The sequence below is a fragment of the Bradyrhizobium sp. AUGA SZCCT0158 genome (assembly GCF_018130065.1).
Lineage (GTDB): Bacteria > Pseudomonadota > Alphaproteobacteria > Rhizobiales > Xanthobacteraceae > Bradyrhizobium.
In genome coordinates this window covers 1-94,577 of record NZ_JAFCME010000023.1, presented here as the reverse complement: position 1 = coordinate 94,577, position 94,577 = coordinate 1, and the positions used below count along the sequence as shown (strand labels likewise).

Sequence of the window (94,577 nt, the reverse complement as noted above, 5' to 3'; positions counted from 1 at the left end):
AACGGTTCGCTGCGCAATGTCGAATTCCGCACCGACAAATATTTCGGTTTTGCGGTGCCGACGGCGCTGCCGGGTGTCCCCAGCGACATCCTCAATCCCGTCAACACCTGGCAGGACAAGGCCGAGTTCGACAAGACCGCGCGCGCACTGGTCGGCATGTTCCAGAAGAATTTTGCGAAATTTGAAGCCCAGGTCGACGCCGACGTCCGCGCTGCCGCGCCGGAAGTGAAGCTCGCGGCGGAGTGACCAAGGGCATGACGGTTCCGCGTCGCTGGAAATAATCGGCGCCTGTCTTGGGATAATCCAAACAGGCGCCCCATAAGAAATATCGACACCAAGTGTCCGGGCAAAATAACGGCTATTTGAAATCGAAATGCGCTATTTGCCGCGGCCGATTTTGCCCTTCAGCAGCATGACCGCCCATTGTCCGGCGCCAATCCCGCCGATGCCGCCCGCCGCCTTCACGGCTGCATCAAGCAGACGGCCGTGGCGGTCCGGCGTCAGCAGTTGCATGGTCTCCAACGCCACTGCGCCTCCGACAACGATCGCGACAACAAAAACCACGCGGTCAGGGTAAGCGAATCCAAGCGCAAGGCCCAGCAAGGCGAAGGCGACGAAATGCTCAATCAGACCTTCGGCAAGCACGGGGCGGGCGTCGATCGGCGACAGCGTCGCGTAGGCGATGAATGCCAGCGCCAGCCAGCCAACAATCATGCAAAATTTTTGAATGGTCGAGATAATCTGATCCCGTCAATAATCGTTGAGAAAACCCTGGCGTGGAGATCATCCAGCCCGTCCACGCGCCGGCTGCGCGCGCGTCCTGCAATAATCAGGGCGGAACTTACCCCCCAGCGGCGCGGAAGCAAGTCAATTGTCCGGAACTTGAAGTCTAAAACTTGCTCTTGTTGATCCGAAACCGCGCATTTGCCAGAGTCGCGTTTCTACCGGATGGGAGTGACGGCGATGCCCTTGTGGACTTGCGAGCAATGTGGTGCCCAGTTTCCGGACAGCGTGGCGCCGCCGGCAGCGTGCCCGATTTGTGAGGACGAACGGCAGTACGTGAACTGGAAAGGCCAGCAATGGTTTTCGCGCGAAGCATTGGCGGAGCGCCATAAGCTCGTCTGGCGCGATGACCTCGGTATATCAGGAATCGCTCTCGATCCCGCCTTCGCGATCGGGCAGCGCGCGCTGCTCGTTCCCGAGGCCGACGGTTGCGTGATGTGGGATTGCGTGCCTCTGGCCACATCGGAGGCGGTAGACCATGTCCGCTCGCTCGGCGGCCTGAAGGCGATTGCGGTTTCGCACCCGCATTATTACGGCGCGGTCGCCGACTGGAGCGAGGCCTTTGGCGGCGTGCCGATCTATCTGCATGGCGACGATCGGCAATGGGTCACGCGGCCGCATGCCGCGATCGTGCCGTGGACCGGCGACAGCCGCCAGATTTCCGATGACATTGTTCTCATCCGCACCGGCGGTCATTTCGCCGGCGGCACGATCCTGCATTGGCGTGCGGGCGGCGAGGGGCGAGGCGCGCTGCTCACCGGTGATGTTGCCATGGTGGCGATGGACCGCCGCTCGCTGAGCTTCATGTACAGCTTCCCGAACTACATCCCCTTGAATTCGAAATCGGTTCAAGGCATCGCGCGCGCGGTCGCGCCGTTGGCGTTCGACCGCATTTACGGGGCGTGGTGGGGCAAGAACATCGAGGCGGGCGCAAAGGCCGCATTCGATGCTTCGGTCCGGCGCTATCTGGCCGCGATTGCGGATTAGGGTCGGCCGAGGGCGGGAACCAGCCAGGCCGTCGAACCTTGCCACTCCAGATAGTATCGCTATATCAGGGGCTTTCCCACCCACGCTTGATCTCGTGAGCCCCTGATGACCACCACGACTGCCCCCGAATCCCAGCCGTTCCAGGCCGAGGTCGCCGAACTCCTGCATCTGATGGTGCACTCGGTTTATTCGGAAACCGATATCTTCCTGCGCGAACTGATTTCGAACGCGTCCGACGCCTGCGACAAGCTGCGCTATGAGGCGATCGCGGCACCCGAGCTGATCACCGATGGCGCGCCGCCCGCGATCCGCATCGTGCCGAACAAGGCGGCGAACACGCTTGCCGTGGTCGACAGCGGCATCGGCATGGACCGGCAGGAATTGATCGACAATCTCGGCACCATCGCGCGTTCCGGCACCAAGTCGTTTTTGTCGCGCCTGACCGAGGCCAAGGATGGCGCCAATCTGATCGGCCAGTTCGGCGTCGGCTTCTATGCCGCCTTCATGGTCGCCGAGCGCATCGTCGTCACCAGCCGCCGCGCCGGTTCGGATCAGGTCTGGACCTGGTCGTCGTCGGGCGGCAGCGGATTTGAGATCGCGCCCGCGAGTGAGGAAGATGCCGCGCGTATCACGCGGGGCACCGAGATCGTGCTGCATCTGAAAGAGAGCGCGCAGAAATATCTCGAGACCTACGAGATCGAGCGCATCGTCCGCGCCTATTCCGACAACATCCAGTTTCCTATTGAGCTGGTGCCGGAGGAGGGTGAGCCGCGCCAGATCAATTCGGCCAGCGCGCTGTGGCAGCGGCCGAAATCGGAATTGACGCCTGACGATTACAAGGGCGCCTATCAATCGATCGCCGGCGCCTTCGACGAGCCCGCGATGACCTTGCATTACCGCGCCGAGGGCCGCCAGTCCTATGCGGTGCTGCTGTTCGCGCCATCGACAAAACCGTTCGACCTGTTCGACCAGGCGCGCAAGGGCAAGGTGAAGCTCTATGTCCGCCGCGTCTTCATTGCCGACGACGCCGATTTGTTGCCGGCCTATTTGCGCTTCATCCGCGGCGTGATCGACAGCGAGGATCTGCCGCTCAATATTTCCCGCGAGATGCTGCAAAACAACCCGCAGCTCGCGCAGATCCGCAAGGCCGTCACCAGCCGCGTGATCACGGAATTGGAAAACCTCGGCGACAAGGAGCCGGAGGCGTTCGCGAAAATCTGGGATTCTTTCGGGCCCGTGATCAAGGAAGGCATCTGGGAAGATTTCGAGCGGCGCGAAAAGCTGCTGGGCCTGTCGCGCTTCACCACGACGTCGGGCGAGAAGCGTTCGCTCAAGCAGTACGTCGAAAACCTGAAATCGAACCAGACCGAGATCTATTACCTCGCCGGCGACAGCATCGAGCGGCTGAAATCGAACCCGAAACTCGAATCCGCCACAGCCCGTGGCATCGAGGTGTTGCTGCTGACCGATCCGGTCGATGCGTTCTGGACTTCGGCGCCGCTCGATTTCGGCGGCAAGCCGCTGAAATCGCTGAGCCAGGGCGATATCGATTTCGGTCTGATCCCCCTGCTGGACGACAAAGCGGACGACAAGAAGGAAGAGAGCACCACGGACGAGGCCGCGACCATCGCCGTCATCAAGGATACGCTCGGGGAACGCGTCTCCGACGTGCGGGCGTCGCAGCGGCTGACGTCGAGCGCGTCCTGTCTGGTGGCCGGCGGCGACGGCCGCGACCGCCAGCTCGAGCGCTTGCTGGCGATGCAGAACCAGGGTCCGCTGACAAAACCGATCCTCGAGATCAATCTGCGCCATCCTTTGGTGGCGGCGATTGCCGGGGCCAAGGACGCAGCCGCGGACCTGTCGTTCCTGCTGCTGGAGCAGGCGCAGATCCTCGATGGCGAGTTGCCGGAAGACCCGGCGGCGTTTGCGAGCAGGCTCAACCAATTGGTGCTGCGGGGTGTCAAACTGTAGCAGGGGCGAACCCGAATATAGGTTAGGCCGTATCTGGTAGACAGCTTCGGAAAACGGGGTGCATCGCAATGACCACGCCCGACGGCACCGACATCTTCTACGGCGGCATTCCGGTCTTTCGCGGCTTCACCAGCCTGATGGATCCGGCGCTGTATTCGCCGTTGCCGGATGATTGGACTGTCGGCGTCGCCGATATCGTGGAATCGACCAAGGCGATCGCCAACCAGCGCTACAAGGCGGTCAACATGGCGGGAGCCGCTGTGATCGCCGCCGTGACCAATGCGCTGGATGGACGCGAGTTTCCGTTTGTGTTCGGCGGCGATGGCGCGAGCTTTGCCGTGGCGCCCGCCGATCTCCCCCGCGCGCGCGAGGCGCTGGCGGCGACCGCGACCTGGGTCAGGGAGGGCCTTGATCTCTCCATGCGAGTGGCGCTGGTGCCCGTGACAGCAATCCGCGCGCAGGGCCTCGACATCAGAGTCGCGCGTTTCGGGCCGTCGCCCAATTTGTCCCTCGCGATGTTTTCCGGCGGCGGTCTCGGCTGGGCGGACGCGGCGATGAAGCGCGGCGAATTCGCGGTCCCCGCAGCGCCGGCGGGCGAGCAGCCGGATTTGTCCGGCCTGTCATGCCGGTTCGAGGAAATACCCTCCGCCCGCGGTCTCATTCTTTCGGTGCTGGTGGTGCCGGCAAAGGGCGCCGATCCGCGCGCATTCCGCAAAGCGATCGAAGACATCATCGATCTCGTCGAACGCAGCCCTGATGCCGGGCGGCCGGTGCCTTCAGGTGGACCCGATATCCGCTTTCCCCCGGCGGGCATCGAATACGAGGCGCGTGCCGCGCGCGGCGGATCGTTGTTGCGGCGCCGCGGTTCCGCGTTGGCCATCGCACTGTGGGCCTATGTCGTGTTGCGCTTCGGCATCAAGGTCGGCAATTTCGTGCCGAAGACCTACATGCAGCAGGTGGTGGAGAATTCCGACTTCCGCAAATACGACGATGGATTGCGGATGATCCTCGATTGCACGCCGGAGCTCGAGCAGGCGCTGGCGCAACGGCTGGCAAAGGCGGCTTCAAACGGTGTCGTGCGATATGGCTTGCACCGCCAGGACGCGGCGATGATGACCTGCTTCACGCCGTCGGTGATGCGCAGCGACCACGTTCACTTCATCGACGGTGCACGCGGCGGCTATGCCTCGGCGGCGACCGCCTTGAAGGCGATGGCGGCGTAAGCTTCTCGCCGCCACACAACGGGGCTGGATGCTCATTTGCCCCAGCGCGTGAAGCGAATGAACAGCACCGTGGAGAGGCCGTATACGACCATCGCGGCGCCGACGAGCGCGAACAAGGTCCAGGCCGGTGCGCCGGATGACGCCAGCCACCAGCCGCCGAGGCCGACCAGCAGCAGCCGGATGGTGCCGGCCATGACCGGGCCGCCGACCTTTGCTGCGCCCTGCGAGGCGAAGTAGAGGGCGAGGCCGGTGCCGAAGAAGCCGAAGGCCGGACCGGCCCAGGCAAGGTAGGAAGAGGCGGCAGCCGTCACCCCGGGATCGCTGGTGAACAGCGAGATCCAGAGCGTCGGCTTGATCGCGACGACGAGGCCAATCAGGCCGACGGTCAGGCCTGCCGCGGCGGCCGCGGTCCAGGCCACCCGGCGCGCCCGCGCCACGAGGCCAGCGCCAACGGCCATGCCGACCATCGGCACCGAGGCGATGCCGAACGCAAATGCAATCGGGACCAGCAGGAATTCCAGCCGCGAACCCATGCCGTAACCGGCCAGCGTCTCCGTGCCGAGGCCCGCCACGATTTTGGTGAAGATCAGGATGGTCAGGACGGTTTGCAGCGGCGCCAGGCAGGAGATCGCGCCGACCTTGAGGATGTCGATGAACATGTCGCGCTCGAACCGGAAGGCTGTGAAATTCAGCTTCAGCCGGCTGCGGCCGCTGGCGAGGTACCACGCCAGGAAGATCGCTCCCAGCGTGAAGGCGGTGAGCTGGCCTGCGGCAACCCCGGGCATGCCAAGCTTCGGCAGGCCGAACAATCCAAGACCGAGGCCGCCACCGACCACGACCTGAACGAAGGCGACGACGATCAGCACCGCCGAGGGAATGCGCATATCACCGGTGCCGCGCACCACCGAGGCCAGCGTGTTGACGAGCCAGATCGAAACCGCGCCGGAGAACAGCACGTGCGAATATTGCATTGCCTGCTCGAGCACGCCGCCGCGGCCGCCAAGCAGCGAGTAGAATTGCCGTCCGAACGCCAGCATGACAACGGTGAAGAACAGCCCGGCACAGGTGCCGATCATGGCCGCATGCAGCGCCAGACTCGCGGCGCGGTCGCGGTTGCCGGCGCCGAGCGCGCGGCTGATGGCGGAGGACACGCCACCGCCCATCGCGCCCGCCGACATCATCTGCGTCAGCATCACGAACGGAAACACCAGCGCGATCCCGGCCAGCGGCTCGGTGCCGAGCCGGCCGATATAGGAGGTCTCGGCGACCGCCACCAGCGCGGTGCCGACCATCGCGATCGCATTGGGGAGCGCGAGTTTTAGCAGCGTCGGCAGGATCGGCGAGGTCAAGAGGTTGTTGACCGGCGCAGCCGGGATGGCCGCGGGGCGCAAATCAAGCGGGGCGTCGATCGTCATGCGTCACCGGTTTGTCGGCCAGAAGGCAATATATTATGGCCAACATATTATCGGCACGCGCGACCGCAAGCCACCCCATCGCCGCGCAGGGGTCACCATGGCAGGCCGCATAGGTCGATGATGCCGTCGCGCGGGGCGCGGGTGAAGTCGAACACGAACGGCGCCATCGCCTCGAAACGAATGCGTCCCTCCGGCTGCTCGGCATAGATCTCGCCAGTGAATTTATGCCAGCCGCGGGCCTCGTAGAAGGCGAAATTATGCGGCTCACAGAACAACAGCGCAAACTTGATCGCTTCGTGGTCGCGCATGGTCTGGACCGCGGCGCCGAGCGCGAGGCCGGCAAGCCCGCGCCCCCGGAAATCCTCGCGGGTCGCAACCCCGCCGATACCGCCGATATCGACCTTGCGCCCGTTCCAGGTCACGGTGCGGAAATAGATGCCGACATGGCAGACAAGGCCGGGTTTTGACGATTCCTCTGGCGCTTCGATCAGCACGCGCAAATCGGCGTGGGCCCATTTGACGTGGCCCCAGGACAGTTTCTCGACCACACGTGTCGGCCAGACCGCATTCATCAGCGGTGCGACCCGCGGCCATGACGCGTCCCCGTTCAGGATATCGATCTCGATACTCATCTTTCACCCCGCAATAGCCGTATGTCCCGTCATACGCTGGACGCGGAGCATCGTTACCGAAGAAGCCGCCCCGCTTTGTCAAATTGCGGTGTTTAAGCGCGATGGAACCTTCTATAAGGGTTCCCGTTACACCACGTCTCCCATCATTTTCGGACATCACCCCATGACCTTCACGCTACCCGATCTTCCCTATGCCCATGACGCCCTTGCCCCCTATATGTCCAAGGAAACGCTGGAATTCCACCACGACAAGCATCACCAGGCTTACGTGACCAACGGAAACAACGCGATCAAGGGGACCGAATTCGAAGGCAAGTCCCTCGAGGAGATCGTCAAGGCCTCGTTCGGCAAGAACCCGGCCGTGTTCAACAATGCCGGCCAGCACTACAACCATCTGCATTTCTGGAACTGGATGAAACCGAATGGCGGCGGCAGCAAGCTGCCCGGCCGTCTGGAAAAGAAGATCACCGAGGATCTCGGCGGGCTCGACAAGTTCAAGACCGACTTCGCCGCCGCCGGCGTCGGCCAGTTCGGCTCCGGCTGGTGCTGGTTGTCGGTCAAGAACGGCAAGCTCGAAATCTCCAAGACCGCGAACGGCGAAAGCCCGCTGGTTCATGGCGCAACCCCGATCCTCGGCTGCGACGTCTGGGAGCACTCCTACTACATCGACTATCGCAACCGCCGCCCGGACTATTTGAAGGCGTTCGTCGATAATCTCGTGAACTGGGAATATGTCGACCAGCTGTTCGGCAAGGCTTGATCTGTTTGTCATTCCGGGGCGATGCGAAGCATCGAACCCGGCATCTCGAGATTCCCCCGATGCGCAATTGCGCATCTGAGGTTCGCGCTATCGCGCGCCCCGGAATGACGTAGAATAAATTTCAGGGGCGGCAGTGCAAAACTGCCGCCCTTATCTTTTGCCTCCCATGCCATCCTTGCAGGCGTCGCGGGCTTGCGGCACAAGCGCTGTGGCCGGGTGATTTCGCGATGTGGAAAATGCTGCGATGAGCTATTTGCTGGTCTTCGTCGGTGGCGGCCTTGGCGCGTCGCTACGCCATTTCATCAACCTCACCTGTGCGCGCTGCATCGGTACCGGATTTCCCTGGGGCACCTTCATCATCAACATCTCAGGATCGACCGTGATGGGGCTGATCGCCGGCTATCTCGTCCTCAAGGGCGAGACCTCGCAGCCGTGGCGGCTGTTCCTGATGACGGGCATACTCGGGGGCTACACGACGTTTTCCGCGTTCTCGCTCGATACCGCCGTGCTCTATGAGCGGGGTGAGCTTGGCCTGGCGGCGGCTTACATTATCGGCTCGGTCGTGCTGTCGATTGCCGGCCTGTTTGCCGGCCTCGCGCTGGTGCGCCACCTGACCTGAAAGGCCCGTGACAGCCTTGCATGGCCATGCCTGAGCCGCGCATGGATGTTTCAGTTGTTCCGTTTGCGTGAGGACCCGGCCGGGACTAAGCAGGGTTGGACTTTTCACCTGCCGATTCATTGCATTGTCAGAACCTCCTTTGAAACAGCCGGCGCCGGCCGACGATAGCCCGGAGGCCGAAGCGGTCCCGCGACGCAAGCGCAAGCCGGTCGGCTGGTCGATGATCTTCATCGCCGTGCTGGTCGCGGTCAGCGCCACGCTGGTCTATCGCCGCGACGGTATCGACGGCGTGCTCAAGATTCTCACCGATGATCTCTGGCTGTTCGGCGAGATCCTGCCGCGCGTATTGGCCGGCTGCCTGCTCGGCGCGCTCATTACGGAAATCCTGCCGCACGAGAAAGTGTCGCGATCGCTCGGGCCGAACTCCGGCCTGAAGGGATTGCTGATCGGAACGGCATTCGGCGCCATCCTGCGGGGCGGGCCGTTCACGGCCTATCCGGTGGCCGCTGCATTGCTCACCGTCGGCGCGGATTTCGGCGCCACAATCGCGATGGTGGTGAGCTGGACGCTGATCGGTTACGGCCGCGCGGTCGCCTGGGAACTGCCGATCCTCGGCACCGATTTCACGCTGTGGCGGATCGTGATCTCGCTGCCGATCCCGATCCTCGCAGGCGCGCTCGGGCGCTTCGTCTATGTGCGGATGTATCCCAAGGGTGAGCCAACATGAAGGGCGAGCCGTCATGACGATAAGCGCGCTGCTCATCGACATTACGCTGTGGGGCTCCGTCCTGGTGCTCGGCTTGATCGCGTTCCGGCGCGGCCGTGTCGTGGTGGTTTCGGCGGCGCGCGAAGGCGGGATGGATTTCATCAACATCGTGCCGCGGATCGCGCTCGGTGTGATCGGCTCCGGCTACATCGCCGCCGTCATTCCCCCCGAAATCATCACCGGCTGGCTGGGCCCGGATTCCGGCTGGCTCGGCGTGCTCACCGCCGTGATCGCGGGCGGGCTAACCCCGGGCGGCCCGGTGGTCGGCTTTTCCATCGGCGCAGTGGCGCTGAAGGTCGGCGGCGGTTCGCCGCAGGTGATCGCCTATGTCGTCGCCTGGGCGCTGTTCGCCTTCCAGCGGCTGATACTCTGGGAAATCCCGTTCATGCCGGCGCGTTTCGTCTGGTTCCGGGCCGCAGTGTCGGTGCCGTTTCCGTTCCTGGCGGCGGCCTTGGCGATGGCGATCGGGAAGCCGTGAGGTTGGCAGCTGCCTCCTCAAGCTATTGAAAATATGGGAATTTTATTCTGCTGAGTGGTGGCTAAGGGCTCGCCGCTTTTTGGGACTGCTGGAAAGCAGCGCTTCTGGTAGAATGCATCCCATGGAAAAGCAGGATATCCTTGCCAGGTTGCGCGAGCATGAAGCCGCCTTGAAGGCTCAGGGTGTGAGCCATGCGGCCCTGTTCGGCTCGCGCGCCCGCGGCGACGCCCGTCCCGACAGCGACATCGACATTCTGGTCGAAATCGCGCCGGACGTCCGGATGGATGTTTTCAAATACGTTGGGATCGTTCACAGCATCGAAGACCTGTTTCCGGTGCGTGTGGATGTTTCAAACCGGATTGCGCTCAAGCCTCATGTGAAGCCGATCGCCGAGCGCGAAGCCATTTATGCATTCTGAGTCCGTCAAGCTCGCCTTGTACGACATTCGGGACAACATCCTGCTCGCCGGCGGATTTGTCGAAGGTTTGACCAGCCAGGCGTTGGAAGGCGAGATCTGATCTTGCGTGTAATCAACCGCAGAGGTGACGAGACGGTCGTGAAAAAGACTCGTGAGACGACCGCTCCTAGCCTCACCCAAACGCCTTATGGACTCACGCTTGACGAAGAAGCGGACTTTGATGCTTCGCGGGCGGAAGCTGCGCGCGGCGAGTTTGCGACAGACGAAGAGGTCCGCGCCGTTTGGGCGAAGCATGGCCTGTGAAGGTTCCAATAGGCCGGATTGGCCCCGCACCCAGTCGGGCAAATCACGCCAGCGGTTGATCCAGTATCCGGCGCCAACGCGTGGACTCCCGTAATGTTATAATATAACATTCTTGCATGGCTCACTCCCATTCCCACGACCATGGACACCACGGGCACGCCCATAGCCATGGTCATCCCCATCACCACGACCCCTCGACGCCGCATCCGGCGCAGCCGGCGCCGTGGTCGATCCTGCGGATGACCGTGGCGGCACGGCTTGGCGCGGCGCTGGCGGTCAGCGCCTGTCTTTGGGTGGTCGTGCTGGTGGCGATGAGGTGAGCATGGCGGCGCAGGCAAAAGCTCTGGTGAAATTCAGCAATGTCACGCTCGGCTACGACCGGCATCCGGCGGTGCATCATCTCAACCTCGAGGTCGCCGGGGGCGCGCTGGTCGCGGTGATCGGGCCGAACGGCGCCGGCAAGTCGACGCTGTTTCGCGGCCTCGCCGGCATCCTTAAACCCCTGTCGGGATCGATCGCGCTGGGCGGGCTCGACAGCAAGGACATCGCCTACCTGCCGCAGACCGCCGACATCGACCGCAGCTTTCCGATTTCGGTGTTCGATTTCGTCGGCACCGGACTGTGGCGCTCGACCGGCTTCTTCGGCGGCATGGGCAGGAAAGAGCGCGAGCGGGTTTTGGCGGGGCTTGCCGCCGTCGGCCTCAACGGTTTTGAGAACCGCCCGATCGGCACGCTGTCCGGCGGCCAGATGCAGCGCATGCTGTTCGCGCGCGTGCTGCTGCAGGACGCGCGCCTGATCGTGCTGGACGAGCCGTTCAACGCCATCGACGCCAAAACCTCCGCCGACCTGATCGCGCTGGTCAAGCGCTGGCATGGCGAAGGCCGCACCGTGCTGGCGGCGCTGCATGATCTCGACATGGTGCGCAACCACTTCCCCGAGACCCTGCTGCTGGCCCGTGGGCCGGTAGCCTGGGGCGCGACCGCGCAAGTGCTGACGCCGGATAACCTGATGGTCGCGATGAAGATGTGCGAAGCCTTCGACGACCGGGCCGCTGCCTGCGCCGAAGATGCGCCGTCGCGGGCGGCCTAGCTCCAATGCTCCATGATGCGCTGATCGCGCCCTTCACCGAATTCGAGTTCATGCGCCGCGCGCTCGCCGCCGTGATCGCGCTGTCGCTGGGCGCTGCGCCGATCGGCGTGTTCCTGATGCTGCGGCGGATGAGTCTGGTCGGCGACGCCATGGCGCATGCGATCCTGCCTGGGGCCGCGATCGGCTTTTTGGTCTCCGGGCTCAATCTGTTTGCGATGACGACCGGCGGCCTGATCGCAGGATTTACGGTCGCGATCCTGGCCGGTGTGGTCGCGCGCACCACCGAACTGAAGGAAGACGCCTCGCTGGCGACGTTCTATCTGGTGTCGCTGGCGCTCGGCGTCACCATCGTGTCCATCAAGGGTACCAATATCGACCTCTTGCACGTGCTGTTCGGCAACATCCTGGCGATGGACGACCAGACCCTGCTGGTGATCGCCTTCAACGCCACGATTACGCTCCTTGTGCTGGCCGTGATCTATCGCCCGCTGGTGATCGAATGCGTCGATCCGGTGTTCCTGCGCACCGTGAGCCGCGCCGGCGCGCCGGCGCATCTGGCGTTTCTGGCGCTGGTCGTGATCAATCTCGTCAACGGCTTTCACGCGCTCGGCACCTTGCTCGGCGTCGGGCTGATGATCCTGCCCGCGGGAATCGCGCGGTTCTGGTCGCGCGACATTACCGGGATGATCTGCATCGCGGTCGCGAGCGCCATGGTGTCGGGCTATGCCGGGCTGGTGCTGTCGTTCCAGACCAAAATTCCGTCAGGCCCCGCGGTCATCCTGGTCGCGGCGGGGATCTATGTGGTGTCCGTGCTGTTCGGCAATGTCAGCGGCCTGGTCCGGCAGCTGTTCCCCGGCCGGCATCTCGAGGCGTAACGATGCAGCGTTTTTTCGGGTTCATGTGTCTGGCGCTGATCGCCACAGTCGTTCCGGCCAGCGCGCAGGAGCGCCTCAAGGTCGTCGCCAGCTTCTCCATCCTCGGCGATTTCATCCGCAATGTCGGCGGCGACCGCGTCAACGTCACGACGCTGGTCGGTGCTGACGGCGATGCGCATGTCTACTCGCCGACGCCGGCGGATGCGAAAAAGATCGCCGATGCCAAGCTGATTTTCGTCAATGGCCTTGGCTTCGAGGGCTGGCTGCCGCGGCTGCTGAAATCCGCCGGGAGCAAGGTTTCCGTCGTGACGGCGACCGCCGGTATCGCGCCGCTCAAGCTTGGCTCGGATGCCGACCCGCACGCCTGGCAATCCGTCGCCAATGCCAAAATCTATGTCGGCAATATCCGCGACGCGCTGGCGGCCGCCGATCCTGCCTCAGCCCAGGGTTTTCGCGCCAATGCGGAGGCCTATCTGGCGAAACTCGACACCCTGGACCGCGAGGCGCGCGAAGCCGTCGCAAAGATCCCGGCGGGCCGCCGCAAGGTGATTTCGACCCACGGCGCCTTCGGCTATTTCGCCGCCGCCTACGGCGTCGAATTCATTGCCCCCGTCGGCGTATCCACGGAATCCGAGCCCAGTGCCCGCGATATCGCCGGTATTATCACCCAGATCCGAACCGCCAAAATCCCGGCGGTTTTTCTGGAAAATGTCAGCGATCCGCGCCTGATCCGCCGAATCTCGGCCGAGACCGGTGCCAGGATCGGCGGGACCCTCTATTCGGACAGTTTGACGGCCGAAAAGGGCGATGCACCCACTTACATTGATATGGTCAGGCACAATATAAAGGCACTGACCAGCGCGCTTGGCGAATAGGGCAGGGGCCTCCCTGCTGTTGCCGGCGTGCCCGAATTTCCGCCCGGAGCCACCATGTCTGAACTGACGTCCCAAAAAATTCCTGTGACCGTGCTGACGGGCTATCTCGGCGCCGGCAAAACCACGCTGCTCAACCGCATCCTGTCGGAAAACCACGGCAAGAAATACGCCGTCATCGTCAACGAATTCGGCGAGATCGGCATCGACAACGACCTCATCATCGGCGCCGATGAAGAAGTGTTCGAGATGAACAATGGCTGCGTCTGCTGCACCGTGCGCGGCGACCTCGTGCGCATCCTCGACGGCCTGATGAAGCGCAAGGGCAAATTCGACGCCATCATCGTCGAGACCACCGGCTTGGCCGACCCGGCGCCGGTCGCGCAGACCTTCTTCGTCGACGAGGACGTGCAGAAGAACGCCCGGCTCGACGCGGTCGTCACCGTCGCCGATGCCAAATGGCTCAGCGACCGTTTGAAGGACGCGCCGGAAGCCAAGAACCAGATCGCTTTCGCCGACGTCATCGTGCTCAACAAGACTGACCTGGTTTCCAAAGCCGAGCTTGCCGAAGTCGAGGCGCGGATCCGCGGCATCAACCCTTACGCAAAACTGCACCGCACCGAGCGCTGCAAGGTGGCGCTGGCGGACGTGCTGGAACGCGGCGCGTTCGATCTCGACCGCATTCTCGAGATCGAGCCGGAATTCCTCGATGCCGGCGACGGCCATGATCATCACCATGATCACGATCATCACCACGGCCATGACCATCATCATGATCACAGCCACAGCCATGGCGGGCTGAAGCACTACCATGACGAGGAGATGCAGTCGCTGTCGCTGCGCACGGACAAGCCGCTCGATGCCACCAAGTTCATGCCGTGGCTGCAGAACCTCGTCGCCTCCGAAGGGCAGAAGATCCTTCGCTCCAAGGGCATCCTCGCCTTCAGCGACGATGACGACCGCTACGTGTTCCAGGGCGTCCACATGATGCTCGAGGGCGACCATCAGCGTAAGTGGAAGGATGACGAACGGCGCGAGAGCCGGCTTGTGTTCATCGGTCGCGAATTGCCGGAGCAGATGATTCGCGACGGTTTTGAGAGCTGTATCACCACGTGATGAAACAGTTTGATCCGGGCGAAGGCGCCTCCATTGCTTCGATCACCGACAAGGTGCGGCCGCTTGCGGTCGGCATGCCGATATCGTCGGTGTATTTTCTCGGCGAGACCGCGGTCTTCGTCGGCGCTGAGGAGAAGGCTGCCATCGTCGGCGCCGGCGGCGAGATTTCACCTGTCGATATTCACGGCGGTGCGGTGCTGTGTGCGGCGTCCGACGGCGCGCGCGTCGTTACCGGCGGCGACGACGGCAAGCTCGTCGCGCTCAATGCCAAGGGCGAGGTCAGCGTGCTCGCGACCGATGCCAAGCGGCGCTGGATCGACAATGTCGCGCTGCATCCCGATGGCGCGGTGGCATGGTCGGCCGGCAAGACCTCGTATGTCCGCAGCGGCAAGAGCGAAGAGAAAACATTCGATATGCCCTCGACCGTCGGCGGCCTGGCCTTCGCGCCCAAGGGCCTGCGGCTGGCGGTCGCGCATTATAACGGCGTGACGCTGTGGTTTCCCAACATGGCGGCGAAGCCTGAGTTTCTGGAATGGGCCGGCTCGCATCTGTCGGTCACCTTCAGCCCGGACAACAAGTTTCTGGTGACCGGGATGCACGAGCCGGCGCTGCATGGCTGGCGGCTCGCCGACAACCGGCACATGCGCATGAGCGGCTATCCCGGCCGCGTTCGCTCGATGTCGTGGAGCGCCGGTGGCAAGGGGCTTGCAACCTCGGGCGCCGATACCGTGATCATCTGGCCGTTCGCCAGCAAGGACGGGCCGATGGGCAAGGAGCCGGCGATGCTGGCGCCGCTGCAGGCCCGCGTCTCCGCGGTCGCCTGTCATCCGAAGCATGACATCCTGGCCGCCGGCTACAGCGACGGTTGCGTGCTGATGGTGCGGATCGAGGACGGCGCGGAGATCCTGGTGCGCCGGCGGGGCAACGCCGCGGTTTCGGCGCTGGCCTGGAGCCCCAAGGGATCGCTGCTCGCCTTCAGCACCGAAGACGGCGACGCCGGCATGGTGGAGCTCTAGATCATCCGCTGGTGCGTGGCGAGACTGCACCGAAGTGCATCCGCGATTGACGGTGCGCTCCCTCTCCCGCCCTTGCGGGGGAGGGCTGGGGTGGGGCGTCGCCACGAGTCGCACTATTCGTGTGGTGAGACTTCCCCCACCCGGATCGCATCTCACGATGCGATCCGACCTAAGAGCGAGCTTCGCTCGTCTCGACCCCCGCAAGCGGGAGAGGTGAGGCCAATCCAGCCCGCGTCACTTCACCTTCTTCCCAGCTTTGACGTAAGCCTCGATGTGGTCAAACGTCTTGCCGGCCGGTTCGAGATTTTCGAAGGCCGAAGCGGCCTTGCTCATGTTTTCGGCGGTCTTGTCGCGGTCTTTCGGGTCGGGTTTGAATACGGCGAGCATGGTGAGCGCCGTCACATAATTCCCGAACGCCGCTTGCTCGGCCGCGAACAGGTTTTTCAGGCGAGGATCGTTCGCAAAAAAGCCGGTGAAGGTCTTCTTGATGCCGTCGTCGGCTGATGCCAGCGACTGCAACGCCCAAAAGGCGCTCGCCAATGTCAGCACGCGAAAGAATTTGGCGGGCTCGGTTTTGCACGCGTATTTGTCGCAGGCCATCTTGGCCATCACGTTATCCCGGCCTTCCGCGGTCATGTTCGGTCCGAACTTGCTCTTCATGAATCCCATGCGCATGGCGATGCCTGCCATGTCGTCATCTGCGCTGGAGAAGTTTGCGAGGATTCTTTCAATGAAGCTGGTGTCACCGGATGCCATATAGGCGCCGATCAAGAGATCATTGTCGGCGGCATTCGACGACGGCCGCACCACGGCAAGTTTGGCAGGCTGGTTCTTTTCGATTTTCTGCAGCGTGGCTGTGATCTGGTTTTCCTCGGCAAATTTCTGCGCGTCTTCCGTGACGCCGGCGCCGTAGAGCGCCACGAGCTTCACCGATTTGACGTATGAAGAGGCTTCAAGTTGCAGGATGCGCTGCTTTTCCGCGGGCGACGTGCTGAAGATCTGCGCCAGGAATCCAATGACGGCGCTGGGATCTGCGTTTGGTCCGGCCCGCATCTGCGAGAGCACGCTGTCGACGCAGGCGGGCTGCCTGGTTCGGTAATAGCCCGTCATGCAGTTCTGGTCCGCAGCCGCGGGCGAGCATTGAATGCCGAGCAGCGCGACCGCGACGTAAAGCAATCTTTTCATGACAATTCTCGCAGAATCAGGCGAATCTGTTCTATCCGGGACCGCATCGAGCGCCGTTGCCCGCAGCGAAGCGGATCGTCGCTCGCACCCGGGGCCGGCGACCGTTCGTCGCCGCAAAGCACCAGATCGTTCAGGCTGTGATAGATTCGTCACCTCTCTCCCCTAGAAAACCGACATGCGCTTCCTGACGACATTCCAGATCGCCGATTTCCTCGACACCCTGGTCAGCCTGACCGCGGCGTTCGTTTTGGGCACCCTGATCGGCGCCGAGCGGCAATACCGGCAGCGGACCGCGGGCCTGCGCACCAATGTGCTGGTCGCCGTCGGTGCGGCCGCCTTCGTCGATCTGGCGATGCATCTGAAGTACGCCGAAGGCGCCGTACATGTGATCGCCTATGTCGTTTCGGGGATCGGCTTCCTCGGCGCCGGCGTCATCATGAAAGAGGGCATGAACGTCCGCGGCCTCAACACTGCGGCGACACTCTGGGGATCGGCCGGGGTTGGAGCTTGCGCCGGCGCCGACATGGTGGCCCAGGCGGCGGCGCTGACCGTGTTCGTGGTCGCCGGAAACACCTTGCTGCGCCCGCTGGTGAACGCGATCAACCGCATTCCGATCGACGAACGCGCGTCCGAGGCGACGTACCACTTCAAGCTCGCGGTCAGTGCGGAGGCGTTGCCCGACATGCGCGACCATCTGGTCGAGCGATTGGAGCATGCAAAATATCCGGTCGCTGAACTCAATGTGGTCGAGCATGGCGATGACCTCCTGGAGATCGTCGCAACGCTGGTCTCCACCGCGATCGATCCCAACGAATTGAACGCGGTCGCGGTCGATCTGCAGCGCCAGCCCGGCGTTCGCCACGCCACCTGGGAAGTCAGCACCAAGGATTAGGGCGTTCTCCTCGGTTGCCGGTTCCACGCGGGCTGCGCGCGGAACAATTCTTGTGGCCGGCCGTTGATGTCGCGAACAATCTCGCGGTGAACGACATGCCTGCCGATCATGACAAGCGCAATTACCGGAATGATTTTCTTGTCGCGGCCGTCCTGGTCACGGCGGGGCTTGTCATTTCAGGCCTGTCGCTGATGGAATTGAGCGCGCGCCCGCCGCAACAATTGGCGCAGGCCACCCAGCCGCTGCAATCGACGCCTGACGCGGAAAAAAAGCCGTCTGTTCCTGCGGAGACGACGACCGGCACCCGGCCGTCCAACGTGCCGCCTGAACCGGCGCGTCCCGATGCCGACGCGCAGAAAGCGGGCGCACAGCCCGCGCTGCCGCCCGCACCGGCAGAGAAAACGGCCGAACCAATCAAGCAGAAGTAGGATTTCCAAATCCCGCACCGTCATCCTGAGGTGCGCGCTCTTGCGGTGCAAGTGCACCGCAAGGCTCGCACCTCAGGATGACGTCAGCATCACCTCGCTGACGCCGATTTGACTGACGCTGCCGGATTTACAGTCTCGCCTGCATCATCAAGCTCCCCCATAATCCCTCATCGCGCGACCGCGCCGATGACAGATGGGGCAGGCCATGAAGATCGACGATGTCAGGAAAACCGCGTACTCGATGCCGCTGACCAACCCGTCCTTCCCGCCGGGGCCGTATCGGTTCTTCAACCGGGAATATTTCATCATCACCTACCGGACCGACCCGGAGGTGCTTCGTGCCGTGGTGCCGGAGCCGCTCGAAGTCGTTGAACCCGTCGTCAAATACGAGTTCATCCGCATGCCCGACTCGACCGGCTTCGGCGACTACACCGAAACCGGGCAGGTGATCCCGGTCCGTCTCGACGGCGAGGAGGGCGCCTATACCCACGCCATGTATCTCGACGACGAAGGCCCGATCGCCGGCGGTCGTGAAATCTGGGGTTTCCCCAAAAAGCTGGCGAAGCCGAAGATCGAAGTCGAGAGCGATGTGCTGGTCGGCTCGCTGCATTACGGCTCGGTGCTCTGCGCCTCCGCCACCATGGGTTACAAGCACCGCCCGGTCGATCATGACGCCGTGCTGAAGGGCATGAAGGCGCCGAACTTCATTCTCAAGATCATCCCGCATGTCGACGGCAGCCCTCGGATCTGCGAACTGGTCCGCTTCCATCTCGAGGACATCACGCTGAAGGAAGCATGGAGCGGTCCGGCCGCGCTTGGCCTGTTTCCCCATGCGCTGTGCGACGTTGCCCGGCTTCCGGTGCGCGAAGTGGTCTCCGCACTGCATTTCAAGGCCGATCTGACGCTGGGATTTGGGAAGGTGGCGTTCGACTATATGGCGAAGTGAGGGTCGTCACCATCGCGGAATGACGAAGACGCTCTACTGCGCGCCCTTCAGCGTGCAGGAGGTCGAGCAGGTCGTCATCACGCCGCGCTGGCAGGAGATGCACACGTTAATGCACTGCTTCAGGTCCTTGGGATTGTAGGAGCTGTAGAGCTTGCGGGCGCAGTTATCGATCGAGCCGGTGATGTCGTTGTTGTTGTCAGGTTTGCACCCGGCCAAAACGACCGCCGATAGCATGATTGCGATAAAGACGCGCATTTCCACCGCTCCACCGGGGACGTCGCTGCGCAGAGACACAGGACGGCTCAAGGCCCTCGCAAAAGGGGTACCCTTCAGGATGGCGCGATTTCATTAAGCGAGCGTTACGCTGGCCGGCGACCCCTGATGCTGCAGTGCACCGGGGGATGGAACCCAACATTACCGCACCAGAATATTCCGGAACTGCCAGGGATCCGAGGTGTCGATGTCTTCCGGGAACAGGCCCGGCCGGTCCGTCAGCGGGGTCCAGTCGGTGTAGTAGCCTTTCACCGGGCCGAGATACGGCATCTGGATTTCCAGCAGACGATCGAAATCCATCTCGTCGGCTTCGACGATGCCTTCGTTCGGGTTTTCCAGCGCCCACACCATGCCGCCGAGCACGGCGGAGGTCACTTGCAGGCCGGTGGCGTTCTGATAGGGCGCGAGTTTGCGGGTCTCTTCGATCGAGAGCTGCGAGCCGTACCAGTAGGCATTGTTGTCATGGCCGAACAGCAGCACGCCGAGTTCGTCGATGCCGTCGACGATTTCGTTCTCATCGAGGATGTGGTGCTTTTCCTGCATCTTCGCCGCGCGGCCGAACATCTCATGCAGCGAGAGCACGGCATCGTCAGCCGGATGATAGGCATAGTGGCAGGTCGGCCGGTAGATCGCCGTGCCCGATGCGTCACGCACCGTGAAGTAATCGGAGATCGAGATCGACTCGTTGTGGGTGACGAGGAAGCCATACTGCGCGCCGCGGGTCGGGCACCAGGTGCGCACGCGCGTGTTGGCGCCGGGTTGCATCAGATAGATGGCGGCGCCGCAGCCGGCCTGGTGGGTACGCGCATTCTCGGGCATCCATTTTTCATGGGTGCCCCAGCCGAGTTCGGACGGCTGCACGCCTTCCGACAGGAAACCTTCCACCGACCAGGTATTGACGAAGACGTCAGGCTCTTTCGGCGACTTGGAGCGCTGGGTGTCGCGTTCGGCGATGTGGATGCCCTTGATGCCGGCCTGCCGCATCAAATCAGCCCATTCGGCCTTGGTCTTCGGCTTGGGGGCATTGAGCTTCAGATCAGCGGCGACATTGAGCAGCGCCTGCTTGACGAAAAAGGACACCATGCCGGGATTGGCGCCACAGCAGGAGACGGCCGTCGTCGAGCCCGCGGGGCGCGCCTTCTTGGCGGCCAGCGTCGCTTCGCGAAGGGCGTAGTTGGAGCGCGCTTCCGGGCCCTTCGAAGAATCGAAATAGAAGCCGAGCCAGGGCTCGTTGACGGTGTCGATATAAAGCGCGCCAAGTTCGTTGCAGAGCTCCATGATGTCGGTGGAGCCGGTATCGACCGAGAGATTGACGCAAAAACCCTGGCCGCCGCCTTCGGTGAGCAGCGGGGTAAGCAAGGCGCGATAATTGTCTTTGGTCACGCCCTGCTGGATGAATCTTACATTGTGCTTCTCGCAATGCGCCTTGCGGCCCTCGTCCTTGGGATCGATCACGGTGATGCGCGACTTGTCGTAATCGAGATGCCGCTCGATCATCGGCAAGGTGCCTTTGCCGATGGAGCCGAAGCCGACCATGACGATGGGGCCGGTGATCTTCGCGTAGATCTGCGAGGCGGGGCTCATGGGATGGTTTCTCCGGAAAGTGCTGGCGGACAGATGGTGAGGGGTGGATCAGGCGCTGCGGCGCTTGGCAGTTACTTCGATCTCGATCTTCATCTCGGGCTTGTAGAGGCCCGCGACCACCAGAAGCGTGGCGGCCGGGCGGATGTCGCCGAGAACTTCGCCGCAGACCGCGAAATGGGCATCCGCATCCCTGAGGTCGGTGATGTAGTAGGTCGCGCGGACGATGTCGGCCATCGCGAAGCCGCCTTCTTTCAAGGCGGCCTCGATGGTCTTGAAGCAGTTCCGTGACTGGCTCGTGACATCGTCAGGCATCGTCATGGTGGTGTAGTCATAGCCGGTGGTGCCGGCGACAAAGGCGAAATCGCCGTCGATCACGGCGCGGCTGTAGCCGGCGGTCTTCTCGAACGGCGAACCGGTGGAAATGAGACGGCGGGGCATCGGAACCTCGATTTGCGGCCTGATCCGGAAATAGCTGATTTGGCGCGGTTTAAGGGCTTTTCGCCGGACCGCGCAACCCCTCTGACGCGACGGCTCAGGCCGCGTGCGGCACAGTCTGTAGAGCCTTCTTCGCGCGAGATGCCTTTGCCTTGGCCAGCGGCGCGCCGGACGCCGAGATCATACCCCACGCGCCGTCGAGCCCGCCGTCGCGCAGTTCGAGGCCGAGCAGGCGGTCGCGCTCGAACGGGCCGGGCAGCGACAGCGCGCCGGTCTTCTCAGCCGAGAAGCCGAACCTGACGTAATAGGGCGCGTCGCCGAGCAGGATCACCGCGCGATGGCCACGCGCCGTCGCCGCCGCGAGCGCGTGGTCCATCAGCGCGGCCCCGACGCCAAATTGGCGGGAGGATTCCTCAACCGCCAGCGGGCCGAGCATCAGCGCCGGGATGCCCCCGGCGCTGACGTGCCACAACCGCACGGTGCCCACCAGCTTCCCTCGTGCCACGGCCGACAAGGCAAGGCCTTCGGCGGGCGTACGTCCGTCACGCAGGCGCTGGCAGGTGCGGTTAAGGCGGTTTGCGCCAAAGCAGGCATCCAGCAGCGCTTCACGCGCAACGACGTCCGAAGCCCGTTCCGCACGGATCGCGAACGGAGCGGCATTCGGGGTGAGGGCAACAGTGGTCTTCCGCAAAGCAGTCATGGCACGTCAGTCCTCACTCCAACGGCAAATCACGCCGCGGAGCGTTGTCAGAAAATCGCGAAATGAGGGATGGGAGCCGGCGCGCCGGCTCCCGGTTAGTCAGGCCTCAGCGGCCAGTTCAGATGTGGTAGGTCCGCAGCGGCGGGATGCCGTTGAACGCCACCGACGAGTAGGTCGACGTATAGGCGCCGGTGCCTTCGATCAGCAGCTTGTCGCCGATCTCGAGCGTAACCGGGAGCGGATACGGCAGCTTCTCGTACAACACGTCGGCGCTGTCGCAGGTCGGGCCCGCGAGCACGCACGGCGTCATGTCCGCACCGTCATGCGGGGTGCGGATGGCGTAGCGGATCGACTCGTCCATCGTCTCGGCGAGACCGCCGAACTTGCCGATGTCCAGATACACCCAGCGCACCTCGTCCTCGTCGCTCTTCTTGGAGATCAGAACGACTTCGGTCTCGATGATGCCGGCATTGCCGACCATGCCGCGGCCCGGCTCGATGATGGTTTCCGGGATCTGGTTGCCGAAATGCTTGCGCAGCGCGCGGAAGATCGACCGGCCATATTGCAGGACCGGAGGAACGTCCTTGAGGTACTTGGTCGGGAATCCGCCGCCCATGTTGACCATGGACAGGTTGATCCCGCGCTCGGCGCAGTCACGGAACACCGACGAGGCCATCGACAGGGCACGGTCCCACGCCTTCACCTTGCGCTGCTGTGAGCCGACATGGAACGAGATGCCGCACGGCTCCAGGCCCAGACGCTTGGCGAGGTCGAGCACGTCGACCGCCATCTCGGGATCGCAGCCGAACTTGCGCGACAGCGGCCATTCGGCGCCGGCGCAATCATAGAGGATGCGGCAGAACACCTTGGCGCCGGGCGCGGCACGGGCAACCTTCTCGACTTCGGCGGCGCAGTCGACCGCGAACAGGCGAATGCCGAGCGCGAAGGCACGCGCGATGTCGCGCTCCTTCTTGATCGTGTTGCCATAGGAGACGCGGTCCGGCGTCGCACCGGCAGCCAGCGCCATTTCGATCTCGGCGACGGTCGCGGTGTCGAAGCACGAGCCCATCGAGGCCAGCAGCTGCAGCACTTCCGGCGACGGGTTTGCCTTCACCGCGTAGAACACGCGGCTGTCCGGCAAGGCCTTCGCGAAGGTCTGGTAGTTGTCGCGCACGACTTCGAGGTCGACCACGAGGCACGGCTCGGTGTCCTGGCCCTCGCTGCGGCGGTTGCGCAGGAATTCCTGAATACGTTCGGTCATAGCACCCTCCAAACGGCCCAGCGACGGGACCCGTTCAAATGTAAATCTCGGCCATAAGTGCTTCGGCGCAGTCGCACGATGGAGACGCGACTAGGCCTTGGACTCAGACCGAATAGTGCTGCCGTGGATTGGTTGGGAATTTCCCGCCCGCACACCTGGCAATGAAGGACAAGCCTTTTCAGTAGCCCGCGCCGGCGTTGGAATGCCGGTAGAGACCAAAAAAGCCCGATCCGTCGTTGCTTTAAGTCGCGTCCCCCGTTGAGAGCGGGGTGCGCCGGTTCGCCTCCGGCTGCCAGTCACGGTTGCAAAGGATGCAGAGACCTTCAACGGCATCTCTTGAGAGAGATGCTGGCCGCTAATGAAGCGACCCTCGGTTCTTCATCCCTTGGCGGCTGTCCGGCCTCTTGTCCGGATACCTACCGACTGACACACGACCACAGGCACGTGCGAAATTGGGCAAGAGTGCAAATAAGACTTTTGAATTCGCTTCGCAACATTTTTTTTAGGCTGTGGGCAAATTTCCCTAACGCGTGCTTACAGCAGCGCGCTCAGCGCGTCTCTTGACGTCGCCAGCGCGCGCTGGCGACGTCAAACATGAACAGCCGTTAAGACTTCTCGGGGAAATTACGGAGTGTTGTCGCGTGAAGTGGAATCGCGAAAGCGCCTGCGCCGCAGCGCTCTTCGCTTCAAGCGCGTCAGCTGCGTTTCCAGAACGGCTCGATGCGCTGAGCTTGGCGGATGAAGCCGACCATGATCACGACGCCGATGGCGAACATCACCGCCTGCAGGATGTGCGCGCCGGTGTCGGAGAGTCCAAGCAGGATCGCGATCGCCCAGCCGCCGGCGAATGCCGCGCCGAACACCTCGGCGCCGATCAGGATCGCCGCCGAGATGACGGTGATGACGCTCGGCCAGATGATCTCGCTCTTGGCGCCGGAAGAAGGCTGCATGCTCATGAAAAGGTCCTGTTGGGTGGGCGCAATCTCTCCGAAAAGGCCCCCACTATCAAGCTTAAAAGGCCCAAAAATGCCGTATCGCGTGATATAGATTGACGCATCATTCAGAGCGTTTTCGAGCCGAAGTGGATGCCGGTTCGCATAGCAATCAAGTGTACGCAGATTGCGTAGACTTACCTGCGGTAGGAAACGCGTCAAAAACAAGGCTGGAAGCCCGAAGCGGCTGCAGCGCGAAAGCGGGATTTGTGATGTCGGAAACCCAGCAAAATGCAGCCCCTCCGGAAGCCCCGGCAAATCCGCTGCTCCGGCCGTGGCAGACGCCGTTCGAGACGCCGCCGTTTGCGGAAATTCTCCCTGAGCACTTCCTGCCGGCTTTCGAGCAGGCCTTTGCCGATCACGCCGCCGAGGTCGCCGCCATCACCCACGATCCCGCGGCGCCCGACTTTGCCAACACGATTACGGCGCTGGAGCGCTCCGGCAAGCTGCTCTCCAAGGTCTCCGCCGTGTTCTACGACCTGGTGTCGGCGCACTCCAATCCGGCGATCCTGGAGATCGACAAGGAAGTGTCGCCCAGGATGGCGCGGCACTGGAATCCGATCATGATGAACGCGGTGCTGTTCGGGCGCATCGCCATGCTCCACCACAACCGCGCCGCGCTCGGCCTCACGGCTGAGGAGATCCGGCTGCTGGAGCGCACCTACACCAACTTCCACCGCGCCGGCGCCGGCCTCGACGAAGCCGCCAAGGCGCGCCGGGCCGAGATCAATGAGCGGCTGGCCGAGCTTGGCACCTCGTTCAGCCATCACCTGCTCGGCGACGAGCAGGACTGGTTCATGGAGCTTGGCGAGGACGACCGCGGCGGGCTGCCTGAAGCCTTCGTCGCCGCCGCCAAGGCCGCCGCCGAGGCGCGCGGGATGGCCGGCAAGGCGATCGTGACGCTGTCGCGCTCTTCCGTGGAGCCGTTCCTGAAGAGCTCGGATCGGCGTGACCTGCGCGAGAAGGTGTTCCGTGCCTTCACCGCCCGCGGCGACAACGGCAACGCCAACGACAACAACGCCACCGTGGTGGAGATCCTGGGGCTCCGCGAGGAGGCCGCGAAGATCATGGGTTACCCGACCTATGCGGCCTATCGCCTCGAAGACTCCATGGCCAAGACGCCCGAGGCGGTGCGCAGCCTGCTGGAGCGGGTCTGGAAGCCGGCGCGGGCGAGGGCGCTCGCCGACCGCGACGCGCTGCAGGCCATGATCGCCGAAGAGGGCGGCAACTTCGCGCTGGCGCCGTGGGACTGGCGCTACTACGCCGAAAAGCTGCGCCAGGTCCGCGCCAATTTCGACGACGCCGCGATCAAGCCGTATCTGGTGCTCGACCACATGATCGAGGCCGCCTTCGACTGCGCCACCCGCCTGTTCGGCGTCACCTTCGCCGAGCGCAAGGATATCCCGGTCTGGCACCCGGACGTCCGGGTCTGGGAGGTCAAGGGCGCCGACGGCAAGCACAAGGCGCTGTTCTATGGCGACTACTTCGCCCGGCCGTCAAAGCGATCCGGCGCCTGGATGACCTCGCTGCGCGACCAGCAGAAGCTCGACGGCGCGATCGCTCCCTTGGTGATCAATGTGTGCAACTTCGCCAAGGGCGCCGACGGCGAGCCGTCGCTGCTGTCGCCGGACGACGCGCGGACCCTGTTCCACGAGTTTGGCCACGGCCTGCACGGCATGCTGTCCAACGTGAACTACCCCTCGCTGTCAGGCACGTCCGTGTTTACCGACTTCGTCGAGCTGCCCTCGCAGCTCTACGAGCACTGGCAGGAACAGCCGCAGGTGCTGCGGCAGTTCGCAAAACACTACCAGACCGGCGAGCCGCTGCCGGACGAACTGCTCACCCGCTTCCTGGCCGCGCGAAAATTCAACCAGGGCTTTGCCACCGTCGAATTCGTCTCCTCGGCGCTGATCGACCTCGAATTCCACACCCAGCCGGCCTCGGCCAGCCGCGACGTCGGCGCGTTCGAGAAGGCGGAGCTGGAGAAAATCGGGATGCCCGCCGAGATCGCGCTGCGGCACCGGCCCACGCAATTCGGCCACATCTTCTCCGGCGACCATTATGCGTCGGGCTATTACAGCTACATGTGGTCGGAGGTGATGGACGCCGACGCGTTCGGCGCCTTCGAGGAGGCCGGCGACATCTTCGATCCCGCCACCGCCAAGCGCCTGCATGACGACATCTACTCGTCCGGCGGCTCGCGCGACCCCGAGGATGCCTATGTCGCGTTCCGCGGCCGGGAGCCGGAGCCCGACGCGCTGCTGCGCCGCCGGGGCCTGCTCGAAACGCCGGAGGCGGCGTGAGCCCCACTGTCGTCCCTGCGAACGCAGGGACCCATAACCACTAATGTTCGTTGTAAAGGAACGCCTTTGCCACACTGCCCAAACGAGACGACACGGCGTATGGGTCCCTGCGTTCGCAGGGACGACGTAATGCGTGTACTGTTCGGCTTCTTAGGCTTGATCGTCGCGTCGCTGCTCGGCGCTGCCCCAGCCCAGGCCCATCCGCATGTCTGGATCACCGCCAAGAGCGAGGTGGTCTACGCCCCTGACGGCGCGATCTCAGGCGTGCGCCACGCCTGGACCTTCGACGACATGTTCTCGACCTATGCGCTGCAGGGCATCGAGACGAAGACAAAAGGCGTCTACAGCCGCGAGGAACTGGCACCGCTGGCGCAGACCAATATCGAGTCGCTGAAGGAATTCGGCTACTTCACCTTCGCCAAGGCCGACGGCAAGAAGGAGAGATTCCTGGAGCCGGTCGACTACTACCTCGAATTCAAGGATGACGCGCTGACGCTGCACTTCATGCTGCCCGCCAAGACGCCGTTCAAGGCCAAACAGGCCGCGCTGGAGGTGTTCGATCCCGCCTTCTTCATCGATTTCAAGTTCGAGGAGAAGGACCCGATCAAGCTGGTCGGCGCCCCCGCTGACTGCAAGCTGCAATTCCAGCGGCCCAATGACGGCACCGCCAATGCGCAGCGGCTCAACGAAAACAACTTCATGAACGGCGACAATTCCAACTACGGCGCTATGTACGCCAACAAGATTTTGGTGGATTGCCCGTGACCAAAGCGTTTTCCAGCGAAGTGGGTCCGGTTCGCGTCAAGAAAACGCGTCAAGAAAACGAATCGGGAGCCCCGTTTCGATTCGATCGAAACGGAAAAGGCTCCAGCTTCACCCACGCGCTCCTGATCGGGATCGTCGCACTCGCCGCCATTGTCGCGGTCGACGGCGTCCTCCACGCCCTGCTGGCGCAAAACCCGTTCGGCGGCCCCCGGCCGGCCAAAGCCCCTGAGCCGCAGGTCGGCGGCATCGTCGGCTGGCTCTTGGCCAAGCAATCGGAATTTTATCGCGAGATGTCGGCGACCATCCGCGCCGCCAAGTCCGACGGCTCAGCGGTCTGGACGCTGCTGGCGATCTCTTTTGCGTACGGGATCTTCCACGCCGCCGGTCCTGGCCACGGCAAGGCCGTCATCTCGTCCTATCTGGTCGCCAACCAGGAGACCGCGCGGCGCGGCATCGTGCTGTCGTTTGCGTCCGCGATGCTGCAGGCGCTGGTCGCCGTGCTGATCGTCGGCATCTGCGCCTGGCTGCTCAACGCCACCGCCAAGACGATGTGCGGGGCGGAGAAGGCGATCGAGATCGCGAGCTACGCCCTGATCGCGGCGTTCGGCGCCCGGCTGGTCTGGACCAAGGGCGGCGGATTTATGCGCGCGCTGCAGGCCAAGCCGGTGCCCGCGATGGCCACCGCTACGGCTACGGCCAGCCATCATCACAATCATGGCCACGATCACCATCACCACCACCATGAACATCATCACCATGCGCACGCTCATGCTGACGCTCATTCCCACGCAGCCGACCACGTCCATGACGAGCATTGCGGCCATTCCCACGGCCCGACGCCGGATCAGCTTGCCGGTCCCGGCGGCTGGCAGCGTGGGCTGGGCGCGATCTTCGCCGTGGGCCTAAGGCCCTGTTCGGGCGCGATCCTGGTCTTGGTGTTCGCGCTGGCGCAGGGCCTGTTCTGGGCCGGAATCGCCGCGACCTTCGTGATGGGCCTCGGCACCGCGATCACGGTCGCGACCATTGCCATCGTCGCGGTGTCCGCGCGAGGCCTCGCCGAGCGCCTCAGCGCCGGCCGCGAAGGCGGCGGCGCGCTGATCATGCGCGGCATCGAGTTCGGCGCGGCGGGCCTGGTGCTGCTGTTCGGGCTCGGCCTGCTGTTCGGTTATCTCGCCGCCGAGCGGGTGACTTGTCTGTGATCCGTAGCCCGGATGAGCGCAGCGACATCCGGGGCGTGTCCCCGCATATCGCGAAGCTCATGCGGGCTACCTGCTACGTGATGCCGAGATCGAAAGGCGTGGAATCACCCGCCCGGATTTGCTATGATGTTGCTATGGAACGCGATGAGGCCATTAGCCGGTTGCGGCAGCACGAAGCCGATTTGAAGCGGCTTGGCGTCGAACATCTTTACATGTTCGGCTCAATGGCGCGTGGCGAGGCGAAACACGATTCCGACGTCGATCTCTTTTTTGATTACGAGAAGGGCAAGCTCGGCGTGTACGAGCTGATGGACGTGAAAGAGTACGCGGCCAGCATTCTCGGCCGGAAGACGGAAATCATGACGCGCGACAGCCTGCACAAGGCGCTGCGGGATACGATAGAAGCAACAGCCGTCCGCGTGTTCTAGTGATAACACGGTCGCTCATCCCCCGCTTAACGGACATCATCGAGGCGATCGAACGCGTCAATGGCGTATTGGCGGATGTGTCGCTCGAAGCGTTCGAAGGCGATTGGCAGCGACAGTGGCTCGTCGAGCGCGGTGACGAGATCATTTCGGAAGCCAGTCGTCATCTTACGGACGACCTGAAGGCGCGCCATCCGGAAATCCCATGGCAGAAAGTTGCAGGGATCGGCAACGTACTGCGCCACGATTACGAGAGTATTGCCGCGCCCGTGCTATGGAAGTTGGTGCATGGCGACTTGCCGACATTGGAAAAAGCCTGTCGGTCTGAACTCGGCGCGGAAGAGCGGTCTTTCCGGGAAATGATCTGATGTCACGCGAGCAGTTCTGGTTCTTCCACCCGTTTCGAGTGCGCTATTCCGAAATCGACGGGCAGGGCGTTGTCTTCAACGCGCATTACCTGACCTATTTCGACACCACGATCACCGAATATTTCCGCGCGCTCGGCTACGACCAGTATGCCGACTCCCGAAAGACCGGGATCGACTTCCACGTCGTCAAATCGCTGATCGAGTACAAGGCGCCGGTGCTGTTCGACCAGGAGTTGGACGTCGGGGCGCGGGTGGCGCGGATCGGCAATTCAAGCCTTACCTTCGAACTCGCGATCTTTCAGAAAGGCAGCCATGAGGCGCTGGTGACCGGCGAGATCGTCTGGGTCTATACCGATCAGAAATCCCATCGTCCGGTCCCGATCCCGCAATCGATCCGGAATTTCATTGCGGCGCGGGACCGGCATCTGGCCTGACGCCGCGGTGGCTGCGACAAAAACAACCCGACGGGCTGAGATCTCGTCATTGCGAGGAGCGACAGCGACGGCTTGTCCGCTGTAGCTCAACGAGCGAAGGTGGAAGCACTCCATCGTTTCGCAAGCGGCGTGATGGCTTGCTTCGCTCGCACGCAGCAGGCATTGCCTCGTTCATTCTACGCCGGCATTTTTGCTCAGGAACGCAGTAAAATTCTCCACTTTCCGATCGGAACCGCACCGCGCGAACTCATGACCGCTCCACGCTGCGAATAGTGCTGATGTACTATGGAGTTAGTAGGCCGGAACCAGTCCCCCTCCGCAACGTTATCTTGGCAACTTCCAATTTGCCGATCATGAGTCCACACAGGGGGCCGTCATGGACCAGGTGACGAGAGATTTTGGGCGCAACGAGGAGCTGGAGCAACTCGCTTCTGCCTTTACCGAGGGCGCTATTTTTGTCGATGCGACAGGACAAATTGTTTGGATCGATGAAAACCTGCGGCGTCGTCTCAACGGTGGCTTGCAGGATATTGCCTTGCCGATACCCCGGCCGGAAGGCCGGACGATCGATTGCTTTGTCGCGGCTACCCAGGTCATGATTGACGGCAAACCTTCTCCGGTGTGCGTAATTCAACAAGCCGGCGAACAAAAGGAGCCTTCGCAGCTGATCGCAGCTATCGAGGCCGTTATGTCCGACAGTTCGTGGCTTACCCGAATGATCGTTGAGAAGTTCAACGCATTGCGCCAGGGCACGAGGTCGTCGCCGCGATCCTCCGACCTCGATATTCTAACGGGCCGCGAACGCGAGGTGCTTTGGCTAATTTGCGAAGGGCGAAGCGACTCCGAAATGGGCGAGATGCTTCATCTTTCCCAGAATACCGTGCGCAACCACATTGCGTCATTGTACCGCAAAATTGGCGTAAATCGCCGTAGCGCCGCGGTCATCTGGGCGCGGGAGCGTGCGCTCACGAGCCACGACGCGCTGAACGCGCGAGCGTCATCGAAGCGCTCGGGCCAAACGCCGCGAAGCGACGGCCTGTACTAGTAGGGCTGGTATTTCTCTCTCTCTTGCCGGAAAGCCGGCCACCGTGTCTTCTAGGACGAGTCATGGCGGCATTCGGATGTGCCGCCATGGTCCGCATGCGCGGTGCGAGGTCAGTGCGGCTTCATCGGCGACGCCCGATGTTTCTCAGCGCCAAGAAGGCGATTCCGACGTGACCAACCTCTTGCTTCGACTCTACATCGCCGGACCGTCAGCGACCTCTCGCCGAGCGGAGCAGAATCTGCGGCGCCTGCGAGACGTCGCGAAGGCGCGCGACGGACTGGCCGTCGAAATTATCGATGTGCTCAAGAATCCGGAACTCGCCGAGCAAGCTGCGATCATCGCCACGCCGACACTCGCTCTTGAACACCCTGTTCGCCCGCGGCGGATAATCGGTGATCTCAGCGACGTGGAGAGGGTCCTCGATTTTCTCGGAATCGAATCTGAAGGAACAAAAGCATGACCACAGAGGATGCCGACATTGCTGCCGTGCTGGATCGGGTTCAGACCGGCGTTCAGGCCTTCGATGAACTGGTTATGGGTGGGTTGCCTCGCGCTCGAACCACGGTCGTTGGTGGCACGCCTGGAAGCGGCAAAACGGTCTTCGCGACACAATTTCTCGCACACGGAATTACGACTTTTGGTGAGAATGGCGTGCTTGTAACGTTCGAGGAACCGCCGGCGGATATTGAAGCCAATATGCGGGGATTTGGCTGGGAACTGGCGAAATGGCGCAAAGACGGGCGCCTGGGATTTGTCGATGCCAGTCCGCCGGCAAGCGATGAATTGATTATCGGCGATTTCGATCTGGTTGGTTTGCTCTCTCGCGTTCAGCATGCAGTCAAGACCGTAAACGCCAAGCGCGTCGTTCTGGATTCGCTTACTCAACTTTTTGACCATTTTATCGGCGACCCGAAGATACTGCGTCGCGAGCTGTTTCATATCAGCAGCGCCCTCAAAAAGTCCGGCCTTACGGTGCTCATGACGGCGGAACGCAATAGTGAATATGGAGAGATCACGCGACATCGCCTGGAAGAGTTCGTTGCAGACAACGTCGTTATTTTGCGCAACGTCCTTTATCGCGAAAAGCGTCGCCGCACCATCGAGGTCCTCAAGATGCGCGGCAGCCATCACGCCGAAGGTGAGGCACCCTTTACCCTGCTGGCGAACCAGGGCGTCGTCGCTGTCCCGCTTTCCTCGCTTCGCCTGGAACAGCAATCAAGCACGGTGCGCGTCACAAGTGGAAATTCTGAAATCGACAAAATGTGCGGGGGCGGCTTTTTTCGCGACAGCGTGACGCTGGTGAGCGGTGCAACAGGCACCGGCAAGACCCTGCTCGTCACCAACTTTCTCGCCGGCGGCGTAGTCGCCGGAGAGAAGGCCATTCTGTTTGGGTATGAGGAAAGCAAAGGCCAGCTCTTCCGCAATGCGAGCGGTTGGGGCGCCGATTTTGCTCAGATGGAGGCTGCGGGAAAACTCAAAATCGTCTGTCTCTATCCTGAAGCGCAGGGGCTGCCGGATCATCTGCTCACCATCCAGAGCCTTGTCGACGAATTCCAGCCGAACCGCATTGCGGTGGACAGCCTCTCCGCGTTGGAGCGGATCGCCCCGGATACCGGGTTCCGCGAATTTCTGATCAGCCTTACCTCCTTCATCAAGAAGCGGGAAATTGCCGGGCTCTGTACCGCCACCAGCAAATCCCTCATCGGTGGTGAGAGCGTCAGCGAGCAGCACATCTCGACCTTGACCGATTCCATCATCTTGCTGCGCTACATCCAGGAGCAGAACACCATGAATAGAGGTCTTATGGTGCTAAAGATGCGAGGCAGCGAGCATGCCAAGGAAATTCGGAAGTTCACAATCGACAGCGCCGGCATGCACTTTGGCGAGTCCTTCAAAACCGCGCCAAACGTGTTCACCGGTGATGATATTGCACGATGAAGCGGTGAACAGGCGGCAAGGTCGATACCATGAATAGTGCGGATGCCAATTCCCGCAGCGGCATCGATCAAGCCGAGATTAGATTCCTTGTCGAGAAAAATGCCGACGGGATCATTGTGATTGACGAGAACGGAACCGTGCTGTTTGCGAACCCCGCCGCAGAGCAGATTTTCGGGCGGCAGGCCGAGCTATTGATCGGGCGTCCGATCGGAATACCGTTTATCGCCGGAGACACAGCTGAAATCGCCATCCACAAGCCGGACGGCGACCAAATTGACGCGGAAATACGGATTGTTGATACGACCTGGGATCGTCAGCCGGTCCGCCTTGCAAGCCTTCGGGATGTCTCGGCCCGCAAGGCCACCGAGGAACGTCTGAGACATTCGGCAAAAATGGAAGCGGTCGGATTGCTGACGGCGGGGATAGCGCACGACTTCAACAATCTTCTGACGGTCGTGCTGGGCAATCTGGAGAGCGCTCAACGTCGATTTTCTGCCACTGATCCTGCGTTATCGCGCGCGCTGGAAAATGCCAACCGGGGCGCACGACAGGCCGCGAAGCTCACGGAGAAATTGCTGGCGTTTGCGCGGCGGAAACCGCTCGAACCCCAGTTGCTTGACGTCAACCGTCTCGTTTCCGGGATGTCCGATTTGCTCCAGCGCACACTCGGCGAGCAGATCGTCGTGCGGACCGGATTGATCAAAGACCCTTGGAACGTTGAAATCGATCCCACAGAACTCGAAGCGGCGATTCTGAACCTTGCGGTCAACGCACGCGACGCGATGCCGTCGGGTGGGCAACTTGTGATCGAAACGTCCAACGTCGAACTCGATTCCGAGCATCCGACAGTCAACGCCGATATCGCAAGTGGGCCCTATGTTCTCATTTCCGTTACAGACACGGGAATGGGGATGACGCCCGATGTGCTCAAGCAGGTTTTTGAGCCGTTCTTCACGACAAAGGCTGGCGGGCGCGGGACGGGTTTGGGGTTGAGCCAGGTCTATGGGTTTGTCAGGCAGAGCGGCGGTCACGTGAAGCTTTACAGCGAACCCGGTATCGGCACATCAGTCAAAATTTATCTGCCGAAGGTCATGGATGCCGCTGTTCCCACATGGACTCCTGTCGCGGAGCCGCAGGCGGCCGCGGATGCGCCGCGCGCCAAACAAGGCGAGACAGTTCTCGTCGTCGAGGACGAAGCGGACGTTCGTAGCTACACGGTCAATAGCCTGCGCGAGTTGGGTTATCGGGTCTTTGAAGCCATTGACGCACGGTCCGCGCTTGAGATCCTTACCCGCGAGAATGACATTTGCCTGTTGTTTACCGACCTTGGGCTGCCGGGCGGCATGGATGGCCGAGTTTTGGCGGAACGCGCTCGGGCAAACCGCCCCTCTATTCAAGTCTTGATGACAACGGCTTACGCCGCCGGCGCCTTGGTCCACGAGGGCAGGCTTGATGCCGAGATTGAATTGCTCAACAAGCCCTTCACCTACGCCGCGCTCGCAACGCGAATTCGTGAATTGCTGGATCGTCAACGGGAGCAGCGGGAGACGCGCATTCTCGTGGTTGAGGATGAATTCCTGGTCCAAATGTTTCTCGCAGACGTTCTCGTTGACGCCGGATGCGCCGTCCTGGGGGCTGCAAGCGCCTCGGAGGGGTTGACGAAATTTCGGGCTGAGCACGGCGAGCTTGCCGGCGCAATTATCGACCTTGGATTGCCAGACCGGCGGGGTGACGAATTGGTTGCGGATATTCGCGCAGTTCAACCTGATCTGCCGATCATCCTGGCGACCGGCTATGCCGACGACAGCGTTCGTCGCAGATTTGCGCATGATGAACGATTGGTATTCCTCTCCAAACCATTTGATTCCGAAAGCCTTTTGGCGGCACTTCGAAGGTTCGGTATTCGGTGCAGTTAGATAACGGGCGTCTTTGCCGGAACCGCGTAGGGGTCTATTTCATGCGAGGGGTTACGGTAACGGTGCATTTTATCGTTCGAACGGCGGACTGCATTTTCATCCCCACCCCATCCTGCGCGTTCAGGATTATAGCGAGTTGATGATGATGATTGCGATCGCCAGGATGAGCAGAACCCACCATATCTGGACGGCGATGGCTGCGAAGCCGAGGACGGCCGCGATACCTGCCAGCAGCTTTCCTTCCTTCACGATGATTGCGACGACGGCGAAAGAGATGGCGATCACGCCGAGCGCGGCCGCCCCCGTTGAGAGTACCTCGTTCCAGGTCGCCTGACCGACGAGCCCGGAAAGATAGACCCCCGGCACCAATTGCGTCAGCGCCGAGACCAGCAGCGCCAACAGGCCTGTCACGCTGCCGATAATGCTGAACCGGCGGGATTGTACGGCACTATCCATCACAGTATCCATCACATGAAATCTCCCGCGTCGCCTTGGAGCGAGCCGCGCTGATGCAGCCTTGGTGCGATCCAGCCGCTTGAAGGTTCAATGTGAACTGTGGGTGCCCCAGGATGGCTGCCACCGACCAATGCGGCTAAGGCAGCCATGCCTGCGGCAAAACAACCCGACGGGCAAATCAGTTCTGTTTTACGGAAATCATGTCAAGCCCCTAAATAAAAAATATTTCTGTTTACCAGAAGGCAAATCAGGCGTATGTGTTGGCCATCCCGTCCTGGTCAGAAGGGCGTCGGCCGTCGTCACGGACGTTGGACGGGTTGCGGTGGACGCTGGTTTACGCCTCGACGACGGCGTGGATAAGCGTACGGCAAAACCGTGTGGTCCTGGCGCCCGTTGCTGGCGTCAAGCTGTCGGGTCGGCGCAAGCCGAACGGCAGCGACGGAGTCAACCAAGAACTCGTCTCCGGGGAGATCACGGCATAAGCCGTAAAGCCATTGCGCAGGGAAGGCCGGGTGTTCACCGCTGCCCTGTATGCTCGTGTGCAGCATTTCTTGTGCTAACCGCACACGGGACCGCGGGTGCAGCGCGCACCCGGTCTTCCCTGCGCCCTCTCTATGAGAGGGCGGGAAGTTTCTGGCAAAGCTCGGGCGCATTGCGTCGCGAGAATGCGAAACTGCGTTTGGATGATGGTGCAACCACAAACACCACCGTCGTCCCGGCCTTGAGCCGGGACCCATAACCACAGGAAGAAGTTTTGCGAATGGTCTCTGCTACCGAGCCTCATCGAAAGATCCCGCGGTATGGGTTCCCCGATGCGCAACTGCGCATCTGAGCTCAAGGCCGGGACGACGAGAGATGGTACTACCCCGGCAAATACCCCTTGACCGCCGGCAGGAAGAAGATCGCGATGTTGATCGCAAAGCCGATGGACCACAGGATCGAGCGCAGCGTCGGGCGGTTGCCGAGATAGGTGAAGACATAGGCGATCCGCACGATCAGGAACAACACCGCCAGCTCGTCGATCAGGTGTTGCGGCCCGAGGCGAAACTCGGCGAGCAGCACCGCGACCGCGAAAAACGGAAACGCCTCGATGCCGTTCTGATGGGCGCCCAGCGCCCGGGCGCGGATCGGATCCTCGTAGAAATCGGGGTCGCGGGGCCTGGCATTGTCGAAACGGCGAAACCCGATCCATTTGACCGAGGCGATCGTCAGCAAGTACAGCAACAGCGTTCCGAAAACGCACCATTCGGCGACCGTCATGGTTCCTCCCGCCCGCGGCAAGACCTCAGCGTATCGAACCGATGCTTGTCTTGACAAGGATGGTGCAACGCGCGAAGCCACGGAAATCATGACCGTGGTCGTTCCCATAGGAAGTGCGAAGCCTGCGCCGGAAGCCAAGCCCGAGCGTGTCGGCGTGCTGCTGGTCAATCTCGGCACGCCCGATACGGCCGATACCAGGGGCGTGCGGGTCTACCTCAAGGAATTTCTCTCCGACCCGCGCGTGATCGAGGACCAGGGGCTGCGCTGGAAGCTGATCCTCAACGGCATCATTTTGCGCATCCGTCCCCGCCGCAAGGCGCGCGACTACCGGAAGATCTGGAACGTCGAGAAGAACGAATCGCCGCTCAAGACCATCACGCGCGCGCAGGCCGAAAAGCTGGCGGAGGCGATCGCGGACCATGACCACGTCGTGGTCGATTGGGCGATGCGTTACGGCAATCCGTCGATCCGCTCGCGCATCGATGCCCTGACCGCGCAAGGCTGCGACCGCCTGCTGGTCGTGCCGCTCTATCCGCAATATTCCGCGGCGACCTCGGCCACCGTGTGCGACGAGGTTTTCCGCGTGCTGGCCGGCATGCGCGCGCAGCCGATATTGCGGGTGACGCCGCCTTATTATGACGACCCCGATTACATCGACGCTCTGGCGGTCTCAATCAACGCGCATCTGGCGACCTTGCCGTTCCAACCCGAACTGATCGTCGCCTCATTTCACGGCATGCCGCAAAAGTATGTCGACAAGGGCGATCCCTACCAGGCGCAGTGCATCGCAACAACGGACGCGTTGCGCCGACGCATGGGGCTTGATGCCTCCAAACTGCTGCTTACATTTCAATCGCGCTTCGGTTTCGACGAATGGCTGCAGCCCTACACCGACAAGACCATCGCGCAGCTCGCGAAGGATGGTGTCAAGCGCATTGCCGTGGTGACCCCCGGCTTCTCCGCCGATTGCCTGGAGACGCTGGAAGAGATCGCGCAGGAAAACTCCGAAATCTTCAAACATAATGGCGGCGAGCAGTTCGCGGCGATCCCCTGCCTCAACGACTCCGAGCCCGGCATGGACGTGATCCGCCAGCTCGTGTTGCGCGAGCTCCAAGGCTGGATTTGATATTTTCCTGGTCAGACAGCATACATCTGGCGGGCGTCAAACGGCTCCCTACGTAACCATTGCTAGAGAACAGCCGGGCTGAACCGGCGGTGGCATCCGGCAGACATATGGACGACCGCGTCCGGCAACGGTCTTGCCGGTTTTGGAGGGAATTCATGACTGGTTTCGACATTTTCGCGATTGCGTTTTTGCTGCTGGTCATTGTGACCCTGTTCGCCGGCGTCAAGACGGTGCCGCAAGGCTATGACTGGACCATCGAACGGTTCGGCAAATACACCCGCACGCTGTCGCCGGGGTTGAACATCATCGTTCCCTATTTCGACCGCGTCGGCCGCAAGATGAACATGATGGAGCAGGTGATCAACATTCCCGAGCAGGAAGTCATCACCAAGGACAACGCCACCGTGACGGTGGACGGCGTCGCCTTCTTCCAGGTGTTCGACGCCGCCAAGGCCAGCTACGAGGTCGCCCATCTCGAGCAGGCGATCATCGTGCTGACGATGACCAACATACGCTCGGTGATGGGTTCGATGGACCTCGACCAGGTGCTGTCGCACCGCGACGAGATCAACGAGCGGCTGCTGCGCGTGGTCGATGCCGCGGTGTCGCCGTGGGGGCTGAAGGTCAACCGCATCGAGATCAAGGACATCGTGCCGCCGGCGGACCTTGTGGAAGCCATGGGTCGCCAGATGAAGGCCGAGCGCGTCAAGCGCGCCGACATTCTGCAGGCCGAAGGCCAGCGGCAGTCGGAGATCCTGCGCGCCGAGGGCGCCAAGCAGGGCCAGATCCTGCAGGCCGAGGGCCGCAAGGAAGCCGCGTTCCGCGACGCCGAGGCGCGCGAGCGTTCCGCCGAGGCCGAGGCCAAGGCGACGCAGATGGTTTCCGAAGCCATCTCCAAGGGCGACGTTGCCGCGCTGAATTACTTCATCGCCGACAAATACATCAAGGCGTTCGGGCAATTGGCTGAATCGCCGAACCAGAAGATCCTCATGCTGCCGATCGAGGCCACCAGCATTCTTGGCTCGCTCGCCGGTATCGGCGAGATCGCCAAGGCGACCTTCGGTGACGCGGCTACCGCGGCAGTCGCGCGGCGTGGTTCGGTGCCGAGCACCGGTCCCGCCACGCCGCCACCGCCACCGCCGCCGTCACCATTCTCGCCGCAGCGGTGAGGGACTTCCCTCTCCCGCGCTTGCGGGGGTCGAGACGAGCGAAGCTCGCTCTTAGGGTGCCGAGCGAAGCGTTGATGGATCGCACGAGTTGATAGGGAGGTCGTGTCATGGCCGACATATTCGCTACTCTGGGCACCTGGAACTGGCTGATCTTCGGCTTCATCCTGATGGCGCTGGAATTGCTGGCGCCGGGTGTCTTCCTGTTCTGGCTCGGTCTTTCCTCGCTGATGGTCGGCCTGGTGTCGTTTGCGATCAATCCGTCGTGGCAGGCGCAGCTCTTGATGTTCGCGGCGTTCGCGGCTGCGTCGGTGCCGGCGTGGCGGCATTTTGCCAAGAGCGCCGGCAGCAGCAGCCAGAGCAACCCGTTCCTCAACCGGCGGACCGAAGCGATGATCGGCCGGGAGTTCACGCTGGAAAAACCGATCGTCGACGGCACGGGCACGGTGCGGATCGACGACACGATCTGGCGCGTCGCGGGCCCCGATGTGCCGGCCGGCAGCCGCGTCAAGGTCGTGCAGGCCGATGGGGCGAGCTTGACGGTGGCGGTGGCCTAGATTTGCTTGCTCCACCGCTCGGCAAAGCGGTGGAGAGGAAGGAAGGTTTCGTTCAATTCGAGGCCGAGCCCGGTCAGGCCATAGCCATCGCCCGGCAGCAGTTCGATCAGGCCGGCCTCGCGCAGTTCGGAGAGCCGGGTCTGCATAACTGTCGGCGAGGCCTCGTCGCAGGCGGTGCGCAGCGCGCGCGAGGTCAGCGGTCCCTCGCGCAGCTCCCACAGGATACGCAGGGTCCAGCGGCGCCCGAGCAGGTCGAGCAGCGCCATCACCGGCCGGCCGGTGCGGGAGCCGCGGACCGCGCGTTTCTTCATAACAGGGGCCTGTTTCGGCATCGGGAAGCCTCTTGCGAGCTGCTACAGATATTGTAGCGTGTTGCTACATTTATTGTAGCATAGGAGTGAACGATGTCACAGACCGCGCCCCGGATCGCGCCGCTGCAGCCGCCTTATCCACCCGAGATTCAGGGGCAATTCGACCGCATCATGCGCGGCGCGCCGCCGCTGGTGCTGTTCCGGGTGATGGCCGGCCAGCCCCGCGCCTGGGAGAAGTTTCGCGCCGGCAGCTTGCTGGATCGCGGCCCGCTCAGCTTGCGAGAACGCGAGATCGTGATCGACCGCACCTGCGCGCGGACCGTTTGCGAGTACGAATGGGGCGTGCACGTCACGACGTTTGCCGAAGCCGCCCACCTGACCGCCGAACAGGTCCGCGCCACCGTGCTCGGCGATGCCAAGGCCGCCTGCTGGTCAGCGGCCGAGCAGGTATTGATCGCAACCGCCGACGCCCTGCACGACCGCGCGACGCTTGATGAGACCGAGTTCAAGGCGCTGTCGGCGCACTATGACGACGCAAAGATATTCGAGATCATCCAGCTCTGCGGCTTCTATCGCACCGTGTCATATCTGGCGAACGCGTTGGCCCTGCCGCCGGAGGAGACGGCGGCGCGATTTCCGAAGTGAGATGTCGCCCCGGCGAACGCCTGTAGGGTGGGTTAGCCGAAGGCGTAACCCACCATCTTCGTGCGTCGTGGTTCGGTGGGTCACGCTTCGCTAACCCACCTTACGAAGTCCCCTTGGAGCTACGCCACGCCCGCGCGCAGCAAATCATGCAGATGCACGATGCCGACCGGCTTGCTGGCGTCGGTCACGATCAAAGCGGTGATCTTCGACGAGTTGAGGATCTCAAGCGCCTCGCCCGCGAGCAGGTCACGGCCGATGGTCTTGGGATTCTTCGTCATCACCTCGTCGACGGTGGCGGTCATCAGATCGGGCCGCATGTGGCGACGCAGATCGCCGTCGGTGACGATGCCGACGATATGGCCGCGACCGTCCGTGATGCCAACGCAGCCAAAGCCCTTCGACGACATCTCGACCAGCGCATCCGACATTTTGGTGCCGAGCGGCTTCAGCGGCACCGCGTTGCCAGCATGCATGAGGTCGCGGGTGTATTTCAACAGCGCGCCGAGCTTGCCGCCGGGATGCAGCACGCTGAAATCGACCGAGGTGAAGCCGCGGCCTTCCAGAAGCGCGATCGCCAGCGCGTCGCCGAGCGCCAGCATCATCAGCGAGGAGGTGGTCGGCGCCAGATTATGCGGGCAGGCCTCGCGCGCCTTCGGCAAGGTCAGCGCGACGTCGGCGGCCTTGCTCAGCGTCGATTCCCGGTCCGCGGTCATCGCGATCAGGGGAATGGAAAAGCGGGTGGCATAAGTGATGAGATTCTTCATCTCCGGCTGCTCGCCGGACCATGACAGCGCCAGGATGACGTCGTCGGCGGTGATCATGCCGAGATCGCCGTGGCTGGCTTCGGCGGCATGGACGAAGAAGGCCGGCGTGCCGGTGGAGGCAAAGGTCGCGGCGATCTTGCGGCCGATATGGCCCGACTTGCCGAGCCCGGTCACGATCAGCCGGCCCTTGGCGTTGCCGATGCAATCGACGGCCGCCGCGAACGGCGCGCGGAGGTCGGACTGCAGCGCCGCCGTGATGGCGGCGATGCCGCCAGCCTCGACATCGAGCGTGCGCAGGGCCGACTCGATGGCGGCGTTCGCATGATCGGTGCCGGATGATTTTGCCATCAGCGGTTTCGGCTTGGCCATGTCTCAAATCCAGGGAGGAGGGGCAGAAGCCCCCGGACCCCTCCTTAGCACGGCCGATTTGGCGATGCGACGCGGGCCGCCGGCTCTCAACGGGTCATTAACCATAATTGTTTTAACTCCATTAACGACGTTTTCCCCGCGCGCTCGGAATGCGTCGAATAAGTAGCTGACGTTGTTGGAGTATTTTCATCGTGGTGGCAGGTCCAGTAAGGGGCCAAAGCAGGCGCGCGACAGTGTTCCGCGCGGTATTGCCATGCCTTGCGCTGATAGCCCTCACGGGGACCGCGGCGCAGGCCCAGACCGTCACGCCTGACTTGTTCAGCCCGACCCGCAGCAGCCAGCTGATGCCGGTTGATTCGCCGCTGCGCCGGACCAGTGCCGAGGCCAACGACAAAACCAGCGACGAGGCCAACGACGCCCGGGTTCGCGACAAGGAGAAGCCCGCGCCGTCGCGCATCGGGGCGATCCCGCGCTATGGCCTGCCCGCCGCCAGCGGCGCCTCCAGCTCCGGTTACGACTCGCTCAACCGCAAGCTTCAGAAGCCGAAATATTATCCGGGCCAGGCCCGGCCGAAACCGCCGCCGGGACCCGGCAGTCGTCCACCGCTGCTGTCGAATACGCCGCTGCGGCTTTCGATTCCGCCGTCGCAGACCGCCAACAAGGCCCCGATCCCGCCCGCGATGGCCGGCACGGTGGTGGGCCAACCTGCGCGCAAGCGGCTCAAGATCGATGACGATCCGTTCGGCCCGGTCGGCGATTACGCCGGCAGCTTCCTGATCAAATCGGCGCTCGAACTCTCGGGCGGCTACAACACCAACCCGCGCCGCACCGTCGACGAGAAGGGCTCGCCGTTCTATGTGATCGCGCCGGAACTCCTCGTCATGTCCGACTGGGAGCGCCACGCGGTGGTGGCGGACTTGCGTGGATCGTTCACCGGCTACGGCAACACCTTTCCGCCGCCGGCCGACGGCACGGTTTCACCGGCGCCGGTCGTGGTCGATCGTCCGGATTTCACCGGTCATGTCGACGGCCGTCTCGACGTCTCGCGCGACACGCGGCTGCTGGCGCAGGCGCGGCTGCGTCTCGCCACCGACAATCCGGGTAGTCCGAACATTCAGGCCGGCCTGCAAAGATATCCGGTCTATGCCACGTTCGGCGGCACCTTCGGCTTCGACCAGAATTTCAACCGTCTGCAGGTTTCCGGCGGCGCCACCGTCGACCGCACCGCCTATACCTATTCCAAGCTCACCGACGGCACCTCGACCAGCAACGACGACCGCAACTTCAACCAGTTCGGCGGTGTCGGCCGCGTCAGCTACGATCTGATGCCGGGCTTGAAGCCGTTCGTGGAAGCGCAGGCCGACAGCCGCGTGCATGATCTGAGACTCGACCGCAGCGGCTTCGCGCGCGATTCCACCGGCGGCTACGTCAAGGGCGGCACCAGTTTCGAATTCTCGCGGCTGCTTACCGGCGAAATCGCGGTCGGTTACGCCGCGCGCGACTATGTCGACAGCCGCCTCAACCGCCTCGAAGGCCTGCTGACCTCGGCTTCATTGACCTGGACGGCGACACCGCTGACAACAGCCAAATTCTATTCCGACACCACGATCACCGAGACCACGCTGCCCGGCGTATCCGGCGTGCTGACGCACATCTACACTGTTGAAGTCGATCATGACTTCCGGCGCTGGCTGACTGCGATCGGCAAGTTCACCTGGGGCACGCTCGACTACCAGGGCGACAACCGCAAGGACAAGATCTACACGGTGTCCGGCGACCTCATCTACAAGATGAACCGCAATCTCTGGGTCAAGGGCACGGTCCGTCGCGATTGGCTGGATTCAAACCTCCCCGGCAACAGCACCGCCGCCACCATCGTCATGCTCGGCGTGCGTCTGCAGCACTAGGCTTTATCTCTTCGCTTGTGTGCTCGAGTCGAGGCAGGGAACTATGACACACTGCTAATCGGTTGTGTGACAGTGTCACACCCACTAGCGCTTGACCGCGGAGCAAAGCAGCCCCACTCTGTCCGCCTTACAGAAGGAGTCTCAATGGCCCAGCGCAAGACCGCGTCTCGCAGCATTTTATCGCGAACACTGGCTACGATTATTCTCGTTGGCATTTATTGTTTCAGCATCGTCGGTGTGACGGCGCTGATGGTTGGAGGATCGACGACGGCTGCGTACGCGCAGCGCGGTAATCGTGGCGGAGGCCGCGGCCGAGGTTCCAGCCGCGGCGGTCGCGGTCACCGCGGTCACCACCACGGTTACCGTGGCCGGGGTCGCGGTTATGGTCGTGGCCGTGGCTATGGTTACGGCGGCGGCTACTCCGCCTGCTACTATGTTGCTGGCGTTCGGGTCTGTCCGTAACACCGACATTCCGCAAGAGTGACATCTTCAAGAATGGTGCAGTGTGCGAGGGCACGTTGCACCATTTTTGATTCCTTGCCGTTCAATTGCGGCCAGCTCCGCTTACCGCGGCAGTGTGGTCGATCCCATCAGATACTGGTCGATGGCGCGGGCGCAGAGGCGCCCCTCGCGGATCGCCCACACCACCAGCGACTGGCCACGGCGCATGTCGCCGGCGGAGAACACGTTCGGCACTGACGTCTGGTAGTCGGTCAGGTTGGCGCGAACGTTGCCGCGCTGGTCGAGGTCGACGCCGAGCGTCTTCAGCATGCCGTCATGGACCGGATGCACGAAGCCCATCGCCAGCAGCACCAGCTGCGCGTCGAGTTCGAATTCGGTGCCGGCGATCGGCTGGAATTTTTCGTTGACCTGCACGCAATGCAGCTTCTGCACCTTGCCGTCGACGCCCGAGAATTTTTGCGTCAGCACCGCGAATTCACGGCGGGCGCCTTCGGCCTGGCTCGACGAGGTCCGCATTTTCAACGGCCAGTTCGGCCAGGTCAGGCCCTTGTTTTCGTGCTCGGGCGGCGCCGGCATGATTTCGAGCTGGGTCACGGACTTCGCGCCCTGCCGGAACGACGTGCCGATGCAGTCCGAACCGGTGTCGCCACCGCCGATCACGACGACATGCTTGCCGCCGGCGAGGATGTCCGCGGCCGCCCCGAGCGGCTCGGAGGAGACGCGGCGATTTTGTTGCGGCAGGAAATCCATCGCAAAGTGGATGCCGTCGAGGTCGCGGCCCGGGATCGGCAGATCGCGGCCGGCTTCGGCGCCGCCGGTCAGGGCCACCGCGTCGTATTGCCGATGCAACTCGCGCGGATCGATCGCGCCCGGTGAGGTGCCGCCGACATGGACACCGTAATGGAAGGTGACGCCCTCGGCTTCCATCTGCGCCACGCGGCGGTCGATGATGTGCTTTTCCATCTTGAAATCGGGAATGCCGTAGCGGAGCAGGCCGCCGGCCTTGGCGAATTTCTCGTAGACATGGACGTCATGGCCGGCGCGCGCGAGCTGCTGCGCGACGGCAAGGCCCGCAGGCCCGGAACCAACGATCGCGACCTTCTTGCCGGTCTTGCTGGGGGCAATTTCCGGCTTCAGCCAGCCATTGTCCCAGGCGCGATCGACGATCGCGCATTCGATGGTCTTGATGGTGACCGGGTTGTCGTCGATGTTGAGCGTGCAGGACGCCTCGCACGGCGCCGGGCAGATGCGGCCGGTGAACTCCGGGAAATTGTTGGTCGAGTGCAGATTGCGCGAGGCTTCTTCCCAATTGTCCTGATAGACGAGGTCGTTGAAATCAGGGATCTGGTTGTTGACCGGGCAGCCCGGCGTGCCCGGCTGAACCGAGCCGGTGCCGTGGCAATAGGGAATGCCGCAATTCATGCAGCGCGCGGCCTGGTCGCGGGTGTCTTTCTCGCTCAGCGGAATGACGAATTCGCGATAGTGCTGCAAGCGGTCGGCGACGGGCGCATATTTGCGGTCGTGCCGGTCGATTTCCAGAAAACCTGTGATCTTGCCCATTAAACCCAACGTTCCTGCAACTTAAGCTTCGTCGTCTTCATCGTGCTCGTCATCCTCAGGGTGCGCGCTCTTGCGCGCCTCGAAGGATAAATTTGTCGTCCCAGCCGTCCTTCGAGGCCCGAGCTTCGCTCGGGCACCTCAGGACGACGGCGTCGCCCAGTCTACGCCCCGATCGCGATTTTCGGCTCGGCGTCGGCGTTCGCCTTCAATTCCTTCAGCGCGCGGCGGTATTCCACCGGCATTACCTTGCGGAATTTCGGCAGCCAGGTCTTCCAGTCGGCGAGGATCTCTTCCGCCCTCTTCGACCCGGTCAGCTTGGCGTGGCGCGTGATCAGGACGTGCAGCCGCTCGACGTCGGAGTCGAGCAAGTTCTGGAACACGTCGACCCTGCCATGCGCTTCGAGATCGCCGGAGTGATTATAGGTGCCTGCGTTGATCAGTTCCTCCGACAGCACCGGCTCGAGCTCGACCATGGAGAGGTTGCACAGCTTCTCGAAGTCGCCGGCCTCGTCCAGCACATAGGCGATGCCGCCGGACATGCCGGCTGCGAAGTTGCGCCCGGTCTTGCCCAGCACCACAACGATGCCGCCGGTCATGTATTCGCAGCAATGGTCGCCGGCGCCTTCGACGACCGCGACCGCGCCGGAGTTACGCACCGCGAAGCGCTCGCCGGCGATGCCGCGGAAATAGCATTCACCCTCGATCGCGCCGTACATCACGGTGTTGCCGACGATGATGGACTCTTCCGGCACGATGCCGGAATTGCGCGGTGGCTTGACGATGATGCGGCCGCCCGACAGGCCCTTGCCGACATAGTCGTTGCCTTCGCCCTCAAGCTCGAAGGTGACGCCGCGCGTCAGCCAGGCGCCGAACGCCTGGCCCGCGGTGCCCTTGAGGCTGACCTGGATGGTGTCGAGCGGCAGGCCGGCATGACCGTAGATTTTGGCCAGCGTGCCCGACAGCATCGCACCGGCCGAGCGGTCGGTGTTGTTGATCTCCTCGTCGATTTTCACCGGCGCGCCGCGGTCGATGGCGGCCTGCGCTTTTTCGATCAGGCGGCGGTCGAGCACGGCTTCCAGATGATGGTCCTGGCTCTCGGCGTGGTAGATCTTCTGGCCGGGCTGCTCCTTCTGGCGCACGAACAGTTTTGAGAAGTCGAGGCCCTTGGCCTTCCAGTGCGCCACCAGCGTCGACTGGTCGAGCATCTGGGTCTGGCCGACCATCTCGTTGAAGGTTCGGTAGCCGAGCTGGGCCATGATCTCGCGGACTTCCTCGGCGACGAAGAAGAAGTAGTTGATGACGTGCTCGGGCTGGCCGGTGAAGCGCTTGCGCAGCACCGGATCCTGCGTTGCGACGCCGACCGGGCAGGTGTTGAGATGACACTTGCGCATCATGATGCAGCCGGCCGCGATCAAGGGCGCGGTGGCAAAGCCGAATTCGTCGGCGCCGAGCAGCGCGCCGATCACGACGTCACGTCCGGTGCGGAAGCCGCCGTCGACCTGCACCACTATGCGGCTGCGCAGCCGCTCGCGCACCAGCGTCTGGTGGGTTTCGGCAAGGCCGATTTCCCACGGAGAGCCTGCGTGCTTGATCGAGGTCAGCGGCGACGCGCCGGTGCCGCCCTCAAAACCTGCGATCGTCACGTGGTCGGCGCGCGCCTTGGCAACGCCGGCGGCCACGGTGCCGACACCGATCTCGGAGACCAGCTTGACCGAGACCTGACCGTCCGGATTGACGTTCTTGAGGTCGTAGATCAGCTGCGCCAGATCCTCGATCGAATAGATGTCGTGGTGCGGCGGCGGCGAGATCAGGCCGACGCCCGGCGTCGAATGCCGGACGCGCGCGATCACGGCGTCGACCTTGTGGCCGGGCAATTGGCCGCCTTCGCCGGGCTTGGCGCCCTGCGCCATCTTGATCTGCATCATGTCGGAGTTGACGAGGTACTCCGTCGTCACGCCGAACCGGCCGGAGGCGACCTGCTTGATCGCCGAGCGCATCGAATCGCCGTTCGGCATCGGCTTGAAGCGATCGGCCTCTTCGCCGCCTTCGCCGGTGTTGGACTTGCCGCCGATCCGGTTCATCGCGATCGCCAGCGTCGTGTGCGCCTCGCGCGAGATCGAGCCGAAGCTCATCGCGCCGGTAGCGAAGCGCTTGACGATGTCCTTGGCGGGCTCGACCTGGTCGAGCTTGATCGGCTTGCGCTTCTCGTCCTCGGCGGACTTGATCCGGAACAGGCCGCGCAGCGTCAATAGCCGCTCGGATTGCTCGTTGAGGATCTTGGCGAACGCCTTGTAGCGCTCCAGTGAATTGCCGCGCGCGGCATGCTGCAGCATCGAGACCGATTCAGCGGTCCAGGCGTGGTCCTCGCCGCGGGTGCGGTAGGCATATTCGCCGCCGACATCGAGCGCGGTCTTGTAGACCTGCGCGTCGCCGAACGCATCGCTGTGACGGCGGCAGGTCTCCTCGGCGATTTCGGCAAGACCCACGCCTTCGACGCGGGTATGGGTGCCGGCGAAATACTTGGCGATAAAATCTGCCTTCAGGCCGACGGCGTCGAAAATCTGCGCGCCGCAATAGGACTGGTAGGTCGAGATGCCCATCTTGGACATCACCTTCAAGAGGCCCTTGCCGATCGACTTGATGTAGCGCTTGACGATCTCGTAATCGTCGAGCGAGCCGGGCAGGCGGTCCTTCATCGCGATGATGGTTTCGAACGCTAGATACGGGTTGATCGCTTCGGCGCCATAGCCGGCGAGGCACGCAAAGTGATGCACTTCGCGCGGTTCGCCGGATTCCACCACGAGGCCGACCGAGGTGCGCAGGCCGGTGCGGATCAGATGATGATGCACGGCGGCGCAGGCCAGCAGCGAGGGGATCGGAATCCGGTCCGAGCCCGCCATGCGGTCGGACAGGATAATGATGTTGACGCCTTCGCGCACCGCGCCTTCGGCGCGCGCGCAGAGTTCGTCGAGCACTTGTTCGAGGCCGGCCGCGCCGAAGCCGGCATGGAACGTCGTGTCGAGCGTGCGCGACTTGAAATGGCTGTCGGCAACGTCGGAGATCGAGCGGATCTTTTCCAGATCCGCGTCGGTCAGGATCGGCTGGCGCACTTCGAGACGCTTGGTCGAAGCGAGGCCCTGCAGGTCGAACAGGTTCGGCCGCGGCCCGATGATTGAGACCAGGCTCATCACAAGCTCTTCGCGGATCGGATCGATCGGCGGGTTGGTGACCTGCGCGAAGTTCTGCTTGAAGTAGGTGAACAGCGGCTTCGGCCGGTCTGACAGCGCCGAGATCGGCGTGTCGTTGCCCATCGAGCCCGCGGCCTCTTCGCCGGTCGAGGCCATCGGCGTCATCAGGATGGTGACGTCTTCTTGGCTATAGCCGAACGCCTGCTGCCGGTCGAGCAGCGGCAGATTGGAGCGCATGCCCTTGCTCGAGGCGGCGGGCAATTCCTCGAGCTGGATCTGGGTGCGATGCAGCCAGTCGCTGTAGGGATGGCTCTTGGCCAGATCAGCCTTGATTTCGTCGTCGGGAATGAGGCGGCCCTGTTCGAGGTCGACCAGCAGCATCTTGCCGGGCTGCAGCCGCCACTTGGTGATGATCTGGTCCTCGGGGATCTTGAGCACGCCCATTTCGGACGCCATCACGATGCGATCGTCCTTGGTAACGAGATAGCGCGCCGGCCGCAGTCCGTTGCGGTCCAGCGTTGCGCCGATCTGGCGGCCGTCGGTGAAGGCGATCGCGGCGGGGCCGTCCCACGGCTCCATCATCGCGGCGTGATATTCGTAGAAGGCGCGGCGCGTCTCATCCATCAGGGGGTTGCCGGCCCAGGCTTCCGGAATCATCATCATCACGGCGTGCGGCAGCGAGTAGCCGCCCTGCACCAGGAATTCGAGCGCGTTGTCGAAACAGGCGGTGTCGGACTGGCCCTCATAGGAAATCGGCCACAGCCTGGAGATGTCCTTGCCGTACAGTTCCGAATGCACCGAGGCCTGCCGCGCCGCCATCCAGTTGACGTTGCCACGCAGCGTGTTGATTTCGCCGTTATGGGCGATCATCCGGTAGGGATGCGCCAGCGACCAGGCCGGGAAGGTGTTGGTTGAGAAGCGCTGATGCACCAGCGCCAGCGCGCTCTCGAAATCCGGTTCGTGCAGATCGGGATAATACTTGCCGAGCTGGTCGGCGAGGAACATGCCCTTGTAGATCACGGTGCGGCACGACATCGAGACCGGGTAATAGCCGGCAAGGCCGCGATCGCGGCGCTGATAGATCGCCTGCGAGATCGACTTGCGCAGGATATAGAGCCGGCGCTCGAAATCATCCTCGGTCTTGGTCGCGCCGTTGCGGCCGATGAACACCTGCATGCAGGATGGTTCGGTCGGCTTGACGGTTTCGCCGAGCGAGGAATTGTCGGTCGGCACGTCGCGCCAGCCGAGCAGCTTCAGGCCTTCGTTCTTGATCTGGTCGGCGATGATGCTCTGGATGACTTTGCGCCACGCCGTCTCCTTCGGCAGGAACAACGCACCGATCGCATACTCGCCGGGCTTCGGCAGCTTGAAGCCGATCTCGGCGGCCTTGCGCGCGAAGAACGCGTGCGGGATCTGCACCAGGATGCCGGCGCCGTCGCCGGCGCGCGGATCGGCGCCCACGGCGCCGCGATGTTCGAGGTTGCAGAGAATGTTGATCGCGTCGTCGACGATCTGATGCGACTTCCGGCCCTTGATATTGGCGATGAAGCCGACGCCGCAGGAATCCTTTTCGAGGCTCGGATCGTAGAGGCCTTCAGCCGGCGGACGCCAGCTCCACTCGCGCTGAGGCTCGGTATGATACGCGGCGTCGTCCGGTTTCGAGATAGCGGTCGCCGACAGCGTTTCTGTCACGATGTTTTCGCGCTCGAATTCCGACCCGCTCATCTTAGTCCTCTCAATCAGGTCAAGGGCCTTAACTGTCACCGGCGCACCTTGGGCGCTTGCGGCACCCACCGGGCCACCGCTCGTCCGCCGCGAGCCGAGATTTCCTAAATTCAGGCTTGGGCGTTCAACGTCCCTGAGGAACGGCCTTGCCTGTACTTGCCTGGAGCTCGAGGCCGCCAGGCTTTCGTTGCAATCCCTGTGCCGGGAATGCCCACAATTGAGACAGTGATGCTGTCCTAACTCCCGACCATGCCAAATTTTTCTCTATCACACAAGCGCGTGAAAGTCCCTGCCCGCATGGCTGATCCGTGCCTGTAACCGGCGAAACACACTGCCCCGGCTTGCCGAAACATACTGCCCCGGATTTGGGGCAAACGCGCCGCGATCCGGCCCAAGGACCGCCGAATTTCACAATGAAATTCGGTTCCGGGACGGCCGGGCAAGAGAGCGAACACGCTCCAGGCAGGGGCTAACAGGAGCAATGGATGATGAAGTTCTTCACAGGATGGGTTTTTGCGGCGGGAATGGTTCTCGCCACAACGGCCGCGCAGGCGCAGGTACCGGCGCCTTACGAGGCCGGACGCTCGCCCTATTATTCGGTATCCGACATTGGCGACCCCTATTATGCGCCGCCCCGTTATGCGCCACCGGCGCAATACCCCCCGCCGCCGGCCTATCCCGGGCCGCGTTACGGCTATGGGCAGGGGCCGATGCTGCTGCCGCCGACCGAAGTCTACACCGTGCTGCGCGAGAGCGGGTTTTCGCCGCTCGGCATCCCGCAGCAACGCGGCCTCGTTTACACGATTTCGGTGATCGACCGGGGCGGCGATGACGGCCGCCTGATCATCGACGCGCGCACCGGCCGGATCATCCGCTTCATACCGGCGCACCGGGTGGGCGATAATTTCAACGACGATCTGACCATGAATTACGGCCCGCCCGGACCGCTGCCGCCGACCCATGCCAAGGGCGCGCCGTGGTCGCCGAAGCCGGCCCCGCAGGTTGCCAGCCGCACCGTGCCGGTGCCGAAGCCGAGCCCGCTCGCCGCCGCCGCCAAGCCGGCCGCCGCTGTCGAACCGGCGGCCAAACCGGTGGCCGCCGCCCAACCAGCCACCGTCGAGCCTGCGGCCAAGCCCGCAGCGGCGGCGGAACCGGTGCAGCAATCGGCGGCAGCCCAGCCGAAATCGGCTGAAGCGCAAACGCCGCCGCCCGCGGCGGTGACGACAGGTGCGGTCCCGGCCAAGCCCGCTCCGCAGATCGCCCCGACCCAGGACATGCCCAACGTGCAAGGGCTGGAGTAGAGACCAAACCGCAGCGGCGCTTGCTGATCCCTCCCTCATATGCGCGGGGAGGGATCAGGCGAGCGGCCACCTATTCCTTATGACCCGCCGCCGCGAGGATCAGGTCGGCGATCTCCTTCGGATGCGACACCAGCGACAGATGACCCGCGTCCAGTTCGACCGTGGTCGCCTTCATGCGCTTGGCCAGAAACCGCTCGAGGTCGGGATTGATGGTCTGGTCCTGCCTGGAGACCGCATACCATGACGGTTTGGAGTGCCAGGCGGCCACGGTGGTGCGTCCCGCAAACAGGGAAACGGCGGTCGGCTCCTGTACCGCGTAGAGCACCTCCGCCTTTTTCGGCTCCACGCCGTTGGCGAAATATTTCAGGAACGAATCCTCCGACAATTTGGTGAAGCCGTCATGTTCCCGGATCCCGGCGCGCACCGGCCCGGCCGGGAATTTTCCGGAGAGCGCGACAAAATCCTCGCCCGCATCAGGGCCGCGCGCGGCGACATAGACCAGCGCCGATACTTTCGGATCCGTTCCGGTCTCGCTGATCACGGTGCCGCCCCAGGAATGCGCGACCAGCACGGTCGGTCCGTCCTGCATCGCCAGCGCGCGGCGGGTCGCGGCGACGGAATCGGCGAGCGACGTCAGCGGATTCTGTACGGCGGTGACCTTCAGCCCCGCGGCCTGCAGATAGGGGATGACTTCCGACCAGCTCGAACCGTCCGCCCACGCCCCGTGCACCAGCACGACATTGCGCGCCACCGGCGTCGCTGCCTCGGCCCGCGCCGGGAGTGTGCCAAGCGATCCCGCAAATGCCGTGACCGCGAGCGCCGTTACCAGTTGAACCATCTTCATCGAACCTGCTCCGTGGATTTTTTCAGCGTGATGCGCTGCCCATGATTGGAGTTTCGATGCGCGGGGCGTGACGTTACGGCGCTCACGGCAGTGTGAATTTCTCTGAGTTTCGATGGCGTCATTCCGGGGCGCGCAAAGCGCGAACTTCAGATGCGCAATTGCGCATCTGAAGTCTGGTCCTCCGGACCATCCCGGAATGACTGCGCCAACAAAAAACGCCCCGGTTTCCCGGGGCGTTTTCGCGTTCAGCCAATATCTGCTGAAAGCCTGATCGCGTTAGGCCGCAACCGCCGAGCTGTCGACGACCCGCGGGGTTTGGGAGCCGTTGCTGATCGGAATGCTGCGCGGCTTCTTGGCCTCGGGAATCTCGCGGACGAGATCGACGTGGAGCAGGCCGTGCTCGAGCGAGGCGTTCTTGACCTGCACGAAATCGGCAAGCTGGAAGGCGCGTTCGAAGGCGCGCGCGGCGATGCCGCGGTACAGCACTTCGGATTTGTCCTGGCCGTTCTCGTTGGCAGACTTCTCGCCCTTGATCGTCAGCGTGTTTTCCTTGGCGACGATCGAAAGCTCGCCTTGCGAGAAGCCGGAGACCGCGACGCTGATGCGGTAGGCGTTCTCGCCGGTGCGCTCGATGTTGTAGGGGGGATAACCGGGGCTGCCGTCTGACGCTGCCTGGTCGAGCAGGGAGAAGAAGCGGTCGAAGCCGACGGTGGAACGATAAAACGGGGCGAGATCGTAGGTACGCATAAGGTAGTCCTCCATTGAGCGACTGTTGCAGTTAACCCGCCCGCCATCGGGCCGGGCTTTCGTCCATGTGCAGCCATGTGTTTTGAAGCCAAAACACGAAATGTCCGGGTTCCCGAAACACTGGTAGCGGCCTGCACAGAAATGATATGGGAGGGGCTGAACACCGTTCAAGAGGGGCCGAATCGAGCCTCTTTTTGCCCGCTCGCCTTGATTTCCATTCCTCCTTTCCTAGCCGGTTCCCCGTCCATGACGCTCGTCTCGATCCCTGCCAATCCGGTTCCGGAGGATGTCGTCAGCGGCACCATCAAGACGCCCGACGGCGCCGAACTGCGCTTTGCGCGCTGGGCGCCGCCGGCGGGCCGCAAGGGCACCGTCTGCGTCTTCACGGGCCGCAGCGAGCAGATCGAGAAATATTTCGAGACGGTGCGCGACCTGCGCGATCGCGGGTTCGCGGTGGCGATGATCGACTGGCGCGGCCAGGGTCATTCCTCGCGGCGCTTGCGCGATCCACGCAAGGGTTATGTCCGCGATTTCTCCGATTTCGAGATCGACGTCGAAACCTTCGTGCAGCAGGTGGTGCTGCCCGATTGCCCGCCGCCCTATTTCGCGCTGGCGCATTCGATGGGCGGTGCGGTGATGCTGCGCGTCGCGCATGCGGGAAAACGCTGGTTCGACCGCATGGTGCTGTCGGCGCCGATGATCGATCTGCCGGGAAGCCGGACCTCGTTTGTGGCGCGCACAATGTTGCGGGTGCTGCGGCTCGCAGGCCAGGGCGGCCGTTACGTGCCTGGAGGCAGCGACGCGCTGACCGGCACCGAGTCCTTCATCAACAATCCCTTCACCAGCGATCCCGTGCGCTTTGCCCGCAACGCCGCGATCCTGGAAGAAGACCCGACGCTGGGCATCGGCTCGCCGACCGTCGCCTGGGCCGACACGGCGTTTCGCGCGATGCACGGCTTTCGCGCGTCGAACTATCCTTCCGAAATCCGCCAGCCGATCCTGATGCTGGCCGCCAGCAGCGACACCATCGTCTCGACCGCGGCGATCGAGGAATTCGCCTATCATTTGCGCGCCGGCTCGCATCTGGTGATCGCCGGGTCCAAGCACGAGATCCTGCAGGAGCAGGACCGCTACCGCTCGCAATTCTGGGCCGCGTTCGACGCCTTCGTACCGGGCACGCCGCTGTTTAAATAGTTGCTTGCCCTGATTTGATCCGGTTCAATCGGACGCGAACCGCGCTGGCGATATTTCGAGTCTGGAGGTGCCATCATGATTCGTGGAAGCTGCCTGTGCGGCGCGGTCAGGTTTGAAGTCGATAAAGTGCGATCGATCACACACTGCCATTGTGCCAATTGCCGCAAGCTTACCGGCGCAGCATTCGCAACATACGCTCATGTCGAAGTGGACAAGTTCCGATTTTCGGCAGGCGAGGACATGACCGTGCGCTATGAATCCGCACCCGGCAGTTTCCGCTATCGTTGCAAGATCTGCGGTTGCCTGACGCCAGGCAAGGCAAGCTATCTGGAGACGGTCAGTATCCCCGCCGGTTTGTTCGACGACGATCCCAAGGTTCGGCCGCGCCTGCACGTATTTACGTCGTCGCGTGCGCCCTGGTGGACGATTCATGACGACTTGCCCCAGCATGAAAAATGGGTTCCGGGCTACGGGCCGAAGCCGTAGCGAATGCGTGGCCAGCCGCAGCGGCCGTCGGTAGTTATCTTCCGGCCTGTGGCTTCGGCAGCCGCGCCGTGATCCGCTCGGGCAACCGCCGCTCCACGAAGAGGGTCCTGACTTCCGCCACGCTGAGGTAGCGCGTCTCGCCGTCGCCCTTGCCGAGAATGTCGAGCAGGACCGGCCATTCGCCCTTCATCATGATCGGATAGGTCCAGCGCGCCTTATCGCCGTCGCGCTTCAGATTGTCCGCCATGAAGGTCTCGATCTGCTTGGCGTTCAGCCCGGGCTCGGTGCCGCCATCGGGATTACGGTATTCCTGGCCGAAGCTCGCGAAGCGTTCGATCTGCTCCAGATTGACCTGTCCATCCACTTCGAGGATGCGGGAGCCAGCGCCATGCTTGTCGAGCGGGCCGTTGCGCAATTCATCGAGAATTGCGCCTGATGTCACGCTCCTCAAGGGGTGGCCGTTTGCGATCATCGCAATTCCGTAGGTGAGCACCTTCGCCCGGATCAAACCCATTCCGGTTTTGCCGCTCGCCAGCCCGATGTCTTCGGTCAGCGTACCGAGCGGCACGATGTGGCCGTCGACATAGCCGTTCGCGACCAGCGCGCGCAGGAACGGGCAGGGATTATTCTTGGAGACGGCGATCTGCGTGGCCGGTGCTTGGTCTGGCATGGATCCAATCCTGAAAAGGCAGCGAATATGAAAAAGACAATCGGCCTCGGTCTGAAGGGGAATGGATTCGAAAAGAGAATCCGCCGGTCGTGTACTACTTCAGGGTGCAACCAAGTTTTCGCCGGATTCGAAGCCGTGTCAACCAGCGGCCGAAGGCGCGCCGGCCGGGATAACAAAATGGCGCAAAGCAACGCGGCCGCTTCAGGAATCGGCGGCAAGCTTCGGCGCCGACTCGACGAGCGTCAATCTGGTGGAGGGAACGCCGGCCTTCAGCAGGCCGTCGCGGTAATGGGCGATGTCGTCGGGCCGTTTCCAATGGAAATTGCTCAAATGGCGTTCGACGGTAAAGCTCGGATAATTGTGCAGCAGGACTTCAGTGGCGTTGGTTGCTTCCTCGGCGCGCCCGAGCTGGGCGAGCGCGGCTGCGCGAATCGCGAGCGCCTGAAGATGATTGGGATTGAGGTACAGCTGTTCGCGGGCCCAGGACAGCGAGGCGTCATACTGGCCGACGAGGTAATGGGCGAACGCATTCACCCCTGCCCATTGATAGCGCGGGTCGGAATTCCCGCGCTGCGCCGCCATTGAAATCAGTTCGATGGCCTGGCGATGGTCGCCTGCGTAAAAATAACAGAAGCCGAGAACACCGCGGGCGCCCATGTCGTAGGGGTTCAGCCCGACCGCCCGGTTCGCGGCATCCATGGAGACCTCGTGATGCCCTTCCAGGGCGTGCAGATAGGCGACGATCTGGAAGGCAAAGGACGAGCGCGGATCAAGCCTGACGCTGCTCTCGGCCAGATCCATCGCCGTGGTCCACAGTTCGCGCGTGCTCTTGATCCATCCGAACTGGATGCTCTGCATCATGATGGTGGCGAGATAGGCGCGGGCGATCGACAGCGTCGGATCGAGCGCGATCGCCTCCCTGAACAGGCCGATCGAGGTTTCGAAATCGGCTTTGGTCTGCAGGTAATAATAGGAAAGCCCCTTGAGGAAGCGGTCCCATGCGGTCAGGTCATTCGACGACGGCCGGGGAGGGGCGGAAGCCTCGGCCCGGTAGATCTCGGCCGCGATCGCCGCCGACAGGCTGGTGGTGATCTCGTCCTGCATCGCGAACAGGTCGCCCATGTCGCGGTCGTAGCGGCCGGTCCATAATTGCTCGCCGTTCTCGGGCGCGATCAGCTCGGCGGTGACGCGGATCTTGCTGCCGGCGCGGCGCACCGAGCCCTGGATCAGGTAGCTCGCGTCGATCTCGCGCGCGATCAGGCGCGTGCTCAGGTTCTTGCCCTTGAAGGAGAACGTCGAGTTGCGGCTCAGCACCCGGTAGAACGATTGCAGCGACAATGCGTGGATCAGGTCCTCGGTGAGGCCGTCGGAGAAATACTCGTCGGCGCTCTCGCTCAGATTGGCGAACGGCAGCACGCCGACGATCGCGGTCCGGTATTGCGCAGGCAGGTTCGCGGGATCCCTCGCCTCGCGGCTGCGGTGGTCGGCGCCCTCAGGCTCCCAGGACCAGACGCTGACCGGCTCCTCGATGTTCTTGAACCGGTGCGGGCCGGCGTCGATGAAGGGCACGCTGAGGCGCTTGCCGGCCTCGCCATAGGCCTTGCCCGACACAGCCACGCCGCCCGGGGCGGCCACCGATTCGAGCCGGACCGCGATGTTGACGTCGTCGCCGAACACCTCGTCCTCGTCGGCCATCACGTCGCCCATATGGATGCCCATACGGAATTGCATCACACGGTCGGTGGGCAAATGATGGTTTCGTTCGGCCATCATCATCTGCATCGCGACCGCGGCCTCGATGGCGCCGACGATGCTGGGAAACTCCAGCAGGAAGCCATCGCCGGTGTTCTTCACCAGACGGCCGCCATGGTTGAGGATGATCGGGTAGATCGCGGTGCGGTGAGCCTTGAAGGTGGCATGCGTGCCCGCCTCGTCGGCTCCCATCATGCGGGAATAGCCGGCGACATCAGCGCAAACGATGGCGGCTAGCCGTCTTTCCATGTATCCCTAAAACTCCCGCGCTTGCATACCACTATGCGGTCGGCCAAGCGATTCCAATGATTATTAAATACGCTGTATCTGGCGGAAGGCCGATCCAGAAGTGATAGTAACGCAATCCAATTGCGATTGGCATGCGCTGGACCAATGGATTGTCACGAGGGAACTGGTCAAAATCATGGGCGAGCTGCTCGGCATAAACGAACTCTGGTTGTTCATCCTCTCGGGGTTGCTGCTTAATGTCACGCCGGGCCCCGATACCGCCTACATCATCGGCCGCAGCATCCAGTTGGGCTGGCGCGGCGGGGCGGCGGCCGCGCTCGGCATCTGCAGTGGCTGTCTGGTTCACGTGTTCGGTGCAGCGATTGGCCTGTCCGCGCTGCTGATGACGTCGGCGGCGGCCTTTACGGTCCTGAAGCTGGTCGGCGCGGCCTATCTGGTGTTTACGGGCTTCCAGATGCTGCTGTCGCGCGCGGCCCCAATTGCTGAAGCAGCCGTGCAGGACGGGACGGTCTCGCTGCGCCGCGTGTTCTGGCAGGGGGCCTTGACCAACGTCCTCAATCCCAAGGTCGCACTGTTCTTCCTGGCGTTCCTGCCACAATTCGTAGCCGCCGATTCGCCGCACAAGACGGCGGCCTTCCTGGCCCTCGGCCTGATCTTCATCTTCAATGGCACGCTGTGGTGCCTCGGCGTCGCAGCCTTTGCGTCGAAGGCCGCCTCCCGCATCAGGCACTCCCAGCGCGTGATCGCCTGGATCAACCGCGTGCTCGGCGGGATGTTTATCTATCTCGGGATTCGCGTGGCGATGCTGCAGACCCGCTGATCTACCCCATTTGGGTGAGGCGCCTTTCAAGCCAGTTCGCGTCAGGAAAACGCGTCAAAGCAAGATAGCTGGAACCTGGTTCTGATCCAGCCAGAACCGGGTTCTAGCCGTGAATTTTCAGAAACCCGCCGACGGCGAGATAGAGCCCGAGGAAGATCATCGCGATCAGGAACCAGCGGCGGAACACGTCCGGCTGCATCCGCGTTCGCACCGCCTGGCCGATGAACATGCCGGCAAAGGACGCCGCCATCGCCACCGCGCCCGGCAGCGCGGTTGCGGCCGTCAGCAGGCCCGCCGCGGTGATGTTGAAGGCGAGCGCCACGGTGGCGACCGTGAAGAACACGCCGAGCGCCTGCACCAGTTCGTCCTTCTGCATGCCGATCGCCTGCATGAACGGCATTGACGGGATGACCTGAACGCCGGTCGCGGCCGAGATCACGCCGGTGACAAGGCCGACGATGCCGCCGATCCACTTCTCGTCGCGTTGCGCGACCTTGAAGCTGAATTTGCACAGGCCGACGATGGCATAGATCACCAGCAGCACGCCGAGGATGACGGTGCCATAGGCCGCATAGGGCCCGGTCAAGAGCCCGCCGTTGAGCCAGATGCCGATCACGGTGCCGACCATCAGCGGCCACAGCCGCCGCATGATGTCGCGCAGATAAGGGCCGCCGAAGGTCTGCCAGATGTTGGTGACGATCGCCGGAACGATCACGATCGCGATCGCCTGGCCGGGCGGCATCGTTACCGCGAGCAGCCCCATCGACACCGTCGGCAGGCCGAGCCCGATGACGCCCTTGATGAAACCGGCGAGCAGGAACGCGGCCGCAATGAGAATGAGCATGGAATCGATCATGCGGCCACATTGACCGATCGTGCTATCAGGCACAATCTGGAGATTACGGAGACAGCATTCGGCTACGCCGAAGGCAGATATCGGAATTCGTGATGCGCTTCGATCTGGTCGACCTACAGCTCTTTATCGCGGTGGCCGAGACGCGCAGCATCACCAATGGCGCGAACCGCGTGCATCTGGCGCTGGCCTCGGCCAGCGCGCGCATCAAGGGCCTGGAAGCCGCGCTCGGCGTGTCACTGCTGCAGCGTGGCCGCCGCGGCGTCGAACTGACGCCGGCCGGCGAAAGCCTGCTCGATCATGCTCGCATCGTCATGCACAATGTGGACGCGATGCGCGGCGATCTCGCCGCGTTCTCGCGCGGCGTCAAGGCCACCGTCCGCTTCCTCGCCAACACCTCCGGCCTGTCGGAATATCTGCCGAAGGCGCTGGCCGCGTTCCTGAGCCAGCATCCGCATATTTCGATCGACGTCGAGGAGCGCGAAAGCGCCGACATCGCGCGGGCCATCGCCAGCGGCGCCGCTCATCTGGGGCTCGCCGCCGAACACGCGCTGCCCGACGGCATCGAGCGGATCCCCTACAGCGAAGACCGCCTGGTGCTGGTCACCGCGCGCCAAGACGAACTGTCGAACCGGCGGCAGGTCGATTTCCGCGAGGTGGTGGAGCGGGATTTCGTCGGCCTGATCACTTCGAGCGCGCTGCACGCCCATGTCACCGGCCACGCCGCGCGGCTCGGTGCACGCTTGCGGTTTCGCGCCCGGCTCAACAATTTCGATGCGATCGGGCAGATGGTTTCTGCCGGCATCGGTGTCGCCGTGATGCCGGAAGTAGCGGCCAGGCGCTGCGCGCGGTCGATGAAGATCAGCGTCGTCAGGATCAGGGATCCCTGGGCCAACCGCAGACTTGCGATCTGCGCCCGCAGTTTCAAGTCGCTGCCGAAGCCGGCGCAGCAGTTGGTGGAACATCTGCGCAGGATGGCGCCGAAGTAATTTGGAGAAAGAGAATGCTCAAGGTCTGGGGACGCCGCAGTTCATTCAACGTCCAGAAAGTCATGTGGCTGATCGGTGAGCTTGAACTCGCGCATGAACATATCGATGCCGGCGGCTCGGCGGGCGGACTCGATGCGCCGGCGTTTCTGGCGATGAACCCGCACGGCCGCATTCCCGTCGTCAAGGACGGCGAGACCATTGTGTGGGAATCGCATGCGATCCTCCGATATCTGGCCGCGCGCCACGGCGCTGGTCGATTCTGGTCAGATGATCCCGTCGTCCGTGCCGCCGTCGACGGCTGGATGGATTGGTCGCAAACCGCGCTGCAACCGGATTTCCTCACCGGTGTGTTCTGGGGATTTTACCGGACACCGGAAGACAAGCGAAACTGGCCGGCGATCAAGGCCGCATTGGCGCGTTGCGCCAGGAATTTCGAAAAACTCGACCGGTTGCTGGAGGGGCGTAGCTTCCTGCTCGGCGAGTCCTTGTCGCTTGCCGACATCACGGCCGGGACGTCGCTCTACCGTTACTTCGAGCTGGAAATCGACCGCCCGTCATTGCCGCAGGTCGAGCGCTGGTACCGCGCCTTGCAAACGCGCGAGGCGTACCGGACCCACATCATGATTCCGTTCGGGGAATTATTCGGGCGGCTGGATTACTGAGGGCCTCCTCGCCAATCGGCGACATTCCAGCAGCCCGACGGCGAACAGCGGCCATCAGCGCTTATGAGATTCCTATATCGCGCGCAGCTTTGTCATATCGACTTTATATGCCAACGGACCAATCTCTATCGTGCTGTCGGAAGTCACTACCGAGCGGAATGGAGAGTGCGCCTCGCCGTACTGCTGGCGCTCTTTGTTCGTGTGGCCCTGCGTCCCAGCCAGGAGTTGAAGCGATGGTCGATATTGAATCGAAGCTGCCGTTGGACGTTGCACCTGCGTCCGATACCGATAGCCTCCTAGGCCCGATAACATCGCCGGTGATGCGATACCTTGCTGCAATCGCAATGATCGCCCTCGCGACGGTCGTCGCGATCGGTGTGGACAGCAAGATCGCGATCCCCAATTTGTCGCTCGTATTCGTCGTACCGGTGATCATCGCGGGCGTTAGCCTCGGCCTCGGACCGGCTCTCTGTTCGGCGATCCTTGGCGCCCTTGCTTTCAATTTCTTCTTCATTGATCCTCGCTACTCACTCGCCGTCGACGATGTGGCAAACATCTGGGCGATCGGGCTGCTGTTCGGTGGTCGGCCTCATTGCGAGTGGCGTTGCCTTCACCTCTGGCCGGAGGGCGATCGAGGCGGCCTCGTTAAGAAGGCAGGCGACGGCGCTGCAAAACTATAGCCGTGACGTCGTCGCGGCCGACGATACCAACGCGATCGTCTCGATCACTTCCCAGGCCCTTGAAGCGATCTTCCAGGTTCCCGCTGTCGTGATGCTTGTTACCGGGACAGGGTCGTTTCCCTCAAGGCAGCCGGCGACGTGGAACCCCAGGAGGCCGAACTGAATGCGGCGCGATCATCGCTGTCGACGGGAACTGTCCAGCGTTGCGAAGTCTATCCGAATCTGGCGTCGCGCTTCGACTTTTGGCCCGTAAAGACGGCCGGAGGCCCGAATGCCGTCATTGGACTAGCGTTCGACCCGGATGAACGTCCTTCGGCGCCGGATACGCTCGTCAACATCGTTGCGAGTGTTTTGGCCCTGGTGCTAGATCGTCAACATGCACGGGCTGGAAGCCCCGCTGAATAGGTCGTCCGGAGGAAGTTCGTTGTGAGCGTCGTGGCTGCCCACCTGTATCGCAACGGCAAGAGTGCAAGGGCCGTTTCGCTGGACGAGCCCATCGATTGCAAGGGCAAGTCCGAGTTTGTCTGGATCGGGTTGTTCGAGCCTTCGAAACGAGAGCTTGAGCAACTCGAGAAGAACTACGGGCTTCATCCGCTCGCGATCGAGGACGCGTTCAAGGCAAACCAACTGCCGAAAGTTGACGTCTACGGTGACCAGCTGTTTGTCATGACGCGCACGGCTCATCTTGAGCAGGATCACATCGCCTATGGCGAAACAGCGATCTTTGTCGGAAAGAATTTTATCATTACGGTTCGGCATGGCTCGGCGCGGGCGCACAGCGAACTGCGCGCCCAACTCGAAGCGGCTCCCAGCTTGCTGAGACATGGTCCGGATTATGTCCTGCACGCCATCCTCGACTTCATCGTTGATGGATACCTGCCGGTGGTCGAGACGATCGAGGAACACGTTCTCAAGATGGAGCAAAGCGCGCTTGACAGCTTCCTCAGTCGCGCAGACGTCAAACGGCTGTTCGGGCTGCGTCAGGAACTGATCCGCTTTCAGCGAATTATCGGCCCCATGATGGAGGTCTGCGGCCGGCTCGTCCACCTTGAGACACCGTGCCTCGATGCCAACGCCCGGCCCTATTTTCAAGACGTCCTGGACCACGTGCGGCGCGTCGAGGCGATGGTGAACTCGTTGCGAGACGTGCTGACCTCGGTCTTCGAAGTGAGCAATCTATTGGAGCAGCAACGTCAGAGCGCGATTACGCGGCAGCTGGCCGCGTGGGCCGCGATCCTGGCCGTGCCCACCGCGATCGCCGGAATCTACGGCATGAATTTCGAAAACATGCCCGAGTTGAAGACGCAGTACGGCTACTTTGTCGTGGTCGGAATTATCGCCCTGCTTTGCGCGGTGCTTTATGTGCGTTTCAAATGCGCTCGATGGCTCTGATACGAGTATGTGGTTCGCCGCATGACCGAGTTGGGGGCAATGATAGATCACGCGGCGGCCGAATGTCCGCTATCCCGCCAAAAGCGGCAATAAGTCATCACTTCTTGCGCCAGATATCCAGCAATGCGTCGGCCTTCGTTCGCAGCGGCAATCGTTCGTTGGTCAGCGCATCGAGGAAACCGGCAATGCGCTGCGACTTTGCCAGCGTATAGAGCGTGAGCGCGGCGAAAGCGGTTGCCGTTACGGCTACGTAAATTGTCTTCGCCGCGAGATGATGGTCGGTTGCGGCGATCAGGCTGCTCATGCCGAGGAAGCCCGTCGTGGTGGTGCCGATCAGGCCGATCATGGTCACGACGGTCAGCCTGAGGAAGATGTTCGACTGGCGACGCAGCAGATCGCTGTCGAGATAGGCGCCCATATCCTTCAGCTCTTCGCGAATATCGACGTACAGGCGGTCGGTGCCGAGGTGTTTGACCAGGGCATGGAACACCTCGCGCGTCTGCACGTGCTCCGATACGTCGTGAAACCAGTAGCGGTGGGTGAAGCGAAGGAATATTTCGAGTAGGCCCCTGATCTCGGCGCGGAATCGTCGCACGGTTTCCTGCTGCTCGATATTGAGGCGCGTCACAGCGTGCACCAGGCGGTCGGACATCATCAGCAAGGCGCCCTTGTGCATGTGCGCGATCAGCGCCAGCAGAAAGAACTGATGACGGAACTGGCCAAGAACGCCGCGCTCCGCATCCAGGAATACGGGCCTCGCGGCGTCGCCGACGATGAGGAACGCGTGATCGCAACACATCACGCGTGTGCGCAGCCGGGCGTCGGCTTGCGTTTCGTCATAGTACCTGTCGTAGCAATGGTTTTCTTCGAAGCTCGCCAGATATTTCTCGGAGTAGGGCAGCGCATGCCGGTCGCCGGGCGCGTTCGCGTAGGCCAGCCGGGCAAAGTCTGCCCGCGTCAGTTGCTCCGGATGTTCGACGGCGAGATAAGCCATCAACGGCATGCGGTAATATTCGAGTTGGCGGAACCGCAGCGCGCCCGCCTGATCGGAGTGATGGGCCGCCATCGGGTTGAGCAAATATTGCCAGTGCGCCGCGAGCGGCGGCGCCCGCTCGCGACACACCGATGCCAGATACTGTTTTCTGTCCTCGTAGTCCGACACCGCGAGCACGCGCCCGTCTGCCGCCAGCCATTCCACCTTGCGGGGGCAGTTGATGCCGTCTCCCTCTGCGGTCCAGCCCGCGGGATAGGCGCGGCCGAACCGGTGCAGCGAGTCCTGCACCACGTCGAGCGGCACGTCGGAGCCGGATACTTCGACGGCAAGAATGACAAGGTCGACGTCATAGAAAAAGTAGAGATCGACGTGCCGGACGTCGAACACAACAGGTGCGTCCCGTTCGGGGAAGAGTATCCTCACCGCTGCCACGTCCGTCCGGCGGTAGGCTTTTATCGGGGATTCGCCGTAGGCGGCCATGGAGCGGCGCTTGGCGCCTTCGCCGTAGAGCAGACGCTGCACATAGGGCAGGAACGTCACGAACTCGCGATAGTGCCGTTCCTGGAAGGCGTCGGGATCGGCGCAGAATTCGTCATCCACTTCCTTCCAGATCCGGCCGGCATCCTTCTCGAGCAGCTCCCAGTGATGATGGATCTGCGAGCCTTCCTTCAGCGGCAGCAGTTGAAGCGGCCAGAGCAGGATCTGGTGAAACGTACGCACCAGCGGTGTGGATTCGGGCGTGGATTCGATCGGGTCCGATGCCAGGCGCGCCTTGGAGTCCACCTTGGAGTCCAGCCCGCCGATCCTTTGCGACACCATGGCGCGTCCTCGACATTCGGTTTGGAGGTCAGAATACTGAACCATACGGCAAAAGCACCAAGCACTGTCCGCGCGTTGCTGTCGCACGCCGAAAGCGGACGACGCCAAATTCCGCATTGCAGCGGGAATGCCGCAAAGGCCAATAGACGACATTCCCGAAAGGAGTAGGCTGGCGAGCGTCTCATGCTTTTCTCAGGAGGTCACATGATACGGCACCTTTTCTTTGCCATCACCTTCATCGGCACCGGAATGCTCCTCAATGCACGGGCAGAAGCAGTTTCACCCTTGCGGTGCGAGGACCGAGCGGCAAATTGCGTTGGCAGATGTGCCAACCCCACTGGCGGGGGCGGTGACTGGCGAGGACATCAGAACAAATGCATGCGCTACTGCGAGCAGCAGGTGGGCAGGTGTCTGGCCCGCGCGCAATGACTCGCCGCTAGTAGCGCCTGGTGTTGGCGGAGATGCCAGAAAGATTTCGTTGCGGCGTCTTTTTTCTGCCCCCCGCGCAGAAACGAGAGCGGCAGCAAGGCGTGAGCACAGCGCCGTTCTTGAAGAGAATTACGCCTGGAGAGAATTACTTCGCCGTCTCCAGTCCGGCCTCCTTGATCACCTTCGACCACTTCTTGATTTCAGAGTCGATGAAGCCGCGGAAATGTTCCGGGCTGTCGCCGGCAACCGTGAGGCCCTGATCGGCGAGTTTTGCCTTGACGCTCGGATCGGCCATCGCCTCGTTGGCGATGCGGTTCAGCTCAGTGATGATCTTCTCGGGCGTGCCGCCCGGCGCGATCATGCCGTACCAGTTCTCGATCAACAGATCGGGCATGCCGACTTCCGCCGTGGTCGGCACGTCGGGCGCGGTCGGGGCGCGGGTGGGGGCGCCCAATGCAATTGGCTTCAGGGAGCCCGCCTTGATATGCGGCAGGATCACCGGCAGGTCGAGGAACGTCATCTGCACCTGCTGGCCGAGCAGGTCGTTGATGGCGGGCGCGGCGCCGCGATACGGCACATGCACGATGTCGAGTTTTGCGGTCAGCTTGAACAGTTCGCCGGCCAGATGCGGCAGGCCGCCGACGCCGGCGGAGGCAAAATTGAGCTTGCCGGGCTGCGCCTTGGCGAGGGCGATCAGTTCGGCCATGTTGTTGGCCGGAACGTTGCTGGCCACGACCAGCATTTCCGGCACGGTCACAACAAGCGTGACCGGTGCGAGGTCCTTTCGCACGTCGTAGGGCATTTTCTCCAGCGACGGGTTGATGACGAGCGAACTCGCGCTGGTGATGGCGATGGTGTAGCCGTCGGGCGCAGCTTTCGCGACCGCGTCGGTGCCCAGCACTCCGGCCTGTCCGCTGCGATTTTCAATCACGATCGGCTGCTTGACCAGTTCCGACATGCGCTGGCCGACCACGCGGGCGATGATGTCGTTCGGCCCGCCGGGTGGGAACGGCACGATCAGTTTGATTGGTTTGGTTGGAAAATCCTGTGCTGAGCCCGCGGCCGGCAATAGCAGCAGCGACAATCCGGTCGCCAGCGCGCCCCAAATCCTCATGCAAGCCTCCCTGCGCAGATGTCTAAAGCGTCTGTCGCGTCGCGGCTTATAGCAGATTTTTTGTACCCCGGGTTACGTCATCGCTTGGTCAAGGCACGAGTTCGTCGGTGGCCGCGAGGCGGACGGGTTTTTGGGAAATGAGATTGCACCAGACCCAATGATGATGCCGCATGACGCTGACCGCATCGAGGTGGGGGCGGTCGCTCAAGGTGTGGGCATCGGTCACTACGACGACGTTGTGCTGGTTCGAGACGGCGGATCGGACGGTCGCATCGACGCACAGATCGGTGGCCCAGCCGGTCACCAGCACGCGGTCGGGTGCGATCCTGCCGAGGCGGGCTTGCAACTCGGCGCCGGCGAAGGGGTCGTTCATGCTCTTCTGAACGACGACATCGGCCGGATCCCTGATGAGTTCGGGAAGCAGCGCCCAACCCGGCGATTGCGGTTCGAAATCGTCACCGGCATCGCCGCAGTGCTGAATGAAGATGACCATGCCGGACTGCGCGCGCACGCTGGCGGCGAGCCGGTTGATGCGGTCGATGACCCCTGGCAGATCGTGCTTGGGATCGCCGCTCCGCAGCCCGACCTGCATGTCCACGATCAGCAGTGCGTCCATGCGGTGCCTTCCGTGGCCTGGAGCACGATCGCCGGCCAAACCGTTTGTCCCGAGGAAAAAAGCCTGCCCCGCACGTGTTGCGGGGCTCGCCCCGCACTCGATGCGGGGTGGAACCGGTACTCCGGGGGGCAACACCAAGTGTTTGCCCGAAGATCGTCTTTAAAAAGAATGCGCTAGCTGTTGAGTAGTTTCATCGCCGCTTCGTGCACGCGGGCGTCGCCGGCGGCGATGATGCGGCCGCCGCTTTGGGCGGGCTTGCCGTCCCAGGTGGTGACGATGCCGCCGGCGCCGGTGATGATCGGGATCAAGGCGGCGATGTCATAGGGTTTCAGCTCGGTCTCGACCACGAGGTCGAGATGACCGGCCGCCAGCATGCAATAGGAATAGCAATCGCCGCCATAGCGCGTCAGCTTCACCGCCTCTTCGACGCGGCCGAAGGCGGCCCGGTCGGCGGCGTTCATCAGCAGCGGGCTGGTGGTGTAGGAGGTCGCATCCTTCAGCGAGGCGCAGCGCCGCACGGAAAGCTTCCGCTCGCCGGAAGGGCCGGAATAATGCGCCGAGCCGCTGTCGCCGGAAAAACGCTCGCCGATATAAGGCTGGTGCATCATCCCGAACACCGGTGTGCCCCGGTGCATCAGCGCGATCAGCGTGCCCCAGATCGGGAATCCCGCGATGAAGGATTTGGTGCCGTCGATCGGATCGAGCACCCAGACATATTCGGCGTTTTCCTGCTCGTTGCCGAATTCCTCGCCGACGATGCCGTGCTGGGGAAAGTTGCCCTTGATCAGCCGGCGCATGACAGCCTCGGCGGCGCGGTCGGCCTCGGTGACGGGATCGAAATCCTTGGCGCTCTTGTTGTCGATCGAAAGCGAGGTCCGAAAGAATGGCAGAATGGTTTCGCCGGAGGCGGTCGCAAGGCGGCCGATAAAGGCTGTGAAATCGATGACCGTCACGGCAGTTCCTTGAAAGGGCGGAGGGATGTTCAAGCGTTCCCGTTCTTGCCTAGCTCAATCCTGCGATGGGCGCACGATTAACGGAATGTTATTCCCATCTCATCCGACTAAGGGCCCCTCTTCATCCGACTCAGGGTCCCCCTTGGGGTTTCGAATCGGCTTCGTTTAGGCATGCATTTTTGGTGACACGGCTATTCACAACATCGAGATTTGTGAATTGTGGCCGCTCCGTAACACCGGGTTCCCACGGAATCCTCCTCGCAAGCCATTGAATATTAAAGTAAAAATTGTATTTAACTGACCTGTTGCATAACGGCCAGCCTCGCCGGGATTACGCTGGCAAAGTTTCGAAAGGACTTGCGTTTTGTGCAGCGCGGCCGCATATTGTTGCGGTGCGGTAGGGCCTCGCCCTATCGCTGCCCTCCTTGGGCGTTTCCTCCCTAGACTTGGGCCGCTTGTTCATTCAAGCGGCCCTTTTTTCTTTTGGAGCCGGTTTCTCTTTCTCGTCATTACGGGGCGCGCGCAGCGCGAGCCCGGAATCTATCGGGCGGCAAGTTACGTCGACGAATGGATTCCGGGTCTGCGCCAAGAGGCGCATCCCGGAATGACGAGAGAGATGCTTACTCCGCCGCGGCCTGGAACGGCCCGAGGTCGCCGAGCGGTACGGTGGCCAGCGCGTCGGCCAGAACGGCGAAATCGGCGGCCACCTGCGCAAAGCGCGGTGCGCGCTCGCGGCGGCGTTCATCCATATAGATCGCGCGGTTGAGTTCGAGCTGCACGGTGTGCAATCCGCTTGCCGGGTTGCCGTAATGCTCGGTGATGAATCCGCCGGCATAGGGCTTGTTGCGGCCGATCGAATAGCCGAGCCCGCTCATGACGTCCTCGACGACGTCGGGCAGCAGCGCGGCGCAGCTGGTGCCGTAGCGGTCGCCGATCACGATATCGGGCCGCCGCGGCTCGTCGCGCGATACGCCGATCGACGGCATCGAGTGGCAATCCACCAGGATCACGGTGCCGAACGCCTGGTGCGCCTTGTTGATCAGCCGCCGCAACGCGCGGTGGTAGGGCTTGTAGAGCGCCTCGATCCGGCCCAGCGCCTCATCGACATCGAGCCGCTCGCGGTAAATCTCCTGACCGTCGCCGACCACGCGCGGGATGGTGCCGAGACCGCCGGCGACCCGCATCGAGCGGGTATTGGCAAAGCTCGGCAGCCGCCCGGTAAACATGCGCGGATCGAGCTCATAGGGCTCGCGGTTCACGTCGACATAGGAACGCGGGAAATTGACCCGCACCGTCGGAAAACCGCGGTCGCTCAAATCGGCGATCAGTTCGTCCATGAACGAATCCTCGGAGCGGCGCAATGCTGCCAGATCGATCCGGGACGCGTTGAGGAATTCCAGCGGATAGACCGAGCCGGAATGCGGGGAATTGAAGATGATCGGCCCCCGCCAGCTGGCCGGCTCCACGATCTCGAACGGAGGCGACAGTTCGCCATCAAACTGGGTCATCGTCGGGCGCCGTCCTTGGATCCGTGCTTCCCAGGCAGTCGATCAAGACAGTCGATCAAGCCTCGCGATAGAGCAACCGATTCTGCCGGAAAACCAGAGATTTTATGAGAATGCATTGTCGGTAATCACAATCATTCTGCCAAGTGAAAAAAGCCGCAATGGTGCTGGAACACATCTCAAATGCGGAAAACGCCTGCCTTGATTGATCTCTGGCGCGTTCCGGTACAGAAATAGCGCCGCTCTGCGTGACCTGCACACTGCTGCCTTTCACCCGATCTTTACCGTCTGTCGGGCTTAGTGTGCGGACTGCCCCTCCAAGCCGGATTCGACGACAGACCGCCATGCACAAAATCCTCCTCGCCGAAGACGACAACGACATGCGCCGCTTCCTGGTCAAGGCGCTGGAAAACGCCGGATTTCAGGTCTCGCCCCATGATAACGGCCTGTCGGCCTATCAGCGGCTGCGCGAGGAGCCGTTCGAGATGCTGCTGACCGATATCGTGATGCCCGAAATGGACGGCATCGAGCTGGCGCGCCGCGCCTCGGAACTCGACCCCGATATCAAGATCATGTTCATCACTGGCTTTGCGGCCGTTGCGCTGAATTCGGATTCGGAAGCCCCGAAAAACGCTAAGGTGCTGGCCAAGCCGGTCCATCTTCGCGAATTGGTCAGCGAAGTGAACAAGATGCTGGCGGCCTGATTCGGACTATTCAAAAGCGTTTTCGAGCGAAGTGGGTACCGGTTCGCGTGAAGAAAACGCGTCAAAACAAGAAGTTTTACCTCGAAATCACACCGGAAATTACCCAGAAGCGTCCTTGCGGGGGCGCTTTGGAGCCGATATACGGACCGCACCCAATACGATCAAAGCTGGAGCGGGATGGTCATCCCAATCTAGGGCGCGTAGCTCAGCGGGAGAGCACTACCTTGACATGGTAGGGGTCACAGGTTCGATCCCTGTCGCGCCCACCAGCCTTCGCTCGCTTCGCGAGCTACGGCTGGGCAAGCCGGAACGTATCCTATCGTAGCGAAGCGAGCGAAGGCTGCCTCGCCAAAGCCCCTTGGCGTAGGCGGGCTGGCGCCGCGATCTCCGCTCCACCTCACATCCCCAAATTCTTCATCGCCGCCGCCACGGCCGCGCCCACCAGCATGGCGCTGAGCGCGCTGCGGGTGACGGCGGCCACGATCGCGGCCGCCGCAACGGCCATCCAGATCCGCGGCGCCGCGGCCAGCGTTGTCGGGATGACGATCGAAATCAGAACCGATGCCGCCATGTATTTGAGGAACGCCTCGATGCGCGGCGTGATTTCGACGTAAGACATGATCCAGACGCCGCCGACCCGCGTCGCCATCGTGACCAATGTCAGCAACAGGACGGCGGCCACCGCCGCAACAATATCAACCATGGCGCCAGGTTCCGACGATCCCGCCGGCCAGCGCGCCCGCGATGATATGCCAGCCCGGCGGCAGAACATAGGTCCCGATCACGGCGACCGCCGCCGCCGCGAGCCACGGATACAGGTCTTTGGCCCCCTTCCATTGACCGACGACGACGGCCGCGAAATACGTGACCATGACCGCATCGAAGCCGAAGCGCGTCAGATCGCCGAGAAATGAACCCGCGAGGGCGCCGACCGCTGTGCTGGCGATCCATATCAGCCACATCGCGATGCCGCTGCCGAACAGAACGCCGGCGTCGATTTCTCCCCGCTCGCGCGCGGACATCGCATAGGCAAAATTGGCGTCGCTGAGCCAGAGCAGCGCCCCCAGCCGTCGCATGACCGGAATCTGCAGCAGCCACGGCGCGAGCGCCGCGCCGAGGAGAATGTGCCGGGCGTTGACGGCGAGCACGGTGAGCGCCAGCGTCGCCAGCGGCAACGGCGCATACCAGAGATCCAGCAGCGCGAACTGCGAGGCGCCTGCATAGATCGCAATGCTCATCAGGACGCTGACTTCGGGCGGGATGTTCTTGGCGGAAGCGGCGACGCCAAACGCGATGCCGAACGGGATCAGGAATACGGCGATCGGTGCGATTTCAACGCAGCCACGCCACACGCCTTTTGCGGTGAAGCGTGGACGTTGTGCCGATTCGGTTGCCGTCGTCTGCGCCGCCATGCGGCTATTTGAAAGCGAAGCGCTGGTTTGGTCAATCGGGTCGGCGCCTGTTGCGGTGTATCAATCCCCCACTGCAACCAGTCGTATCCTTCAATCCCTGCGCTGCTCATTGGTCGTCTGTCGCAAATCCATCAGCGCGCCAAGAACGGCCGGCGAATGCAGGGCGGCAAATGTCTCGCGTGGGCTGAGGAATGTGGCCGCCTCGTCGAAGGTTTCGGCATCCTCGATCTTGGCGCGCGCGATCGCGAGATGCGGATCGACCTCGCCGCGATTCCGCGGCCTTGGGCCGGACAGATTGCCTAGATGCGCCTCGCGCAGGTCGGCGTCACGGCGCAGTTCGAGAAGCGGGCAGGAAACCGCCCGGTGCGAGGCGCTGGCCAGTTCGTTGGCCCGCAGCAAGACCTGCGGTGGCGAGGTCTCCTCCGGTGTCTTGAACAGGCTGGAAGCAGCGCCTGCGCTGGCCGAGGAAGACAGCGTGGCAAGCGGAATGGCAAGCAGGAGGCCGAGAATGACCGGCAGCATCCATAGCAGCAGCGGCAACGACACCGCGTAGGCGCTGATCGCCATCGCGACGCCAAAGAATGTCGGAACCGAATATTTGCGAAGCGTATCCTGACGCGACACCACGCCGTCGTCGCGGCGTTGAACCTGCCATCCGGCATCGCGCCCCAGCAGGATCTCTCCGACCGCGGACGATTGGAAGACCATCATCACCGGCGCCGTCAGGCCCGAAAGGAATGTCTCGGCGCAAATCCCCGCAAGGGCCCGAAAGCCGCCGCCGAACTTTCTTCGCTCGTCACGATGGGTGAGCATGACGATATAGGCGAGCAGTTTGGGAAGAATCAGCATGCCCATCGTGGCGACGAATACCCAGGCCGCCAGGATCGGATCCTGCGCGGGCCATGTCGGAAACAGCGAAAATCCCTTCGGAAAATATTCCGGCCTGACAAACTGCGCCTGCAACGAGACCAGGATGCCGAGTCCCAGAAAGATGAACCAGAGCGGCGCCGTCAGGTAGGATCCGATCCCGGTCAGGAGATGGAGCCGCGAGACCCAGTGCAGGCCGCGCGACGGCAGCACCGCCAGATGTTGCAGATTGCCCTGACACCAACGCCGGTCGCGGGCGGCGAAATCCAGCAGCGATGGCGGGCATTCCTCGTAACTGCCGCCGAGCGTGGGCGCCATATGGATGGCCCAGCCGCCACGCCGCATGAACGCGGCCTCGATGAAATCATGGCTGAGGATGTGCCCGCCGAACGGCTTGCGGCCCCTCAGTTCGGGAAGGGCGGCGTAGCGCGCAAAGGCGCTGATGCGGATGATGGCATTATGCCCCCAGTAATTGCCTTCGGATCCATGCCACCAGGCAATGCCGGCGGCGATCAGCGGACCGTACAACCGCCCGGCAAACTGCTGCCACCGCGCGAACAACGTTCTGGCGTTGACCACGATTGGCAGCGTCTGGATCAGCGCGACGTGTCGATGTTGCTCCATCGCGGCGACAAGCCGCACGATGGTGTCCCCCGTCATCAGGCTGTCGGCATCCAGAATAAGCATGCACTCATAGTCGGAGCCAAACCGCCTGACCCAATCCTCGATATTGCCGGATTTCCGCGCGGTGTTTTCCGGACGGTGACGATAGAAAATCCTGGCTGACGGCCCGGCTTCATGCCGGAGTCGAAGAAAACACTTTTCCTCGGCGATCCAGATCCCGGGATCGGTCGTGTCACTCAGAACGAACCAGTCGAACTGGCAAGCGTATCCGGTTTCCTCGACCGATTCGCAAATGGCGCGCAGCCGGGCCAGAACGCGATAGGGGTCCTCATTGTAGGTGGGCAGCAACATCGCGGTCCGGCTTTCGATCGCCGGCAGGGCCGCGCTGGCGTCGATGCCAAGTTCGTCCTTGCGTCGAAACAGCAGCACGAAGAAGCCGGCGATCGCCGACGTGAAGGAAAACGCAATCCATGCAAACAACAGCACGAACAACACGAGGATCATCCACTCCAGGATCGTCACGCCTCCGACCTGGAGCACCTGGTACATTTCGTAGCAGCCGGCCAGGGTCAGCATGACGGTGCCGGCAAGGATGCATGCGCGCCTGGGCCATGCCGCCGTGAAATCCGCGGCTTGGGCTTGCGGTTGGAATCGCTGCTGCTGCGGGAGCGCCATTTCCATTGGCGCCTCCCGCGGCAGGAATTGATTGGAGGGATCGCTGCGCTGAAGCGATCCGTGGACCTTCCCTAGGGTGTCCATCGATATACCCAGACCTCCGATACCGGCTCGTTCTCCTGCATGAGCGATGCGCGTATCTCGACGGGGTTCTTCTCCTTCAGGAGTTCGAAACTCAAACGCCAGCCGCCCGAGGCCGGATTCGGCTGGGTAACGATGTTCTGGATCTTGGCCTTCTCCGCGGTCACAACGCCCCGCAGAACCTTTGGATCGACGGACTTCAACTTGTCGCCGATCAGGTCCAGCACGAACAGCGTCGCGTTATCGCCTCTTGCGCCGATGCCGGTTCGGGAAAACCGCGCCAGCGGGGACGGCTTCGGAATGTCGGGGCCCCAGTTCAGCCGATAGGTGTAGGTGTGTTCGCCCTTGGCCTGCAAAGCGGCCTTGGGTTGCCAAAAGCTCGCAATATTGTCGTGCACTTCTTCCTTGGTCGGAATTTCGATCAGCTTGACCGAACCTTCGCCCCAGTCTCCGATCGGCTCCGCCCACAGACTTGGCCGCCGCTCGAAACTGGATTCGAGGTCCTGGTAGGCGAGAAAATCCCGCTGGCGCTGCATCAACCCGAAGCCATGCGGGTTGAGGTCGGCGAAGGCGCTGATCTGAAGATCCCTGGGATTGTGCAGCGGCCGCCAAAGCTCCTCGCCGCGGCCGTTGGACACGAACAGCCCGTCGGAATCATGGACGGATGGCCTGAAGTCGTCGACGTCCTTGCGGTCGTTCGGTCCGAAAAAGAACATACTCGTCATCGGCATCAGGCCGGCGCGCTCCAGATTCACTCTGGGATAGATCGCCATTTCCACGTCGAAGACGGTGGCATCGCCGGGCCGGATGGTGAAGCGATAGGCCGCCGCCGCACTTTCGCTGTCGAGCAGGGCGTGCACCACAATGGATTTGGCGTTGGCTGCCGGCTTCTCGATCCAGAATGCCTTGAATGACGGAAACTCTTCGCCCTTGGCTTCGCCGGTGTTGATCGCAAGCCCGCGGGCCGACAGCCCATACAATTGGCCCTTGGCGACGGCCCGGAAGTAGCTCGCGCCGAGGAAGACACAAACCTCGTCATAATAGTCGGGCTTGTTGATCGGCGCATGAAGCCGAAAGCCGGCAAAGCCGAGATCGACACCTGCGCCGGGCGGCGCCAGCTTGCCGAATGAAAAAAGGTCGGGCTGGTAGGCGATCTTCGCTGCCTGGCCGTCCTTTACCTCAAAGATATCGACCCGGTTGGCGTAGAAAAATCCCCGATGAAAGAACTGCGCTTCGAAATGCAGCTTTTCGCCGCGCCAGAGCGCGCGTTCCGGCAAGAACCGTATTGCCCGGTAACGATCGTAATCCAGATCCTTCAGATTATCCGGCAGCTTGTTGTCGGGCGCCTTGAACGCTTTGCCGGCGAGATCACGGGCCATTTGCCGCACAAGAGACCGGTCGAACGGCATCGGCTGCGCGTTCGCGGAGGTCAGGAGTCCTGGCGCCGCGATCGATACGAGCGGCAGGGCGGAAGCTGCAAGGAAATCTCTGCGGTTCACAAAATCACTCGTGGTTGCTGGCGACCATGAGCAACGCAGTGCAGCAATAACGGTTCCTGCGCACGGAACCTGATTGCCGGTTTTTCCTGCTCCAGCAGGGCTTAGTGGGCCAATGTGTGGCTTATTCGCGTGACCACGCGGTCCCATTGCCGTTTTTCCGCGGCGGGATAATTGATCAGGACGCAATTCATATAGCCGGCCGAACGGTTACAGCGGTTGTACCAAATCCGGTCGTTGCGGATGCTGGACACCACGAAGAAGTTCGGCGTCACTCTTTTGTAGATGATGCCAGGCGGCGGATTCTTCTTCGCCAGAAACGCCGCGGGCGAGTCGTTTTCGGGATTTGCAACCGATTGGATGGTCAAATCAGCGCGGCGATCGTCGGTGTAGAAACGCCGCCCGGTTCCACCATCCGGCAGTTCGGCGTCCGTGCTGAAAATCGTCACCGGAATTTCGACGTTGGTTCCGGTGCTGGGGATTACATACCTCTGCCACTCCACGTTGGCTGCCAGGACGGTCGCCGGGAGGAGAACGGGAACAAGAGCCGTGAACAGGCGGAACGTGCGCACCAGGAGATCTCCGGTTCGATCGAAGCACAATCGAGCCGATCGGCATTCGTTCCATAATGGACTGCACGTTCGGTGAGGACGTCGACCCGGGCGGAGCCCGGAAGTCGGGCTAAGCCAAACCTTTGCCCGCGATGTGCCGTCCCGCGATGTACCCAAACGTCAGCGCCGGCCCGAGCGTAATCCCCGCGCCCGGATAGTTGCCGCCCATGATGCTCGCCATGTCGTTGCCGACAGCGTAGAGGCCCGCGATCGGCTGGGCGTCGGCGCCGAGCGCCTGGGCGTTCGCGTCGGTCCGGATGCCGGCATAGGTGCCGAGATCGCCGATCACCATCTTGATCGCGTAGAACGGCCCGTCCTTGATCGGCGCGATGCAGGGGTTGGGGCCGTGCAGCGCATCGCCCTGGTAGCGGTTGTAGGCGCGCGAGCCCTTTCCGAATGCCGGGTCCTGTCCGTCGGCGGCGCTCTTGTTGAACTGCGCGACCGTGGTCTCGAGTCCTCTGGCGTCGATGCCCGCCTGCGCAGCGAGTTCAGCCAGCGTCGCGCCGCGCTTGAGATAGCCGGTTCGCAAATGGTGGCCGAGCGGCATCGGAAACGGCGGCACGCAGCCAAGGCCGTATTTGCGCAAGGCGCGGTGATCGCACAGCAGGAACGCCGCGATCTCCTCGCCAGGTTTTGCGACCTTCATCATGTCCTGCACGAAGTCGTGGTAGGAATTGCCTTCATTGGCAAAGCGCACGCCTTCGCGCGTCACCGCGATCACGCCGGGTTTGGCGCGGTCGATGAAATGCGGCATCACGCCCTTGCTGCCGTCCTTGCGCGTGGTGATCGAGACCGGCACCCACGCCGCGGCGTTGGGCAATGAATCCTCGGCGCGTCCGCCGGCGGATTCCGCCAAACGCAAGCCGTCGCCGGTGTTGCCGGTCGGGCCGGGCGAATAATGCTCGTTGCCGGTCGGCGCATGCGGGAACATCGCCTTGCGCCTCGCCACATCGTGCGGAAAGCCGCCGCAGGCGAGGATGACGCCGCGCTTTGCATGAATGCGAATCTTGCGCCCGTCGCGTTCGACGATGGCGCCGCGCACCGCGCCGCTATCGCTGATCAGTTCGCGCACCGGCGACGCCAGCCATAGCGGAATTTTCAAATCGAACGCCGATTTGGCGAGGCGTCCGGCCAGCGCATTGCCGTTGGTGAGGTTCATGCCGCGGCCGTGGCGGATCACGTCGACCAGATGCTTCGACAGCCGCTTGGCGACGAACAGCGCCGAGGTCAGCGACTTGGTCGCGCGCATGAAGTGGACGATCTCCTTGCCGGAGCCCAGCATCATGCCGAACACGGTGAGTTCGGGCAGGGGCGCGCCGATATCCTTGAGGTGCTCGCCGAGTTCACTTCCGTCGAACGGCCGCGTCACCATCGAACGGCCGCCTTGCGTGCCGCCGGGCGCTTCGGCGTGATAATCCGGAAAGGTCAGCGGCATGTCGAAACGCACGGCGGTCTTGCTGGTGAAGAAATCCACCGCTTCGGGCCCCGCGGTCAGAAACGCATCGACGCGCGCGGCATCGTAGGAATTGCCGGCCTCATGCCGCAGATAGGTCCGCGCCTGCTCGGGGCTTTCGACGATGCCCCAGTTGCGCGCCAGCGAGGTGCCGGGAATCCACAGCCAGCCGCCGGAGCGCGCGGTGGTGCCGCCAAAGCGCGGCTCCTTCTCGACCACCAGCACCTTGAGCCCCTGATGCCCCGCGGTGACCGCCGCCGACAGGCCGGCACAGCCCGAGCCGACCACCAGCACGTCGCATTCGTAAGTTTCTTGTTGTTCGCCGCCCGCCACGCGATCCACCCATTGTTCTTGTTCTGGGCGGACATTGGAGGCGGATAGATTTGTCTGTCAATGCGCGCTTCCCCCTCTCCCCTTGTGGGAGAGGGTGGCTTCGCGAAGCGAAGACGGGTGAGGGGTTCTTTCACCACGGTACGGCTTGGATGAGGATAGAGACCCCTCATCCGGCGCTTCGCGCCACCTTCTCCCACAAGGGGAGAAGGAAATAAGGAGCACCTCACTTGGCGAACGGATTCTGCCAACCGCCGCGCGCGGCAGGAGCGCGCGGCGGATAGGCGGCTTCGAGATAGCCCAGCACCACGGCGCGATCCTTGTCGTCGAGCGGCGGCATGTTGTGCCGCCTGATCATCAGGTTGATCGAGTCCTCCCACTGCGCGCGCGTCAAACCTTGCTGGGCCACGAGCTTGAAGCCATGGCAGGCGGTGCAGGCGTAGAAGGTCTCGTCGCGGCCGGTCCCGGCGGCAAATTCCTCCGGGCTTTCGTCACGCGGCGTGAAGGCGGTCTGGGCGATCGCCGGCGTCATCCACAGCAGTGCGGCGACAGCCATTCCCAAAGGTCGCAGCATCAGCCCACCAGCACCGCGATCCGGTGCATGGCGTTGCCGCCATAGCCCTGCGGATTCCAGAAACCGGCCTGGTGCGGCTGCATCGTTCCCTTTGAATCGGTCGCGCGCGTCCAGATTTCAAAATAGCCGTCGGAAGCCAGCTTCACGCTCGCGGTCCAGCGCTGCCAGTCATACTTGTTTTTCGGCTTTTCCAGCTTGGCCCGCTGCCAGCTCGCCCCGAAGTCGATCGAGACGTCGATCTGCTTCACCGTGAGATCACCGGCCCATGACGCGCCGCGCAGTTTCAGCTCCTTCGTCCCGGCCGCGAACTTGGCGCCGTTCGCCGGGCTGGTGATGACAGAGCGAGCTGGCATCGATTCCAGGATCCGGAAATTCGCCGGATCGCCCTTGTCGCCGGGGATCATCGGCTTGATCGGAACGCGATAAGAAAATTCCGTCATGCCCGGGCCGTCATGCTCCTTGTCGCGGATAGTGATCTTGGTCAGCCATTTCTGCGACGCCGAGCCCGGCCATCCCGGCACGATCAGGCGCACCGGCCCGCCATGAATGTTCGGCAGCGGCTGGCCGTTCATGGCCCACACGATCAGCGTGTTCGGATCCATCGCCTTCTCGATCCGCACGCCGCGCGAGATGCTCGGTTTGCTGGCGTCGCCCGACAGATGCAGGTCGGCCGCATAATGCGCGGTGTATTTTGCGCTTGGCTTCAGCCCCGCGCTCTTGAGCACATCGGCAAGCGGCACGCCGGTCCATTCGGCACAGCCGACCCCGCCATTGCTCCACTGGTTGCCGCGCGCCGGCGGCGAGAATGCCCCGCGACCGTTGCCGCCGCACTCCAGCACGATGCGCCGCGTCACCGCCTTGTATTTCGATTTCAACTCGCCGAGCGTGATCTCGATCTTGTTGTTGACCTCGCCGTCGATGGTAATTTTCCAGGCATCGGGATTCTTCGTCTCTTCCGGCAGCTGCCCGTTGTTGCGGATGAAGAATTTCTCGATCGGCGTGGTGTCGTCGTCGAGCAGGCTCTCCGGCGTCTCCGCCACCAGCGGCTTGTCGCCGAGCAGGATGAGCTTTTCATTCTTGCCGGGGAATTTCAGATATTGCGGCCCCTTCGGCGCGGCGGCCGCGGGCGCCGTGCCTTGTGCATAGGCGGCGGAAATGTCGGCGCCGCCGCCGGAAATGCCGAGGGTGACGCCGAAGGCAGCAAGACCCGTCGTCCCCAGGAATCTGCGCCGGTCGATCTGCATGCTGTTCTCGCTGCGGGCGGCCTTTCGCTCCGTATGCGTCATAACGTTTCTCCCCCGGTCCTTGTTTCTTGCGGGTTCAGCCGGAATCTTTCCCGGCCCCGCTTGACGCGAGTATTTGCGCTTTGCCGCCGTGCCGCAAGGCTGCGCATATCGCTCGCTATGCGTCCACCCAATGTCTGCCACCCGGTCGGTTTCCACGCTCGACCCTTGCGCTGCCGGGGCATCGGCGGCACATTTGCGGCGCGGCGGAACGGTCGCCAATAACGAGATATCCCAGGGAAACGCCATGGCGGCCACGCGGATCGACTGCGACATCCATCCCGCGGTGGGCGGAACCCGCACCACGCTGCTGCCCTATCTCGATGATCACTGGAAAGAGCAGGTCGTCAGCCGCGCCATCGACGGCCTCGATCTCAATTCCTATCCGCCGAGCATGCCGCTGTCCGGCCGCGCCGACTGGCGCCCCGCCACGGGCAAACCGGGCAGTGATTTGGCGATGGTGCAGCGCGGTGCATTCGACCAGCTCGGCGCCAGCCACGCCATCTGCAACGTGCTCTACGGCGCGCAGGCGGTGTTCGATCCCTATATGGCCGCCGCCTTCTGCAAGGCGATCAACGACTGGATCGCGGCCGAGTGGCTGTCGAAGGACAAGCGGCTGCGCGCCTCGATCGTCGTGCCGATGCAGGCGCCGGATCTCGCGGTCGAGGAAATCGAGCGGCTTGCCGGCGATCAGCGGTTTGTCTCCGTGCTGGTGCTGGCGCAGGGCGATCAGCTGCTCGGCAAGCGGCACTTCTGGCCGGTGTACCAGGCGGCCGAGAAACACAAACTCCCCATCGCCATCCATGCCGGCAGCCAGTATCGCGGCGCGCCGAGTTCGATCGGCTGGCCGTCCTACCGCTACGAATTTTATTTGATGGAGGCGCAGGCGTTTCAGGCCCAGATACTGAGTCTGGTCTATGAAGGCGTGTTCGGCAAATTCCCCGGCCTCAAAGTGGTGCTGATGGAATCAGGCGTCAGCTGGCTGCCCGCCTTCATGTGGCGCGCCAACAAGACCTGGCGCGGCGTGCGCGTCGAGGTGCCCTGGGTCGAGCGCGAGCCGGCCTCGATCATCCGCGACCATTTTCGCGTGACGATGCAGCCGTTCGATGGCCCGCCGGATGCGGCTGGTGTCGCCGATATCATCGAGCAGATCGGTTCCGACAAGATGTTCCTGTTTGCGTCCGATTATCCGCACTGGCAGTTCGACGGCGATGACGCCATGCCGCCGCATCTGCCGGCCAGTATCGTTTCGCGTATGTGCGTCGACAATCCACTTGAGACGTTTCCGCGGCTGAAGCTTGCGGCTTGAACTACCTCATAAGGAGGATCGCATGAGCGACGTCATCGACCGCCCGATTCTGGAACAGGAAGTCGCCGCCAAGAGCCGGCTGCGCATCATCGATTGCGACGTGCATCCCAGCATCCATGCGCATACCGACCTCGACCAGTTCATGACGAAGCGCTGGCAACAGCACTTCAGGGAATATGGCAGCCATCTGCGTACGCCCTATATCGGCACCACGCCCTATCCGCGCTCCTCGCCCTTGATCGCGCGGCGTGACGCGTGGCCGCCGACCGGCGGACCTCCGGGATCCGATCTCGCCTTCATGCAGAAGCAGCACCTCGATCCCCTCGATGTCGAGTACGGCATTTTGCAGGTGCTCGACCTCTTCATCTTCTCGCAGCAGAATCTGGAATTCGGTGCCGCGATCCAGCGCGCCATCAACGACTGGCAGCTTGCCTTCTGGTCGGATCGCGATCCGCGCCTGAAGGCCTCGATCCTCGCCGGCCAGGACGATACGGCGCTCGCGATTGCCGAGATCGAGCGTTGCGCCAAGATCGGCCGCTATGTGCAGATCAACGTCTGCCCGCGCGCCAACGAGCCGCTCGGACGGCGCCGCTACTGGCCGATCTATGAGCGCGCCCAGGAGCTCGGCCTGCCGCTCGGCATTCACGTCGGCGGCTATGGCGGGCACGCGCCGACCGGCGGCGGCTGGCCGTCTTATTATGCCGAGGAGCACCAGAGCAACGCGCATACCATGGCGTCGATGCTCTGCAGCCTCGTGCTCGAAGGCATTCCCGAACGTTTCCCCAAACTGAAGATCGTGTTCATCGAGGGCGGCTTCGGCTGGATCCCGCCTGCCATGTGGCGGATGGACCGGCACTTTGAGGCCTTCCGCAGCGAGGTGCCGCATCTGAAGCGCAAGCCGTCGGAATATGTGAAGGAGCATTTCTGGTTCACGACGCAGCCGATCGACGAGCCGGACGAAGCAAAACATCTGCGCTCACTGATCGAATGGGTCGGTGTCGATCGCCTGCTGTTCTCGTCGGATTATCCGCACTGGGATTTTGACGATCCGCGCTTCGCGTTCAGGACACCGCTGTCGGAGATCGAGCGGCAGAAAATCTTCAGCAGCAATGCCCGCGCGGTCTATAAGTTATGATGGTTTAAGCGAGACATGACCCGGCACATCGTCGCCCGCACGTCAGACATCCCGCCCGGCGGCAACAAGGTTTTCAGTGTCGAGGGCCGCGACATCGTCGTGTTCCACGTCAATGGCGAGTTCTTTGCGCTGCTCAATCGCTGTCCGCATGCCGGTGCGCCGCTGGAAAAAGCGGCGTGCGTGGCACGGCTGACCTCGCCGGAGCCCGGCGTCTATCAGCGCTCGCGGGTCGGCGAACTACTCCGCTGCGCCTGGCACGGCTGGGAATTCGACATGCGCAACGGCCAATCCTATTTCGATCCGAAGCGCGTCAAGATCCGCTCCTATCCGGTCGCGATCGAACGCGGCGAAGAGCTTACGCAAGAACTTGCCAAAGGTCTTGAAGACCTCGAGAAGGGCCCTTACGTGGCCGAGACGTTCGCTGTCCATGTCGAGGACAGCTACGTCATCATCGAGACCTGAACCGCCGCAACATCTTTCTCTTTTTCATCCCACCGAAGGAAAAAGCATCCCATGACGCACGCCGTCCGTTTTCACAAGACCGGCGGTCCTGAAGTTTTGACCTGGGAGGAAGTCCAGGTTGGCAAGCCCGGTCCGGGCGAGGCACGCATCCGCCACACCGCGGTCGGTTTGAACTTCGTCGACATCTACAACCGTTCGGGGGTCTATCCCCAGCAACTGCCGAGCGGGCTCGGCAGCGAGGGCGCCGGCGTAGTCGAGGAAGTCGGCAGCGGCGTCACCGATCTGAAGCCCGGCGATCGCGTCGCCTATGGCGCCTCGCCGCTCGGCGCCTATTCCGAGGCGCGGCTGATTCCGGCCGATCGGCTGCTGAAACTGCCCGATGGGATCGATGACAAGACCGCGGCCGCGATGATGCTGAAGGGCCTGACGACGCAGTACCTGATCCGCCAGACCTATCGCGTCAAATCCGGCGATACCATCCTGCTGCATGCCGCCGCCGGCGGCGTCGGCCTGATCCTCGGCCAGTGGGCCAAGCATCTCGGCGCCACCGTGATCGGCACCGTCGGCAGCGAGGAGAAGGCGAAGCTCGCGCAGGCCCATGGCTGCGCCCACACGATCATCTACACCAAGGAGGATTTCGTGAAACGCGTCGACGAAATCACCGGCGGCGCCAAGGTGCCCGTGGTCTATGATTCCGTCGGCAAGGACACGTTCCTGAAATCGCTCGATTGCCTCGCACCGCTTGGCGTCGCCGCGCTGTTCGGTGCGGCCTCCGGCCCGGTCGAACCGCTCAACCTCGGCCTGCTGGCTGCAAAGGGGTCGCTCTACGTCACCCGCCCGACGCTGTTCACCTACGCCGCCAAGCGCGAGAATCTCGTCGCCATGGCGAACGAACTGTTCGAGGTGGTGAAATCGGGCGCGGTCAAGATCGAGGTGCGCCAGACTTATCCGCTGAAAGACGCGGCCAAGGCCCATGCCGATCTCGCCGCGCGCAAGACCACCGGGTCGACGGTTCTGACGGTGTGAGGCTGCCGCTTTTCGTCTTGGGCGGACTTGACCACCATCCACGACTTTGCCGGTATACAAAAGTAAGTCGTGGATGCCCGGGTCAAGCCCGGGCATGACGGCGTTCCTCGTTGGTCTGACCGACCACGTAAAACTTTACTAAAATCCGACTCCAGCTCCGCACCGCCCTTCAACGCCTCCTGTGTATTTCTGGTTGCGAGAACTCAGGGGGCTGAGATGACGGATTTCTGGATCGTGGGCGGCTTGATGGCGGGGGCGTTCGTGTCGCCGCTGTATTTCCTCGTGATGCGGTGGCTCACCAGATCGCAACGCGCCGCATTCTTTGTCCTGATCGGCGCGCTTCTGCTGGCGGTTTCAGCGCAGATCTACAACAGCGCGATCGCGGGACATTATTTGTCGCTGGCCGACATCCTCGCGATGTTCAGGCCGCTGTCTTTCCTGGTCCTGACGTTTGGCTGGTTTGTGTGCGGATTGCTCCATGCGCTGGCTTCGCTCGGCCGGACGTGGGCGCCGCAGCTGGAGCGGCCGGCATCGTTGCACAACTAGGACATGGACTCATTAACGCGCAGCCCTGGACGGATCGCCGCAAACTGAACGACAGCCGCCGCTTCCAAACTATTTCGCATTCAATCGAGGTCTCAAGCCAATGGATGATGACGACGATAGTTGGCTAGCCGAACTATTTGAGCGCGGAAGCGACCCGGATCGCGCAAAACAGCTGCCGGCCTGGGCCCTGCTGTTCCACTCGTCGTTCGACCGTTCCGACGGCGCCACGTCGTGGATCGGCGGCGCGCCCAAAGCGCCGCGCAACTTCGAATGGCCGAAAGACAGCGACGGAACGCCGCTCCACTTCATTGCCCAGATTGACCTCGCGTCGCTGAAGGCTGAACCGCAGACCGGATCGCGGCCGCCGGGATTGCCGGCCGAAGGTGCCCTGCTGGTCTTCATCGGAAAATCCTTCGCTTGCCGGATCCTGAGCGCTGCCGAGGTGGCTCAGGCGGAGATCCTCTCGCCGCCCGACGACCTCGCGCCGGTCAGAAAGCACGGCTTCTTCGGCGAAGGTCGAACGTTTCTCCGCCGGCCCGTCACCCCGACTGCGTATCTCGACACCGGCGACGAACGCCCGGCGTCATTCCCGGATCGCTTCAAGTCGCCGCTCGACTGGATCGTCAATTGGGGTATCGCCGCGCTCGAAGCTGAGTGCGTCATCCGCAGCCTCACATTCGATCTGAACGACGGCTTGCAGTTCTTCGCCTGGCGGGAACGCTTGCCTCAGGATCAGGCCCGCGAACAGGATCTCAAGGATGTCATCCGCAACAAGGTTGCGCATTACGGCGTCCTCAAACGCAAGGCGCCGAGCGTGATCACGGCCCTCGAATCCTGGCGCGACCTTGCGCTCTCAAAGACCCAGGACGAGACGATCGACAGGGACGCATTGGGCGCAATCATGCGCCTGCGCCTTGAGCTGCATGACGAGATGCAGCCGCACATGTCGAAGCACATGCTCGCGGGCAGGGCCGTGGCGGTCTGGGACGCGATCCTGCGGCAGCATCCGCGCCTCCGCCATGGCGAAGGCTATGACGAACTCCCGTCGTGTTACCGTCCCTTCGTCGACATGCGCGAGACCGGCTGGCGCGGCCACCGGCTGTTCGGGATCGAGCCGGAGTTTTCAAACAATTGGGAAGATTTGCGCGGGCAGGATTGCGTCATCAGCATCTTCGCCGATGAGCTGCTCGAGACAAAATCGGAGCACGAGTACGGGCTCTCCATCTGGTGCCCGCGCGACCGCATCGCGAAAGGCCAGTTCGACGAAGGGCAGCTGATTCGCCATTGCGCCGTTTAAGGCGCCAAACAACGCCGGGGACAAGCGGACATAATCCAAACGCCCTGATTTATGAACGTGCCTAGGTCAGCCCCTTCACCATCGCCCGCACGATAACCGCGATCTCCGCGCGCAGCGCCTCGACCGGCACCGCGATCAGCTTCTGTTCGAGGCCGAGCAGCACCATGCCGTGCACCGCGGAGAACAGGCTGCGCGCGGTGACGCCGAGTTCGCCTGGAGATCGTGACGGCAGCAACGAAGCGAGCGGCTGGAAGATGTGACGGAACAGCTCCATCTGCTCGCTGACCGCCCATTCCGGTATCGGTTTGCCCGGCGTCATGCGGTGTTCGAACAGCGCGCGCCAGAGTTCGAGATTTTCCGCGGCGAAATCGCAATAGGCGACCGCAATGCGCACCAGCGTCTCGGTCGGCGAGGGGGGACCCGCGCTTTCGGCCTCGCTCAGCGTAGCATCGAGCCGCCGCAGCGTGCGCGATCCCACCAGCAGGACCAGTTCGTCCATATCGTCGACCAGATTATAGACCGCGCCATTGGCGCAGCCGATTTCCCGCGCCAGTTCTCGCGTCTTCAGGGCCCCCAAACCGCCCGCGGAAATGCTCCGTTCCGCCGCCAGGATCAAATCCTCGCGTAATTTTGCTCGTCTTTCCAGTGCTTTAGACATGTCTTCCATTTTTCTTGAGCAATGCTCAAAATAGTTCTTGAGCAATGCTCAAGATGTGCTACAACACGTTCATGAGCAACGCTCATAACACAGGGAGCTGCAAATGTTCAAAACTGTTTTGACGCTTTTCCGGGGCAGCGTGGCTGCGGCGGGAGAAGAACTGGAGGACCGCTCGGCGCTTCTGATCCTCGACCAGCAGATGCGCGACGCCGCCGCGGCGGTCGAGCGGTCCAAGCGCACGCTGGCGCTGGCGATCGCCGGCGATCAGCAGGAGGGCCGCCGCCTCGACGCCACCAACGCCCGGATCGCCGATCTCGAAGTGCGCACCACCGCGGCGCTCGATGCCGGCCGGGAAGATCTCGCCCGCGAGGCCGCGCAAGCCATCGCCAATCTCGAAGCCGACCGCGACGCCGCGATGACCGCGCGCACGCTGTTCGCGTCCGAAATCACGCGGATGAAGCGCCAGGTCGCCGGTGCGGAGTCGCGGATCACCGAGCTCGATCGTGGCCGCCGCATCGCCCGTGCTTCGGAAGCAGTCCGCGCCATGCGCCGCGGCGGGGTGGAAGCGACGCGCCCCTACGAGGCCACACTGCCGGAAGCCGAGCGGACGCTGAAGCGTCTGCGCGAACGGCAGATGGAAGCCCAGGCCGCCGACGAAGCCCTGATCGAACTCGACGCCGCCTCTGGACCTTTGGCGACCGCCGAGAAGCTCGCCGAACAGGGCTTTGGACCACGACTGAAGTCGACCGCTGACGACGTGCTCGCGCGGCTGAACGCCAAGCGTGCGCAAACGACCTGAACTTACTTTGTGAACCGAGCTCAATCGAACTCAGTGCCGTAACACCCAACTTCAAACGTCCACACACAGGAGATTATCATGAACCAGAATGTCCAACCCCACAGCAATGCCTGGGTCACCTTCACCTATGTTTCGTTCGCCGCCTCCGTCTTCATGGTCGCCGTCGGCCTGTTCTATCTGCCGATCGATCTTTGGATGAAGGGCTATCTCACGATGGGCATCATCATGATGGTCCAGTGCTGCGTCACCCTGACCAAGACCGTCCGTGACATGCACGAAAGCGGCAAGCTGGTGAACCGCATCGAAGATGCGAAAGCCGAGCGCCTGCTGATGGAAGTTTCGAAGGCCGCGTAAACCTGTGGCGCGTGCTGGCGAAGGCGGGCGGTGGATGCTTTTAGCGTCCGCCGCTCGTTTCCCCCGGGGGCGCCCCGGCCTATCAACGATTGTGTCGAAGCCGTATCCCGCGCGAACTCCACGCCAAGGCATGAGAAAGGTAACGACGATGCACGTATCTTCTGAGAATTCTCTCGATGATGATAGCATGCGCGGCGGGCCGGCATGGGCCGATCCACCGTCGCCGCGACGGGCGCTCGTGTTCCTGTTGCTGGGTCCGATCCTTGGAGTTCTCGTCGCCTTGGCACCCGACGTTGCGAGCGGGGGACTTAACGCCTGGCTCGTGCTTATCGGCAAGCAGGTGTTTGTCATCGCCCTGCTGGTATCGGCAATCACCGGGCTCGTCGACGGCATCCTGTCCCGCACCTTGTCGATCTTCTTGCGGGCGCCCCTGACCGCGATCGTCGGCGCGATATCGGCTATTGGTCTGCCGGCCGCTTTGCTCGGACCGCTGCCGCAGGAGATGTCGATAGCGCTTGCGATCGGCGGCGCATTCTGTATGGGCGTGTGCTCGGTGCTGTCGCACGAATATGGCCGTAGCCATCTGCAATGAAGGGCTGACTTCAATGAGTCGACCGCTTGTCTTCCTGCTGCTGGGCCCGTTGTCGGTCGTTCTCACGACCTGGGTCGCGGTTGGAATGCCCTTTGAAAGCTTCGTCCCGCCCATCGCGTTGGCGTTGTTCTTCTTCACCTTGCCGGTATCAGCGATCGTGGGGATCCTTGATGGACAACTGGCTCGCGCGATGCCGCTTCTGCTGAGGGCGCCCGTGACGGCGCTGGTCGGCGCGGCGGCGGCCATGGTGCTGCCGCGCGCACTGCTTGGACCGATGCCGCAGGACATGTCGGTGCCATTCGGGCTCGGCGGCGCATTCTGCATGGGCCTGTGTTCGTTGCTTGCGCACGACTATAACGCCAACAAAACCCGGCCCGACGACGTCAGCGGTTCCACGTCATGAATCATTTGAAATGGCCGCTCAATCTATCGTTTACCCTTGCGCAACCTGAGGGTGCTTTAATCATATCTCCTTAACTGGCGCGGGCGCAGAAATCGCTGGCGGAAGTTCCGCAACGGGATTTTCGTCACGGGCCGGGACCGGGGTCCTTCATTTCAGCCGCATCAGCAGGATGGCGCCATGAACCAGAACGTCCAGCACCACAGCAACGCGTGGGTCACCTTCACCTATGTCTCGTTCGCGGCCTCGGCCTTCATGGTCGTCGTCGGCGTCTACTTCCTCCCCGTCGATCTCTGGATCAAGGGCTATCTCACGATGGGCATCCTGATGCTCGTGCAGTGCTGCGTCACCCTGACCAAGACGGTGCGCGACATGCACGAGAGCGACCGGATGGTGAACCGTCTCGAGGACGCCAAGGCCGAGCGGCTGCTGATGGAAGTTTCCAAATCAACGTAATCGGTCCACGTAACCTGAGCGCCGTGGCTGGCGAAGGCAGACGGCGGGTGCTTCGGCATCCGCCGTTTGTCGTCCGGCACGATGTCTGCCTCGATGTCTTCCCTGCGGATTGTTTGACGCCGCCAACACATCGTTTACCCTCTCGCCACCGCAACGTGCCGCACTCATGGCTCCTTAACGGGCCCGGCGCACAAATTCGGATCGGGTGCGGGCAGGTGGCATGGCGTCTTCTGGGAGCGGCAATTCGGCGATCCGTCATGGCCTCGGGCAGATCAGCTCCGCGGCCGGGCGCCTGCGCAGCTATGGCGCGTTCTGGCTGAAGGCGTTCTCGCAGGAAACCATAGATATCACCTTGCGCACCCATACCGGCCTGCAGACGCGGATCGTCGAAAGCCCGGGTCTGTCGCTATCGCAACAGGATCTCGACGCACTGGTCGCGGATTTGCGCACCGTCGCCGGCAAGACCCTGCCGGCGGGCAGCCTCACCTACGGCATCTTCTCCGGCGAGCGCGAACGCCTGTCGCGCGCTATCGTCACGCTGATCCGTGAAGAAGCCACCGGCCGCCCGATCGCCTTCAACGCGCTGTCGGTGATGTCCGTCGAGCTCGACGGCGAGGAGCAAGAGGTCACCCATCTCGGCCTCGTGATGGTCGACCCTGACGTGCAGGGGCAGGGGCTGTCCTGGGTTCTGTACGGCCTGACCACGCTGGTGCTGTTCGCCCGCGACGGGTTTCGTCCGAAATGGATCTCGAACGTCACGCAGGTGCCTTCCGTGTTCGGCATGGTCTGCGACACGTTTTCGGATGTATACCCTTCGGCCGATGCCAGCGCACGCCAGAGCTTTGCCCATCTGCAACTGGCGCGCGGCATCATGCGCAATCATCGCGCGGTGTTCGGGGTCGGCGACGACGCCGGGTTCGACGAGGGGCGCTTCGTCATCACCGACGCCTATACCGGCGGATCGGACGCGCTGAAGAAAACCTGGGACGTTGCGCCAAAACATCGCGACGAGCACTACAACGCGTATTGCCTGCGCGAGCTCGACTACGCCAGGGGCGACGATGTGCTGCAGCTCGGCCGCGTCGATCTCGCCGGCGCGCGGCGCTACCTGCAGCGCGAGGTGCCGGCCGGCTCGATGCCGGCGCTGCTGGCGGCCTCGGCCGTGCTGGCGCTGCAACGCCTGGTGCTTCCTGTGATGCACTGGATGGACGATACGCGCGCGTTCGGCACCCTGCGGCCGCGAGGGAGCGGCCGATGAGCCCGATGTCATCAGGCGTGATCGCCGATTCCATCGTCAATCTCTGCGGCGCGCTCGGGCTTTGCGTCGCCATGTTCGCGCTGTATCGGCGCGATCCCCGAAGCCCGCTGACCCTGCGCCTGCTCCTGCTGCTTGGCGTGGTCGCGCTGTTGTTCTTCACACGCGGCATTGCCTGGTGGACCGGCAGCGCGCTGCTCGATCGGCTCTCTTTGATTCCGGCAGCGCTGCTGCCGCTCGGCGCGCTGATTGTCACCGAAGGCATTTTGCGGCGTCATGCGCCGCGTGCGGCCAAGATCGCGGCATTGGCGGGCGCCGTCGTGATCGGCCTCGGCGGCGTGTTCGGGCTGGAGAGCTACACGACGCCTTATGCGATCGCGCTGGCGATATTCCAGCTTGCGGGATTTGTCGTTTGCGCGTGGCTGTTGGCGACGCGGGACCGTACCTCGCTGCTGGCCTCCGAAAACCGCAGCATCGGCCGCCTCGCGGCCGGCGCGCTGATCGTGATCCCCTTCATCGTCACGGATTATCAGGCGCTCGCGCCTGATATGCCGGTCCGGCTTGGCGCACTCGGCGCGCTATTGGTCGTCACCGCTGTCCTGATCGCAGGCAGCGGCACCGAAACGCGGCGTCAGGGTATTTTGATGACGGCGCTGCGGTTGGTGAGTTCCGCATTGCTGGGCGCGGCAGCCGCCTGCGTGTCGCCGGATGTCGATGCCGCGCAGATCATGCGCTTTTGCGCGATCGCGATTGCGGGCGTGCTGACCATCGGCCTGATGACCGATACGCTGCGCGCGCTGTTCGAAGCGCAGGTGCCCGGCGTTTTGAATTCCGTCGCAGCGTCCGCAGCCCGTACCCGCGACGAATTGATCGCGGAACTGGCGCGCCATCCGATGTTCGAAAGCGCCCGGCGCTACCGCGAAAGCGATCTTGCCGCCTACGATCCGCCATTGCTGCGGAACCTGCTCTCGACGCGCCGGGTGTTGCGCCGTCCCGAAGCGCCATGGGGGCTTGCCGCGACGGATCCCGCGGTCGAACGGTTGATGTCGCTGATGAAGGCCGGCAATGCCACGCATGTGATCATTTTGTCGCATGAGCCGGTCGATCTGCTGGTGCTGGCCGTTCCCGTCATTTCCGCCGATCCCGCCACCGAAACCGCGCTCGCGCTGGTGCGGCGCATCCTCGCATTGACGCCGGAAGCGGCGTGACTGGCGACATCAAAATGTGTTAGGTGCCTGACATGTTACGCGGCAGGCGTTCTTCATGACAGGTGCGGCTGATGGATAAGCAAGCGATGCGCGAGGAGGCCGAGCGCCTGATCCGCGAGACTATGGAAAAAAGAAACCTGACCATCAAGCAGGGCAATACGCGGATCGAAACGACTTGCGGCAAATGTGGCGCGCCGAACCGCCTGCAGGCCGAAAAGGGCGCCACCCGCGTCAAATTCGCCTGCAAGCAATGCGGCCACAAGCAGGAGACGCTTTGACGCCGCTAGGCCGTCATTGCGACCCGGTGGCTCGCAATGACGAAGACAACATGCTTGGCTCAGAACACGCCCGGTAGCAACATGGCGACCCGTTCGCGATACTTGCGGTATTCGTCGCCGAAGAACGCGACCAGGTCGCGCTCTTCCAGCCAGATGCCGACGAAGATGTAGGCCGTCGTCACGGACGCGAACAGCAAATGCCCCAGCGTCATGACAGGCGTTGACCAGAAGGCGATGATAAAGCCGAGATAGATCGGATGCCGGATCAGGCTGTACAGCCCCGGCGTCCTGAACGCGATGGGCGCGGTCAGGCGTCCGGCGAAGTGCGCCACCACCTGCGTCAATCCGAACAGCTCGAAATGGCTGATCAGGAAGGTGCTGTAGAGCACGATCAGCCAGCCCATGAAGCCAAACGCGGTCACGACGGCGGCGAACACGGGGCCTTCGATGTTCCAGACCACCGCCGGCATCGGCTGCCACTGCCAGAACAGCAGGATCAGGCTGAGGCTGGCGAGCAGGACGTAGGTAGAGCGCTCGATCGCCGGCGAGGCGAAGCGCGCGAACAGTCTTTTGAAGCCCTGCCGCGCCATCCCGCTGTGCTGCACGGCGAAGATCGACATCAGGATCAGGTTGATCAGCAACGCCGTCGGCAGCGAAGCGGCCGGGCCGCTATTGATTGTCTTGGGCACGACCAATTGCGAGACGAAGCCGACCGCGTACAGGAACGTGCCGAGGAAAATCAGATAGGCGAGGCCGCCGTAACAGAGGGCCAGCATTCTCATCGCAAAGGAAGGGATGGCAGGAGGCGTACCTGTTTGCATCGTAATCGACATCTTCAGTCTCCTTTGAAATATGCAGTTGCTCAAAAATCGCTTCGTTCGAGTCGGTTCAGGCGGCGTGCTTGCGCTGCCTCGCTGCGGCCAGGACCTGGTCGAGCGGGCCGCAGTAGATGCGCGTCTTGTCCAGTCGGCGTTGATCGAGCTTGCGCTGCGCGATTGACGCGGCCTCTCGCTCATGGTGGGCGATCGCGGCCGCCACCTGGCCATTGAGGAAGCGCCTCAGGCGCGCGGCCAGGACGAGGATGTTCCTCAGCAGGGTTGGCACCGTCGTGGACTGGAACGGCGCGAGCGCCCACATTGCATGATGCTGGCCGCGTTGCCGTGCGGCAACGGGCCGTCTGGCGGAATATCCGTAAGCGTGGAAATCAGATGAGCCGATCATGGGTCGTCTCCGGTTGTATGATCCTTGACCCGTCTGTAAATTGAACTGCGCCCTCACGCTTGGCGGACTCCTTCAGGAGACGTTGGTTTTTCCTCCGCCAGAGGTTGATTTCGATCTGCAATGCTGAGGATTGTGGCGCGGCCTCGGCTGAGGTGGTAATGAAATACCGATTTTCCAATTTCGAGATCGACCTTGGCCAACACGAGCTGCGCCGCGAGGGCGTGTCCGTCCACATCGAGCCTCAGGTCTTCGATGTCATTGTCCATCTGGTGCGCAACCATGACCGGGTTGTCAGCAAGGATGAGTTGATCGACACGGTCTGGCATGGCCGGGTGATCTCGGAAGCCGCGTTCTCCAGCCGCATCAATGGCGCAAGACGCGTGCTTGGCGACAACGGAACGGATCAGCTTTTTATCAGGACATTGCACCGGCGCGGCTTCCGGTTCGTCGGCGATGTTCAGGCGGTCGCCGCGTCGGATGCCGATGTGGTCAGGCTTGCGCCTGACGATACCGCGTCAGCGAGTGTCGCTCCCGCGCGGGTCTCGATTGCCACCGACGTGTCTCATCTCGACGATGTCGTCTCGGAAGTCGTAAAGGCGGAAGCCATCGCGCGATCGTCGATCGCGGTGCTGCCGTTTGAGAACATGTCGAATGACCCGGAGAACGACTATTTCAGCTACGGCCTGACCGAAGACATCATCCGCCTGCTGGCGCGCAATCGCTGGCTTTCCGTGATCTCGCGCCACTCCACGGTTGGATTCGGGGGGCGCGTGGTCGATGCGCGTGAGGTCGGTGCCCAGCTCGGCGTGAGTTATGTGATGTCCGGCAGCGTTCGCAAGAGTCGCGACGCGGTCAGGATCACGGCGGAACTGGCCCGTGCTGCAGACGGAAAACAGCTTTGGTCCGACAAATACGATCTCCAGCTCGAGAATATTTTCGACATCCAGGAAGAAATGGCGCGGCAGATCGCTGCCACGATCGAACCGGAGCTGTCGAAGGTCGAGCAGCAGCTCGCCGCCCGCAAGGCGCCGGAAAGCCTGGATGCCTGGGATTGCTACCAGCGCGGCCTATGGAATCTATGGCGATTTACCACACCGGGGTTTGACCAGGCGGAGGCCTATTTTAGGCGCGCGATCGAAGCCGATCCGGATTTCGCCCGCGGCCATGGCGCGCTCGGCTACGTCAATGTTCAGCGCTCGCTGTATGACGATCCCAGGGATCGCCCGGCGCGGCTGGAGACGGCGTTGCGCCAGGCGCGTGTCTCCGTGGCGCTCGACGACCTCGATTGTTTTTGTCACTGCGTGCTCGGCCGCGCGCTGTGCCTGACCCGTCAGAATGATGAAGCGCTGGCAGCGATCGACCTGTCGCTGGAACTCAATCCAAGCTTTGCGCAAGGGTACTTTGCGCAAGGGTTCAATCTACTGTGGTACGGGCGGGAGATCGAAGCGGAAACGCTGCTCGATCGAGCGACCATGCTCAGTCCGCGCGACAGCCATCTTTGGAGTTTCCACCACGTGCGCTCCTGGGCGCATTTCTCGCTCGGTGAGTACGACATCGCCGTCGAGTTTGCCCGCAGGGCAACCCGGCAGCCCAATGTCCCGTATCGGGCGTTTGCAACGCTGGCAGCCTCGCTCGGCCGTCTCGGCGAAAAGGCGCAGGCCGAAGCCGTGGCCGCTGAACTCCTGCAACGCAAGCCGGGCTACAAAACCGATACCGCGCGGCAGGAGCTCTTCTTCTGCAATGATCAGGGCTTCATCGACCGGTTCGTCGCGGGCCTGCGCGTCGCCGGCATAACCGGCGGCTAGGCAAGCGGCTATTTCACCCGCAGCTTGAGCGGGATGACCTGCCGGTCGGAGCAGGTCATGGTGCCGTTGTAGCCATCGGACAATGGTCCGCTGGCCGTGCATTCGGTGCCCGGCATCGACAATGTCGCGTTCAATTGGGACGAAGCCGAAATCTGCAGCCGCATTTCGCCCTTTTTCTCCACCGGGCCGTCCTGCGTGCACAGGCCGATATGCTTCAGCACGAGCGGGCCACGGTAGTCCCTGATGCGCCCGGATGCCGTTTCCGTGACGGTGGCAGTCACTTCCCATTCCCCAAGAAAGCCGGAAGTGCCTCTCACCTCAAGCGCGCGCGCCGGCGACAGCGTCGCCATGACGCCCAGCATGACCGCCAGACCGAATGCTTTCACAACCTGCTCCCGTGCGAGTTGGCTTATGATCCTTATCACTTATCGCCAGGTCGGGTAAGGGAGCAGAAATTGTAGGATGGGTTGAGCCCTTCGCTCCACCCATCCTACGCGGTGCCCCGCGATGATTGTTGGGTGCGACAAATCAACCCGACGGGCAAATCAGTTCTGATTTGCGGAAATCGTGTCAAGCCCCGAAATAAAAAATATTTCTGTTTACCGGAAGGCAAATCAGGTGCATATGTTTGCCCATCCCGTCCTACTCAGAAGGGCGTCGGCCGTCGTCACGGACGTTGGGCGGGTTG

General features: G+C 62.7%; 93 protein-coding genes, 1 tRNA gene and 2 pseudogenes. 58 read left to right on the top strand and 38 right to left on the bottom strand.

Translation table 11 applies throughout. The features are described 5' to 3' along the window. Positions 1–246: pseudogene (locus JQ574_RS27355) on the top strand (phosphoenolpyruvate carboxykinase (ATP)); the annotation flags it as partial. Positions 247–378: 132 nt separating this feature from the next. Here JQ574_RS27355 and JQ574_RS27350 read toward each other — a convergent pair. Then, entirely contained in the window at positions 379–714 is a 336-nt protein-coding gene (locus tag JQ574_RS27350) for a VanZ family protein (protein WP_212211549.1), read from the bottom strand. A gap of 249 nt (positions 715–963) precedes the next feature. Between JQ574_RS27350 and JQ574_RS27345 the strand changes: the two genes are divergently transcribed. The 3 genes from JQ574_RS27345 (at position 964) to JQ574_RS27335 (ending at position 4,964) form a co-directional block, all read left to right on the top strand. Continuing rightward, positions 964–1,770, top strand: a complete 807-nt coding sequence (locus JQ574_RS27345; RefSeq protein ID WP_212211547.1) for an MBL fold metallo-hydrolase — start codon at positions 964–966, stop codon at positions 1,768–1,770. 102 nt (positions 1,771–1,872) lie between these two features. After that, positions 1,873–3,741 (top strand): molecular chaperone HtpG, encoded by a 1,869-nt coding sequence (htpG, locus tag JQ574_RS27340; RefSeq protein WP_212211571.1) that lies wholly within the window; start codon positions 1,873–1,875, stop codon positions 3,739–3,741. Positions 3,742–3,809: 68 nt separating this feature from the next. Beyond that, a complete protein-coding gene (locus JQ574_RS27335) occupies positions 3,810–4,964 on the top strand; it encodes a DUF3095 domain-containing protein (RefSeq protein ID WP_212211545.1) in 1,155 nt (384 codons plus the stop codon). 32 nt (positions 4,965–4,996) lie between these two features. On the opposite strand, the gene JQ574_RS27330 is transcribed toward JQ574_RS27335, so the two are convergent. Together JQ574_RS27330 and JQ574_RS27325 are read right to left on the bottom strand one after the other, a co-directional pair. Beyond that, positions 4,997–6,379, bottom strand: a complete 1,383-nt coding sequence (locus JQ574_RS27330; protein WP_212211543.1) for an MATE family efflux transporter — start codon at positions 6,377–6,379, stop codon at positions 4,997–4,999. Positions 6,380–6,471: 92 nt separating this feature from the next. Beyond that, positions 6,472–7,011 (bottom strand): GNAT family N-acetyltransferase, encoded by a 540-nt coding sequence (locus JQ574_RS27325; RefSeq protein WP_212211541.1) that lies wholly within the window; start codon positions 7,009–7,011, stop codon positions 6,472–6,474. Between the two features lie 163 nt (positions 7,012–7,174). On the opposite strand from JQ574_RS27325, the gene JQ574_RS27320 reads away from it, so the two are divergent. The 11 genes from JQ574_RS27320 to JQ574_RS27270 all read left to right on the top strand — a co-directional run bounded on the left by JQ574_RS27320 (position 7,175) and on the right by JQ574_RS27270 (position 15,324). Further along, positions 7,175–7,771, top strand: a complete 597-nt coding sequence (locus JQ574_RS27320; protein WP_212211539.1) for a superoxide dismutase — start codon at positions 7,175–7,177, stop codon at positions 7,769–7,771. A gap of 244 nt (positions 7,772–8,015) precedes the next feature. Continuing rightward, positions 8,016–8,390 (top strand): fluoride efflux transporter CrcB, encoded by a 375-nt coding sequence (gene crcB, locus JQ574_RS27315; protein WP_212211537.1) that lies wholly within the window; start codon positions 8,016–8,018, stop codon positions 8,388–8,390. Between the two features lie 124 nt (positions 8,391–8,514). After that, entirely contained in the window at positions 8,515–9,117 is a 603-nt protein-coding gene (locus tag JQ574_RS27310) for a permease (RefSeq protein WP_212384083.1), read from the top strand. A gap of 13 nt (positions 9,118–9,130) precedes the next feature. Continuing rightward, positions 9,131–9,634: a hypothetical protein gene (locus JQ574_RS27305; RefSeq protein ID WP_212211527.1), complete on the top strand. Its 504-nt coding sequence runs from the start codon at positions 9,131–9,133 to the stop codon at positions 9,632–9,634. A gap of 121 nt (positions 9,635–9,755) precedes the next feature. After that, complete coding sequence (locus JQ574_RS27300) at positions 9,756–10,052, top strand: nucleotidyltransferase family protein (protein ID WP_212211526.1); 297 nt, start codon at positions 9,756–9,758, stop codon at positions 10,050–10,052. Between the two features lie 419 nt (positions 10,053–10,471). Continuing rightward, positions 10,472–10,675: a hypothetical protein gene (locus JQ574_RS27295; protein WP_212211524.1), complete on the top strand. Its 204-nt coding sequence runs from the start codon at positions 10,472–10,474 to the stop codon at positions 10,673–10,675. Between the two features lie 2 nt (positions 10,676–10,677). After that, on the top strand, positions 10,678–11,445 hold the full coding sequence (locus JQ574_RS27290) for a metal ABC transporter ATP-binding protein (protein WP_212211522.1): 768 nt from the start codon (positions 10,678–10,680) through the stop codon (positions 11,443–11,445). Positions 11,446–11,450: 5 nt separating this feature from the next. Continuing rightward, a complete protein-coding gene (locus JQ574_RS27285) occupies positions 11,451–12,320 on the top strand; it encodes a metal ABC transporter permease (protein ID WP_211994028.1) in 870 nt (289 codons plus the stop codon). A 2-nt stretch (positions 12,321–12,322) separates the two neighbouring features. Beyond that, positions 12,323–13,195, top strand: a complete 873-nt coding sequence (locus JQ574_RS27280; protein ID WP_212211520.1) for a metal ABC transporter substrate-binding protein — start codon at positions 12,323–12,325, stop codon at positions 13,193–13,195. Positions 13,196–13,249: 54 nt separating this feature from the next. Continuing rightward, a complete protein-coding gene (locus JQ574_RS27275; RefSeq protein WP_212211518.1) occupies positions 13,250–14,308 on the top strand; it encodes a GTP-binding protein in 1,059 nt (352 codons plus the stop codon). After that, complete coding sequence (locus tag JQ574_RS27270; protein WP_212384082.1) at positions 14,308–15,324, top strand: WD40 repeat domain-containing protein; 1,017 nt, start codon at positions 14,308–14,310, stop codon at positions 15,322–15,324. Before JQ574_RS27275 ends, JQ574_RS27270 begins: the two co-directional genes overlap by 1 nt. A 234-nt stretch (positions 15,325–15,558) precedes the next feature. Here JQ574_RS27270 and JQ574_RS27265 read toward each other — a convergent pair whose 3' ends face one another. Continuing rightward, on the bottom strand, positions 15,559–16,509 hold the full coding sequence (locus tag JQ574_RS27265; RefSeq protein ID WP_212211514.1) for a hypothetical protein: 951 nt from the start codon (positions 16,507–16,509) through the stop codon (positions 15,559–15,561). Positions 16,510–16,684: 175 nt separating this feature from the next. Here JQ574_RS27265 and JQ574_RS27260 point away from each other — a divergent pair, with 175 nt between their 5' ends. From JQ574_RS27260 to JQ574_RS27250, 3 genes are all read left to right on the top strand, one after another. Continuing rightward, positions 16,685–17,401 carry an MgtC/SapB family protein gene (locus JQ574_RS27260; RefSeq protein WP_212211510.1) on the top strand — a complete coding sequence of 239 codons (717 nt, stop codon included), beginning with the start codon at positions 16,685–16,687 and terminating at the stop codon, positions 17,399–17,401. Positions 17,402–17,451: 50 nt separating this feature from the next. Continuing rightward, positions 17,452–17,829 carry a hypothetical protein gene (locus JQ574_RS27255; RefSeq protein WP_312014715.1) on the top strand — a complete coding sequence of 126 codons (378 nt, stop codon included), beginning with the start codon at positions 17,452–17,454 and terminating at the stop codon, positions 17,827–17,829. A 205-nt stretch (positions 17,830–18,034) separates the two neighbouring features. Beyond that, the gene (locus JQ574_RS27250; protein ID WP_212211509.1) at positions 18,035–18,775 is read left to right on the top strand and encodes an acetoacetate decarboxylase; all 741 of its coding nucleotides are present in this window, start codon (positions 18,035–18,037) and stop codon (positions 18,773–18,775) included. Positions 18,776–18,808: 33 nt separating this feature from the next. On the opposite strand, the gene JQ574_RS27245 is transcribed toward JQ574_RS27250, so the two are convergent. From JQ574_RS27245 to JQ574_RS27220, 6 genes are all read right to left on the bottom strand, one after another. After that, a complete protein-coding gene (locus tag JQ574_RS27245; protein ID WP_192738183.1) occupies positions 18,809–19,030 on the bottom strand; it encodes a hypothetical protein in 222 nt (73 codons plus the stop codon). 159 nt (positions 19,031–19,189) lie between these two features. Next, positions 19,190–20,632, bottom strand: a complete 1,443-nt coding sequence (locus JQ574_RS27240) for a homospermidine synthase (RefSeq protein ID WP_212211508.1) — start codon at positions 20,630–20,632, stop codon at positions 19,190–19,192. 48 nt (positions 20,633–20,680) lie between these two features. Next, entirely contained in the window at positions 20,681–21,070 is a 390-nt protein-coding gene (locus JQ574_RS27235) for a RidA family protein (RefSeq protein ID WP_211993997.1), read from the bottom strand. A 94-nt stretch (positions 21,071–21,164) separates the two neighbouring features. Beyond that, on the bottom strand, positions 21,165–21,767 hold the full coding sequence (locus JQ574_RS27230; RefSeq protein ID WP_212211507.1) for a GNAT family N-acetyltransferase: 603 nt from the start codon (positions 21,765–21,767) through the stop codon (positions 21,165–21,167). 118 nt (positions 21,768–21,885) lie between these two features. After that, on the bottom strand, positions 21,886–23,028 hold the full coding sequence (locus JQ574_RS27225; RefSeq protein WP_212211505.1) for a type III PLP-dependent enzyme: 1,143 nt from the start codon (positions 23,026–23,028) through the stop codon (positions 21,886–21,888). Between the two features lie 695 nt (positions 23,029–23,723). Beyond that, on the bottom strand, positions 23,724–23,984 hold the full coding sequence (locus JQ574_RS27220) for a hypothetical protein (RefSeq protein WP_212211503.1): 261 nt from the start codon (positions 23,982–23,984) through the stop codon (positions 23,724–23,726). A gap of 248 nt (positions 23,985–24,232) precedes the next feature. Here JQ574_RS27220 and JQ574_RS27215 point away from each other — a divergent pair, with 248 nt between their 5' ends. The 10 genes from JQ574_RS27215 (at position 24,233) to JQ574_RS27170 (ending at position 34,413) form a co-directional block, all read left to right on the top strand. Then, a complete protein-coding gene (locus JQ574_RS27215; RefSeq protein ID WP_212211501.1) occupies positions 24,233–26,323 on the top strand; it encodes a M3 family metallopeptidase in 2,091 nt (696 codons plus the stop codon). A gap of 129 nt (positions 26,324–26,452) precedes the next feature. After that, on the top strand, positions 26,453–27,088 hold the full coding sequence (locus tag JQ574_RS27210) for a DUF1007 family protein (RefSeq protein ID WP_212211500.1): 636 nt from the start codon (positions 26,453–26,455) through the stop codon (positions 27,086–27,088). 122 nt (positions 27,089–27,210) lie between these two features. Next, complete coding sequence (locus JQ574_RS27205; RefSeq protein WP_212384085.1) at positions 27,211–28,287, top strand: nickel/cobalt transporter; 1,077 nt, start codon at positions 27,211–27,213, stop codon at positions 28,285–28,287. After that, complete coding sequence (locus JQ574_RS27200; RefSeq protein ID WP_312014717.1) at positions 28,284–28,715, top strand: nucleotidyltransferase domain-containing protein; 432 nt, start codon at positions 28,284–28,286, stop codon at positions 28,713–28,715. The genes JQ574_RS27205 and JQ574_RS27200 overlap by 4 nt, the downstream gene beginning before the upstream one ends. Beyond that, positions 28,715–29,080, top strand: a complete 366-nt coding sequence (locus JQ574_RS27195; RefSeq protein WP_212211498.1) for a HepT-like ribonuclease domain-containing protein — start codon at positions 28,715–28,717, stop codon at positions 29,078–29,080. Before JQ574_RS27200 ends, JQ574_RS27195 begins: the two co-directional genes overlap by 1 nt. Next, a complete protein-coding gene (locus JQ574_RS27190) occupies positions 29,080–29,514 on the top strand; it encodes a thioesterase family protein (RefSeq protein WP_212211496.1) in 435 nt (144 codons plus the stop codon). Before JQ574_RS27195 ends, JQ574_RS27190 begins: the two co-directional genes overlap by 1 nt. A gap of 376 nt (positions 29,515–29,890) precedes the next feature. Further along, entirely contained in the window at positions 29,891–30,559 is a 669-nt protein-coding gene (locus tag JQ574_RS27185; protein WP_212211494.1) for a response regulator transcription factor, read from the top strand. A 169-nt stretch (positions 30,560–30,728) separates the two neighbouring features. After that, positions 30,729–31,019, top strand: a complete 291-nt coding sequence (locus JQ574_RS27180; RefSeq protein WP_212211493.1) for a circadian clock KaiB family protein — start codon at positions 30,729–30,731, stop codon at positions 31,017–31,019. Then, a complete protein-coding gene (gene kaiC, locus JQ574_RS27175; protein ID WP_212211490.1) occupies positions 31,016–32,497 on the top strand; it encodes a circadian clock protein KaiC in 1,482 nt (493 codons plus the stop codon). The genes JQ574_RS27180 and kaiC overlap by 4 nt, the downstream gene beginning before the upstream one ends. 29 nt (positions 32,498–32,526) lie before the next feature. Continuing rightward, positions 32,527–34,413: a response regulator gene (locus tag JQ574_RS27170; RefSeq protein ID WP_212211489.1), complete on the top strand. Its 1,887-nt coding sequence runs from the start codon at positions 32,527–32,529 to the stop codon at positions 34,411–34,413. A gap of 126 nt (positions 34,414–34,539) precedes the next feature. On the opposite strand, the gene JQ574_RS27165 is transcribed toward JQ574_RS27170, so the two are convergent. Further along, positions 34,540–34,869 carry a hypothetical protein gene (locus tag JQ574_RS27165; RefSeq protein WP_212211488.1) on the bottom strand — a complete coding sequence of 110 codons (330 nt, stop codon included), beginning with the start codon at positions 34,867–34,869 and terminating at the stop codon, positions 34,540–34,542. 861 nt (positions 34,870–35,730) lie between these two features. After that, entirely contained in the window at positions 35,731–36,129 is a 399-nt protein-coding gene (locus JQ574_RS27160; protein ID WP_192738169.1) for an MAPEG family protein, read from the bottom strand. Positions 36,130–36,217: 88 nt separating this feature from the next. Between JQ574_RS27160 and hemH the strand changes: the two genes are divergently transcribed. The 3 genes from hemH to JQ574_RS27145 all read left to right on the top strand — a co-directional run bounded on the left by hemH (position 36,218) and on the right by JQ574_RS27145 (position 38,978). Beyond that, positions 36,218–37,255 carry a ferrochelatase gene (gene hemH / locus JQ574_RS27155; RefSeq protein ID WP_212211562.1) on the top strand — a complete coding sequence of 346 codons (1,038 nt, stop codon included), beginning with the start codon at positions 36,218–36,220 and terminating at the stop codon, positions 37,253–37,255. Between the two features lie 155 nt (positions 37,256–37,410). Then, positions 37,411–38,424, top strand: a complete 1,014-nt coding sequence (locus JQ574_RS27150; RefSeq protein ID WP_212211487.1) for an SPFH domain-containing protein — start codon at positions 37,411–37,413, stop codon at positions 38,422–38,424. Between the two features lie 107 nt (positions 38,425–38,531). Next, positions 38,532–38,978 carry an NfeD family protein gene (locus JQ574_RS27145; RefSeq protein WP_212211486.1) on the top strand — a complete coding sequence of 149 codons (447 nt, stop codon included), beginning with the start codon at positions 38,532–38,534 and terminating at the stop codon, positions 38,976–38,978. Here the strand turns inward: JQ574_RS27145 and JQ574_RS27140 are convergent. Then, a complete protein-coding gene (locus JQ574_RS27140; protein WP_212211485.1) occupies positions 38,975–39,310 on the bottom strand; it encodes a helix-turn-helix domain-containing protein in 336 nt (111 codons plus the stop codon). The genes JQ574_RS27145 and JQ574_RS27140 overlap by 4 nt on opposite strands. A gap of 72 nt (positions 39,311–39,382) precedes the next feature. Between JQ574_RS27140 and JQ574_RS27135 the strand changes: the two genes are divergently transcribed. Further along, the gene (locus tag JQ574_RS27135) at positions 39,383–39,934 is read left to right on the top strand and encodes a carboxymuconolactone decarboxylase family protein (RefSeq protein ID WP_212384081.1); all 552 of its coding nucleotides are present in this window, start codon (positions 39,383–39,385) and stop codon (positions 39,932–39,934) included. Positions 39,935–40,053: 119 nt separating this feature from the next. On the opposite strand, the gene JQ574_RS27130 is transcribed toward JQ574_RS27135, so the two are convergent. Then, positions 40,054–41,067, bottom strand: a complete 1,014-nt coding sequence (locus JQ574_RS27130; RefSeq protein ID WP_212211478.1) for an SIS domain-containing protein — start codon at positions 41,065–41,067, stop codon at positions 40,054–40,056. A gap of 233 nt (positions 41,068–41,300) precedes the next feature. Between JQ574_RS27130 and JQ574_RS27125 the strand changes: the two genes are divergently transcribed. After that, positions 41,301–42,974: an outer membrane beta-barrel protein gene (locus JQ574_RS27125; RefSeq protein WP_312014714.1), complete on the top strand. Its 1,674-nt coding sequence runs from the start codon at positions 41,301–41,303 to the stop codon at positions 42,972–42,974. Positions 42,975–43,538: 564 nt separating this feature from the next. On the opposite strand, the gene JQ574_RS27120 is transcribed toward JQ574_RS27125, so the two are convergent. Then, the gene (locus tag JQ574_RS27120) at positions 43,539–44,996 is read right to left on the bottom strand and encodes a glutamate synthase subunit beta (RefSeq protein WP_212211477.1); all 1,458 of its coding nucleotides are present in this window, start codon (positions 44,994–44,996) and stop codon (positions 43,539–43,541) included. Positions 44,997–45,157: 161 nt separating this feature from the next. Beyond that, positions 45,158–49,909: a glutamate synthase large subunit gene (gene gltB, locus JQ574_RS27115; protein WP_212211476.1), complete on the bottom strand. Its 4,752-nt coding sequence runs from the start codon at positions 49,907–49,909 to the stop codon at positions 45,158–45,160. A gap of 485 nt (positions 49,910–50,394) precedes the next feature. Here gltB and JQ574_RS27110 point away from each other — a divergent pair, with 485 nt between their 5' ends. Beyond that, positions 50,395–51,210 (top strand): hypothetical protein, encoded by an 816-nt coding sequence (locus JQ574_RS27110; protein WP_312014713.1) that lies wholly within the window; start codon positions 50,395–50,397, stop codon positions 51,208–51,210. A 70-nt stretch (positions 51,211–51,280) separates the two neighbouring features. Here the strand turns inward: JQ574_RS27110 and JQ574_RS27105 are convergent, their stop codons facing one another. Together JQ574_RS27105 and JQ574_RS27100 are read right to left on the bottom strand one after the other, a co-directional pair. Beyond that, positions 51,281–52,054: an alpha/beta fold hydrolase gene (locus tag JQ574_RS27105; RefSeq protein ID WP_212211475.1), complete on the bottom strand. Its 774-nt coding sequence runs from the start codon at positions 52,052–52,054 to the stop codon at positions 51,281–51,283. A 276-nt stretch (positions 52,055–52,330) separates the two neighbouring features. Further along, the gene (locus tag JQ574_RS27100; RefSeq protein ID WP_212211474.1) at positions 52,331–52,801 is read right to left on the bottom strand and encodes an Hsp20 family protein; all 471 of its coding nucleotides are present in this window, start codon (positions 52,799–52,801) and stop codon (positions 52,331–52,333) included. Positions 52,802–53,047: 246 nt separating this feature from the next. On the opposite strand from JQ574_RS27100, the gene JQ574_RS27095 reads away from it, so the two are divergent. Next, a complete protein-coding gene (locus tag JQ574_RS27095; protein WP_212211473.1) occupies positions 53,048–53,995 on the top strand; it encodes an alpha/beta fold hydrolase in 948 nt (315 codons plus the stop codon). Between the two features lie 75 nt (positions 53,996–54,070). Further along, positions 54,071–54,481: a GFA family protein gene (locus tag JQ574_RS27090; protein ID WP_212211472.1), complete on the top strand. Its 411-nt coding sequence runs from the start codon at positions 54,071–54,073 to the stop codon at positions 54,479–54,481. Positions 54,482–54,530: 49 nt separating this feature from the next. On the opposite strand, the pseudogene JQ574_RS27085 reads toward JQ574_RS27090, so the two are convergent. Both JQ574_RS27085 and JQ574_RS27080 read right to left on the bottom strand, forming a co-directional pair. Next, positions 54,531–55,151 (bottom strand): annotated as a pseudogene (locus JQ574_RS27085) (cytochrome C); the annotation flags it as partial. Positions 55,152–55,352: 201 nt separating this feature from the next. Then, the gene (locus JQ574_RS27080) at positions 55,353–57,152 is read right to left on the bottom strand and encodes an adenylate/guanylate cyclase domain-containing protein (protein WP_212211468.1); all 1,800 of its coding nucleotides are present in this window, start codon (positions 57,150–57,152) and stop codon (positions 55,353–55,355) included. Between the two features lie 184 nt (positions 57,153–57,336). On the opposite strand from JQ574_RS27080, the gene JQ574_RS27075 reads away from it, so the two are divergent. After that, complete coding sequence (locus JQ574_RS27075; protein ID WP_212211559.1) at positions 57,337–57,972, top strand: LysE family translocator; 636 nt, start codon at positions 57,337–57,339, stop codon at positions 57,970–57,972. A gap of 103 nt (positions 57,973–58,075) precedes the next feature. Here the strand turns inward: JQ574_RS27075 and JQ574_RS27070 are convergent, their stop codons facing one another. Then, positions 58,076–58,828 carry a sulfite exporter TauE/SafE family protein gene (locus JQ574_RS27070; protein ID WP_212211466.1) on the bottom strand — a complete coding sequence of 251 codons (753 nt, stop codon included), beginning with the start codon at positions 58,826–58,828 and terminating at the stop codon, positions 58,076–58,078. A 92-nt stretch (positions 58,829–58,920) separates the two neighbouring features. On the opposite strand from JQ574_RS27070, the gene JQ574_RS27065 reads away from it, so the two are divergent. From JQ574_RS27065 to corA, 4 genes are all read left to right on the top strand, one after another. Continuing rightward, positions 58,921–59,814, top strand: coding sequence for a LysR substrate-binding domain-containing protein (locus JQ574_RS27065; RefSeq protein ID WP_212211465.1), 894 nt, complete (start codon positions 58,921–58,923; stop codon positions 59,812–59,814). Positions 59,815–59,828: 14 nt separating this feature from the next. After that, the gene (locus JQ574_RS27060; RefSeq protein ID WP_212211457.1) at positions 59,829–60,476 is read left to right on the top strand and encodes a glutathione S-transferase family protein; all 648 of its coding nucleotides are present in this window, start codon (positions 59,829–59,831) and stop codon (positions 60,474–60,476) included. 233 nt (positions 60,477–60,709) lie between these two features. Beyond that, positions 60,710–61,156 carry a DUF4118 domain-containing protein gene (locus tag JQ574_RS35265; RefSeq protein ID WP_249119622.1) on the top strand — a complete coding sequence of 149 codons (447 nt, stop codon included), beginning with the start codon at positions 60,710–60,712 and terminating at the stop codon, positions 61,154–61,156. Between the two features lie 426 nt (positions 61,157–61,582). After that, a complete protein-coding gene (corA, locus tag JQ574_RS27050; RefSeq protein WP_212211456.1) occupies positions 61,583–62,548 on the top strand; it encodes a magnesium/cobalt transporter CorA in 966 nt (321 codons plus the stop codon). A gap of 97 nt (positions 62,549–62,645) precedes the next feature. Here the strand turns inward: corA and JQ574_RS27045 are convergent, their stop codons facing one another. The 5 genes from JQ574_RS27045 to JQ574_RS27025 form a co-directional block, all read right to left on the bottom strand. Next, positions 62,646–64,361: a hypothetical protein gene (locus JQ574_RS27045; RefSeq protein WP_212211455.1), complete on the bottom strand. Its 1,716-nt coding sequence runs from the start codon at positions 64,359–64,361 to the stop codon at positions 62,646–62,648. Positions 64,362–64,935: 574 nt separating this feature from the next. Further along, on the bottom strand, positions 64,936–65,904 hold the full coding sequence (locus tag JQ574_RS27040) for a tripartite tricarboxylate transporter substrate binding protein (protein WP_212211454.1): 969 nt from the start codon (positions 65,902–65,904) through the stop codon (positions 64,936–64,938). A gap of 88 nt (positions 65,905–65,992) precedes the next feature. Beyond that, on the bottom strand, positions 65,993–66,520 hold the full coding sequence (locus JQ574_RS27035; RefSeq protein WP_212211453.1) for an isochorismatase family protein: 528 nt from the start codon (positions 66,518–66,520) through the stop codon (positions 65,993–65,995). A 173-nt stretch (positions 66,521–66,693) separates the two neighbouring features. Then, a complete protein-coding gene (gene hisN / locus JQ574_RS27030; RefSeq protein WP_212211452.1) occupies positions 66,694–67,473 on the bottom strand; it encodes a histidinol-phosphatase in 780 nt (259 codons plus the stop codon). A gap of 620 nt (positions 67,474–68,093) precedes the next feature. Beyond that, positions 68,094–68,981, bottom strand: a complete 888-nt coding sequence (locus JQ574_RS27025) for an N-formylglutamate amidohydrolase (protein ID WP_212211442.1) — start codon at positions 68,979–68,981, stop codon at positions 68,094–68,096. Between the two features lie 341 nt (positions 68,982–69,322). On the opposite strand from JQ574_RS27025, the gene cpdR reads away from it, so the two are divergent. Together cpdR and JQ574_RS27015 are read left to right on the top strand one after the other, a co-directional pair. Beyond that, entirely contained in the window at positions 69,323–69,682 is a 360-nt protein-coding gene (cpdR, locus tag JQ574_RS27020; protein ID WP_074823489.1) for a cell cycle two-component system response regulator CpdR, read from the top strand. A gap of 194 nt (positions 69,683–69,876) precedes the next feature. After that, positions 69,877–69,951: transfer RNA gene (locus JQ574_RS27015), tRNA-Val, on the top strand. A gap of 128 nt (positions 69,952–70,079) precedes the next feature. On the opposite strand, the gene JQ574_RS27010 is transcribed toward JQ574_RS27015, so the two are convergent. The 8 genes from JQ574_RS27010 to JQ574_RS26975 form a co-directional block, all read right to left on the bottom strand. Next, entirely contained in the window at positions 70,080–70,385 is a 306-nt protein-coding gene (locus JQ574_RS27010; RefSeq protein ID WP_212211440.1) for an AzlD family protein, read from the bottom strand. After that, on the bottom strand, positions 70,378–71,094 hold the full coding sequence (locus tag JQ574_RS27005; protein WP_212211438.1) for an AzlC family ABC transporter permease: 717 nt from the start codon (positions 71,092–71,094) through the stop codon (positions 70,378–70,380). The genes JQ574_RS27010 and JQ574_RS27005 overlap by 8 nt, the downstream gene beginning before the upstream one ends. A 90-nt stretch (positions 71,095–71,184) precedes the next feature. Beyond that, complete coding sequence (gene mdoH, locus JQ574_RS27000; protein ID WP_212211436.1) at positions 71,185–73,344, bottom strand: glucans biosynthesis glucosyltransferase MdoH; 2,160 nt, start codon at positions 73,342–73,344, stop codon at positions 71,185–71,187. Next, the gene (locus tag JQ574_RS26995; protein WP_312014712.1) at positions 73,332–74,840 is read right to left on the bottom strand and encodes a glucan biosynthesis protein G; all 1,509 of its coding nucleotides are present in this window, start codon (positions 74,838–74,840) and stop codon (positions 73,332–73,334) included. Before JQ574_RS26995 ends, mdoH begins: the two co-directional genes overlap by 13 nt. 101 nt (positions 74,841–74,941) lie before the next feature. After that, positions 74,942–75,409: a hypothetical protein gene (locus JQ574_RS26990; RefSeq protein WP_409363429.1), complete on the bottom strand. Its 468-nt coding sequence runs from the start codon at positions 75,407–75,409 to the stop codon at positions 74,942–74,944. Between the two features lie 109 nt (positions 75,410–75,518). Next, positions 75,519–77,234, bottom strand: coding sequence for an FAD-dependent oxidoreductase (locus JQ574_RS26985; protein WP_212384084.1), 1,716 nt, complete (start codon positions 77,232–77,234; stop codon positions 75,519–75,521). 223 nt (positions 77,235–77,457) lie between these two features. Next, positions 77,458–77,787: a hypothetical protein gene (locus JQ574_RS26980; RefSeq protein WP_249119620.1), complete on the bottom strand. Its 330-nt coding sequence runs from the start codon at positions 77,785–77,787 to the stop codon at positions 77,458–77,460. A gap of 17 nt (positions 77,788–77,804) precedes the next feature. Further along, positions 77,805–79,091 (bottom strand): sulfite oxidase, encoded by a 1,287-nt coding sequence (locus tag JQ574_RS26975; protein WP_212211431.1) that lies wholly within the window; start codon positions 79,089–79,091, stop codon positions 77,805–77,807. A 244-nt stretch (positions 79,092–79,335) separates the two neighbouring features. Between JQ574_RS26975 and JQ574_RS26970 the strand changes: the two genes are divergently transcribed. The 6 genes from JQ574_RS26970 to JQ574_RS26945 all read left to right on the top strand — a co-directional run bounded on the left by JQ574_RS26970 (position 79,336) and on the right by JQ574_RS26945 (position 84,863). Then, positions 79,336–80,397 carry an amidohydrolase family protein gene (locus JQ574_RS26970; RefSeq protein WP_212211429.1) on the top strand — a complete coding sequence of 354 codons (1,062 nt, stop codon included), beginning with the start codon at positions 79,336–79,338 and terminating at the stop codon, positions 80,395–80,397. 22 nt (positions 80,398–80,419) lie between these two features. Then, positions 80,420–81,532, top strand: coding sequence for an amidohydrolase family protein (locus tag JQ574_RS26965; protein ID WP_212211427.1), 1,113 nt, complete (start codon positions 80,420–80,422; stop codon positions 81,530–81,532). A gap of 15 nt (positions 81,533–81,547) precedes the next feature. Then, on the top strand, positions 81,548–81,994 hold the full coding sequence (locus JQ574_RS26960) for a Rieske (2Fe-2S) protein (RefSeq protein WP_212211425.1): 447 nt from the start codon (positions 81,548–81,550) through the stop codon (positions 81,992–81,994). Between the two features lie 51 nt (positions 81,995–82,045). Continuing rightward, positions 82,046–83,020, top strand: coding sequence for a quinone oxidoreductase (locus JQ574_RS26955; protein WP_212211423.1), 975 nt, complete (start codon positions 82,046–82,048; stop codon positions 83,018–83,020). A 216-nt stretch (positions 83,021–83,236) separates the two neighbouring features. Continuing rightward, the gene (locus tag JQ574_RS26950) at positions 83,237–83,566 is read left to right on the top strand and encodes a hypothetical protein (RefSeq protein WP_212211421.1); all 330 of its coding nucleotides are present in this window, start codon (positions 83,237–83,239) and stop codon (positions 83,564–83,566) included. Positions 83,567–83,666: 100 nt separating this feature from the next. Beyond that, positions 83,667–84,863, top strand: coding sequence for a DUF1963 domain-containing protein (locus tag JQ574_RS26945; RefSeq protein WP_212211419.1), 1,197 nt, complete (start codon positions 83,667–83,669; stop codon positions 84,861–84,863). Between the two features lie 61 nt (positions 84,864–84,924). Here the strand turns inward: JQ574_RS26945 and JQ574_RS26940 are convergent, their stop codons facing one another. Further along, complete coding sequence (locus JQ574_RS26940) at positions 84,925–85,521, bottom strand: TetR/AcrR family transcriptional regulator (protein WP_212211411.1); 597 nt, start codon at positions 85,519–85,521, stop codon at positions 84,925–84,927. Between the two features lie 103 nt (positions 85,522–85,624). On the opposite strand from JQ574_RS26940, the gene JQ574_RS26935 reads away from it, so the two are divergent. The 8 genes from JQ574_RS26935 to JQ574_RS26900 all read left to right on the top strand — a co-directional run bounded on the left by JQ574_RS26935 (position 85,625) and on the right by JQ574_RS26900 (position 90,863). Next, positions 85,625–86,320 carry a PspA/IM30 family protein gene (locus JQ574_RS26935; RefSeq protein WP_212211407.1) on the top strand — a complete coding sequence of 232 codons (696 nt, stop codon included), beginning with the start codon at positions 85,625–85,627 and terminating at the stop codon, positions 86,318–86,320. Positions 86,321–86,398: 78 nt separating this feature from the next. Then, positions 86,399–86,674 carry a YiaA/YiaB family inner membrane protein gene (locus tag JQ574_RS26930; RefSeq protein WP_192740356.1) on the top strand — a complete coding sequence of 92 codons (276 nt, stop codon included), beginning with the start codon at positions 86,399–86,401 and terminating at the stop codon, positions 86,672–86,674. 187 nt (positions 86,675–86,861) lie between these two features. After that, complete coding sequence (locus JQ574_RS26925; protein WP_212211406.1) at positions 86,862–87,266, top strand: hypothetical protein; 405 nt, start codon at positions 86,862–86,864, stop codon at positions 87,264–87,266. A 13-nt stretch (positions 87,267–87,279) separates the two neighbouring features. Further along, the gene (locus JQ574_RS26920) at positions 87,280–87,669 is read left to right on the top strand and encodes a hypothetical protein (protein ID WP_212211405.1); all 390 of its coding nucleotides are present in this window, start codon (positions 87,280–87,282) and stop codon (positions 87,667–87,669) included. 177 nt (positions 87,670–87,846) lie between these two features. Next, on the top strand, positions 87,847–88,122 hold the full coding sequence (locus tag JQ574_RS26915; RefSeq protein WP_212211404.1) for a YiaA/YiaB family inner membrane protein: 276 nt from the start codon (positions 87,847–87,849) through the stop codon (positions 88,120–88,122). Positions 88,123–88,342: 220 nt separating this feature from the next. Further along, the gene (locus tag JQ574_RS26910) at positions 88,343–89,380 is read left to right on the top strand and encodes a hypothetical protein (protein ID WP_212211403.1); all 1,038 of its coding nucleotides are present in this window, start codon (positions 88,343–88,345) and stop codon (positions 89,378–89,380) included. A 5-nt stretch (positions 89,381–89,385) separates the two neighbouring features. Then, positions 89,386–90,585 (top strand): hypothetical protein, encoded by a 1,200-nt coding sequence (locus JQ574_RS26905; RefSeq protein WP_212211553.1) that lies wholly within the window; start codon positions 89,386–89,388, stop codon positions 90,583–90,585. Positions 90,586–90,656: 71 nt separating this feature from the next. Continuing rightward, complete coding sequence (locus JQ574_RS26900) at positions 90,657–90,863, top strand: hypothetical protein (RefSeq protein WP_192740350.1); 207 nt, start codon at positions 90,657–90,659, stop codon at positions 90,861–90,863. A 59-nt stretch (positions 90,864–90,922) separates the two neighbouring features. On the opposite strand, the gene mddA is transcribed toward JQ574_RS26900, so the two are convergent. Both mddA and JQ574_RS26890 read right to left on the bottom strand, forming a co-directional pair. Then, the gene (mddA, locus tag JQ574_RS26895) at positions 90,923–91,696 is read right to left on the bottom strand and encodes a methanethiol S-methyltransferase (RefSeq protein ID WP_249119619.1); all 774 of its coding nucleotides are present in this window, start codon (positions 91,694–91,696) and stop codon (positions 90,923–90,925) included. 55 nt (positions 91,697–91,751) lie between these two features. After that, positions 91,752–92,084, bottom strand: coding sequence for a hypothetical protein (locus tag JQ574_RS26890; protein ID WP_212211402.1), 333 nt, complete (start codon positions 92,082–92,084; stop codon positions 91,752–91,754). 158 nt (positions 92,085–92,242) lie between these two features. Between JQ574_RS26890 and JQ574_RS26885 the strand changes: the two genes are divergently transcribed. Continuing rightward, positions 92,243–93,889, top strand: coding sequence for a winged helix-turn-helix domain-containing tetratricopeptide repeat protein (locus tag JQ574_RS26885; protein ID WP_212211401.1), 1,647 nt, complete (start codon positions 92,243–92,245; stop codon positions 93,887–93,889). 8 nt (positions 93,890–93,897) lie between these two features. Here JQ574_RS26885 and JQ574_RS26880 read toward each other — a convergent pair whose 3' ends face one another. After that, positions 93,898–94,275, bottom strand: coding sequence for a hypothetical protein (locus JQ574_RS26880; protein WP_212211400.1), 378 nt, complete (start codon positions 94,273–94,275; stop codon positions 93,898–93,900). Positions 94,276–94,577: the final 302 nt, after the last annotated feature.

Excerpts from the sequence above, each read along its gene's own strand:
- JQ574_RS27295 (WP_212211524.1), top strand. The coding sequence starts at position 10,472 with ATGGCTCACTCCCATTCCCACGACCATGGACACCACGGGCACGCCCAT.
- JQ574_RS26965 (WP_212211427.1), top strand. The coding sequence starts at position 80,420 with ATGAGCGACGTCATCGACCGCCCGATTCTGGAACAGGAAGTCGCCGCC.
- JQ574_RS27090 (WP_212211472.1), top strand. The coding sequence starts at position 54,071 with ATGATTCGTGGAAGCTGCCTGTGCGGCGCGGTCAGGTTTGAAGTCGAT.
- mddA (WP_249119619.1), bottom strand. The coding sequence starts at position 91,696 with ATGTCGATTACGATGCAAACAGGTACGCCTCCTGCCATCCCTTCCTTT.
- JQ574_RS27135 (WP_212384081.1), top strand. The coding sequence starts at position 39,383 with ATGTCACAGACCGCGCCCCGGATCGCGCCGCTGCAGCCGCCTTATCCA.
- JQ574_RS26885 (WP_212211401.1), top strand. The coding sequence starts at position 92,243 with ATGAAATACCGATTTTCCAATTTCGAGATCGACCTTGGCCAACACGAG.
- JQ574_RS27280 (WP_212211520.1), top strand. The coding sequence starts at position 12,323 with ATGCAGCGTTTTTTCGGGTTCATGTGTCTGGCGCTGATCGCCACAGTC.
- crcB (WP_212211537.1), top strand. The coding sequence starts at position 8,016 with ATGAGCTATTTGCTGGTCTTCGTCGGTGGCGGCCTTGGCGCGTCGCTA.
- JQ574_RS27305 (WP_212211527.1), top strand. The coding sequence starts at position 9,131 with ATGACGATAAGCGCGCTGCTCATCGACATTACGCTGTGGGGCTCCGTC.
- JQ574_RS27230 (WP_212211507.1), bottom strand. The coding sequence starts at position 21,767 with ATGACTGCTTTGCGGAAGACCACTGTTGCCCTCACCCCGAATGCCGCT.
- JQ574_RS26970 (WP_212211429.1), top strand. The coding sequence starts at position 79,336 with ATGGCGGCCACGCGGATCGACTGCGACATCCATCCCGCGGTGGGCGGA.
- JQ574_RS27045 (WP_212211455.1), bottom strand. The coding sequence starts at position 64,361 with ATGGTGTCGCAAAGGATCGGCGGGCTGGACTCCAAGGTGGACTCCAAG.
- JQ574_RS26925 (WP_212211406.1), top strand. The coding sequence starts at position 86,862 with ATGCGCGGCGGGCCGGCATGGGCCGATCCACCGTCGCCGCGACGGGCG.
- JQ574_RS27220 (WP_212211503.1), bottom strand. The coding sequence starts at position 23,984 with ATGAGCATGCAGCCTTCTTCCGGCGCCAAGAGCGAGATCATCTGGCCG.
- JQ574_RS27290 (WP_212211522.1), top strand. The coding sequence starts at position 10,678 with ATGGCGGCGCAGGCAAAAGCTCTGGTGAAATTCAGCAATGTCACGCTC.
- JQ574_RS27235 (WP_211993997.1), bottom strand. The coding sequence starts at position 21,070 with ATGCCCCGCCGTCTCATTTCCACCGGTTCGCCGTTCGAGAAGACCGCC.
- JQ574_RS27150 (WP_212211487.1), top strand. The coding sequence starts at position 37,411 with ATGACTGGTTTCGACATTTTCGCGATTGCGTTTTTGCTGCTGGTCATT.
- JQ574_RS26980 (WP_249119620.1), bottom strand. The coding sequence starts at position 77,787 with ATGGCTGTCGCCGCACTGCTGTGGATGACGCCGGCGATCGCCCAGACC.
- JQ574_RS27040 (WP_212211454.1), bottom strand. The coding sequence starts at position 65,904 with ATGAGGATTTGGGGCGCGCTGGCGACCGGATTGTCGCTGCTGCTATTG.
- JQ574_RS26975 (WP_212211431.1), bottom strand. The coding sequence starts at position 79,091 with ATGACGCATACGGAGCGAAAGGCCGCCCGCAGCGAGAACAGCATGCAG.
- JQ574_RS27190 (WP_212211496.1), top strand. The coding sequence starts at position 29,080 with ATGTCACGCGAGCAGTTCTGGTTCTTCCACCCGTTTCGAGTGCGCTAT.
- JQ574_RS26910 (WP_212211403.1), top strand. The coding sequence starts at position 88,343 with ATGGCGTCTTCTGGGAGCGGCAATTCGGCGATCCGTCATGGCCTCGGG.
- JQ574_RS27060 (WP_212211457.1), top strand. The coding sequence starts at position 59,829 with ATGCTCAAGGTCTGGGGACGCCGCAGTTCATTCAACGTCCAGAAAGTC.
- JQ574_RS27275 (WP_212211518.1), top strand. The coding sequence starts at position 13,250 with ATGTCTGAACTGACGTCCCAAAAAATTCCTGTGACCGTGCTGACGGGC.
- JQ574_RS27330 (WP_212211543.1), bottom strand. The coding sequence starts at position 6,379 with ATGACGATCGACGCCCCGCTTGATTTGCGCCCCGCGGCCATCCCGGCT.
- JQ574_RS27210 (WP_212211500.1), top strand. The coding sequence starts at position 26,453 with ATGCGTGTACTGTTCGGCTTCTTAGGCTTGATCGTCGCGTCGCTGCTC.
- JQ574_RS27100 (WP_212211474.1), bottom strand. The coding sequence starts at position 52,801 with ATGCGTACCTACGATCTCGCCCCGTTTTATCGTTCCACCGTCGGCTTC.
- JQ574_RS27245 (WP_192738183.1), bottom strand. The coding sequence starts at position 19,030 with ATGCGCGTCTTTATCGCAATCATGCTATCGGCGGTCGTTTTGGCCGGG.
- JQ574_RS27215 (WP_212211501.1), top strand. The coding sequence starts at position 24,233 with ATGTCGGAAACCCAGCAAAATGCAGCCCCTCCGGAAGCCCCGGCAAAT.
- JQ574_RS27265 (WP_212211514.1), bottom strand. The coding sequence starts at position 16,509 with ATGAAAAGATTGCTTTACGTCGCGGTCGCGCTGCTCGGCATTCAATGC.
- JQ574_RS35265 (WP_249119622.1), top strand. The coding sequence starts at position 60,710 with ATGGTCGATATTGAATCGAAGCTGCCGTTGGACGTTGCACCTGCGTCC.
- JQ574_RS27350 (WP_212211549.1), bottom strand. The coding sequence starts at position 714 with ATGATTGTTGGCTGGCTGGCGCTGGCATTCATCGCCTACGCGACGCTG.
- JQ574_RS26955 (WP_212211423.1), top strand. The coding sequence starts at position 82,046 with ATGACGCACGCCGTCCGTTTTCACAAGACCGGCGGTCCTGAAGTTTTG.
- JQ574_RS27095 (WP_212211473.1), top strand. The coding sequence starts at position 53,048 with ATGACGCTCGTCTCGATCCCTGCCAATCCGGTTCCGGAGGATGTCGTC.
- JQ574_RS26945 (WP_212211419.1), top strand. The coding sequence starts at position 83,667 with ATGGATGATGACGACGATAGTTGGCTAGCCGAACTATTTGAGCGCGGA.
- JQ574_RS27080 (WP_212211468.1), bottom strand. The coding sequence starts at position 57,152 with ATGGAAAGACGGCTAGCCGCCATCGTTTGCGCTGATGTCGCCGGCTAT.
- JQ574_RS27005 (WP_212211438.1), bottom strand. The coding sequence starts at position 71,094 with ATGGCGGCGCAGACGACGGCAACCGAATCGGCACAACGTCCACGCTTC.
- JQ574_RS27065 (WP_212211465.1), top strand. The coding sequence starts at position 58,921 with ATGCGCTTCGATCTGGTCGACCTACAGCTCTTTATCGCGGTGGCCGAG.
- JQ574_RS27225 (WP_212211505.1), bottom strand. The coding sequence starts at position 23,028 with ATGACCGAACGTATTCAGGAATTCCTGCGCAACCGCCGCAGCGAGGGC.
- JQ574_RS27145 (WP_212211486.1), top strand. The coding sequence starts at position 38,532 with ATGGCCGACATATTCGCTACTCTGGGCACCTGGAACTGGCTGATCTTC.
- JQ574_RS27345 (WP_212211547.1), top strand. The coding sequence starts at position 964 with ATGCCCTTGTGGACTTGCGAGCAATGTGGTGCCCAGTTTCCGGACAGC.
- JQ574_RS27105 (WP_212211475.1), bottom strand. The coding sequence starts at position 52,054 with ATGAAGATGGTTCAACTGGTAACGGCGCTCGCGGTCACGGCATTTGCG.
- mdoH (WP_212211436.1), bottom strand. The coding sequence starts at position 73,344 with ATGGACACCCTAGGGAAGGTCCACGGATCGCTTCAGCGCAGCGATCCC.
- JQ574_RS27120 (WP_212211477.1), bottom strand. The coding sequence starts at position 44,996 with ATGGGCAAGATCACAGGTTTTCTGGAAATCGACCGGCACGACCGCAAA.
- kaiC (WP_212211490.1), top strand. The coding sequence starts at position 31,016 with ATGACCACAGAGGATGCCGACATTGCTGCCGTGCTGGATCGGGTTCAG.
- hemH (WP_212211562.1), top strand. The coding sequence starts at position 36,218 with ATGACCGTGGTCGTTCCCATAGGAAGTGCGAAGCCTGCGCCGGAAGCC.
- JQ574_RS26905 (WP_212211553.1), top strand. The coding sequence starts at position 89,386 with ATGTCATCAGGCGTGATCGCCGATTCCATCGTCAATCTCTGCGGCGCG.
- JQ574_RS27035 (WP_212211453.1), bottom strand. The coding sequence starts at position 66,520 with ATGGACGCACTGCTGATCGTGGACATGCAGGTCGGGCTGCGGAGCGGC.
- JQ574_RS27185 (WP_212211494.1), top strand. The coding sequence starts at position 29,891 with ATGGACCAGGTGACGAGAGATTTTGGGCGCAACGAGGAGCTGGAGCAA.
- JQ574_RS27170 (WP_212211489.1), top strand. The coding sequence starts at position 32,527 with ATGAATAGTGCGGATGCCAATTCCCGCAGCGGCATCGATCAAGCCGAG.
- JQ574_RS27010 (WP_212211440.1), bottom strand. The coding sequence starts at position 70,385 with ATGGTTGATATTGTTGCGGCGGTGGCCGCCGTCCTGTTGCTGACATTG.
- cpdR (WP_074823489.1), top strand. The coding sequence starts at position 69,323 with ATGCACAAAATCCTCCTCGCCGAAGACGACAACGACATGCGCCGCTTC.
- JQ574_RS26920 (WP_212211405.1), top strand. The coding sequence starts at position 87,280 with ATGAGTCGACCGCTTGTCTTCCTGCTGCTGGGCCCGTTGTCGGTCGTT.
- gltB (WP_212211476.1), bottom strand. The coding sequence starts at position 49,909 with ATGAGCGGGTCGGAATTCGAGCGCGAAAACATCGTGACAGAAACGCTG.
- JQ574_RS26930 (WP_192740356.1), top strand. The coding sequence starts at position 86,399 with ATGAACCAGAATGTCCAACCCCACAGCAATGCCTGGGTCACCTTCACC.
- JQ574_RS26900 (WP_192740350.1), top strand. The coding sequence starts at position 90,657 with ATGGATAAGCAAGCGATGCGCGAGGAGGCCGAGCGCCTGATCCGCGAG.
- JQ574_RS26950 (WP_212211421.1), top strand. The coding sequence starts at position 83,237 with ATGACGGATTTCTGGATCGTGGGCGGCTTGATGGCGGGGGCGTTCGTG.
- JQ574_RS27320 (WP_212211539.1), top strand. The coding sequence starts at position 7,175 with ATGACCTTCACGCTACCCGATCTTCCCTATGCCCATGACGCCCTTGCC.
- JQ574_RS26890 (WP_212211402.1), bottom strand. The coding sequence starts at position 92,084 with ATGATCGGCTCATCTGATTTCCACGCTTACGGATATTCCGCCAGACGG.
- JQ574_RS27070 (WP_212211466.1), bottom strand. The coding sequence starts at position 58,828 with ATGATCGATTCCATGCTCATTCTCATTGCGGCCGCGTTCCTGCTCGCC.
- JQ574_RS26935 (WP_212211407.1), top strand. The coding sequence starts at position 85,625 with ATGTTCAAAACTGTTTTGACGCTTTTCCGGGGCAGCGTGGCTGCGGCG.
- JQ574_RS26940 (WP_212211411.1), bottom strand. The coding sequence starts at position 85,521 with ATGTCTAAAGCACTGGAAAGACGAGCAAAATTACGCGAGGATTTGATC.
- JQ574_RS27285 (WP_211994028.1), top strand. The coding sequence starts at position 11,451 with ATGCTCCATGATGCGCTGATCGCGCCCTTCACCGAATTCGAGTTCATG.
- JQ574_RS27160 (WP_192738169.1), bottom strand. The coding sequence starts at position 36,129 with ATGACGGTCGCCGAATGGTGCGTTTTCGGAACGCTGTTGCTGTACTTG.
- JQ574_RS27325 (WP_212211541.1), bottom strand. The coding sequence starts at position 7,011 with ATGAGTATCGAGATCGATATCCTGAACGGGGACGCGTCATGGCCGCGG.
- JQ574_RS27270 (WP_212384082.1), top strand. The coding sequence starts at position 14,308 with ATGAAACAGTTTGATCCGGGCGAAGGCGCCTCCATTGCTTCGATCACC.
- JQ574_RS27260 (WP_212211510.1), top strand. The coding sequence starts at position 16,685 with ATGCGCTTCCTGACGACATTCCAGATCGCCGATTTCCTCGACACCCTG.
- JQ574_RS27250 (WP_212211509.1), top strand. The coding sequence starts at position 18,035 with ATGAAGATCGACGATGTCAGGAAAACCGCGTACTCGATGCCGCTGACC.
- JQ574_RS27110 (WP_312014713.1), top strand. The coding sequence starts at position 50,395 with ATGATGAAGTTCTTCACAGGATGGGTTTTTGCGGCGGGAATGGTTCTC.
- JQ574_RS27130 (WP_212211478.1), bottom strand. The coding sequence starts at position 41,067 with ATGGCCAAGCCGAAACCGCTGATGGCAAAATCATCCGGCACCGATCAT.
- JQ574_RS26915 (WP_212211404.1), top strand. The coding sequence starts at position 87,847 with ATGAACCAGAACGTCCAGCACCACAGCAACGCGTGGGTCACCTTCACC.
- JQ574_RS27335 (WP_212211545.1), top strand. The coding sequence starts at position 3,810 with ATGACCACGCCCGACGGCACCGACATCTTCTACGGCGGCATTCCGGTC.
- JQ574_RS27300 (WP_212211526.1), top strand. The coding sequence starts at position 9,756 with ATGGAAAAGCAGGATATCCTTGCCAGGTTGCGCGAGCATGAAGCCGCC.
- JQ574_RS27165 (WP_212211488.1), bottom strand. The coding sequence starts at position 34,869 with ATGGATAGTGCCGTACAATCCCGCCGGTTCAGCATTATCGGCAGCGTG.
- JQ574_RS27025 (WP_212211442.1), bottom strand. The coding sequence starts at position 68,981 with ATGACCCAGTTTGATGGCGAACTGTCGCCTCCGTTCGAGATCGTGGAG.
- JQ574_RS27240 (WP_212211508.1), bottom strand. The coding sequence starts at position 20,632 with ATGAGCCCCGCCTCGCAGATCTACGCGAAGATCACCGGCCCCATCGTC.
- JQ574_RS26960 (WP_212211425.1), top strand. The coding sequence starts at position 81,548 with ATGACCCGGCACATCGTCGCCCGCACGTCAGACATCCCGCCCGGCGGC.
- JQ574_RS27140 (WP_212211485.1), bottom strand. The coding sequence starts at position 39,310 with ATGCCGAAACAGGCCCCTGTTATGAAGAAACGCGCGGTCCGCGGCTCC.